Genomic DNA, 114,959 nt, shown 5'->3' with positions numbered 1-114,959 from the left:
GAGGTCGCGCAGCTGCTGATGGCCGCCTCCGAAAGCGGCACGCCGGTGACGGCCCGCGGCTCCGGCACCGGACTGTCCGGCGCGGCGATCCCACGCCCGGACGGGCTGCTCATCTCCTTCGAGCGGATGAACGCCGTCCTCGAGGTCGACACCACCAACCAGGTCGCCGTCGTCCAGCCCGGCATCACGCTCACCGAATTAGACGCGGCCACAGCCGATTCCGGGCTGGGCTACATGGTCCACCCGGGCGAACTGTCGTCCAGCGTCGGCGGCAACGTCGGCACCAACGCCGGCGGCATGCGCGCGGTCAAGTACGGCATCGCCCGCCACAACGTAGTCGGCCTGCAGGCGGTGCTGCCGACCGGCGAGATCATCCGCACCGGCGGCAAAATCGCCAAGGTGTCCACCGGCTACGACCTGACCCAGCTCATCGTCGGCTCCGAGGGCACCCTGGCCCTGGCCACCGAGGTGATCGTCAAGCTGCACCCGCGGCTCGACCACGCCGCCACGGTGCTCGCCCCGTTCGCCGACCTCGACCAGGTGATGGCGGCGGTGCCCATGGTCGTGGCCAGCGGGCTGGGACCCTACATCCTGGAATACATCGACAACATGACGATGGCCGCGCTCGTGCACACCCAGAACCTCGAACTCGGCATCCCCGACAGCGTCCGCGACAGCTGCCAGGCGTATCTGGTGGTGGGCCTCGAGAGCCGCACCGCCGAGCGGCTCGACCAAGACGTTGAACGCGCCGGTGAGCTGCTCGCCGAGGCGGGCGCGGCCGACGTCTACGTCCTCGAGGGGGCCTCGGCCCGCAAGCTGATCGAGGCGCGCGAGAAGGCGTTCTGGACGGCCAAGGCTATCGGCGCCGACGACATCATCGACACGGTCGTGCCGCGCGGCTCGATGCCGAAATTCCTTGCCGCCACGCGAGAAATGGCGCTCGCGGCCGGCGGTGCCGCGGCCGGCTGCGGACACGCCGGCGACGGCAACGTGCACCTGGCCATCCTCTGCCCCGACCACGACAAGCGCAAGAAGCTGATGAGCGACATCTTCGCCCTGGCAATCGAATTGGGCGGTGCGATCTCCGGCGAGCACGGCCTCGGCCGCGCCAAGACCCCGTACTTCCTCAAGCTCGAAGACCCCGCCAAGGTCGCCCTCATGCACCGCATCAAGCGCAGTTTCGACCCCGCGGGGATCCTCAACCCCGACGTGCTGTTCGCGGAACCCTAAGTCGCGGAAGAATATTGGAGCGCCGGCTCCGGGGAGTCGACGTGGCCGTTGCTGAAGCGCTCGGGCGCCGTGTAGTCGCGTGCACCGGGATGACGTGCGGTTCCTGCAACCGCGCCGCCGGGTGGGACCCGCGGCGGAAACGCTCGCGGAAAAATCGGGGCGACCCGACTTCCCGAGAGTTCCCCCTTGCCGCCTGCGGGTAACGCGCCGCCAAGTACTGTTCCGTCATGCATGTCGACGCGATGACGGTCCCGCAACCGCTGTCCAAGGTCGCTGACCTGGCCCGAAGCACCCAGGCGGCGGGGTTTTCGGGCCTGCTCTTCACCGAGACCGGCCGCACCGCCTACCTCAACGCCGCCGTGGCCTCGCAGGCCGCGCCCGGGCTCGAGCTGTCCACCGGCGTCGCGGTGGCCTTCCCGCGCAGCCCGTTCGTCACCGCGGCCGCGGCGTGGGAGCTGCAGGAGGCCACCGGGGGCAAGTTCCGGCTCGGCCTGGGCACCCAGGTGCGCACCCACGTGGTCCGCCGCTACGGCATGCCCTTCGAGCGCCCGGGCCCACGGCTGCGCGACTACGTCCGGGCGGTCAAGGCGTGCTTCTCGGCCTTTCGGACAGGCAAGCTCGACCACCACGGCGAGTTCTACGATCTGGACTTCATCACCCCGCAGTGGAGCGCGGGGCCTATCGACGCGCCCGACCCCAAAGTCGATGTGGCGGCGGTGAATCCGTGGATGCTGCGGATGGCCGGCGAGGTCGCCGACGGGGTGCACGTCCACCCGATCGGCGAGGTCGGATACCTCAAACGCCATGTGCTGCCGAATATTTCCGCGGGGGCTGCGAAGGCGGGGCGGTCCGTGGCGGACCTGGCCGTCATCGTACCCGTGCTGACGATCGTCGGGGACAGCGACGAAGAGCGTTCGGCCGAACGGGAGTCCGTGCGCGCCAGCATGGCCTTCTACGGCAGCACCCCCAATTACGCGTTCATCTGGGACGAGGCGGGCTTCGAGGGCACGACCGCGCGCATCCGCGAGAAGCAGAAGGCCGGCGACTTCACGGGCATGGCGGCCCAGGTCACCGACGAGCACATCGCCCGGTTCGCGACCGAGTCGACCTGGGACGGCCTGGCCGACGCGCTGTCCGCCAAGTACGAGAACCTCGCCACGCGCCTGGTGTTGTACAACGCGCTGGGCAGTGCGGAGCGATTCGAGCGGTACGGCGAGGTGGCCCGGCGGTTGCGGGGCTGAGTAACTCAGCCAAACAACCCAAGATTACCAACCTTCTGGCAAAGACACGAATCAATCACCCTGAACCGCAACGGCTTTCGGAATGGGTGATGCGGCGCACACAACCTAACGTTGTGGGCTCACAACACGGGAGCGTCTACTAACCGGCTGCGGGCACGGGCACTATGGGCGTCAAGACCCGTTGGCGCAACGGAGCGCTGACGGGCCTCCCCCCTGACTCAAGCACGCCAGCCCGCGTGCCTGCGCCGCGGTACACACCGCAAGATCGCACGGCCAGGTGGCGCATTCGGGCCGGCGAGAAGGAGAACACCTCATGACCACAGCCCGTCCGGCCAAGACTCGCAACGAGGGCCAGTGGGCGCTGGGAGGCCGCGAACCGCTCAACGACACCGAACAGATCAAGCACGACGACGGCCCGCTGAACGTTCGCGACCGGATCCTCAACAAGTACGCCAAAGAAGGCTTCGAGAGCATCGAGAAGACCGACCTGCGGATGCGCTTCAAGTGGATGGGCCTCTACACCCAGCGCGAGCAGGGCTACGACGGCAGCTGGACCGGCGACGAGAACATCGACAAGCTCGAGGCCAAGTACTTCATGATGCGGGTGCGCTCCGACGGCAAGCCGATGTCGGCCCAGACGCTGCGGGTCCTGGGTCAGGTCTCCTCCGAGTTCGCCCGCGACACCGCCGATATCGGCGACCGGGAGAACGTGCAATTCCACTGGCTCAAGATCGAGGACGTTCCCGAGATCTGGCGCCGGCTCGAGTCGGTCGGACTTTCCAGCATCGAGGCCTGCGGCGACTGCCCCCGCGGGATTCACGGCAGCCCCCTGGCCGGTGACTCCCTCGACGAGGTCCTGGACCCCTCGCCGGCCATCGACGAGATCATCCGGCGGTTCATGAACAACCCCGACTACGCCAACCTCCCGCGCAAGTACAAGACCGCGATCTCGGGCCTGCAGGACGTCTCGCACGAGACCCACGACGTCGCGTTCATCGGCGTCAACCACCCCGAGCACGGTCCCGGCATGGACCTGTGGGTGGGTGGTGGCCTGTCGACCAACCCGATGATGGCCCAGCGGGTCGGCGTGTGGGTGCCGCTGGACGAGGTGCCCGACGTGTGGGAAGCGGTCACCCAGGTGTTCCGCGACTATGGGTACCGCCGGCTGCGCGCCAAGGCGCGGATCAAGTTCCTGGTCAAGGACTGGGGCGTCGAGAAATTCCGCGAGGTCATGGAGACCGAGTACCTGGGCCGCAAGATGATCGACGGCCCGGCCCCCGAGCCGGCCAAGCACCCGATCGACCATGTGGGCGTGCAGAAGATCAAGAACGGCCGCAACGCGGTCGGCGTCGCCGCGATCGCCGGCCGGGTCTCGGGCACCATCCTTCAGGCGGTGGCCGACCTGATGGAAAAGGTCGGCTCCGACCGGGCCCGGTTCAGCCCCTTCCAGAAACTGATCATCCTCGACGTTCCCGACGACAAGGTCGATTTCCTGGTCACCGAGCTGGACAAGCTGGGCCTGCCGTCCAAGCCGTCGAATTGGCGCAAGAGTACGATGGGTTGCACCGGCATCGAGTTTTGCAAGCTGTCCTTCGCCGAAACGCGGGTTCGCGCACAGACTTTGGTGCCGGAGCTGGAAGAGCGGCTGGCCGACGTCAACGACGACCTCGATGTGCCGATCAGCGTGCACCTCAACGGGTGCCCGAATTCATGCGCCCGAATTCAAGTGGCCGACATCGGGTTCAAGGGCCAGTGGATCGACAACGGCGACGGCACCTCGGTCGAGGGCTTCCAGGTCCACCTCGGCGGCGGCCTGGGCGAGGAAAGCGGCTTCGGCCGAAAGCTGCGTCAGCACAAGGTCACCAGCGACGAGCTTGGCGACTACATCGACCGGGTGACGCGCAAGTTCCTGGAGCAACGCGAGAACGGCGAGCGGTTCGCGAACTGGGCGCTGCGGGCGGAGGAGGCGGACTTGCGCTAGGCGCCGCCCGACACCACCAAGACGAGCGCCGACGCGACTGAGTGGGGGACGATGACATGAGCGACGGGGTGAACGGTTTCACCGAGGAAAAGCTGCGCGAGCTGGCCGCCCGCGGCGCGGCCGAGATGGAGGGCGCCAGCGCTGACGACATATTGCGTTGGACCGACCGGCATTTCGGCGGCGCGGACGGACCCCGCAACTGGGCCACCTGCCAATGGGTGGTGGCGTGCAACATGCAGGACGCGGTGATGGTTTCCATGGCGGCGGACATACGGCCCGGTGTGCCGGTCGTTTTCCTGGACACCGGCTACCACTTCGCCGAAACGCTTGGCACCCGCGACGCGGTCGAGTCCGTCTACGACATCCACCTGCTCAACGTCACCCCGGAGCACACGGTGGCGCAGCAGGACGAACTGATGGGCAAGGACCTGTTCGCCCGCGATCCCAACGAATGCTGCCGGCTGCGCAAGGTCGTGCCGCTGCGCAAGGCGCTGAGCGGCTATGCCGCGTGGGTCACCGGGCTACGCCGGGTGGAGTCACCTACCCGCGCCGACGCCCCGCTGATCAGCTTCGACGAGAACTTCGGACTGGTGAAGGTCAATCCGATCGCGGCCTGGACCGACGAGGACGAGCAGGACTACATCGACCGCAACGGCGTGCTGGTGAACCCGCTCCTCGACGAGGGCTACCCGTCGATAGGCTGCGCGCCGTGCACCAGCAAGCCGCTCAACGGCGACGACCCGCGCAGCGGGCGATGGCGGGGCCGCAAGAAGACCGAATGCGGGCTGCACGCCTCATGAGCACCCTCGTCCTCACCGCGCACGGCAGCCGCGATCCGCGGTCCGGGGCCAACGCCCGGGCCGTCGCAGACCGACTGGGAATCCTGCGGCCGGACCTGGACGTGCGCTTGGCTTTCCTGGAGCTCAACGAGCCCAGCTTCGCCGACGTGCTCGCCGGATTGCCGGACCCCCGCCGCGCGGTGGTCGCCCCGTTGCTGCTGGCCGGCGCGTACCACGCGCGAATCGATATCCCCGAGCAGATCGCCCGCGCCGGCGCCCACGGCATCAGGCAGGCCGACGTCCTCGGTGAAGACGACGGGCTGGTGTCGGTGCTGCGCGAGCGCCTGGCCGAAATCGGGGTTTCACCGCTCGACGAGGACCTCGGCGTCATTGTCGTGGCAATCGGATCATCGAGCGCCGCTGCCAACGCCCGTACGGCACGGGTGGCCGCCAAGCTGGCCTCCGGCGCCGAGTGGGCCGGCGCGACGACCGCCTTCGCCACCCGGCGCGAGCAGTCCGTGGCCCGCGCCGCCGGCTGCCTGCGCCGCCAAGGGGCCCGCCGGCTCGTCATCGCGCCATGGTTTCTGGCGCCGGGGCTGCTGACCGACGGCGTGTCGAAGTTCTCGAGCGACAACGGAATTCCGATGGCCGCGCCGCTGGGCGCGCACCGGCTGGTCGCGGAGGCCGTGCTGGACCGCTACGAGCGGGCACTGGCCGAGCAACAAGCGGCCTAGGCGGGCCCGGAATGACTTGTGATGTGGGCCAGCAGGTCCCGTATCGCGCCCGGGGGCGGCGTGCGGCCGCCCACCCAAATGGCGCGAAACTTGCGTCCTAAGTCCAACTCCGGGATGGTGACCGCGCGAAGCCGACCCACCGCCAGGTCGTCGGCCACCGCCAGCCGGCTCATCCCCGCCGGACCCGCACCCGCGAGCACGGCGGCGCGCATGGCCGCCGCGGACGTCAACTCGAGTACGGGCGGCGCCTGTTCCATGTCGTCGCCGAGCGCCCGGCGCAACGCGACCGTCAGCGAATCCCTGATGCCGGAGTGGGGTTCGCGCGCAACAAGGGGCGTTTCCGCGAGTTCGCGGGCTGTCACCACCCGCCCGCGTCGGGCCCACTTGTGGCCTGGCGGCACCACAACCACCAGTTCGTCCCGCCCCACCACGATGCTGCCCAATCCCGTGGGCTTGCCCGGATTCTCGACGAATCCGAGGTCGACGGTCCCGTCGCGCACCGAGGCGATGGCGTGCTCGCTGTTGGTGGCGGTCAGCACCACCTCGGGGAAGGTGCTGCCGCGCCGCCTCGCCTCGGCCTGCAGCGACAGCAGCCAGTGCGGCATCAGCTGTTCGGCTATGGTCTGGCTGGCCGCGACCTTGATCCGTTCGCGGCCTTCCTTTCTCAGCGAACCCAGGCCCGCGTCGATTTCTCCGGCGACCTCGAGCAACCGCGATCCCCACTCGGCGACGATGAGGCCGGCCGGCGTCAGCTGAGAGCCGCGCGTCGTGCGCACCACCAAGATCACCCCGATCTGTGCCTCCATGTAGGCGAGCCGCCTGGACACGGCCTGTTGCGTCATTCCCAGTTCCCGCGCGGCGCGGCCGAGGCTTCCCGTCTTTGCGATCGTCAAAAAGACCTCGAACGAGGCGAGTTCGGGCATTCGAGCGCTGAGCGGCACGCTGGTCAACTCTCAATCAAGTAGGGATGCCACAACCATAGCTTGTGACGCCACAACACCGAAACCTCTACTCGCTGGGACGCAAACCCGGCGATCATGGACTCATGGAAACCATGACCCGTCAGCACGTTGCGATCGTGGGTTCCGGTCCGTCCGGTTTCTTCGCGGCCGCGTCGCTGCTCAAGAACGACGGCATCGATGTCGCCATCGACATGCTGGAAATGCTGCCCACCCCCTGGGGTTTGGTGCGGTCCGGCGTGGCGCCGGATCACCCCAAGATCAAATCGGTCAGCCAGCAATTCGAAAAGACGGCGGCGGACCCGCGATTTCGCTTTTTCGGAAACATCCGTGTCGGCGAGCACGTCACCGCCGCCGAACTCGCCGAGCGCTACGACGCGGTGATCTACGCCGTGGGTGCGCAGTCCGACCGGACCCTGGGCATACCCGGCGAGGACCTGCCCGGCTGCGAGGCCGCGGTCGACTTCGTCGGGTGGTACAACGCTCACCCCCACTTCGCTCAGATGGCGCCGAACCTCTCGGGTGCGCGCGCCGTCGTCGTGGGCAACGGCAATGTCGCCGTCGACGTCGCCCGCATGCTCGTGACCGACCCTGAGGTGTTGGCGCTCACCGACATCGCCGACCACGCCTTGGAGTCGTTGCGTCCCTGCGGTGTCGGAGAGGTGTTGCTCATCGGGCGGCGCGGCCCGCTGCAAAGCGCCTTCACGACGCTGGAATTGCGCGAGCTCGGAGAGCTCGAGGGCGTCGACGTGCTGGTCGACCCGGCCGACCTCGAGGGCATCAGCGACGAGGACGCCGCCGCCGCGGGCAAGATCGCCAGGAACAACATCAAGGTGCTGCGGGAGTACGCCGGGCGGGCGCCGCGGCCGGGAAACCGGCGAATCGTCCTGCGGTTCTTCACCTCTCCCATCGAAATCAGGGGCGACGGCAAGGTGGAGAGCATTGTGCTCGGCCGCAACGAGCTGGTCACCGACGCCGCCGGGCGGATGGTGGCCAAAGACACCGGAGCGCGCGAGGAGCTGCCGGCACACCTGGTGGTGCGCTCGGTCGGCTACCGCGGCGTGCCCATCGACGGGCTGGCGTTCGACGAGAGGACGGGCACCATCCCCAACACCAATGGCCGGATCGAGGGCAGCCGAAACGAATACGTGGCCGGGTGGATCAAACGCGGACCCTCCGGCGTCATCGGCACCAACAAGAAGTGTTCCCAGGACACCGTGGACACCGTGCTCGCCGACCTGGCCGGCGCCGAGCCGGCCGACCGCGGCAGCGGCTACCGTGACCAACTTGCCGCGTGGCTGGAATCCCGGCAGCCCAAGCTGGTCACCGCCGCCCACTGGCGGGCCATCGACCGTTTCGAACGCCAAGCGGGTGAAGCGCTGCAGCGCCCGCGGGTCAAGCTGGCCAACGTGACCGAGCTGTTGCGCGTCGGGCACGGCTGAACAGCGAAAGCGAGATTAGGAAGGAAGACATCCATGACATACGTGATCGCGGAACCGTGCGTCGACATCAAAGACAAGGCATGCATCGAGGAATGCCCCGTCGACTGCATCTACGAAGGCGCCCGCATGCTCTACATCCACCCCGACGAGTGCGTCGATTGCGGTGCCTGCGAGCCGGTGTGCCCCGTCGAGTCGATCTACTACGAAGACGACGTGCCCGGCGAGTACAGCCAATACACCCAGATCAACGCGGACTTCTTCAACGAACTCGGTTCGCCCGGCGGCGCCGCGAAGGTCGGGCTGACCGAGAACGACCCTCCCGCAGTCAAGAGCCTGGAAAGCCGCGCCGAGGCGACGTAGGACTCACATCCCGAAGCGCGTGCGTCGCACCGCGGCAACGGCCTCCGGTGGCCCGCTCACGTCGACGTGCGCCGCCGCCCGGCGACCGAACAGATACAACAGGATTTCACCCGGGGCGCCGCTGAGCCGGGCTGGCGACGCCCCCGGCCGCGCAGCAAACAGTTCACCGGCGCCGGCCCATTCGACGTCGAGCCCGCAATCCGGCAGCCGCCGGCTGAGATACCGGCCACCACGCACGACGTTGCGCCACAACGCAACTTCCAACGCGGGCGCCAAGCTGCGCGGCCCGAGTCCCTGAGCCCGGCGCACGTCCTCGTGGTGAACGAAGAACTCGTTGAGATTCGCCAGGCGACGGACCCATCCGACGCGGAAGAAACCGGGAGGCGGGCCCGACCGGATCCGCGCGACCAGCCGACCGAAGTCGTTGCGCCGCGCCAGTTGCGCCCGGCGCCGTTCGGCGAAGCGCTGAAATGGACCGGGCAGCACGAGGCAGGGGCCGGCGAGGACATCGCGCTCCCGCAACACCAGGTGGGCGGCGAGATCGTGCGCCGTCCAGCCTTCGATCAGGGTGGGCACGTCAGGGCCCAGATCATCGAAGAGATCACAGAGCTCGAGCCGCTCCCGCATGTCCGGAGACGGCATCCTAGACCGCCATCGGCGAAGCCAGGCCGACGCCGGGCACCGGAAGGCGCAGTGGTCCAGCCACTTCCACCATCACATCACCCAGTCCGGCGGGTCGGTCCAGCCATCCGACCGATCGGCCGGGCCGGGCCGCCACACAACCCGAGAGGTGCACACCAGTAAGCATGCCTGGACCGCCGGCGGCAGGCGGCCGAATCGGCATGCCGGGACGGCCTCGTAAGGTGACCACATGCAGAAAGCGCGAACCCTCCACATCGCCCGGCAGGCCGGCTCCCTGATCGTCACGGCCGTCACCGCCGCGTCCACCCTGAACGCCTACCGGCCGCTGGCGCGCAGCGGATACCTGTCGATCTTCTCGTTCATCTTCGGGATGGTGGTCACCGAACTGCCGCTGCAGACGCTGGCCAGCCAGCTTGGCGGCCTGGCGCTGACGGCCCGCCGCCTGACCCGGCCGGTGCGCACCCTCGCGTGGCTGGTGGCCGCCGTATCGGCAGCGGGCCTGCTCAACTTCAGCCGCGCCGGACACAAGGCCAACGTTCCGCTCGCCCGCGCCCTGGACGAAAGCCTGGGCCCCGATCGGCGCACCGAGTCCGGGGACCTGTGGCGACGGCCCGAAGGCGCCGGCACGGCGAAGATGCCGGGCCCGCTGCGGATGATGCGGATCTACAGCGACTACGCCCACGACGCCGACATCAGCTACGGCGAGTTCGGCAAGGCCAACCGCCTCGACATCTGGCGGCGTCCCGACCTCGACCCGGGCGGCAAGGCGCCCGTGCTGTTTCAGATCCCCGGCGGCGCCTGGACCACGGGAAACAAACGGGGACAGGCGCATCCGCTGATGAGTCACCTCGCCGAGCTCGGGTGGATCTGCGTCGCGGTCAACTACCGGCACAGCCCGCGCAACACCTGGCCCGCCCACATCGTCGACGTCAAACGCGCGCTGGCCTGGGTCAAAGAACACATCGGCGAGTACGGCGGCGACCCCGAATTCATCGCGATCACCGGCGGTTCGGCCGGCGGCCACCTGTCGTCGCTGGCCGCGCTGACCCCCAACTACCCGGAGTTCCAGCCGGGATTCGAAGAGGCCGACACCCGAGTGCAGGCGGCCGTGCCGTTCTACGGCGTGTACGACTTCACCCGCTTCAACGACGCGATGCACCCGATGATGCCCGGGCTGCTGGTGAAGTCGGTGATCAAGCAACGGCCTTCGTCCAACCTGCAGGTCTACCGCGAGGCCTCGCCGGTCAACCACGTCTCCGCCGACGCTCCGCCGTTCTTCGTGCTGCATGGCCGCAACGACTCTCTGGTTCCCGTCGAGCAGGCGCGGGCGTTCGTCCACGCGCTGCGCGACGTCAGCAAGCAGGCCGTCGCCTACGCCGAATTGCCGTACACGCAACACGCTTTCGACATCTTCGGGTCGGCCCGCGCGGGGCACGCCGCGGTCGCCGTCGAGCAATTCCTGGCGCAGGTCTACGCCGACACCCGGCTATGACTTGGGACGGACCCCGGCGGCCCGGTACACGAACTGCGGGGTCACCCGGAACCGCAGCGAATCGGCGGGCAACTGCTGCAGCACGTCGCCGGGGATCGTCTTCTTGTAGTTCAGCTTCATCGAGCCGCTGAAGGAGGGGTCCACCCCGTGCAGGTCGATCTCGACCCGCAGGCCCTTCTCGCTGATGATCGCCCGCGCCGGCCCCGTGTTGGCGTCCCAGGGGCAGTCGATGCACCGCAATTTGGCGTCACCGCGGGCGGGGAACAGCGCGACGATCCGCGCCATGCTGAAGCCGACCCCGCCGGTGCTGCGGGAAAGGTCCATGGCCGACCGGACCCCGGGGACGTGGCCACTGAAGCGCCGGCTCACCCCGACCTTGCCGGCGGCGAAGATGAGCCCCTCGGCGTCCAGCTCGTCGCGCAGATCGGCGGGCAGGTTGCCGATCTCGGACCAGTTTCGGAAAAAGCCGAACACGTCCCGAACCGTAACCGAGCGGCCGAATGTGCGCAGCATGTGCCCCGGCGATTCACTGGACCGTCACGGTGGCCGTGTAAGTGCAGGTGGGGGTGGGGTTCGCGCCGACGATGCTGGCGTAGGCCGTGCTGATCGTCGTCGTCCCCGGCTTCAACGCGGTGAACGTCCACACCTCGGTGCCCGGCGCCCCCAGCGCGTCGGAGGTCGGCTGCACGAATTCGTGGCTGTCCTGCTTGAGCACCGACGGGTCACCGATCTTGGTCTCGGGCTTCCACCGGTACGGCGTCGTGTAATTGGAGCCCAACCGCAACACGAGGGTGTTGCCGACGGCCACGGTGATGTCTTGCGTGATGGCGCTCTGCCGGAGCACCTCGGCCATCGAGACCTGCAGGGTTTTGGTCGACGGCGGGTTCCGCGACCCAAAGTGACAACCCGCCACCAGTGGCGAGGCCAGCACGACGACTGCCAACAGCAGTCTGATCTTCACGCAACTCCCCCTTCGCTGTGGACCCGCTTCAACCGCTGCAAACCGCTCCGAACCTAATATTCCAGGTCGCCATCCGCACACGGCGACTGTCGATGGCGCCCGCGCTACCGCTTTCGAGAGTCACCTAACCACCTCCCGGCCCGTCCTCACGTGGCGTTTGAGGTCATCGCGGCAGCGGGCATCGGCAAAACCCCAAGGCGCGCAGGTCGGACCGGTCCGGCAGGATTGGGCTGGTGTTTGGCCTCGTTCTGATCGTCGCGCTCGTCTCCACCGTCATCGTCGGGACCGTCATCGGCAGGCGCTACCGCGTCGGTCCCCCGGTGCTGCTGATCCTGCTCGGCGCCCTGCTGGGGTTGATCCCGCATTTCGGCCACGTGCACGTCGACGGCGAAATCGTGCTGCTGCTGTTCCTGCCCGCAATCCTGTACTGGGAAGGCCTGAACATCAGCTTCCGCGAGATCCGGGCGAACATGCGGATCATCGTGTTCCTCAGCGTGGGCCTGGTGATTGCGACCGCGGTGGCGGTGTCGTGGACGGCGCGGGCGTTGGGGATGGAATCCCACGCGGCGGCCGTCCTGGGGGCCGTGCTCTCGCCCACCGACGCCGCGGCGGTGGCGGGCCTGGCAAAGAAGCTCCCCCGCCGGTCGGTGACCGTGCTCAAAGCCGAGAGTCTCATCAACGACGGTACGGCGCTGGTCTTGTTCGCCGTCAGCGTCCACGTGGCGGTCGGCGGTGCCGCCATCACCCCGCTCGACTTGACCGGCCGCTTCCTCGGGTCCTACCTCGGGGGCATCGTGGCGGGGCTGGCCGTCGGCGGGCTGGCGACGCTGGTCCGCAAGCGAATCGACGCGCCGCAGGAGGAAGGGGCGTTGAGCCTGCTCACCCCGTTCGCGGCGTTCCTTTTGGCCCAGACGTTCGACTGCAGCGGCGTGGTCGCGGTCATGGTGTCGGCCCTGATGCTCGCCTACGCCGGGCCGGTGGTGATCCGGGCCCGGTCCCGCCTGACCGCCTACGCGTTCTGGGACATCGCGACCTTTCTGATCAACGGCTCGCTGTGGGTGTTCGTCGGGGTGCAGATCCCCGGGGCGCTGCGCGGCATCTCCGGCGTCGACGGCGGTCTTGGCAACGCCCTCTACATCGCGCTCGCCGTCACCGGCGTCGTGATCGTGTCCCGGATCTTCTGGGGTGAGATGACGACCGCGTTGCTTCGCCTCATCGACCGCCGCGAGGTTCAGCGTGCGCGCCGCGTCAGCTGGCGCGCACGCTTCGTCACCGTCTGGGCGGGTTTCCGCGGAGCGGTGTCGCTGGCCGCGGCGCTGGCCGTCCCGACCACCACGCTCAGCGGGGGGCCGTTCCCCGACCGCAACCTGCTCATCTTCATCGTGGTCGTCGTCATCCTGGTGACCGTCCTGGTGCAGGGCAGCACGCTGCCGGCCGTGGTCCGCTGGGCCCAGATACCCGACGACGACGCCTACGTCCGGGAATTGGAGCTGGCCCGCACCCGCGGCGTCCAGGCGGCCCTCAAGGCCTTGCCGACGGTGGCCGACGAGGTGGGCATCGGCGACGACCTGCGGCGGCGGCTGCAAAAGGAATACGAGGAGAAGGCAGCGCTCGCCGCGGCCACCGAGGACGGTGCGGACAACCGCCTGGCCAGGGGTAAGGAAAAGGTCCGGCGGGTGCGGCTGGGGGTGCTCGAGCACAAGCGCCGGGAGATCACCTCGCTGCGCAACCAGAACCTCATCGACGACATCGTGCTGCGCGAGTTGCAGAACGAGATGGACCTCGAGGAAGTCCAGCTTCTCGACGCGGCCGACGACGAGTAGGCGCTCGACCGGGCGGGCTGCCCGGCTGAATTCATGCAGTGTTCAAGCCCGTGTTGGTCCGGCATTGTTCACTGCACACGCGCGCCGCGTGTCCTCACCCTATGCGTGTCGTGCAGGTCGCCAATTTCTACGGCCCCCGTTCCGGCGGCCTGCGCACGGCGGTCGACCGGCTCGGCGCGGAATACTGCGCGCACGGGCACGAGGTGTTTCTGCTGGTGCCGGGCCAACGTGCCGAGCGGACTAGGCTGCGCACCGGTGTGGTGCGAATCACATTGCCGGCCAGATTGATTCCCTTCACCGGCGGCTACCGCGCGGTGCTGCCCGGACCCGTCAAGGAGCTGCTGCAAACGCTCGAGCCGGACGCGCTGGAGGTGTCCGACCGGCTGACACTGCGGTCGCTCGGGAAGTGGGGCCGCGAGTACGGCGCCACGACGGTGATGATCTCCCACGAGCGCCTGGATCGCCTTGTGGGGCAGATACTTCCACGCCGTCCCGCGCAGCGGTTCGCCGACATCGCCAACGCGCGCACCGCCGCCGACTACGACACGGTGGTGTGCACCACCGCCTTTGCGCGCGAGGAGTTCGACCGCATCGGCGCGACCAACACCGTCACCGTCCCCCTGGGCGTCGACCTGCAGACCTTCCACCCGCGCCGTCACTCGTACCTGGTGCGGCGGCGCTGGGCCGCACCCACGCAGCTGCTGCTGGTCCATTGCGGGCGGCTGTCGGTCGAAAAGCGGGTCGACCGCAGCATCGACGCCCTCGGCGCGCTCTACCACGCCGGCGTCGATGCCCGGCTCGTCGTGGTCGGCGAGGGCCCGCTGCGCGCCCGGCTGGAACGCCAAGCCGCCCGGCTGCCGATCGACTTCACCGGTTTCGTCAACGACCGGCACACCGTCGCCGGGCTGCTCGCCTCGGCCGACGTCACGCTCGCACCCGGCCCGCACGAGACGTTCGGTCTGGCGGCGCTGGAGTCGCTGGCGTGCGGTACGCCGGCCGTCGTGTCGCGCACCTCGGCACTGTCGGAGATCATCACCGCGGACAGCGGCGCCCTGGCCGACAATCACCCGGCCGCCATCGCCGGCGCCGTCGGCGCCATCGTCCGCCGACCGGAATATCACCGGCGCCTGTCGGCCAGGCGCCGCGCAGAGGACTTCACCTGGCACCGGGCGGCCGAAGGCATGCTGGCATCGCTGGGCGCGCCCGAAATGCGTTACGGCACAGACGACTCCGAGCACACCGCATAACTCTCTCGTGCCATCGAGTCACTCGGGCGGGCGAACCTGCTGCACGCCGGGTTCCGGCTTCCAGCCGACGTAGGTCAGGTACAGCCCGGCCGCGGCGAGGCAGCCGAAAAGCACCCATATCGCAGCGGCTGCACCCGAGCTGTAGACGGCGTTGCCGGCCGCGGAATAGGCCTGGGGAACGGTCAACAGCAGCAGCCCACGGATCGCGAGGAACCAGCCCACGGCCGAGACGATGACCGCCGCGGGCTTACGCCAATACTGGTGAAACGCGATGATGATCAGGCCGGACATCAGGAGGATGGCGCCATACAGCCAGGGCCACATGGGATTGGCCTTGAACTCCGTGAACAGCGTCTGCATGTACGAGCCGCGCACCGCAACCGTCGTCGGCACGATCGTGAAGAACGGGCCCAGCACCCGGGCGAACATGCGGGTGCGGAGCTGGGATTGTTCGGGTGTGGTCATGGTCTACCTCCGTGGTCGCCACGAAGCGTAAACCGACCAGGTGGCCGGGCCGGCCTTCGCCAGGCAGCGCCCGCTTTAGCCGGGGTTCGGCTTTGACGGCGGGTGCTTGGCCGGGCAGTAGTCCGCGGTGGCGGCGCCGATGAAGGTTTCCGCCTGCGCCTGCGTCAGCTTGTCCGATCCCGTCAGCTGGTCGATCTCGTCCTTCTGGCTGTAACCCGCCTCGAGGTCCTGGCACATCGCGTGAGCCATGTTGAGGGTCTGGGCCGGCGTTCCGAGGTGAATGCCATGCGCCTCCAGGTACTGGACGAAGTCGGCGTCGTCCTGGTCTGCACGCGCAACGGCCGAGGGCACCAGCATGGCGGCCAGGAGCAGGCCGAATGTCCACGCTGAAATTTTCTTGGTCATTTCGCTCATCACTTTCGCAGCTTCGCGCTCTACATGGAGATCTTTGGCGGTACGCCAGATGCCTGCAATGATCCCGTGGAGGCGGGCCGGGGGTCAAGCGGCCGCCCACCCCGGGCGGCCGAAATCCCAAACCCCCCCCCGCCGTTAACTTTTAATTCGCGTGGAGTTTTTAACCGGCGCCCGCGGGTACTTGGGCGGGCGCGACGGGGGACAATTCGCCCGTGCACGCTCGCGATCGGGTCCTGATCACCGCCGACGGGCTGGCCGACCTGCTCGATTCCAGCGGTCCGCCGGCCATCCTCGACGTGCGCTGGCGCCTCGACGAGCCCGACGGCCACGCGGCCTACCTGCGGGGCCACCTCCCGGGCGCGGTGTATGTCTCACTCGAGGACGAGCTCAGCGATCACACCGTCGAGGGCCGCGGACGTCACCCGCTGCCGTCGGGACGCACCCTCCAGCAGGCCGCGCGCCGCTGGGGCATTCGCCGGGGCGCGCCGGTGGTGGTGTACGACGACTGGAACAGGGCCGGTTCCGCGCGCGCGTGGTGGGTGCTGACCGCCGCGGGGCTCGACTCGGTGCGCATACTCGACGGCGGCTTGTCCGCATGGCTGGCGGCCGGACACCGCCTGCAGGCAGGGCCGGTGCATCCGCATCCCGGCGATGTGACCCTGACACAGGACGATTTGTACGCCGGGCGCCGAGCGACGTTGACCGCCAAAGAATCCGGCGACCTGACGCTGATCGACGCCCGCGCCCCCGAGCGTTTCCGCGGCGACGTCGAACCCATCGACCCGGTCGCCGGCCACATTCCCGGCGCCAAGAACGTTCCCAGCGGTGCGGTGCTGGCCCCCGACGGCACATTCATCGGCGAGGGCGCGCTCGCCCGACTGCTGTCCGACAGCGGGGTTGACGCTGCCGCGGGCCTGGGCGTCTATTGCGGCTCGGGCGTCACCGCGGCCGTCGCGATCGCGGCGCTCGCCGCGGCGGGTCGAGACGCCGCGCTGTATCCGGGGTCATGGTCGGAGTGGTGTTCGGATCCGAACCGCGCCGTGGAGCGCGGACCATGACCGTGAAACGGTGGGGAGCCGGGCCCGAACTCGAGGTGATCGACAAAGGACCTCGCTCCGAATCCGGCAGGCCCCCGCTGCTTTTCGTGCACGGGGCCTGGCACGGCGCCTGGTGCTGGGACGAGCACTTCCTCGACTTCTTCGCGGCCCGGGGCTATCGGGCGCTGGCCGTGAGCCTGCGTGGGCATGGTCAGAGCCCCGCGCCGAAACCCCTCCGGTTCTGTTCGATCGCCGACCTCGTCGACGACGTCGCGGCGGTGGCCGACGGACTGCCCCGACGGCCCGTCGTCATCGGGCACTCCATGGGCGGCTTCGTGGTGCAGAAGTACCTGGAGACCCAGGACGCTCCGGGCGCCGCGCTCCTCGCGTCCGTACCGCCGAGCGGGATCGCCCGGTTCTTGCTGCGCAGGTTCACCCGGCACCCGTGGCGCACCACCCGCGCGCTGGCGCAGGGCAAGTCGCTGGACTTCATCGGCGGCACCGCGGAATTGACGCGCGAATCGTTTTTTTCCGAGCGCGCGCCCGGCGAAGACGTCGAGCGTTGTTTGGCCCGACTCGGCGAAGAATATGTCGGAAAGCATGTGCTGGACATGTTGTTTCTCGATCTGCCGCGGCCCCGCACCGTGCGCGCGCCGCTGTGTGTGCTGGGCGCCGAACACGACACGTGTTTCACCCAGGACGAAGTCCGTGCGACGGCGACCGCGTACCACGTTGAAGCCGAGATCTTCCCCTCGATGGGCCACGACATGATGCTCGAGCCGGCCTGGGCGGCGGTGGCCGAGCGGATCCAAGGCTGGCTGGAATCCTGTTGTGCCGCAGTCTAAGCAGTGGCCACGATGCCCACGCTCACCAGCGCTTCCGGAAGCGCCGCACCTGCCCGGCAACATTGCGACGATGACGCACCGATGAGCACCGTCCCGAAGCTGTCGGTGGCCACCCCCGTGGTGACCTTGTTCCCCGAGACCGCCGCTCACGGCGCTACCATCGTCAGCGCCGTGTTCACCCATACCTCACTGCAGCACTACCTGGAGAACCTGCACGCGCTCGCCGAACTGGGTGTCTCGTAATGCGGGTGAAGGCGGGCTTTTTCAGCTTCACGGCCCCGGCCCCGCCCGATGATGACGGCGGCTACCTGCGTTGGCACCTGCTGGACCACATGCCCGAGCAATATCAGCTCCCGGGCATCGTCTACGGGTTGCGCTGGATCGCCGACGGCGACTACCTCGACCGCCGCCTGGCGGCCGAGGGACCGCTGGGCCAAATCGGCAACGCTGTCCACTACCTGGTGGCCGATCCCGTCGAGGAGACCTTCGACGACTTCGTCGCTCTCGGGCGGGCGCTGCGAGAAAACGGCCGCTTCCCCGTCACCCGGCCGTCGCTGCAGGTGGCCGGCCTGCGGCTGTTGCAGTGGCACGCGTCCCCGCGGGCGCTGGTGTCCGCGGAGGTGGTGCCGTTCCGGCCGCACCGCGGGGTGCTGCTGATCGTGGAGGAGGCCCGCGGGGAAGGAGTCGGCCGACCGAACGACTGGCTGCAATGGCTGCACGCCGAGCACTATCCCGCCCTGCTCGCCACGCCCGGCACCGCCGGCGCCTGGACCTTCGGGACGAGCACCGGGTGGACCCACCTACCCCACGGCTGGCACACCGAACCGCAGTACATCACCGTCGTCTACCTCGACCAGGACCCGCTCGCCACCACCGACGCGGTGGCCGCCCTGGTCGAACAGCGGTGGCGCTCCGGGGCGGTGCGGCCCGTCTTCGCCGGGCCGTTGCGGAGCATGGTCGGCTGGGAAGCGTGGCCCTGAGCTTCGGCGCCCCAGTTTGACTCGCCGCCAGAGAAATGAGACCTTCCCGACACGAACGAGACCTATAGTCCTCGACGTTTGGGGCAGAGGAGGTGGGATGACGAATTCGGGCTGTCACCGACGGCGGACCGTTGCGGCGACCGTCGCAGTCGCCGTGGTCGCGCTGGGCGCCTGTTCCGGCAAGAGCGGCCAGCCGGCGGCTGCCCCGAGCTCCACGCCGGCTCCGACCAGCACCACCGTGATGATCGACGGAAACAAACACACGATGGTCGCCCTGGTCGAGTGCAGCAGCTCGGCGGCGCAGCCCAGCGCGACGCCCGCCGAGTCGGGTGACCTCACCACCCGCATCAACGTCCACGACGATTCGGCGTCGGTGTCGATGGCGCTGTCCGACGAAAAGCCGCCCAGCGTCGACGGCTTCGCAATTTCCCTGGCGGTGGACAACGGGCAGTACCAGCTTCCCTACCAGGCGCCGCAGACGGCCACTCAGGTGCAGGCCACCAAGGACGGCAAGAGCTACACGGTGACCGGGACGGGGCAGGCCACGACGCCCGGTCAAAGCGGTACGCGCCAGGTGACGTTCGGGATCCACGTGACCTGCCCGTGAGGGGTCGAAGTCCCCACCCGTCACGCTGGTCACGGCCGGAGAAGGACTTGGCTTTGTGCCCGCCTCATAGCGACAGGCGCTCCGCTGTCGCTATGAGGCGGGCACAAAGAGACATCCCAAAGATCTTGTGACTGCTGGGACTACCGGTACGCCGGGCCACGACACGCGAGCCTCATTGTCTAACCGCGGCGCCTCTGAAATGCTGGCGGCTTGGACATCTTCGCGCAGTGGCAAGACGGCGGCACCCAATTGCGCTGGCGGTCGACGACCGCCGCCAACGACGGCCGGGAGGTGGCGGTGTTCGGCCGCCGCTGCGGCACACCCGGGGCACCCGCCCTGGTGCTGGTGCACGGCTTCCCGACCTCGAGCATCGACTACTTCGCCCTGGCCAACGAGCTGGGCGCCGAATTCGACATCCACGTCCTGGACTTTCCGGGCTACGGGCTGTCCGACAAGCCGCCCGAGCCCTACGTGTACTCGCTGTACGACGACGCCCGCCTGCTCGTGCACGCCATCACCGAGGTCTGGCGGCTGACCGAGTTCCGGATGCTCGCCCACGACCGCGGCAGCAGCGTCGCCATCATTGCGCTGGGCATGTTAGGGGCCCTTCAACCGCCCGTCGCACCGATCGACCTCGTCCTGACCAACGCCAACATCTTCCTTCCGCTGTCGAACCTGACCGCGTTCCAGACGGCGCTGCTGGACCCGGCGACGGCGCGTGCCACGGCGGCCGCCGTCACGCCCGAAGTGTTGGCGGCCGGCCTGGGCGCCAGCACGTTCATGCCGCGCCGAACCCTGCAGGACCCCGAGATCGCTGCGTTGGCAAAGTGCTTCGCGCACAACGACGGAATCCGCGTGCTGCCCGACACGATCCAGTACCTGCATGAGCGCGCGGCCGACGAAACCAGTTGGCTGCAATCGCTTTCCCGCAGTGACGTCGACACGACGGTGGTCTGGGGCCTGCACGACAACGTCGCTCCGCTGCGGGTGCCCAACCACGTGTGGCAGACGTACCTGAGGAACAAGCCGGGTACCAACCGCTACTGGGTGGTGCCCGGCGCGGACCACTACCTGCAGTGCGACGCCCCGCAGCAGCTGGCCGAGATCGTGCGCCTGACGGCGCGGGGTGACGACCTCGAACTGCAGACGCTGGGCAACCAACCCGGCGGCGCGGTGCTGGTGGACCGAACCCCGTAGCCGACGTGACCCGGAATCCGCTCGAGGAACTCGCGCTCGACGAGTTGCGCATGCGCACCAGCATGAAGTGGCGCGCGCACCCGCAGGACGTGCTGCCGCTCTGGGTCGCCGAGATGGACGTCGCGCTGCCGCCGACCGTGGCCAAGGCGCTGCGAAAGGCGATCGACCTCGGCGACACCGGATACCCCTGCGGCACCGCGCTCGCCGAAGCGGTCGCCGAATTCGCCTCCCGGCATTGGCAATGGCACGACCTCGAGGTCGGCCGGACCGCGATCGTCCCGGACGTGATGCTCGGCGTCGTCGAAACGCTGCGGCTGGTCACCGACCGCGGCGACGCCGTCGTCGTCAACCCGCCGGTCTACGCGCCGTTCTACGCGTTCGTGTCGCACGACGGCCGCCGCGTGATCGACGCCCCGCTCGGCGCCGACGGCCGGCTCGACCTGGCCGCGTTGGAGGCGGCGTTCGCCCGGGCCCGTGCCTCGGCCGGCAAGGTCGCCTACCTGCTGTGCAATCCGCACAATCCGACGGGTTGCGTGCACACCGCCGACGAACTGACCGCCGTGGCGGAGCTGGCCGGCCGGTTCGGCGTCCGGGTGGTGTCGGACGAGATCCACGCCCCGGTCATCCTGCCGGGGGCGCGATTCGTTCCCTACCTGACCGTGCCCGGGTCGGCGGATGCGTTCGCGTTGACCTCCGCCTCCAAGGCGTGGAACCTCTCCGGGATCAAAGCGGCCCTGGCCATCGCCGGTCCCGCGGCGGCCGCCGACCTTCACCGGATGCCCGAGGAGGTCGGCCACGGCGCCAGCCACCTGGGCGTCATCGCACACGCCGAGGCGTTCCGGACCGGCGGCGAGTGGCTGGACGCGCTGCTGCGAGGCCTGGACGACAACCGGACGCTGTTGGGCCAGCTGGTCGCCGAGCACCTGCCCGCGGTGAAACTGCTGCGGCCGCAGGGCACTTACCTTGCATGGCTGGACTGCCGAGAGCTGGGGATCGGCGAAGAAGCGTCCGAGGGGATCGCGGTGGTCGCCGATCTCTCGGGGCCGGCGCGCTGGTTTCTCGACCACGCCCGCGTCGCGCTCAGCTCCGGCCACGTCTTCGGCCCCGGCGGGCCCGGCCATGTGCGGTTGAACTTTGCGACCTCGAAAGCCATTCTCGCCGAAGCGCTGTCCCGCATGGGGCACGCGCTCAACGACGCGCTATCGCGAAATCCGCGATTTCCGCGCCCTCCCGTTCGTTGAGCTCTGAAATCTCCCACTAGACGAAATCGCGCCGCCGAGAGAGGCTTACCCAGACGCACCCCCACCGGAGGAGCTGATATGCGTGTGCTGCGAACGCCGAACTCCCGATTTGAAAACCTCGAGGGCTATCCGTTCGTAGCGAACTACGTTGACGTGGCCGCCAGTGATACCCAGGCGCTGCGGATGCACTACCTCGACGAGGGCCCGGCCGAAGGGCCGCCGATCGTGCTGCTGCACGGCGAGCCCACGTGGAGCTACCTCTACCGCACGATGATCCCGCCGCTGGCGGACGGCGGCCACCGCGTGCTCGCCCCCGATCTGATCGGCTTCGGGCGCTCGGACAAGCCCGCCCGGACCGAGGACTACACCTACTTGCGCCACGTCGAGTGGGTGACCTCGTGGTTCGAGGCCCTGAATCTGCGCGACCTCACGTTGTTCGTGCAGGACTGGGGCGCCCTGATCGGGCTGCGCATCGCCGCCGAGCAGGGGGACCGCATCGCGCGCTTGGTGGTCGCCAACGGATTCCTCCCCACCGCCGACCGGCCCGCCACTCCCGCGTTCTACGCGTGGCGGGCCCTGGCCCGCTACTCTCCCGTGCTGCCGGCCGGCCGGCTCGTCGGCCTGGCCACCGTCCGCCGGGTCTCCCCCAAAGTGCGCGCCGGCTACGACGCCCCGTTCCCGGACAAGTCGTATCAGGCCGGGGCCCGCGCGTTCCCTCAGTTGGTGCCGACCTCGCCCGACGACCCGGCCGTCCCGGCCAACAGGAAAGCCTGGGATGCGCTCGGCCGCTGGGAGAAACCGTGCCTGGCGATCTTCGGCTCACGCGACCCGATCCTGGGGCGAGCGGATCGCCCACTGATCAAACACGTGCCGGGCGCGGCGGGTCAGCCGCACGCCCGCATCCGTGCCGGTCACTTCATCCAGGAGGACGCCGGACCCGAACTCGCCGACCGCGTACTGGCCTGGCAGCAGGCGTGGCGCTGAGCGCGCTGCCGACCGAACGGCGATAGTCGAACCGTCATGGGCAGGAAGGGTTGGGGCGGCGCTCCCCCGGCCGACGACGAGGAGGCGCGCAAGCGCATCGTCGACGCGGCCATCGACAGCATGCAGCGACGGGGGCTCCGGGGGACGAGCCTGTCGGTCATCGCGGGCGACCTCGGCGTCACCCGCCCCACCGTTTACCGGTACTTCGCCACGATCGACGAGCTCATCGCCGCCGCCGGCGACGTGTCCCTCGGCGGCTGGACCGCCCGCATCACCGACCTCATCGCGGGTATCGACGACCCCGTCGACCTGTTGGTGGAGGCCGTGGCTTACCTTGTCGAGCGGCTGCCGGAGGAACCCTTGTTGACGACGATGTTGGAAACCGATCGAACGCGTTTGATGAGTCAGCAGATGGTACTGGGAGAATCGATCGCGCGGTCGCGAATGATGTTGGAGCACAGCGGCATCGACTGGGCCGCCCTGGGCTACCGCGGTAAGGATTTCGACGACCTGGTCGAATACCTGCTGCGCATCATCCAGTCCATGGTCCTGGTTCCGCCGGATCCGCCGCGGTCCGGCGGCGAACTACGGGCCCTGCTGCGGCACTGGATCGGGCCCGTCGTGAGCACTCCGCCGCGTCCGGCTCGTCGCCGGGCCGGCGGCCGAAAACCCGGCTGACGCGGGGCGCGAGTTCGGTGCAGTCGCAACGCCTCTGGGAAGCGGCGTGTGGGGCGCGTCACATCCGGTTTTGGACCGGAAAAGATGATACAGCGTTAAACCCGATGTAATATCCGTATGTTGCCGCCTCTTGAGGATGAGTCAAGGCCTCATGAGGCGGCTAACGACATTTTGGCCCGGGTGGTTCGTCAGCCCGTGACGGCCAGGACGGCCTGGGCCAGCTCCGGACGGCACACCACCAGATCCGGCAACTTGGGGTCGGGCTGGTTGTAGGCCAGGCGCGAGCCGTCGATGCGCGAGGTGTGCAACCCGGCGGCGCGGGCCACCGCGACCGGCGCGGCCGAATCCCACTCGAACTGCCCCCCGGCGTGCACGTAGACGTCGGACAACCCCTGGACGATCGAGGCCACCTTCGCCCCCGCGGAACCCATCTCCACCAGCGTTCCGTCCAATGCATCGCGCACGGCCAGCGCGATGGCAGGCGGCCGCGTTCGCGACACCACGATGCGTGGCTTGTCGGGGGCGGCCGGAGGCGCCTGGACGACGGGCGTCGCCAACGTGACGCCCTGGGCCGGCAGGGCGACCGCGCCGGCGACGAGCTCGCCGGCCTGGAACAGCGCGACGTGCACCGCCCAGTCGTCCCGGCCCAGCTCGGAGAATTCGCGCGTCCCGTCGAGCGGATCGACGATCCATACCCGCTCCGAGCGCAACCGCACCGGGTCGTCGGCGCCCTCCTCGGACAGCACCGCGTCGGCCGGCCGCTCGGAAGCGAGCGCGTCCATCAGAAAGTCGTGAGATCGCTTGTCCCCGGCAGCTTTCCGCTCGGCCGGTTCGGCGTCGGCGAACTCCTCTCGGACGCCGAGCAGCAACCTGCCGGCGTCGGTGGCCAGCCGCGCGGCCAGTTCGTGGTCATCCATCGGCAACTCCACATCTCATCGCACATCCCCAGCAATGTTGGTAGCGTTGACCAATTTACCTTGCCATGTTTCCGCGCGACAGGCAGCACCGTTTTCACGTGAAATCTGGGCCGCAACCTGTAAACCTGAATAGGTGAGCGGGGGAAATATCGTTTCGGCCAGTTTGTTGCGGCAGCAGCCACGCGGCCGCAGGCTTTTCGTCGGTGCCGCGCTGGCCGCGGTGCTGATCGGCGGGCTCGGTTTTGCGGTCGTGCGGATGACGGGGCACCCGCAGGCACCGGCGACCGTCGCCTCGCCCCCACCCCCGCCGAGCTTCGCGATCCCGGGTTGCTACAACCCCGCGGTTCCGCCGGTCGAGCGTCCGAAGAAGATCAACATCCTCGGGTGCGCGAGCGTAGCCATTGCGCTGCAAGACATGTCGTGGAGCTCGTGGGGGCCGCAAGGCGCCGACGGCAACGGCACCGCGGTGTTCAAGATCTGCGACCCGAACTGCGCGACCGGGTATCAACTGGCGGACCCCGTGGTGGTGCACGCCTGGAACCCGCAGCCGCCGCGACCGGAAGCCATCTGTCAGGCCGGCCTGAAGATCTTCGCCGACATGGTGCTGGCGTTCCCCAAGGACGTCCCGCCGGCCAGCGCCCAGCGGATGAACACCCAGTACAACGGGATGCCGGCGGTGCACTTGACCAACTACTCGGGCGGCAACACCCAGTTCATCGGCCACACGTTCTGCAACTAATGGGCGCTGGACCTGATGGCGACGACCCGCTTCGCCCGGCTTCGCCGCGCTCGCGATCGCCGCTAGACCTCGACGACGACGGCGCCACCCTGGCCACCGCCCGCGCACATCGCCGCCACCCCGATGCCGCCGCCGCGGCGGGCGAGCTCGTAGATCAGCGTGGTGACCATGCGGGCGCCCGAGGCGGCGATCGGGTGACCCAGGCTGCAGCCACTGCCGGAGAAGTTCACCTTCTCCTCGTCGATGCCGTGCTCGCGGCACGCCGCGATCGGCACCGAGGCGAACGCCTCGTTGATCTCCCACAGCGCCACGTCGCCGACGGATAAGCCGGCCCGCTGCAGCACCTTTCCGATGACCTTGACCGCGCCCAGGCCGGTGTCCCGGGCCGGCACACCCGCGGCGGCCCAGGCCCGCACCGTGGCCATCACGTTGAGGTTCTCGGCCTCGGCGTACGCCCGGTCCACGAGGGCGACGGCCGCGGCGGCGTCGTTGGTGCCGCTACTGTTGCCCGCCGTGATCGAGAACCCCTCGATCTCCGGGTGCAGCACCTTGAGCCCCGCCAGCTTCTCGACGGTGGTGTCGCGGCGGGGATGCTCGTCCACGGCGAACTCCGTCACCGAGCCGTCGGCCTGGGTGATCTTGATCGGGATGATCTCGTCGAGGAACTTGCCCGCATCCATCGCGGCGATGGCGCGCTGGTGCGATCGGGCCGCCCAGGCGTCCATTTCCTCACGCGTGATGCCGACCGCCTGCGCCGTGTTCCAGCCCACCGTGATGGACATGTCCCGGGTGGGGGCGTCGGGGGTCTCGACGTGCGTGGGCGGCATCCACTGCTCCTGGAACTTCAGCTCCGGGCCGGGAATCCGCCAGTTGGTCAGCGGTGTCATCGACAACGACTGCACCCCGCCGGCGATGAGCACGCGCTCCATCCCCGAGCCGATCTGTGCCGCAGCGTTGCCGATCGCAGTGAGGCTGCCCGCGCAGTGCCGGTTCACCGACTGGCCGGGAATGTCCTCCATGCCCGTTGCCGTCGCGGCATACCGCGCCAAATCGCCACCGCCGTAATGCGATTCGGCGAAGATGATGTCGTCGATGACGGAGGGGTCAACTCCGGACCGGCGCACCACCTCCGGAAGCACGGTGGTGATCAACGTTTCGGGCGGCGTGTTGACCAGCGTGCCCTTGAAGGAGCGGCCGATCGCCGTCCGGACGGCTCCGACGATCACGGGTGTAGCCATTGTTTCTCATCCTCGGACTGGGGGACGGGCGGTCGGACGCGGCAAATCGTATCAAATACCGTATGGGCAATAGTAATGGCCTGAGTTGGGCGGCGGCGGGATGGAGGGCATCCGGTGAGAACCAAAGGCGCCCGGGTACCGCGGCGTGCTCGAGGGGCGCAACGTTCGCGGCATCATCCGGTACACCGACGCCGACCGCACCCGAACCCGGCATCCGGGGCACAATCAGCGCCATGACAACCCTCGCTGAACGCGACGCCGACCAGGCAGCCGCATACCGGGTCGGCGCGATGCTGATGAGCATCGGGACCGTCCACTTCCTCGCGCCCACGCCGTTCGACACGATCGTCCCCGCCGAGCTGCCCGGCAGCGCGCGGTTCTACACCTACGCGTCGGGCGTCGCCGAGATCGCCGTCGGAGCGCTGCTCCTGCCACGACGCACGCGGCGGTCGGCCGCGCTGGCGGCCGTCCTGCTGTTCCTCGGCGTCTTCCCGGCCAATATCAACATGGTCCGGCTGTGGTGGGACAAGCCCTGGCCGATGCGCATCGCCGCGATCGCCCGGCTGCCGCTGCAGATCCCGATGATCACCACGGCGCTGAAGATCAGGCGCGCGAGCTGACTTGTCGTGTCACATCGGCCCCAGCAGTCTCTGCCGGCTGGGACGTTCGTTGTGCCCGCCTCATAGCGACAATTGCCCTGGGGCGCAGGGGGTTCGATGGCCGTCGCGGGATTGTCGCTATGAGGCGGGCAAACCGAGTGCCGACCGAGACGGAGACTGCTGTGACAGACGTGGCTATTGCGACGCAGTCTCCCCGGCGAGGGCGGGACGCCCGTGCCTGAGACGCCGAAGATTCCCATCGCCCTGACGGGACCGCAAGAGACGGCGCTTGCGACCCTGTATGCCCGGGCATTGGAAGCCGAGGCCGCCGAGCCGTTGCTGGGCGACCCCTTCGCCGGGAACCTCGTCAACCGCATCGAGTATGACTGGCCGAAAACGGGCATCACCCCGCGCAATGTTTCCGCGGGCACCGTCCGCAGCGTCGTGCTCGACGGCTGGGCGCGTCAATTCCTCGCGGTGCACGACCAGGCGGTAGTGCTGCACCTGGGCTGCGGCCTCGACGGCCGCGTATTCCGGCTGGACCCCGGCGCCGGCGTCGAATGGTACGACGTCGACTTCCCCGGCGTCATCGCGCTCGTGGACAAGCTGTACCCGCCCCGCGAGCACTACCACACTGTCGGCGCATCCGTCACCGACCCCGCATGGCTGGCTGCCATCCCTGCCGACCGGCCGGTGCTGCTGATCGCCGAAGGGCTCACGTACTACCTGACCGAGGACGACGGCGTCGCATTGCTACGACAGGTGGTCGAGCATTTCCCCTCGGGGGAAATGCAATTCGATGTGTGCAACTGGCTCAGTATCAAACTGCAGAAGTTCAACCCGGTCATCAGCCGCTCGGGGTCAACCCTGCACTGGGCGGTCAATGAACCCGACGACATACTTCAGGCCGTTCCGGGTGTTCGGCTGCTGGCCGCGATCTCCATATTCGACACCGACGAGTTCAAACGCCTGCCCGGTGCGGCCTATCGCGCGCTCGGAAAAGTGATCCGGACGCTGCCGGGTCTGCAAAACCTGGCGCAACTCCACCGTTACGCCTTCTGAGAGGACGACCGCTCATCGGACGCGGCGCAGGCGAATACCATGGCTCGGCGTCCCGGCTCGGCGAAAGTCACGCGCACCAGCTCTACGAGTGCGTCGGCCCGGCGTTCTAGGGTGGAATGCACTGCCAAACCGAGATCACACCAGGTAGTAGTAGCGCTGCGAATCCCCCTGGCCGACAACCGCGGTCGCGGCCACCGGCGCACGGGATTCGGTGACGCCCGCCAGGCCGTGCGCATACCGAACGGCCTTCAGCGTTGCCGAGAACTCCTCATCCTCCTCGGGGAAGAGATGCTCCGGCGGGAACCACCGGTCGAAGCCGACGTTCCTGAGCACCGCCCGCAAGTCGGGCTGCACCCCGGCGAGGAGCACGGTCACACCGCGCGCGGCTTCCTCGCGCAGAAAACGCTCGAGCCGCTCGACGACGACGACATCGGGGTGCCGCACCCGCTTCAACCGCAGCACCACGAAGGTGATGCCTTCCCGGCCGACCCGGTCGGCCACCGCATCGAGATACCGCTCGAGTTCGGGTGCGGCGCCGAAGAAGAACTCACCCTCGAGGTCGTAGATGACCGTCGACGGGTCCAACTGGTCACCGGGCACGCGCTCCCGGACGACGCGCTCGGACGTCACAACCAGCTCCTTGACTTTCAGCTTCGCCGCGCGGGGCACAAAGAGCAGGATCGACAGGGCAACCCCGAGCAGGACGGCGGTGTCGAGATCGATCAGGACGCCCGTGAGCGCGGTGACGATCACCAGCCCGGCGTCGTAGCGGGAGGCCTTCAGCGTGTAGAAGAGGCGCTTGTAGTCGATGAGCCGCCCGGCGGTGATCAGCAGAAGGCCGGCCAGCGCGGCACGCGGCATGTAATGCAGCAGCGGTGCGAATAGCAGCACCGCCACCGCGACGGCGGACGAGGCGACGATCCCGGAGAAGCGCGACACCGCACCAGCCTGGAAGTTGATCGGCGACCGCGACACCGACCCCGATCCCGGCACGCATTGGAAGAATCCGCCGGTGAGGTTCGCCAGGCCCTCAGCGAGAATCTGGCGGTTGTAGTCGAGCTTCTGCCCGCTCTGATGGGCGATGGCCTTGGCGATCGACAGCGCCTCCAGCAGCCCGATGAAGGCGATGGCCAGCGCACCCTCGGAGAGCTGGCCCAGCAGTCCGAGCTGCACTTCCGGGATGTGCGGGCTGGGCAGGCTCTGCGGAATCTTGGCGGTGAGGGCCACCGGGGTGTTACCCGTGTGGTCGGGGGTCGACCAGCCGGCCACATAGGCGATGGCTGCCGCGATGACCAACACGGCCAGCAGGTCCAATTGCGGCAACCCGAACCGCTTGACCAGCTTGCGCAGCACCACCGCCAACACCACGGTCGCCACGCTCAGCACTACGGCGCGATAGTTGACCGCGTCGCCGTGCAGCAAGGTCAGGTACGTGCGTTGCAGCACCGGCATCCGGCCGTTGCCCTTGTCCTTGACGCCCAGGGCATTGCCCAACTGTCCGACCGCGATGAGCACGGCGGCGGCCAACAGGAACCCGAGGATGACCGATTCGGAGATGTATCGGGTCAGGTCACCAAGTTTGAACACGGCGATGAGGATCTGGAACGCGCCGACGAGGACGCCGAGCAGAAAGAGCGCCTCGAACAAGACGGTGCGGTTCTCCGGGTCCAAGAACGCCAGGGTACTGAACACCAGAAGCGAGATGGCGCTCGTCGGACCGTTGATCAGGTGGGACGACGAGCCGAAGACCGAGGCGATGAAGCACACCACGATCGCCGAATAAACGCCGAACTTCGGGTCGACGCCGGCCACCAGCGCATAGGTGATGCCCTGCGGCAGGGAAACGGCTGCGACCGTGATTCCGGCGACGAGGTCGCGGCGCGCCTTACCCACGTCGTAATTCTTCAAGACAGCCGAAATGCTCATGGCCTCTTGGCCTTCCGCCGGTGATGCGCGGACGTGACGGTAGCCCGAACGGGCGATGAGATCGTGTCGTAGATGCCGTTGTCGCCGAAGAACTTCTCCCGCGCATCGTTCCAGTCCGCAGCGATCGCGGTGATCGGGAACAGGTTGAGCTCGGGCAACCGATCCGAGTGCTTGGCCAGGATCTCGGGTTTGACTGGGCGGTAACCAGATTGGGCGATGACCTCCTGCGCCGAATCGGTGTACAGGTACTGAAGATAGGCCTTCGCAAAAGAGGCGCGCGACTGATCCTTGACATTCGCGTCGACCCAGGCGACCGCCGGCTCGGCGCGGATGCTGACCGGGGGATACACGATCTCCAACTCGTTGTTGTTTTCGGAGACCTCGCGCAGCGCTTCGTTCTCCCAACTCAGATGCACGTCGCCGATCCTCTCGACCGAAAAGCTGATGGCGGCCCCGCGCGAGCCAGTGTCGGCGACCACGACGTGGCCGAGCAATGACTTGACGAAGTCGGACGCCTGCGCGTCGCTGCCGCCGCGCGTCGTGACCGAACCCCAGGCGGCGAGAACGCTCAATTTGCCGTTGCCGGAGGTGCGCGGGTTGGGCGAGACGATGGCGACGCCGCTCTTGACGAGATCCGGCCAGTCGCGGATCCCCTTCGGATTGCCCTTGTGGACGACGAAGACGATGGTCGACGTGTAGGGCACCGAGTTGTTCGGCAGCCGGCTTTGCCAGTCGGGGGCGATCAGACCGCGTTTTCTCAGCGCGTCGATATCGCTGACGAGCGCCAGGGAGACGACGTCGGCCTTTTGCCTGCCATCGATGACGTCGCTCGCCTGCCGCCCGGAACCGCCGTGCGATTGCTTGATTTCCAGCGTGACGCCCGTCTGCTGGCGGTACTGCTCGACGAAAGACTTGTCGAGCCTGGCGTAAAGCTCCCGCGTCGGGTCGTAGGAGACGTTGAGGATCTGGTTGGGTGACGTATCAGCGTGCAGATTCTTGACCGCAAGCAGAGTCGCCGCGACGACGACCGCGACGACGCCGACGACGTTGAGCCAGGGAACTCGTAGCAACAGCTTGCCACGACCCGCCGACGGCCGCGTGGGCTTCGTCATTGCCCTCCATATCGATTGGACCTCGCTCTCAACCCGAACTCGCAGCAGGGGTTGGCGTTTGGATGTTAGCGATCGCGCGGCCGCAACACAGCGGTGCGAATCAGCATGATCGCAACGACCGGAGTCGCGCCGCGTTCGGCTCCCCCCGGCGATGGCGCGCCAAAACGGGCGGAGAATAAGACAATTCGGTGACAATCTAAAGTTGCGCTCGAAGCCGACAATTTCGTCCGACGCTTCATCGCACAGGAGGTCCGCATGCGCACGACCGAGATCGCCGTGGTGCTCGCGGAGGCGGCCGCCCTGATGATCGCCGTCGGCGACGTCCTGCAGCAGCGATCCGCCCAACAGGTCACCGACAAGCCGGTCGGCACCGCCGCCCTGTTCCACCGGCTGCTGCGCGATCGCCAATGGTGGCAGGGCAGCCTGGTGGCCGCGGCCGGATTCGGCCTGCAGGCAGCGGCCCTCGGGCTGGGCTCGGTCGTCCTGGTCCAGGCGCTGCTGGTGACGTCGCTGTTGTTCGCGCTGGTGATCAACGCGGCGGTCAACCACCGCAGGATCACTCGCCCGCAAGCGATCTGGGCCATCCTGCTCGCGGCCGCCGTCGCGGTCGTCGTGACGGTCGGTGACCCGCAGGAGGGCAGCCCCCGCGGGTCTTTCAAAGTGTGGGCCGTCGTCGCGTGCGTCATAGGCCCGGCGCTGATCCTCTGCGTCATCGGCGCGCGCATGTTCTCGGGTTCGGTCAGCGCCTTGCTGCTGGGAGTGGTGTCCGGCTCACTGTGGGGTTTGTTCTCGGTGCTGACCAAGGGGGTGGTGGACCAGCTCGACCGCGGCGTCTTCGCCGTGCTGCGCTTGCCCGAGCTCTACGTGTGGGTGGTACTGGGGATCGCCGCGACGGCCTGGGAGCAGTCGGCGTTCCGCGCGGGCCCGTTGACCGCCTCACTGCCCGCGGTGACCGTGTCCGAGCCGATCGTCGGATCGGTGCTCGGCATCGCGGTCCTCGGCGAGACGCTGCACACCAACGATGTCGGGCTGATCGGGCTGGGCGTATCGGTGGCGATCATGATCGCGGCGACGATCGCGCTGGCCCACAGCCAGGCCGCGGCGCCCCCGGGCGCCGAAAGCCGCGGGAAGGAAGCCACGGCGGCTCAGCCGTAGCGGATGCCTGACCCAAGGCACCGGCGGCATTCAATGCGCGCGGCGGCTCGGAGGGTGCGTATGCTCCGTCCACACCCTCCGAAGAAAGGCCCTCCCCTGGCAGAACCCCGGGAACGTCGCCGTCAGCGTCGCCAACCAGATCGCGGGCAACGTCGACAAGCAGTAACGGCGGCCGTATTCCGGATGGCCGCCCGCCGTTCACCTGCCGGTTCTGGCCAGCCTCGGCGGCTACGGCGTAGGCTCTGGCCGCCGAGCAGGTAAAGCCGCGATACTTGCGCCATCACCGCAAACGCGGGTACCGGCGGCGCCCACACGGCTTCGCGAGACGTGCTGCCGTGCAGCCCGAACGCAGGCCGGGGTCCACAGCACTGAAGAGGGACACGTGAGCACATCAGAGAAAACGGCCGAGCCGCGCAAAGGCCTTCCGGTCATTCATCTTTCGGAGTTGCTGCGTTCGCCGGTGCTGGCGCGCTCGGGCGAGCCGGTGGGCCGCGTCGAGGACGTCATCGTGCGGCTCCGGGGCGAGGACGACCATCCGCCGGTCACCGGCATCGTGGCCGGCGTCGGCGGGCGGCGGGTCTTCGTCGGAAGCAAGTCGATCGACGAGTTGGCGCCGGGACGAGTCGTGCTGACCAAGAACAAAGTCGACCTTCGCGGGTTCGAGCGCCGCGACGGCGAGGTGCTGCTGCGCAGGGACGTGCTGGGCCACCGGTTGATCGACGTGGCGGCCGTCGAGTTGATCCGCGCCTATGACGTCGAGCTCGAAGACACCGGCGCCGGATGGGTTGTCGCACGCCTGGACACCCGGCGGCCGCCGAAGTTGTTCGGACTGATTCGGCAGTCGGGCGGTCACGCGGCCCGCGACTGGACGTCGTTCGAACCGCTGATCGGCCACGCCCGCTCGGACGCGGTGCGGCGCATGTCGGACCGGTTCGGCGAGTTCAAGGCCGCCGAGATCGCCGACCTCCTCGAGGAGGCAGACAAGGCCGAGGGCGGCGAGATCCTCGACCGGGTGCACAGTGACCCGGAATTGGAAGCCGATGTCTTCGAGGAGCTGGACCCCGAGAAGGCCAGCCGACTCCTCGACGGCAAGCCCGACGACGAGGTTGCCGCCCTGCTGAGCCGGATGCGCGCCGACGATGCCGCCGACGCGATCGCCGACCTGCGCCAGTCCCGGCGCCGGCGCGTGCTGGAGTTGATGCCCGCGGCCCAGCGCACCAAGGTGATCACCCTGATGGGGTTCAACCCCGAAAGCGCCGGCGGGTTGATGAACGTCGACTTCGTCTCCTGCGCCACCACGGCGACCGCGGGCTCGGCGCTGGCGTTGATCGCGTCCGCCCGGGCGGTTCAGCCCGAGGCGCTGGTGAAGGTGCACGTCCTCGACGAGGACGGGCGCCTCGCCGGTGTGGTGTCGGTAATCACCCTTCTTCAGGCCGATCCCGGCGAAACCGTTGAGTCGCTGATGGATTCGGATCCGGTGTGCGTCAGCGCCGACGCCGACCTCACCGACATCGCCTTGCTGATGGCCGACTTCAACCTCTACTCCATCCCCGTCGTCGACGAGAACGACCGGGTGCTCGGCGTCGTCACCGTCGACGACGTTCTCGAAGCGACGATCCCCGAGGACTGGCGCCGGCGCGAACCCGCCCCCCGCCCGTTCCGGGAGATCACCCACCAGGAGGGCGACGGCCCCGCGCCCGGGGGCGAGACCCGGTGACCTCCGGCGCCGACGACAGGACACCGCGCACGGCGGTGCTCGACAGTGCGCACCTGGGCGACATCGAGGGCGCATTCGGGCGCATCAGTGTGGGCGAAGCGGACCACCCGCGCACGTTCAAGACCCGGCTGCTGACCCTGCTGGCCATCATGGGGCCCGGCATCATCGTCATGGTCGGCGACAACGACGCGGGCGGGGTGGCCACCTACGCCCAGGCCGGCCAGAACTACGGCTACTCCCTGCTGTGGGTGCTGCTGCTGCTGGTGCCGGTGCTGATCGTGAACCAGGAGATGGTGGTGCGGTTGGGCGCGGTCACCGGCGTCGGGCACGCGAGGCTGATCAACGAACGCTTCGGCCGCGGCTGGGGCTGGTTCTCCGTCGGCGACCTGTTCCTGCTCAATTTCTTGACGATCGTCACCGAGTTCATCGGCATCACCCTGGCTGCCGAATACATGGGTCTGTCCAAATACGTGGTGGTGCCGGTCTCGGCGGTCGCGCTGATCGTGATCATGGCGAGCGGAAGCTTCCGGCGCTGGGAGCGGGCGATGTTCGTGTTCATCGCCGTGAGCCTGCTGCAAATCCCCATGGTGCTGATGTCGCATCCGCAGTGGGCACACGCAGCGAAATCCTTTGTCGTGCCCGGCATCTCCGGCGGCATCAGCTCGGATGCGGTGCTGCTGATCATCGCCATCGTCGGGACCACCGTGGCGCCCTGGCAGCTGTTCTTTCAGCAGTCCAACGTCGTCGACAAGCGCATCACCCCACGCTTCATGGCCTACGAACGCGCCGACACGGTGCTGGGTGCCGTTGTGGTGGTGGTCGGGGCCGCCGCACTGGTGATGACCGGCGAGTGGGCGGCACGCTCGACCCATGCCGTCGGCGGCTTCACCGACGCCGGCGCGGTCGCACACCTGCTCGGCCAACACCGCCAGGTGCTCGGTTCGGTATTCGCGATCGTGTTGATGGACGCGTCGATCCTGGGCGCCGCCGCGGTCACCCTGGCCACCAGCTACGCCTTCGGCGACGTCTTCGGCCTCAAACACTCGCTGCACCGCGGGTTCGCCGACGCCAAGCAGTTCTACCTGTCCTATACCGCCATGGTGGCCCTGGCCGCCGTCATCGTGCTGATCCCCGGCGCCCCGCTGGGCTTGATCACCACCGCCGTGCAGGCCCTGGCCGGTCTGCTCCTGCCCAGCGCCAGCGTGTTCTTACTGCTGTTGTGCAACGACCGGCAGGTGTTGGGGCCCTGGGTGAATCGGCTCTGGCTCAACTGGGTCGCCGGGCTGATCGTGGGCATCCTGCTGCTGCTGTCGGCAATACTCATGGCCACCACGCTGTTTCCCCACCTCGACGTCGTCGCGGTCGCCGGCTACCTGGCCCTGGCCCTGGTCATACTGGCCGCCGCCGCGCCACCGATGCTGCGCTGGCTGGGCCGACGCCAACCGCGGCTCCCGCCACCACCCCCGCCCGCACGCCCCGTGGACCGCAGCACCTGGCGCATGCCGCCGCTGACCCTGCTCGAGCCGGTCACCTGGTCACCCGGCACCCGACTGGCCATGATCGCCCTACGCGGCTACCTCGTCGTCGGCGCCCTGCTGCTGGTGGTCAAGGCCATCCAGCTCAGCCACGGTTGAGTGTCCTGCCCCCCGCGATTCGCCCGGGGCAGCGCATTCGCGGATCGGGTGGTTGTTCCGCCGCCGTGCCCATGTAGCTCATGTGGCAGGTGGGGCCGGACGCGCCAATCGGGGTCGCCTTGGAGGGTGACTCACCGGGGCGGTGAAGCCCTGGGTGTCGTCGAAGAACGCCCACCGCCCGTCGTCCTCGACCTCCATCCGCCAACCCAGTTCGGAATTGCCGCCTATGGCGTCGACGAACCAGGCGTAGGCCGCCTCAGCGCTCGCGAAGTCCTTCGACGCGACGACGTGGCCGTGCGGGTCGATGGCTCGAAACTGAGGCATGGGGAGTAATTATCCCAGCCAAACGGCTTTCAATCTCGTTAACTGGACGTTTGCTGCCAACCCCGCCGGGCGGTCCGCGACGCTACACCGTGCGCGCCAGGCGACCGGCCAGCAGTTCGGCGAACCGGGCCGGATCCTCCAACGCCCCACCCTCGGCGAGAAGCGCCGTGCCATAAAGCAATTCCGCGGTTTCGGCGACGGACGGATCGTCGGCGCGGTCCTGGTGGGCCTGGCGCAGGCCGGTGATCAGCGGGTGGTTCGGGTTGAGTTCGAGGATCCGCTTGCCCACCGGAACATCTTGGCCCGAGGCGCGGTAGAGCCGCGCGAGCGCGGGTGTGATGCCGAAGGCGTCGGTGATCAGGCAGGCCGGCGACTCGGTCAGCCGCGTGGACAGCCGGACCTCCTTGACGTGATCGCCCAGCGTCTCCTTCAGCCAGGTCAGCAGGTCGGCGAACTCCTTCGCCTGCTCCTCCCGCTCGGCGTCGCTCGTCTCCTCCTCGGCCCCCAGATCCACTTCGCCCTTGGCCACCGACTGGAGCGGCTTGCCGTCGAATTCGCTGACCACGCCCACCCAGACCTCGTCGACCGGGTCGGTGAGCAGCAGGACCTCGTAGCCCTTGGCCTTGAAAGCCTCGAGGTGTGGGGACTTCAGGATCTGCTGGCGAGTCTCACCGGTCGCGTAGAAGATCTGCGTCTGCCCCTCCTTCATCCGCCCGACGTACTCGGCCAGGGTGGTGGGCTCTTCGTCGCTGTGCGTCGAGGCGAACGACGAGATCTGCAGCAGGGTTTCCTGGTTGTCGGTGTCGGATAGCAAACCCTCTTTGACGACCCGGCCGAACTGCGTCCAGAAGGTGCGGTAGTCATCCGGCCGCTCGGACTGCATGTCCTTGATGGTGGACAGCACCTTCTTGGCCAGCCGACGCCGGATCGCCTTGATCTGCCGGTCCTGCTGCAAGATCTCGCGGGAAACGTTGAGCGACATGTCCTGTGCGTCGACCACACCCTTGACGAAGCGCAGGTATTCCGGCATCAGCTCGTCGCAGTCGCCCATGATGAACACGCGCTTGACGTACAGCTGGATGCCGGTGTGGGCGTCGCGATTGAACAGGTCGAACGGCGCGTGCGACGGGATGAACAGCAAAGCCTGGTACTCGAAGGTGCCCTCGGCCTTCATCGCGATGATTTCCAGCGGGTCGTCCCACGCGTGCGCGATGTGCTTGTAGAACTCCTTGTACTCCTCCTCGGAGACCTCGTCCTTGGGCCGCGCCCACAGCGCCTTCATCGAGTTGAGCGTCTCGGTCTCGCGCGTGACCGTCTCCTCGCCGCCGTCCTCGGCAGGGACGCGCCGCTCGACCTCCATGCGGATCGGCCAGGCGATGAAGTCGGAATACTTCTTGATCAGGCTCCGGATCTTCCAGTCCGAGGTGTAGTCGTGCAGCTCGTTCTCGGGGTCCTCGGGCTTGAGGTGCAGGGTGACCGCCGTCCCCTGCGGCGCGTCCTCGACGGTTTCGATGGTGTAGGTGCCCTCGCCGCTCGACGCCCACCGGGTGGCCTCGCTCTCCCCCGCCTTGCGGGTGAGCAGTTCCACCTTGTCGGCGACCATGAAGCTCGAATAGAAACCGATGCCGAACTGGCCGATCAATTCGTCGGAGGCAGCCTCGTTCTTGGCGTTCTTGGCGTTCTTGGCCTCGCGCAGTTGCTGGCGTAGCTCGGCGGTGCCGGACTTCGCCAACGTGCCGATCAGGTCGACGACCTCGTCGCGGGTCATGCCGATTCCGTTGTCGCGAACGGTCAGCGTCCGTGCGTCCCGGTCCACCTCGATCTGGATGTGCAGGTCGGAGGTGTCGACGTCGAGGTCCTTGTTGCGCAGCGCTTCCAGCCGCAGCTTGTCCAGCGCATCGGAGGCATTCGAGATCAACTCCCGCAAGAACGAATCCTTGTTGGAGTAGACCGAATGGATCATCAAATCCAGCAGTTGTCGTGCCTCAGCCTGAAACTCCAACTGCTCGACACGCGCGTTCATCGGACTCCTTACGCTCCCTTCGGAGGACATGACGCCACAAATTTACCGAGACGCCAATGAGCGCGGCTCCGGGACCCGCCTACCCTGAACAGATGTCTATTGCTCAACGCGAACGCGCTGCCCTGGTCGACTCCATGCGAGCCGTCGGGCCGGATGCGCCCACCCTCTGCGAGGGCTGGAGGACGCGGGACCTGGCCGCGCACCTCGTGATCCGGGAGTACCGCCCCGACACCGCCCCGGGCATCATGATCCCCCGCTTCGCCTCCCACACGGCGAAGGTGCAGGACAAGGTGGCCAGCGGGTCCGAGTGGGACGCGCTGTTGGACAAGGTCGCCTCGGGTCCGCCGCTGTACTCGCCGTTCAAGCTGCTCGACCCGGTGGCCAATGTCGCCGAAATGTTCATCCACCACGAGGATGTGCGCCGCGCGCAGCCGGGCTGGGAGCCACGCACGCTCGAACCCGCGCTCGCCGCCAGGTTGCGCCGCACCCTGCCGCTGATGGGCCGGATGACGCTGGCTAAGGTCCCCGCCCGGGTGGCGTTGCGCACCCCGGAAGGCAAGACGGTGCTGACGGCGGGGCGAGGCCCGGCCGTCACGGTCACCGGGCCGCCGGAGGAACTGTTGCTGTTCGCCGTCGGGCGGGAGGCTCGGGTGGACTTCGACGGGGACGCCGCGGTGGTGGAGGCCGTCCGGACAGCGCCGAAGGGCCTCTAACCCAGATCGTCGCGCAGGTCCTTTTTCAGGACCTTGCCGAATTGGTTGCGCGGCAGAGTATCGACGATCACCAGCCGTTCGGGATGCTTGTAACGGCTCAGGCCCTGCGATCGGCAGTGTTCGACCAGGGATTCCAACGACACGAACTCGCCCGGCTCGGGAACGACGACCGCGCAGACCCGTTCGCCGGTCCGCGGGTCGGGCACTCCGATGACGGCGACGTCGGCGACCACCGGATGGGTGGCGATCGCGTTCTCGACTTCGAGGGCGGAGACGTTTTCGGCGTTGCGGATGATCGCGTCCTTGAGCCGGCCGGTGACCCGGACGTTGCCGTCGGCATCAACGAGCCCCAGATCGCCGGTGCGCAGCCAGCCGTCGGCGTCGAACGCGTCGGCATCGAGGGTGGCGTCGACGTAGCCGAGGAAGCACTGGGGGCCCTTGAGGCGCAGCTCGCCCTCGCGGCCGGGCGGCAGTTCGGTTTCCCGGTCACCGACCACCCGTACGCTCACCCCGGCCACCGGCGGGCCGACGGTGTAGTCGAGCACCTCCGGCGCCGCGGTGAGCGACGGCGACGTCGCACACGGAAACTCGGTCATGCCCCAGGCGTTCGCGATGCCGGCGACGCCCAGGGTTTCGCGCACCTGACGCCCCAGGTCGGCGGTCACGGGTGCGCCCCCCGCGAGGCAGCCCCGCAGCGACGCGAAGAGCGGGCGATCGCCGTGAGCCCGTTGGGCCTCCAGGTACGCGACGAAGAACGGGGTCGCCACGCCCAGGAACGTGGGGCGGTGCGCCGCGATCGCGAACGGCGTTGTGGCCGGGTCGAATACGGCGAACAACGCCAGCCGCATGCCGGTGAGCAGCGCGGCCGCCAGCATTGCGGCCCCGCCGATGTGCGCGACCGGGAACGCGATGGGATCCACGTCGCCGTCCCCGGCGCCGACCATGCCCACCACTCCCGTCGACCCGGCGATCACCGAGGCGTCGGTGTGCCGAATGCCCTTGGGGGCCGCGGTGGTTCCCGACGAGTAGTAGATCCAGCGGGCCGCGTCGCTCGGACCGGGCGGGGCGCTCAGGGCCTCGGCGTTCGACGCGGGCAGCCGAAGCGCATCAGCGACCGGCGCCGTTTCCAGGTCGACGGTGATCGCCTGCAACCCCCTGTCGGCGGCCAACGTCCGCGCGAGCTCTCCGTGGTCGAATCCACGCCAATGTTCCGTGGTCACAAAGTATTCGGTGTCCAGCTGAGCGGTGATGAATCCGACCTCGTGTTCCCGCAGCAGCGGGATGATCGGGTTTTGCACGGCGCCGAGCCTGGCCAGCGCCGCCATGACGACCACCGTCTCCAGCGTCGTCGGCAGCTGCCAGGACACGACGGTTCCCGCGCCGACCCCCCGCTCGGCGAGTGCGGCCGCCGTCGCCGACGCGGCATCGCGGAACTCCCGCGTGGTGAGGCTGCGGCCGTGTTCATCGGCGAGCAGCCGCCGATCGGGCTCGCGCCGCGCGGCATCCGCGATCAACGACCAGTACGTCGTGCCCACGATTGTGTCCCGACCGTCAACTCGGCACGGAGTCCACGGACGGCGGCCGGAAACCGGACTGCGCGATCGCGACCGACACGCCGGTGCCGATGGGGCCGTTGGCGTCGACGAGGACCGCCGAACCGGTAGCCACCCCGTCGTGGCTGGAATGGGTCAACGAGGCGAGCCCGACGTGTGGCCCGTCGGGGAGCCGGCTGAGCGCGAGGGTGTAGTCGACATTGATGAATTGCAAGGCGCTAGTGCCCCAGTTGGCGATCGAGGCGGTGATGTCGGCGGCCATCGCGGCCCGGGTGAAGGCGCTCAGCGGTTCGTCGTCGATCAGTGAGCGCGTTTCGTGCAGCCAGGTGTACTTCTGGCCCAGGGTGTGCGGCCATGCGGGATCGGGGTTTTGGATGGGCGAGCCCCAACCGTAGGTGCGCATGAACAGGGTCTGATGGGAGCCGTCGCCCGGGCGCGGAAGCGGCGGCATCTGCACCGGCTGCGACCACACCTGCCCGTCCGGCTGCGGGCCCCGCCGCAAGAACAACGCGCTTGCCCGAGCCACGGGCGCGCCCGCCTGCACGAGGACGGCCTCGACCAGGCGCAGGCGCCGCCGGTCGTGGTGCACGGTGGTGTGCACTTCCAGGGGCGCCAGGGCAGTCGGCCGTGGCAGGTCGACGGTCAAGCGTGCCGGGTGCAGCTGCGGGTCGTCGACCGCACGCTCGACCGCCCATCCCAGCAGGCCGCCGACGACGTGGCCGCTGATCGACGGGCCCCAGCCTCCGCGGGCGATTTCGTTTGGGACGAAGCGGTTTTCGTCCCGGAGGAAGTACGGCGTGGTATCCGCCGGGGCGACGGTGTCGGCCACGGTGTTCGGCTCGGTCAATTGCGCGGTGTCCTTTTCTCCGGAACGGCAACAGTAGATGTTACAGTTCGCCGGTCGGGCACATCGCGCGCGCCCGCCTTACACCGGAATCGCCAGGGGTGCAGACGAATTGGTCTGGCCTCAGGTAATCGCTGCGCCTACCAGGTGACCGATCACGTAGGTGATCGCGAGCGCGAGACCGCCCCCGATGACGTTGCGGGCCACGGCCCGGCCCTTCGGCGCACCGCCGAGGCCGGCCGACACCGCCCCGGTGATCACCAGCGCCGCAAGGACGGCCACCACCGTGACGGGGATTCGCCACGCCGTCGGCGGCGCCAGGATCGCAATCAACGGCAACATGGCTCCGACGGCGAACGAAAGCGCCGACGACGATGCCGCGTGCAACGGGTTGGTCAGCTCGTCGGGGTTGATGCCCAGCTCCACCTCGGCGTGGGCCAGCAGCGGATTGTGGTCGGTGAGTTCCTCGGCCACGGTGCGCGCGGTCGCCGACGACAGACCCTTCGCCTCGTACAGCGCGGCAAGCTCGTCCAGTTCGGCGACCGGGTCGTCGCGCAATTCCTGCCGTTCCTTGATCAGCAACGCCTTCTCGGTGTCGCGCTGGGTGCTGACCGACACGTATTCCCCCAGGGCCATCGACACCGCGCCGGCGACCAGTCCGGCGCTGCCGGCGGTCAATATCGGGGCACGCAGCACCGTCGCCGCCGCGACACCCACCACGATGCCCGCCGTCGAGACGATGCCGTCGTTGGCGCCGAGGACTCCCGCGCGCAGCCAATTCAACTTCGAGGACACCGAACCGACGTGGGGTTCGGCCGGGTGGGAGGTATTGGTCACGCCGGCAACGATATCCAGCGTGAGCTCGGCGAACCACCAAACGTAGCCTTGCCTGGCCTGGTGGGACCGCCCGGGCTGGATGGCGCCGAGTGTGAACTGGCGGCGCGGCCGCTCGGGGGGTGTCGCGTGCCAGAGCTCACACCCGAGGCGACCTAAAAGTTCCGCATGGGTAATTCAAAGCCCAGCCATAGGGACTCTGCCTAGCGTCGAAGCCGTAGGGGGTCAGGCCAGATTCCTAGTAGATAGGTGAGGACCAATGAATTTCAATAAATTCTTCGGGGGGATCGCGATTGCCGGTGCCCTCGGCGCCGCGGCGTTGGGTGTCGGTGCAGGTGCGGCCAGCGCCGCTCCGGGGCCACCGCCCGCTCCGGCGGCCGGGCATGGCGCGCCGCCCGCCGGGGACTAACGGTTCGCGGGGCACCGCTGCATGACGGCCGCTTCGCCAAGCGGCGAAGCGGCCGTGGGTGTACGGCCCGATCAACTACTACGGCTACCAGGAAACCCCGATGTGGAATCCCGGATTCAACCAGTGGGGCTTCAACTTCTTCGGAGTCTGGATTCCGCTGTAAAGACCCGGCCCGCATGACGGCCGCTTCGCCGCTTGGCGAAGCGGCCGTCATGCAGCGGTGCCCCGCGAACCGTTAGTCCCCAGCAGTCACAAGATCTTTGGGATTCCTCTTTGTGCCCGCCTCATAGCGACAGCGGAGCGCCTGTCGCTATGAGGCGGGCACAAAGCCAAGTCCTTCTCCAGCCGTGACCAGCGTGACAGGTGGGACGTCGACCCCTCACGGGTAGTGCCCGTCGTCCACCGCCAGGGAAATCGCGAAGCCGTCGGCGCTGGGCGGCTCGGGGTGTCGGCGCCGTCGGACCGCCGCGTCGGCAGGCGGCCTAGGTTGCCCGGCTCTTGACACCCACCGTTATCAGGTCGGACACGATCGACGTCCACACCGGACGCCGAACGCGGTGCTGATCGCTGATTTCAAACCCGGCACCCTTAAACAGCGCCCGCATCTCCTCAGGCGACGGGTTGTGTTGAGGTTTCCATTGACTGGGCGCTTGCAGCCACGGCTGGCGTGTGCTCAGGGCGGCGACCGCCACCAGTCCGCCGGGCGCGAGCACGCGATGGAACTCCCGCAGGGCCGCGGGTTGGTCGAAGAAGTGAAATGCCGAGGTGGTCACCACGGCATCGAGCGCGCCGTCAGCGAAAGGCAATTGCTCGGCGGGCGCGCGCAACCACTGCACCCGGGTTGATCGAGCACGAGCCTGGGCGAGCATGCCGTCGGACATGTCGACCCCGTAAATCTCTTCGGGACGCAGCTCGCGCTCAATCCGATCGCTGAGTATGCCTGTGCCGCAGGCGATGTCCGCGATGCGGCGGGCCCGATGCCCGCGCAGCGCGGCGATCACCTCGTCGTGCGGCGGGCGGTATATCCATCGCTGCAGCAGCGGCAGGTCGTACGCGGGCGCGAGGAAGCCCCACATCCGCGTGACCGCGTCGTTGAGCCCGCGACGAGGCGCGTCCGTCATTGGCCCAGCACTGAGCTGTAGTAGATGGTGTCGGCCATCGACACCGAGCCCTCCTGCCTTGGGATCGGCGCAAGGCCGTTGTCGGCCAACAGCGCACTCATCGGGGTGCCGACCGACCGCCATCCCCGGTCCCGCAGGTAGGCGGCGACGTCGTTGCGCTCCCCCTCGTAGCCGAGGTCGGCGAACTCGAGGTCGAAGCCGTGTTCACGCCACTTGTCGGTGGCTCTGCGCATCGTCTCCCGCGCCCGCTCGCGATCCACGTCGGGCATGTCCGGGATGGCCTCGCAGGCCAGCCGGCTGCCGTCGGCGCTGAGGGCGGTGATGTTGTCCAGTAGCCGGTCCTGAGCTTCCGGCGGGAGATACCCGAAGAGCCCCTCGGCGATCCACGCCGTGGGCCGCGTCTGGTCAAACCCGTTTTCCACCAAGGCTTTCGGCCAGTCATGCCGAAGGTCGACGGCCACGGTGCGAAGGTCGGCGGTCGGCTCGGCGCCCAGCCCGGCCAGCGTGGTCGTCTTGAACGCGATCACCGGAGGCTGGTCGACCTCGAACACGGTCGTATCAGCCGGCCACGGCAGCCGGTAGGCGCGGGCATCGAGGCCTGACGCGAGGATCACCGCCTGGCGGATTCCCGCCTGCATCGCGGCCTCGAAGAACGTGTCGAAGAACCGCGTGCGGGCGGCCATCGCGTCGGGCATGTGCTGGAGCTTCCAGGAGGAGTCCTCTACGTCGACGTCGGCGGCGTCCAAGTCGCCCGAAGCCCAGCGCGTCAAGAAGTCCACCCCCACGGCCCGGACCAACGGCTCGGCGAATCGGTCCTGGATCGGCGGGTTTTCCGCCCTAGTCGCGACCGCCCGCGCGGCCGCCACCATCGTGGCCGTCGCGCCGACGCTGGTGGCCAAATCCCAGGTGTCGTTGTCTGTACGTGGCATGCGCCTGCCCTCCAAGTTGGCATCGGGATACTTAGCAAGTATAACGAACCGCGGCCGCGACGGGTTCCGGCGAGAGCCTCCTGCAACTTGATTGCATCTGACACCGGTCACTAGTCTGGGAAAGAAGTGGTTGACGGCCAACACCGAGGAGCCCCGACATGGCGGACGATGCCTTCGGCTCGTCTCCTCCGCCATGGCGGCGGGTGATTTCGTCCCTGCGGCCCGATGAATGGTGGCGGCTGGGCGCAATGCTGGCGGTGATCATCGCCTTGCACGTGGTGGGATGGCTCACGCTGACGCTGCTGGTGGAGCCGGCCCGGCTCACTATGGGGGGCAAGGCCTTTGGCGCCGGTGTCGGTTTGACGGCCTACACCCTGGGCATGCGGCACGCGTTCGACGCCGACCACATCGCCGCGATCGACAACACCACCCGCAAACTGATGCAGGAGGGGCGACGGCCCCTGGCCGTCGGATTCTTCTTCTCCCTGGGTCACTCCACGGTGGTGTTCGCCCTGGCGATCCTGCTGGCCGCCGGCGTCAAGACCATCGCCGGGCCCCTGCAAGACGACTCCTCGGGGCTGCACCACTACACGGGCCTGATCGGCACCGGCATCTCGGGCGCCTTTCTGTATGCCATCGCCATCATCAACGTCATCATCCTGGTCGGCATCGTGCGGGTGTTCATCCGGCTGCGCCGCGGCCACTACGACCCGCAGACGGACGAAGCCGAACTCGAGCGGCACCTGGCCAATCGTGGCCTGCTCAACCGGTTCCTGGGCCGCCTGACCAACTCGATCACCAAGTCGTGGCACTGCTATCCGGTCGGGCTGCTGTTCGGGCTGGGATTCGACACCGCTACCGAGATCGCCCTGCTGGTGCTGGCCGGCACGAGCGCGGCCGCCGGACTGCCGTGGTATGCCATCGTGTGCCTGCCCATCCTGTTCACCGCCGGCATGTGCCTGCTGGACACCCTGGATGGCTCGTTCATGAACTTCGCCTATGGCTGGGCGTTTTCGCACCCGGTGCGCAAGATCTACTACAACATCACCGTCACGGCCCTGTCGGTCGTCGTCGCGCTGCTCATCGGGACGGTCGAACTGCTCGGCCTGCTCGCCGATCAACTCGGTTGGCGGGGCACCTTCTGGACGTGGGTCGGCGGGCTGAACCTCAACGCACTCGGCTACGGCATCGTCGGTTTGTTCGTCCTGACCTGGGCCGTGGCCCTGCTGATCTGGCGCTACGGACGCATCGAAGAGCGCATCGCCCTGCCGGAGCGCGCCGGATGAAACCGTCGTCGCCCGGCGGCCGAGTTACCTAGCGCGGCCCGGGCCCGCCGGGACCGCCCGGACCACCGGGCCCTCCCGGTCCGCCGGGTCCCCCGGGCCCGCCCGGGCCGCCCGGGCCGCCCGGTCCGTTGGCGGCCGGAAGCCAGAACACGCACTGGTTGGTGTTGGGGTTCCACACCCAGCCGGGCGCACAGTCGTCCGCCCGGCTCGGCGCCGCGACGACCAATCCGGTCAGCGGCAGGAGGGCCAGCACGAAAGCGCATGTGCCACGCCGCAAGTAGCGCACGGCCGAACCGTTGCTCCGGTCCCGCGCCCATGGACGTCGATGGCTCGTCACGGTGATCGCGTCGTTCATGTCGTTCCTATCCTTCAGCCGGTGATCAATTCGAAGACCGGAATGACACGGTCGGTTTTCTGCTGATACTCGCCGAATCCCGGGGCCCGCTCGACGATGACCGGGTAGATCGAATCCCTTTCATCGGTAGGCAATTCGCGCGCCGTCGCCGGTTTCGCCGGGTCCGAGCCGATCTCCACCGACACCTGGGGGTCGGCGCGCAGATTGTGCACCCAGGCGGGATTGTTGTCCCGGCCCGCCGCGGAGCCGACGATGTAGATCTTGCCGTCGACGTCGAAGTACGCCACCGGGTTCACCCGCTGGGCCCCGCTTCGGGCACCCGTCGAGGTCAGCAACAGCAACGGGAACCCCTCGAACTGGCCGCCCACCTTGCCGCCGTTGCGCCGGAACTCGTCGATGTTGCGTTGGTTGAAGTCACGCTCCGAACTCATGGCGTCGTCACTCATTGCGACATCGTGGCACGAGATGGGCGCTTCGACCACGCGGTTGGCGATCGAAAAATCCGGGTATGACGTGGCCAGCCCATCAATTGGGCGTCCGCTTTCCGTGGAGAGTTGATCGACGATGGTCGGCTGGCTGGACAGGCTGCAGCGGCGCAACCGCGCCGTCGGCGTCGTCGTGGCCGTCATCTACAAGTACCTCGACGATCAGGGGGGCTACTTGTCCGCCCTGATCACGTACTACGGATTCGTCTCCCTGTTCCCCTTGCTGCTGCTGCTGACCACCGGCCTTGGGGTCATCCTCGCCGGGCGGCCCGACCTGCAGCACGAGGTGCTGCAGAGCACATTGAGCCAGTTCCCCGTGATCGGTGACCAGCTGCATCAGCCCCAGGGACTCAGCGGCGGCACGGTCGCCGTGGTCGTGGGTGTCCTGGGCGCGCTCTACGGCGGCCTGGGCGTCGGCCAGGCCGTGCAGAACGCGATGGACTCGGTGTGGGCCGTCCCGCGCAACAAGCGGCCCAACGTCCTTCGATCCCGCGTGCGCAGCCTGCTTCTGCTCGTTGTGCTGGGCTCGGCGGCGGCCGGGGCCACCGTCATCTCCGCGGCGGGACACGCGATCGGGTCGCTGGGCATTCCCGCGAAACTCGGGCTCGTGCTTGTCGCCGTGGTCATCAACGGGTTGATCTGCCTGGTGGCGTTCCGCGTCACCACCGCCCGCGACCTGACGTACCGCCAGGTCATGCCGGGAGCGGTCGCCGCGGCCATCATCTGGCAGGTGCTGCAGTGGTTCGGCGCGGGCTACGTCGCGCACACGGTGAAGAGCGCCAGCGCGACCAACAGCGTCTTCGCGCTGGTGCTCGGCTTGCTCGCCTTCCTGTTCCTGGTGTCGTCGACGCTCGTGCTGTGCGCCGAGATCAACGTCGTCCTCGTGGAACGGCTGCATCCGCGCGCGTTGCTTGCCCCGTTCACCGACGACGTAGACCTCACCGCGGCGGATCGCAAGACCTACACCAAGAAGGCGAAAGCCGAACAGGTCAAAGGCTTTCAGCGCGTCAGTGTCAGGTTCCGTGACCTCTCACGGAAGGCGGCCGAAGAGCCGGCGCCGTCGACGCCGGCTCCGCGCGCCGGTTGATCACCCGCGTCCCGTCTGCTGCTGCAACTCGTCGATGAGCGCCGACGCTTCGGCCTTCGTCATCTCGCCGGGGATGTCGCGCCCGGCCTCCTGCCCCAACGTATGTAGGTAGCTGCGCTGCGGACCGGTCATCGGCTCGTCACCGGTTACCCACTGGGACCTGTCCTTTTCCGGGGTCTCCATCGGGGCCTGCTGCGTGTCGTCCTGCATGTCTCTCACCTCCGCACGCAGGGATAGCCATCGCACATCCGTTCGAAACATGCCGCGGTGATGGTGACGGTTGTACGTCTTCGAGGTGACTTTCGGCCCGAGTCGGAGCGCGGGCGGGGGTCCAGAGTTGACGTGATGTCGCGACGCGCCCGAGCCGCGACCCAAGGAGGCGATTGATGTTTCTGGATCTGCTCCCCCGCCGGGTGGTACTCGGCGTGGTCGGCGCCGCCGCCGCAACCGGCACGCTGTTATCGGCCAGCGCGGCGATTGCGACGGCAGACCCGCAACCCCGGCCGGCCAACTGCACCGCAGCGGACGTTGCCGGTGTCGCAACCGGTGTCGGGGCGGCGCTGTCGAGCTACCTCTTCACGCACCCGGACCTCAACGTGTTCTACACCGGCCTGCAGGACGCGCCTAAAGACCAGCTCCGCGACGACGTGCAGAACTACTTCAACGCCAACCCGGAGGAACAAGCCGATCTCGAGCGCATCCGTCAGCCCTTGACCGATATCAAGCAGCGCTGCAATTGGACGCCGTTGCTTGGGGAGGGCGGCTCGCCTTCCTAGTCGATTGGGACGCCCATACAGCTTGGCCTGCCTAGGCTTACGTGCATGCAGGGGATGGAAAGGATGTCCCGATGAAATCGTGGATGCGGTCTTGGACCGTCGGCGGGATCGCGGTGATGGCCCTGACGGCCATTGCCGAGATGTGCGCGGTCGCCCAGCCCGGTGCCGCCAACGCGGACGTGTGCGCGAGTGTGGGCTACCGCGTCTCGGTGAGCGGATGTACCAACGTGGCCGATACGGTCAACACGTACGTGCCGCCGCCGGGCGCCTACGCGCCGCTGCCGGGAGACTTTCCGCCCCCACCACCCCCGCCGCCGGTGAACGTCTGCGTGGGTGCCGGCCGGCGTATCCATGTGAGCGGATGCTTCTGACAGGCGCTCGGCGCTGTCGGCCCTGGATGACGCTGAGCAAAGCGACGAAATTGACTCTGTAGCGTTCGCTACATTAGCGTAGTGGGTCACTCCATCGCCGACAGCTGACCGAGCAGGTACCCGTGCATCGCATCGACACCCACGCCCATCTCATCCCGCCCGACTACCGCAAGGCGTTGAGCAAGGCGAACTTTGACGACGCGGGGGGCCGGGCTCTGCCCGACTGGAGCCCGGAAGCCGCCCTGCAGGCAATGTCCGACTTGAGCGTCGCCACCGCGATCCTGTCGGTGTCGACTCCGGGAACAACGTTCTTGCCGAAACCCGCGGAGGCGGCCGCCCTGGCCCGGGACATCAACGATTACAACGCCGCGCTGGTCGCCTCGCGGCCGGATCGATTCGGGTTCTTCGCCACGCTGCCGACGCCTCATTTTGAACAGTCGGTCGCCGAGGCGGTTCGGGCGCTCGACGAGCTGCGCGCCGACGGCGTGGTGCTCTTGGCCAACAGCGCCGGCACCTACATCGGTCAGGACGGCCAAGACGATCTCTTTGCGGCCCTCGACGCGCGCGCGGCCGTAGTTTTCATCCACCCGGCCGACCTGCCCGGGCCCGCGGTTGCCGGCGTCCTGCCCTTCGCCACCGACTTCCTGCTCGACACCACTCGCGCAGCTTATCTACTGGTACGCAATGGGATTCGGCGCAAGTATCCCCGCATCAAGTTCATTCTCAGCCATGCGGGCGGATTCGTGCCGTACGCGTCCTACCGGATGGCGGTGTCGATCATGAGCGATACCGGGCGCAGCCTCGCCGATAGCCTCGATGACTTTTCCAGCTTCTATTTCGACACGGCGCTGTCGTCCAGCGCCGCCGCCCTGCCGACATTGCTCGCCTTTGCGAAACCGGGCCACGTCACGTTCGGCTCCGACTTCCCTTTTGCGCCCGTGGCGGCCGGAAAACTGTTCGCCGCCGGCTTGGAAGACTATCTCGCTCAGGACGCCTCAACCCGGGAGGCCATCGAACGCACCAACGCGCTGGCGCTGTTTCCCCGGCTGGGCTCGGCGCATCCGCCGCCAGGCCGGTCGATGATCGACGAGATCCGTTACCGGGCAAGCAGAGCTGCGATGCGCGGCATGGTCCGGCTGATCGGCACCAACTGAACTCATAGGTCCGATGGATGCGTCCAGCGCAGTCGGCGAAAGCGCGCGAAGCCACGGTCCGCGCTCAACCACGTGGCGTTGTTCTCCAGCGAGTACGCGGCCAGGTAGGCGACGGCGATATCGTTGCCACGAGCGTCGATGTCCGACGCAAGCTGCCGAAATAACGTCCAATGCCGTTGTCCTGGGCGAAGTCTCATTGCCGATGGCGCCTCGAGGAGTGCATCGACGGCTTGCCACGCCTCGTCGGAGTTCGTCGGCTCGGTAAAGACTCTCCGATTGGTGATGACGCGCACGAAGCCACCGAGAACCAGATCGGGCAGACCCAGCGGCTCGTCGTCGTTGGCCAGCCGTTCCAGCAATCGTCGATAGCTTGAATGCTCGGGGAGGTCGGCCCGGTGCGCATAGACCAGGACGTTGACGTCAACGCAGAGCATCGATCGAGGTTTCCTCGTCCAGCGCCTCAGCGACGGCCGCGTTCGAGGAGAGGTCCAAACCTGGCCGGAGCCCTCCCCGTCCGGTCGGCCGGACGGCATAGCGGCCCGTCGGTCGCGGTTCCACCGGGGTCAGACCACGCCGAACGGCGTCTTCGAGAACCGCAGCCACGGTCCGCCCGGAACGAGCGGCCATCTCCTTCACCCGGCGGTACAGGTCGTCGTCGATGCGGATCGTGGTTCGCATGTGGCATCTTAGCATCAGCAATTGACATCAATATGTTTGAACGTCACCTGTGCGGCCGGGCCTGCGACAACGACTGGCCCGTGGTGATCCTGACCCCCGCCCATTCCCGAACGTGATGGCCTCTTAGACCACGGGACGTCGGGACCGGTCCGGTTACCGAGTCGATGCGGTGCCCGGACGCCGGCGCGCACGATGGGCGGCCAGCACGTCGGCGTTGGCCAGCGATTGCGCCTCGGCGGCCAACGTCGAAGCCCTGTTGGCATGGGCGATGGCTTCGGCGTCGTTCGTTGTCTCCTTGCCGCGCGCCGCCGCCAGGTGCCGTTTCGCCTCTTCGACGCGGGATTTGGCCTCCGCGTGGACAGCTTCGCGATGCCTGGCGACGTAGTCGGAGATCTGCCGCAGTCTGGCGTCGGCGGTGCTCAACGCCTGCGGCAACGACTGATCGCCCGCCTCGATGGCATGGGCGCCGCTCGGGGCCACCCGGCGGCGCCGGCGCGCGCGATAGAGCAGGATCGCCAGCACGACGGCGACAACGACGGCGACACCGATCGCGATCATCGGCCAGATGGGCCTGGGCTTGGGCGAACTGGGCGCTTGGTCCAGCCCGTCGGCCGCGGCGATCGCGGCACCGCTCCAGTCCCTGGCGTTGACCGCCGGCTCGATTCGATTGCTGGGCAGACTGTTCAGGTCGGCCGCCGTGAGCGCCCGCACGTTCGGCGGGGCGTCGAACGCGTACAGCTTGGTGTTGACGGCCACGGCCAGCAGGACGTCGCGGTCGCCCATCCCGCTGGCGGTGCGGGTCCCGTTGGCCCAGTTGTCGGGCTTGAACCTGGAGAAGTTGTCGACGTAGACCACCCACAGCTGGATGTGCCGGTCGCGGTAGAGCCGGTCGATCGCCGAGGTGACCGCCGCCCTATTGGAGTCGGTCAAGACCCCGGCGCTATCGGTGACGTGATCGGTGAGCCTGGACGGCGGTTGCGCGCCGGCGGGGCTCGCCAGCACCACCCCCGCCGTGAGGATCGTCAGGACGACACCGAACAGGCGAACTAGACGCATACGGGCAATCTAGCCGTCGATGCGTTGAGCGCCAGGTCCTAGTGGCCCGCGTTGCGGGCGAGGTCGATGGCGTACTGGTTCACAAACGTGCCCGCCGGCGGATCGCCTTTGTCGCATGTCCCGTCGGATTCACCGGGACGTTTGATCCACAGGTAGGCGTCGGCGTGTGCACCCGCGGTGGCGGAGGTGGGCGGAGTGCCCAGGGCCCGGCCGCTCGGGTTGCACCAGTTGAGCGCGGAGTCGGGCGCCGGTCCGGCGCCGTTGCGCGACGTGTCGACGACGTAGTGCGAACCGTTGGTGAGCCCCGAAATCGACTCGCCGTAGCCGATTTCGTCCGCGGTGGTGAAGAAGTTCGCGGTGTTGACGCTGAAGCCCCGCGCGTGCCCGACACCGGCGTTGTTGAGCCGGGCGGCCATGTCCTCCGCGCTGTGCCAGCGCAGGTGACCGGCGTCGACGTAGACCGCGGCGGCCGGATTCCGGGTCAGCGTGTCGACGGCGTAGCGGATCAGGTCGTAGCGCTCCTGGCGCTGGTCGGCCGACAGGCAGTCGGCCATGGCGAGCGCGTCGGGTTCGACGACGATCGCCGCGGGCGAGGCGCCGACGTCGGAGGCGATGCCGTCGATCCAGGCGCGGTAGTCGCTGCCCGTCGCGAAGCCGCCCGCCGCGAAGCTCCCGCAGTCGCGGTGCGGGATTCCATAGAGCGCCAGCACCGGGATGGCACCGGCCGCCTGCGCGTCGCCGGTGTACTTCGCGACGGTGGCCGCCGACGAGCCCGGGACCACCCAGTAGGCCTGCGGCGTGTTGGCGATGGCGGTCAACTCGGGGCTGGGCGGGTTGGCCTGCTGTGCGGCACGCATGGCCGCCGAGGCGGGATTGACGTAGAAGGGCATGCCCGCCAATGGGTTCGCGTCACTGGTCAGGCGGACCGCCGGCGCGGGACGGACATCAGCGGGGTTGGCCGCAAAACCCATGCCGGCGATGGCCGTGACAGCCAGGACTGGAGCGATCCACCGCGCGACACCGCGGGTAGCTGAAAACATCACCTGAGGGAAACTAGTGCTCCCGCGCAGCGAGCGCCAATTGCCGGGGCGCTAGCTCGGGGGGCGCTAGGTGACGATCCCGACCGGGCGCCGCCCCGGCTTCTCGGCCCGCCATTGACGCACCGCCGCGATCGCCGTGTTGAGCCCGCGGCGCCGTCCCGTCACGCGGTCCGTCGCGGCGTAACCGGGCTCGAGTTTGGCGAACATCCGCTCGCTGCGGGTTTCGGGCGCGTCGTCGGAGGTGTCGCGCAGGTAGGAGTTCGGCAGCGACAGTTTGGCGATCGTGCGCCACGTCTTGCCGTACTGGACCAAGAACGAGCCGGTGGTGTACGGCAGGTCGTACTTGTCGCACAACGCGCGCACCCGCAGCGAGACCTCGTGCAGCCGGTTGCTCGGGAGATCGGGGAACAAGTGGTGCTCGATCTGATAGCACAGGTTGCCGCTCACGAACCGCAACACCGGCCCGGCTTCGAAGTTGGCGCTGCCCAGCATCTGCCGCAAATACCAGTGGCCCTTGCTTTCACCGATCATGTCCGTATTGGTGAATTTCTCTGCGCCGTCGGGGAAATGGCCACAGAAGATGACCGCGTTGGCCCAGACGTTGCGGATGACGTTGGCCACCGCGTTCGCCTTCAGGGTGGACTTGAACGTCGCCGCGGGCGACAGCGACGTCAGCGCGGGGAACGCGACATAATCCTTGAACAGCTGTCGGCCGGCCTTGGTCGAAAATTCACGCGTCTGCACGGCGGTGGTGTCGCGCTCCGGGCCGGGCTTGAACAACTTTTCCAGGTCGACGGTCTGCAGGCCGATGCCCCACTCGAACCCGAGCGCGAGGACGGCGTTGTACAGCAGGTTGCCGAGGTTGTAGGGCTCCCACGGCTGGTCGCGGGTGACGCGCAGGATGAAGTACCCGACGTCGTCGTCCATGCCCAGGATGTTGGTGTACTTGTGGTGCTGAAAGTTGTGGGCCGAAATCCAGTGCTTCGACGCCGCGCTCATGTCCCACTCCCAATTCGAGGAGTGGATCTCGGGATCGTTCATCCAGTTCCACTGGCCGTGCATGACGTTGTGGCCGATCTCCATGTTCTCGATGATCTTGGCCAGCCCCAGCGTCACGGTCCCCGCCCACCAGGCAGCGCGTTTCGAGCTACCGGCCAGCATCAGCCGGCCGGCCAGATCGAGCACGCGTTGCGCCGCGACGGTCCGCCGGATGTAGCGGGCATCGCGCTCGCCCAGTGAGTCCTCGACTTCCTCCCGGATCGCGTCCAGCTCAACGGCCAGACTCTCGATGTCGGCCTCAGCCAGATGGGCGAAGGCTGGAACGTCAGTGATCGCCAAGGTTCCTCCCCTTTACGTTCTTCGGTGTCTGCACCACTCCCCCAACGGGCCGCGCGGCCTGCGGGTTCCCGCCTGGCGGCGAACTTACGCAATCCACAGGTCCGACCCGCCGAAGCGAGATGAATTGCGCCGCAATATGGTTCGCCGAACCAGTATGTTGGCACGACGAGGCGGGCGGCGGCTCACTACACGATAAGCGCCAGTCCCGTTGTTGGGGCTTCAGGCTCGACGGTGTGTCTGGCCGCGATGCCTGACGGCAATCGGCGAGCGGTTGTGCGATCGCCGATCATGATCCCGTCCATCATCGCACAGATTCGGTGCCGCAGCGCCGTGAACGCGCGTGGACGGTGGTGGGCGACGGCGATCAGGGCGGCGCGTGGGATGTGACGCGCAACACCTCGTGGGTCGCGCGCCTCGCATATGCGTTGAACGCGTCCAGCTTGAGCATGCGGGCCAGCGAAACCTCCGGCGAATAGCTGCGGGCGAATGCCGGCTCGTGCGCGGCAACGTCGGCCGGCCCTGAATTTTGCTTCGGTCAGATCACCATGCGCGGCGCCACGGTGTTTCGGGCCGATAACGCCCTATTCGGAAAGTCAGCCCAGTCCGATGACGCAAATGCCGGCACGCTTCAGATTGCATGATAATGGCAGTCCATTCCGACGAATTTTGAAGCTGTTTCACAGCCAGGCGGACTATTATAATTGACAGTGACGACCTGCCATCGCGGCGTCTCACCTCGCACTGCAGTTTGTGGAGGTCTTCCAAGATCGAGTCTTTCAATTGAGTCCGATATAACGAGAGGAGATAGAGCTATGGTCACGCACAGGCGCTATAGCCTATTCATGGGCTCAGCGGCAATAAGCTGCCCACTTCTGGTGGCCGGGATCTTCTGGGCCGGCTCAGCGCGCGCTGATGCCGGCTCTTATCTCGCGGACCTGCACAGGGCAGGGATCCACGAGGTCGGCGGCGATTCGGCACTGTTGGACACGGGCCAGAAATTATGCGTCCAAGTAAGTTACGGCGTTTCTTCCGAACAGCTAAAGACATTAGCTCTGCAACGCTCCGAGGCCGTGCAGGGCGGTCGTGGACTCACCCAACAGCAAGCCGACGAACTCGTCAACTACGCCATAGCCGACCTCTGTCCGGACTATTAGTCCGGCGTGACGGAATTAAGGACGAAAACTGTCTCTTATCGCACCGCGACGCGGCGATCGAGCACGCAAATTATGAGCGTTCGCGGGCGGGAAGTTACCGCAGTGAGTGCCGCCCCCGCTGCACGGTCCTGAAACAAAGCGTTCCATTTTAGGTGTCGGCATGTACCGGTGCGGCGACGCAATTTCGTGGTGCACACGATAACTCACATGAGTGCGAATTCTATCGGCCCACGACCTTCCATCGTCGGCGGTATTTTTTGGTTGTCGCCGTGCACGAGTACGGCGTCAGCGCCCTTGCATCGACGCAGCGGCATCGCGAATCCGCGGCACGCTCCAGCTCAGTGGTAGCGCTTTGAGCGCAAAGCTTTTTGACGGAAAGGTGATCTCCGGGGTGTAGCCCGGGGGGAGCCGGAAGTCGGGGATCTGCGTGAGCCATTCGCCGATGATGATGGTCAGTTGAAGCCGTGCCAGGTGGGAGCCTAAGCAGCGGTGCGGGCCGCCGCCGAATCCCCAGTGCCGGTGCACCTTTCCGTCCATGACCAGCTCGTCTGTCGATGTCGCGTCGGTGCCGTCGCGGTTGATCGCGGCTGTGCACAAACGCACCGGTGTGCCGGGGGGAAGCGTCATGCCGCCCACCGTCACGAAGTCGGTGGTGACCCGGGCCGCCAACGGCGCCGCCGGCTCAAGCCGGACGATCTCTTCGATGAAAACCTTGATCTGCTCGGGTTGGTCGCGAAGCTCTGCGCGTAGCCGCGGTCGGCGCGCTAATTCAAAGAGTGAGAACCCGATCGCCGCGGCGACCGTGTCCAGGCCGGACAGGACGAGCAGGTGGCTCATGCCGAGCAACTCGAGGTCGGTAAGCTCGCCGGGACCGGTCATCACCTGGGACAACATGTCGGAGCCAGGGCTGCGCCGACGTTCCCGGATGGCCTCCATGAAATAGGCCAACATGTCGTTGCCCTCGGGCTTGCCGTGCACCGCCGCGTCCTTCCAGCCGATCACGCGATCCCGGTCCTCACGCGGGAGCCCGTAGAGATCCATGAAGACCTGATACGGGTAGAGGCGTGCGAATTCCGCCATCACCTCGCACTCGCCGCGGCGGGCGAGGGCGGTGATCATTTCAGCGGCGTGGCGCTCCATCACGGGCAGGGATCTGCTCAACGCCTGCGGGCTGAAATGCGGTTGCAGGACTTTTCGGTAGCGGGTGTGCTCGGGGGGGTCGAAGGCCGAAGGCAGCACCGGAACGGGGCTGCCGGGCGGCTGCAACGCCAGGTGCGCCGAGAACAAGTTGGGTTGGCACAGTGCAGCCAGCACGTCCTCGCGGCGCGTCAGGTAATAGGCGCCGTTCATGAACACGACTGGCCCGGCGTCGCGCAACGTCTTCCATCCGACGCCACGGTCTTGTGCTATCGGTAGCGTCGAATGTTCCATCCTGGGGAGGTGGAACGCGGCAGGCTGTCCCTTGCCGCAACTGTCACCTGAGTCTTGTTGCCCGGTATCGGCTTCTTGCGTAACAAATTTCATTGCCTTCTCACCTGCGATGCGAGGGGTCGAGCAGGTTGAGTCGTGCTGGTAACCATGACTGTTCTCCGCAGAATTGGCGTAACAAATCGACCGGAGCTCCGGGTGGTCTGCACGTTCGGGCGGATGACTCGGTCCGTCACCGCTGCACGGTGATTCAGCGCGAACACACTCAGATCGCGTGCATGCCCTTGGCCCATCGGAGCCGCAATGTCAAGGAAAGTCGTTGTGCGCGTTGGCCTCACAGGGCCGAGGCAGACGGCACAACAGCGCGCTGAAGGCTCAGCAGCGCAGCAGGCCGAGCCTGGTCAAGATATCGCGATCAACGCGAGCGGGCTCGGATGCCGCTTGGGCTCCGTCTGGTTGAAATTTTGACGCGGCAAACGACGCCGGTAACGCCAACCAGCCCGAGTGCGGCGCCACGTCGGTCCAACCGGTCGGTCGGCCACGCGTCATCCACATGCTGTGGAATGGCTTCTTATTCGTCGAGCCCGGTGACAAGCCGTGGTCCACACGGCTGATGGGTTGGGCATGTTGCACCTGGCCGGCATGTAGTTGGACAGCGCCGCTCGCATGGGTCCACACCGCCGGCTCCGGCAGTGCAGCCGCTGCCAGCTGGGGACGCAACGAGGATCCGGCGATCAGGGCAACGAAGAGGCTGACCGCAGCGACAATCGCGACGGCCCGCTGCCGTCGCCGAGTCCTACCAGCGGCGCTCCCCAGGTTCACGATGGACAAAATTTACGACCGATTGCTTGAACATCGGTCCACGCAACCTGTGAAAACGATCAAAGTTTGTTGTGTTGTTGCGGCGTAAAGTTCAGGCCTAAATCGCTGCCGCGCTCCGGCGGGACGCGCGGTGGTTCGGCGATGGTTACCAGCGCACCGCCGGAACGCACCAAGGACGCGGAGCGCCTGAGGATTTCGCCGCCGAGCACGTCGAATAAGCCCCTGCCGCGCGGTCAGTCCGGAAATCGGCAACGCCGCGGCCACCGTGTGGTCGATGTCGGCGGATAACGGCGCAAGGATGCGCGGTCACTTGCGACGATCGCTTGCACGCTGAATTGCACCTCCGATAGCCGTTTGCTCAACCGCTTCGTCGTCAACAGTTCGCGCCGCTCGTTCGAGATGCTTGTCCGGTAATCAGAAGCATGGTGACCTGGCCCCGAGCGAGGCCGGCGCAGCCCGAACCGGCGCCATCCGGGGAGCGCTGTAACGGCGTGCATGTCGGCCTTCCGATTCCTCGATCCGGTGAATACAGTTAGCGGTTCCGGTCGCCCGTCGATGGGAGCTGTCGATGTCAACTTCCCTGTTCGCAGCACCTGAGGCTTTGGCCGCAGCCTCGGCGGATCTGAGTGGAATCGGGGAGGCGATCAGCCAGGCGACGGCGTCTTGGGCGCCGGCGACCACCGACATCGCCGCGGCGGCCGCCGACGAGGTGTCGGCGGCGATCGCGCGGCTGTTCGGCACCTATGCGCAGACGTATCAGGAGCTCGGCGCCCAGGCGTCGGCCTTTCAGCAGCAATTCGTGCGGACGCTCGGCGCCGGGGCGGGCACGTACGCGGCCGCGGAGGCCGCGAACGGATCGTTGCTGCAGACGCTGCTGGAAACCCCGCAGCTGCAGAACCTGGAGCAGAGCCTGCTGGCCGAGGTCAACGGGCCCTCGCTGGCGCTGACCGGACGACCGCTGATCGGCAACGGAACCAACGGCGCGCCCGGGACCGGGGCCGACGGGGGCGCCGGGGGGTGGCTGGTCGGCGACGGCGCGGCGGCAACGGCGGCAACGGCGGCAACGCCGCCAGCCTCGCGCTGCTGGGTGGCCCGGGAACCGTGGGGACCGGCGGGCTGCTGCTCGGCAGCAACGGGATCCCCGGATTGCCGATGAGCCAGAACCTGCTGGTGAACCCGGGGTTCGAAATCGCCGACCCGTCCGGGTCCGGCTACAGCTCGGTGACCATTCCGGGCTGGACGGTGACCGGCACCCCGACCGTGATCGCCTATGGCACCGCGCGCGGCTATCCGGGGCCCTTTTCGATCCCGGACCTGCCCGGCTTCCTCAGCTTCCCCGGCACCGCGCCCCCGGGCGGCGGCAACAATTTCGCGGGCGGCGGGCCCGTGGCCACCTCCAGCATCAGCCAAACCGTCAACCTCCTTGCCGCATCCGGCCAGATCAACACGGGCACAACGCCTTACACGCTGAGCGGCATGCTTGGCGGCTATCTCTTGGACCCGTCCTCCACTTCGGTGCAGGTCACCTTCCTGAGCTCCGGAGGATCCGTTCTGGGCACCGGCTCGCTGGGGCCGGTCACCTCGCTGGATCGCTTGGGCGTCACCGGGTTTCAGGCACGCGACATCTCCGGAACGATCCCGGTGGGCACCACCTCGGCGGTGGTCACGGCGACGTTCGCCGACCACGACCCTGTTCTGGGCAACTACAACAACGCCTACGTCGACAACCTGTCGTTCACCGTCGGCGATCCAAGCCTCACCGCGGCGCCGCTCACCCCACCGGTGTCCAACGTGGGCCAGCTCGATCACGTGTTCCTCATCTACATGGAGAACCACGGCGTCGGTGACATTCTCGGCAGCCCCAACGCGCCGTATATCAACTCCCTGATCAACAGCTACGGATACGCGAGTAATTACTACGCGCTGGGCCACCCCAGCGACCCCAACTATTTCCGGATCATGGGAGGGTCGGACTTCGGCATCGACTACAACCCGTCCCCGAACTCCATCAACGCGCCGAGCCTCATGCAAGAAATGGATCAGAATGGCGTGAGTTGGGCCGGCTACGCGCAGAGCATGCCCTACCCGGGCGACATCGTGTCGTCGGGCGACTACGCCGTCGACCAATTGCCTTTCGCGAATTTCAGCTACGTCTACAACAACAGCCCCGCCTACCTGCAGACGCATCTTCTCCCCCTCAGTCAACTGAGCACCGATCTCCAAAACCCGAGCACCGCACCGCAATTCGCGTGGCTGGCCGCCAACGAAGCGAACAACATGGAGGGCCCGATCAATTCGCCCACCGCCATCGCCAATTTCGTTGGCAGCCAACTCACCACGCATCAATACAACGTTTCCGCCGGAGACCAGTTCGTCCAGCAACAGGTGTCGACCATTGAGAGTTCGCCTACCTGGACTGACCCGACGGAGAAAGACGTGATCATCATCACGTGGGACGAGGACTACAACAACCTGTCACTGGGCATCGGCAACCAGGGCAACAACGTTCCGATGATCGTCATCCCGAACCAGGGAGCCGTGACCGGGGGGATGCAATCCGGCCACTTCGTCACCAACAGCTACTACGACGAGTACAGCCTGATGGCCACTATTGAAGACGCCTTGAGTCCGACGCCGGGAGCCTTGGCCCCGCTCACGGATAACGACATGTACGCCCAACCCATGAACGATTTCTGGACGTAATGGCCGGCCGCGGTTAGCGCGGAAGCACACGGAGGTTGTGCAAAAGTTTCGCGGAGTGGCCATGCCGCAACGGATACACCGCGTTACATGTGGTCGCGCCCGGGTATGCCAGGTTGAGACCCGCTTTGGGGGCCGCAGACCTTGACCACAGCGCAGCGCTCGGGAGGCGTGATGAGGAAGTCCGATCGACCCGGCCGCGCCCGCGGCATCACTCGGCCAATCGGTGGCCCGGGGTTCGGGAGTGTGGGGGCGACGCTCCGCGCAGTCGCGGTCCTCGCCTTGGTGTGCTTTGTCGCGGGATGCGGCGGGGGCCATCAGGCGGCGGCGCCAAAGCAGACAGGGGCGACGAGCCAGCCGTCGCTCCTGGTGTCCCCGTTCGCCATCACGATTGAAAACAACACCTTCTCCCACCTAAACGTACCGCCGGCAACGCAAGTCAGGGTGCTCAACAGAGACGACGTCGAACACACCGTCACGTCGGATGCCCCGGGCCTGTTCGACGTGCACGTGGCGCCCCGCAGCGAAACGGTGTTCATCGGTCCCGACAAGCCCGGCACCTACCCGTATCACTCCGCAGATCAGCCGTCGATGCACGGCGAACTGGTTGTCGACCAGACCGGGCGGTAAGCCTCAACCTTCAACTGTCCGAGCCCAGTACAGCGGCGAGTTTCGTCATGAGTCGGCGATGAGGATCGACGCCACAGTTTGCTAACAGGTTGATACCGATTGATGCAGAGCAGGTTTGGGCCCCCACATTGAGGCACGATGTGCCCAGTACAAGTGTCGGCAGCACGATGCGGGGAACAGCCCCGCGCGTGGATGCGCACAACAGGGAGAGCCATGAAATCCATGAAATCGGTTGCCGTCAGCGCGGCGGCACTGGCCGTCGTTGGCGGTGGCGCCGCCGGGCTGATATCCAGCGCATCGGGCATTGCACCTGCGGGCCCCCCTCAGGTTCAACTGGCCTCCGTGGGCGCTCCCCTACCGCAGGACCCGCAACCCGCGTCGACAATGCTCCTGCCGACCCCTGGCCAATTGACCGATATCCTCAATAACCTGTCCAATCCCGGCGTGTCGTATTGGACCAAAGATGGTCTGGTCGAGGGCGGCATCGGGTCAGGCGAGGGCCACCAGATGGATCACGAGCTGCGAGTGGCCTACCGGAACGGGCAGCTGCCGTTGTCGTTTGTCGTCTCCAACATCCAGCAGAACGGTCCGACCACGGTCATGTCCGATGTGGCCGTCTCGGGTCCGAAGCTGAGTGCCCCGGTTACGAAGCCCCTCATGTTCGTTAATCAGAACGGTAACTGGGTGTTGTCAAGCCCTTCCGCGACCATGCTGGTGCAGGCCGTCGCCGGGAACTGAATCCGGCTTTTCGGTGACGGCCTGTTCAATGGGGTGATCGGTGGGCGGGCGAGATACGAGCGGGTCCCACGTGCTCCTTTGTGCAACTGACGGCAGTTGATGGTTACTCCCGCGCAGCAGGGTAATCCGTTCGGGCGCAGCGTGTTCGACTGTTGATCGGCTGGCTGCTATCGGGTGCGCTGCGGACTGTGCGCGGGCAGGATTTGCTGCTCGGTGCGCGTCGGACCGTCTCAGCGTTGGTCGCTACGGTCTCGATAGAGTCGATAGAGATTCACTGCCGCCAAGAACATGACGAACAGTGGAATGAACGGGGGCTTTATCCCTAGGGGTAGCACCTTTGCCGGCACTTCCGGCTGCAGGTGCACGTAGGTCGCAATCCCCATGTTGACGACGAGCCCGGCTGAGGCAACGAACACAACCGGGCCATGAAAATTCGAGAACTTCTGCCTGAAGCAGGCCGGCAAAAGCAGACCCAGGCCGATGGCCATCTCTCCGATTTTACCCATCGGAATGCTCAGTCGCGGCAGGCCGCTCTGGGTTATCTGGGTATCGAACATCGTGCGAAATGGTTCAAAATACTTCAAGAACCCGAACAAGAACATGAACACGCCCAGGAAGATCGAGTTTAATCTCAAGACCTTGTCATCTTCTACCTGCATCATAAGTTCCTCTCATCGTGTCAGCCCTGACTCGGACTGCCGCCTGGCAGATATACGCGCCACTTTCCCCGGCCGAAGCCGGTTATCGCGACGAAGTCGGAATGCACCGCGGACCGTGATAGTTCAACGGGCTGTTCGTGCAACCGCCGACGCCGGGAGGTTCCAGCGGGAGAACGGCCGGCCACTGTTGAGGCGCGGCATCGAGATCATCCTTCCAGAGTGATTGACGACTCGGCCATCATGCGGCGAAAAAAGTGGACCGACAATTCCAATTAGGCTGATCTGCGGTCGCGGCGTCGAACGAGCGCGGGTGACGGCGCGCGGAGCGGTGACTGGAGTCCCCAAGCGCGTCAGCATCGACAGCTGGTCCCGGACGTCGCTGGTTGCTTAAAGTTCGCTGTGAACATCGCTTACAGTCTGCTGTGAATGCGGCGACCACGCCCCCTCCACTCACCCGGGTCCGGGACAATGCCACCCGGGGGATGCTGATGGCTTCCAGCCCCGGGCTGGCCAGGCGCCGACAGGTGGGAGTTACGCATGCCAGCTGGTGTGGTCGGCGGGATCGCGATTCGCGGTCGTAACTGCCGCGCTCGCGGGGCATTCGGGGGCGCCGCCAAGGTCCGGGCGAGAGATTGCGCAGACCGCCGGGCGGGCAACGGCCATCGTGACGGGCGCGATGTTCATCTGGCTGGTGCCACCGCGGTCCAGCGCGGGATTAGTCACTCTGGCGACCCCGTAATTCTACGTCCGCATTTGCAGCGCGGCTTTCACGGCGATCGCGGGGAATCGGAACACGCCACCGTAACGACTGTCACGCGATAGTCCGTTCCCACCCACTCATTTCCATCATTCCGTCATGGAGTCGGCTGAATGCTGCACGAATTCTCGCGGCACTTCTCCCCACCGTGTCAAGCCGCTGTTGAAAGAGCTCACCCATGCAAGAGAATCTGACCGTTCCGACCGAGAAGCCTCGCAATGGCCTGGCCGGGCTCAAACATTGGCGCTATGACCTTCGCTCGGGTCTCGCGGTGGCCATGATCTCGATACCGTTCTCGATGGGAATCGCGATCACCTCGGGCGCGCCGGCGATCTGCGGGATCACGTCGGCGATCATCGCCGGTTTCATCCTGCCGCTCCTGGGCGGCTCGTACGTCACCATCAGCGGCCCGGCCGCGGGACTGGCGCCGGCCCTATTCGCTGGCATGGTCACACTGGGAGCCATCCGCCTGGGCGGAGGCACCTCGAAATCCGAGTTGCTCACGGTGGGATACCCCCTGGTTCTGGTGGCCATCGCCATCGCGGGCATCTTGCAAGTGATCCTTGCCAAGCTGAAGGTGGCGCGCCTGAGCGCAATCTTCCCCGCCGCGGCCATCCAGGGCATGCTGGCCGCGATCGGCCTGATGATCATCGCCAAGCAGATCCCACTATTCATGGGAGTGAAATTCGAGGCCCACGAATTCTGGGCCATCCTCGGCGAAGTGCCGCGCCACGTCGAGTCGATGAACCAACAGGTCTTCGACCTCGGAATCGGTTGCCTGGCGGTGCTGTTCGTGCTGTCGGCCCTGCCCGGGCGGATGCTGAAGATCCTCCCGCCTCCGGTTTGGGTGTTCGTCGCCGGCACGTTCGTCGGCACATTAATCCTGAAGCTGGACAAGCAGTACTTGATCAACGTGCCCGGTTCGCTGCTGCACGGGGTCGTCTTCCCCCGCTTCGGCGAGGTGTTCGCCCACGCCACCCTGTGGATCCCCCTCGCCTACCTGGTGGTCACCCTGGTCTTGATCGACGGGACCGAGTCCCTGGCAACCATCGCGGCAGCGGACAAAATCGACCCCTATCGCCGCCGGTCCGACCCGGACCGGACCTTGCTGGCCATGGGTGTTTCCAACGTCGCATCGAGCATGCTCGGTGGCCTGACCATCATCCCCGGCATGGTCAAGACCACGGCGAACGTTCTGGGAGGCGGCCGAACCCAGTGGGCCAACTTCTACAACGCCTGCTTCCTGCTGACGTTCCTGCTGCTCGGCCGCGACCTCATCGACATGGTCCCGTTGACGGTGCTAGCCGCCATCCTGGTCTTCATCGGCTACAACCTGTGCAAGCCCGCGCTTTGGCGCCGGGTCGCGCAGGTCGGGATCGAGCAGTTCGTCGTCTTCACCACCACACTGCTCGTGACGTTGACGACGGACCTGCTCATGGGTATCGCCGCGGGCATCGTCTTGGAACTGCTACTGAACCTGTGGTTGGTGGGCCTTTGGCACAGCCTGCGCAACGGCTCGCAATCCGCCAAACCGAATCTTGCCTCCCGTTTCCTGAGTCTGTTCCGCAACCCGGTGTCTGAACGGGAATTCGATGGCGGCACCTACCACTTGTACTTGGATGGGCCGCTGGTGTGCTTCAACCTATTCCACGTGATTCGGGAGCTCGGGCAGCTTCCGGACGATACACGGGCGGTACATCTCCACTTGAGTTCGCGCGTGCCTCTCGTCGACCACACCACAGGTGAATCGCTCCGTTATTTCCTGGAGGAGTTCCGCGGCCAAGACCAGGGTCCGACGCTGGTGATCGAGGGATGGGACCACATGCGGCCCCTGTCCAAACACGAGACAAGCACACGAATTGCCCTGGCCAGCCTCGAGGAGATGGGAGCCCCTCAGGCAACGGATTGACACTGGCGCGGCTTCGACGCCGCACCATTCGTTCACCCGTGGCCAGTAGCCAGCGCCGAGTGCCGCTGTGCGCCAATGTCATTCGTGGCGCATGGACTGTTTGGGATGAGCCCCGGATACGGCGCCGTGAAGAACTGATCACCACCGAAGCCGGCATCCGCAACGCAGTGCGGTGGCCACAATTGGTGAGCCGGTTCCAACTTAGTTTGCTCTCAAAGCAACTCAGATACCTGGACAGACCTGGTGGATGGCGCAGCTGGGCGCGCGTCCGACAAGAAGCGCGAGTGGTTGGTCAAGAACGACAACTTGTTCACGGAGTAACAGACGGCGCCAACCGCTTCGCCAGGTACGGCGCCGTGCGACTGTGTCTTGCACCTGCCACCTTCTTCGGCGGCCCCGCCGCAACCACCTGACCGCCGTTGCTGCCAGCGCCCGGTCCCAGATCGATCACCCAGTCGGCGCCTGCGACCATGCGCATGTCGTGGTCGGCCACCACTACGGTATTGCCCGCGTCGACCAGGCTGTGCAATTGGCGATCCAGCAGATCCACGTCGGCGGGATGAAGCCCGGTGGTCGGCTCGTCGAGGACGTAGAGGGTGTGTCCTCGCCGAGGCCGCTGCAATTCTGAGGCGAGCTTGATCCGCTGCGCCTCGCCGCCGGACAGCTCGGTCGCGGGCTGTCCGAGACGGAGATAGCCCAGTCCCACCTCTCGCAGCGTGGTCAGACTCCGCGAAGCGCTGGTGACGTCGGCAAGAAACTCCGAGGCCTCATCGACGGTCATCGCGAGCACGTCGGCGATCGTCCTACCGCGATAGCGCACCTCGAGTGTCTCGTCGGAGTAGCGCGCACCTTGACACGCCGGGCATGTGGCGTATGTGCCTGGCAGGAATAACAATTCGACCGACACGAACCCCTCCCCCTGACAGGTGGGGCACCGACCCTCGGCCACGTTGAACGAAAACCTCCCCGCGGTCCAACCGCGACGACGCGCCTTCGGGGTCGCGGCGAACTCGCGGCGCACGGCGTCAAACAAGCCGGTGTACGTCGCCAGCGTCGAGCGCGGCGTGCGTCCGATCGGGCGCTGGTCAACAGACACCAGCCGATTGATCTCCTCGACCCCCTCGGCCGTCACACCCACGCTCGCGTCATGATCGAGATCGACAATCTCGGATTCAGTTTCGTCGTCATCAGAGACGGCCAGCTCGGCCGCGCGTGCCGTGCCGAGATGGCTGTTCACGACATCGCCGAGGACCTTGACGACGAGCGTCGACTTGCCTGAACCGGACACTCCGGTGACAGCGGTGTACACACCGAGCGGCAGGTCCACGTCGAGGTCCCGCAAATTGTGAAAGCAAATCCCGCGCAACCGCAGCTGCCCGGACCGCGCGCGCGGATGACGAGTCGGCGGCCGGGCTCCCCCGAAAAGGTAGCTGCGAGTGACCGACTCCTCGATATCGGCGAGACCCGGCACCGGGCCGCTGTAGAGCACGTTCCCGCCAAGCTCCCCCGCCCCGGGGCCGACGTCGACGACCCAATCGGCGCGACGGACCACGTCCATGTCGTGCTCGACCACAAACAACGAATTGCCCGCCCGCCGCAGGCGATCGAGGACGTCGAGTAGCGGTTCGGCGTCGGCGGGGTGCAGCCCGGCCGACGGCTCGTCGAGCACGTAAAGGACGCCGAACAAGCCGGCGCGAAGCTGGGTGGCCAGCCGCAGCCGCTGCAATTCGCCGGGTGACACTGTCGGAGTGCGGCGACTCAGCGTCAGATAGCCGAGGCCGAGATCGATGAGTACCTGCAGGCGTGCGACGAGGTCGGCGGCGATCATCGTCGCCACTTCCGTCAACTCGCCGGATTCCGTGGACTCGTACGCGGCGGCGGCATCGGTCCGAGAAGCCGTTGGGCGCAACGTGTCAGCAAGGTCGGCCAACGGCATCCCCACATAGTCGGCGATGGTGCGCCCGGCGAATGTCACCTGCAGGGCCTCCGGCCGCAGCCCGGAACCGTCGCATACCGGACATGGGACGGTATCGACGAATTGCAGTACACGGCGACGCATCATCGCGCTGTGGGAGTTGGCCAACGTGTGGCGGACGTGGCGTTCGGCACTGGAGAACGTCCCGTTGTAGTAATAATCCGCCTGCACCGGATGCCGACTCGGATCGATTTCGACTGTTGGCTGATCATCGGTGAACAGGATCCAGTTGCGTTGCCGCTTAGGAAGTTTCCGCCATGGCTTGTCGATGTCGTAGCCGAGCGTGATCAGGATGTCGCGTAGGTTCTGCCCCTGCCAGGCTCCCGGCCATGCTGCGACTGCGCCTTCGCGAATGGTCAGCGACGGGTCTGGCACCAGCGTCTCTTCGGTCACCCGGTGGATCCGCCCGAGCCCGTGGCATTCGGGGCACGCCCCGACCGCGGTGTTCGGGGAGAACGCATCGGAGTCGAGCCTTTCGGTAGCCCCCGGCGGGTAGCTTCCGGCGCGGGAGAAGAGCATCCTCAGCAGGTTCGACAGGGTGGTGACGGTGCCGACCGTCGACCGCGACGTCGCCGAACCGCGGCGTTGCTGCAATGCGACGGCTGGCGGTAGCCCGGTGATGTCATCTACCTTCGGCGCGCCGGCCGGCAGCAGCAAGCGACGGGCGTAGGGGGCGACCGATTCGAAGTAGCGGCGCTGGGCCTCGGCATAGATGGTCCCGAAGGCCAACGACGATTTGCCGGATCCGGAGATCCCGGTGAACGCCACTAGCGCGTCGCGGGGCGCTGCGACGTCGACACCTCGCAGGTTGTGGACCCGCGTCCCGTAAACACGCACACAAGGGTCGATGTCGTCCGTGCTCCGGTGGGACTTTTCTGTCATCGCGCTCGGACGAGTACCCATGCTGACGGACGAGGAAAACTCCTGAGAAGGAGTCCGCGCCGGTGGCGCGCGCTACATGGCGTGACGGGAGGGGCAGTGTTGCCCTCTTACTGACGGGCCGGCGCGCGTCGGGGCCTGAGGTCCTCGATGCGATCGAGCACCTCATCGAGTGCCGTTTCCAGAGGCGCGGGGTCGCGGCGCACCTGCGCAAGCATGATGCCGCCTTCGACCGCAGCCAACAGCGCGGTCGCCAGGCGGTCGGGGCGGGCCTTGCGGCGCAGATCGCCCCGGTCGTACATGGCCTGTAGGCCTACGCGGATCGCCGTTTCCCATTGGTCGAATCCATCGGCGAGGTCGGCTCGACACTCCGGGAAGGGCTCGGCCAGCTCCCCGACCAGCGACCCGACCGGGCAGCCGCCCGCACAGTTCCGCTGGCCAAGCGTGCCGACGAGCAAGTCTCTCCAGGCCCGCAACCCCTCCATGCTGTCCAGCCCGCCGAGCGTTGTCAGCAGAGCGTGGATGCGGTACGCGATAACGGCCCTGATCAGGGATTCCTTGTCCTCGAAGTAGTGATACACCTGCGAAGCGCCAACGCCCGCCGCCTTCTGGACGTCGCCCAGACTCGTGCCGGCGACACCGTGGTCATACATCAGTTGCGCTGCTGTTGCCACGATCCGATCCCGCGTGGCCCGCCCCTTGGGGGTCAGCCGTTGCGGCTCGGTGACCGATTCGTTCGCTGCCATCACTTTTGGCCAGGTCCGGCGAGATCCGCCGCCGCGGACCCCGCTACCTGATCCCCCTTTCCGATTCGTCTGGCGCTACCCCGCGCTCCCGTGCGTGGTGCCCGTGCTGATCGAGATAGGACGCCGGACTAGCTCACGTGTTCTGTGCCAACCCGTCCGAGGCAACCTGCAGGCCAGTGTACCGTCCACACCGCACGATTTATGTATTTGTCACTACACAATATCCGATATTTTATGGAGCGGATACATCAGCGCTGCTCGCCAGTGCGCTGTGACGTGGTGTTGTCGAGTGACTCCGAGACCTGCTCTAGTCCCATAACTTCGAAGAACATGAAGCGTGCAGTGCAGCTCTCGGGCACAGGCTATCCAGGGGTTGACATGCCGCATCATCACCATAAGACTGTAGCGAACGATACATTTTTGTCGAGAGGAAGCAACAACATGGCTGCGAAGGCGTCCAAGGCGGTTCTGATCACCGGTGCCAATGTGGGGCTCGGCAAGGAGGTGGCCCGCCAGCTCGCTCTTGCCGGCGATTTCGACAGGATCTATCTGGCGTGTCGCAACACGGACAGCGGACGGTCCGCGGCCGCCGAGCTGGAGCGGCTCACCGGCAGGTCCATCTTCACGGTCGTTCGAATGGACCTCACCGACTTGGACTCGGTGAGATCAGCGCTGAGCACGTTAGATGGCGAACTGCATTCGGTCGTCATGAATGCCGGCGGCACCGGCGGCCCCACACCGCTGGCGCTCACCGCTGATGGCGTCACGCATGTCTTCGGTTCCAACGTACTGGGCCACGTCGTACTGCTTGAGAATCTCCTCGCCGCTGGGGCACTGACGAACACCGCGGTCCTCGTGGGCAGCGAAGCCGCGCGCGGTGTTCGCATGATGCGGATGCCGCGGCCCACGTTCGCGAACCACTCGGTGGAGGAGTTCGCCAGCGTCATCGACGGTTCGTTCTTCAAGCAGCACAAATTCAACACGTTCCTCGCTTACGGGCAGGTGAAATACCTTGGTGCGTTGTGGATGTCAGCGCTGGCGCGAAAGCATCCCGACCTGCGGCTGCTCACCGTGAGCCCCGGCAACACCGCGGGGACCGAAGCATTGCGCGACATGGGCCCCGTCACTCGGGCCGTGATGAATCATCTTCTATTGCCCTACGTCCTTCCTGCGCTGGGGGTCGGACATCAGTTGGAGAAGGGCGCGCAGCGGCTGGTCGACGGAGTCACCGACGAACAGTTGCGCAGCGGCGTGTTCTATGCCAGCCGACCGGGCGCGGTCACCGGGCCCCTAGTGGATCAGTCGGAGATCGTCGCCGACTTCTGTGACCCCGCAATACAACAGCATGCCGACGAAGCCATTCATCGCTTCACCAAGAAGCCACGCTCACACCAAGAACCGTCACCCCGCGCCGTCGGTACGGATGGCGCGTTGTCTGACCCCACTGAAAGTGGGTTGTCATGACAGGCCCCACTACCATCACCGTTCAAGAAGCTGCATCCCTGTCCAGCCTCGAGCAAGGCCTGGTGGTGGTGTCGACATTGCGAACCAACGGCACCATCCAGTCATCGCTGGTCAACGCCGGCGTCCTGGCCCATCCCGCGACCGGCGAGACCATCTTGGCCTTCGTCGCGTCAGGCCCTGTCAAGCTGGCGAACCTGCGGGCTCGACCCCAAGTCACGGCCACCTTCCGCAACGGTTGGCAATGGGCGGCGGTCGAAGGGCGCACCGAGCTCGCCGGACCCGACGACCCCCAACCCTGGCTGGACGCCGAAGGGCTGCGGCTTTTGCTCCGAGCGATTTTCACCGCAGCCGGCGGCGAACACGACGACTGGGACGAATACGACCGCGTGATGGCCGAGCAGCGCCGGGCAGCGGTGCTTATCCGCCCCGACCGCGTCTACAGCAACTGATGACGTTGCACCACAAGGCGTTTCGGGGGCACGTCGCGTCACCACCAGAGCAGGGCTGTGCACGGTGCCCGACGTCGTGGCGGCCGTCGGATTCGCCGTCGCGGACGCAGTGGAGTTGAGGAGGCGCAAGTGCTCCAGAGCAACGGAGTTCTTCACACCTCATAGCGGGCCAACCACGCGTGCACCGTGTGGCGCCACACACACACCTTCTCGACGATCTGCGATATCGACAACCCGTCGCTAATCACCGCTAACCCGGCCTGATACCTCTGCTCAGCCACGCTCAACTCCCTCATCCAGGGAGTGTCAAGGATCAGCCGAAGTAACTGTCAAGCATCAGCCGAAACAACGTCAGGCATCACCCGAAGTAGAAATGTCAACCATCACCCGACGTCATACAGCCCCTCTGAAGTGGGGCGGGCGGGGCTCGAACCCGCGACCAACGGATTATGAGTCCGCGGCTCTAACCAACTGAGCTACCGCCCCCGATCCAATTCCGTAGGAAACGGTAGCCGAAGGCCCGGGGTGGCGTGGGCGCGGATACCGGCAGCTCGCACGGCACGACTTGTCGGCGGACGCCGCGGGATCACCGACATTTTGGTACGCGACCCGCGAGCTAGGCTGCATATGGGGCGGAGATTTTCGTAGACCAGCTGGGGAGGGGCGGTGGAAACCGTACTTGGTGTGTCGATGACGCCCACGATGGTCCGCATGGTCCTGGTCGAGGGCGAACACGGCGCGGGCGTCACGGTCGACACCGACACGTTCGAGGTGCCCGCGGCCCAAAGTTCGGCGACGTCGACCGCGCCCGGGCAGGTCGTCTCGGCGATCCTGGGTACCCGGGAGGGCGCGGTCGACAGCGGTTGCCGGCTCTCCTCGATCGGGGTGACCTGGACCGAACCCGCGGAGGCCGCGGCCTTGCGCGACTTACTGGCCGGCCAAAAGGTCGAGAAAGTCATGCTGGTGTCGGCCTTCCTGGCCGCGGCCGCGCTGGCCCAGTCGGTGGGCGACACGACCCACTACGCCCACACCGCTCTGCTGCTGGTCGAGCCATACTCCGCCACGATGGCTGTCGTCGACACGGCGGACGGTTCGGTTGCCGATGTGCGCCGCCAAGCGCTTCCCGATGACGAATACGACGCGGTGGCCGCGTTGACCGCGATGGCCGCCGATGCCGCGGCACTGGAACCGCGGCCGGACGGTTTGTTCGTCGTCGGCTCGGACGGGGTCGACATCGCGGCCATCAGGGGTCAGCTGCAGGCGGCCACCCCGCTGGTGGTCAGCACACCGGAGGAGCCCGAACTCGCGTTGGCCCGGGGGGCGGCGCTGGCGTCGGCGCATCCGCCGTTGTTCTCGTCGTCGACCGCCGCGATCGCGTATGCGCAGGACCCGGGCACCGGCGCGGTGAACCCGCACGCCGCGGCCCTCGCGCTCATGGAGGTTTCCGGCATCGAGGGCGGGGCGGCCCTCGCCTACAGCGCCGACCCGGACGAGGATGCCGCCGCCGCCACGACCGTCCAGGCGGCCGATACCGGCGCTTTCGTCGCCGGCGCCGGTGACCTGGCTACCGCGCCCGAGGAACCGCGGACCACCAGGCCGTTTCTCGCGGCGATGAGCGTAATGGCGCTGTTCGTCGGCGGCGTGGTGGCCCTCGTCCTGTCGCTGGCGGTCGCCATCCGGCCGCACGTCGACACGCGACCGCAGATCGGCGCCAGCGTCGTCGCGCCCGCCACACCGGCGCCGCCTCCGCCGGCGCCAGCGCGAGCCATACCGGCGAGGGCGCCGGCCGCACCGTTGAAGGCGCCGGCGCCCGCACCCGCGGGACCGCCGATCCCCGCGCTGCGGCCACCGATTCCGGCCGGGCCGCCGATCCCCGCGCCGCGTCCCCCGATTCCCGTCGGACCGCCGGCCATTCCCCTCCCGCACATCCCGCTGCCGGGCCTGCCGGGGATTCCCGGTCTGTAGCCGGGGCCCAACTACCGGCGGTTCAGCTTTCCCCTGCCGCGGGGCGCAGCCGGAAGATCCTGATCTGCCGCGGCGCACACCGCTTCCGGTAGTTCTCGTAGCCGGTGAAGACGTCGACGGCCGTGGCCCACGCGGCCTCGCGCTCGTCACCGGTGAGCAACTCCGCGCGATACGGCCTTGGTGGCCCGCCCAATTCGACCGTGCATTCGGGATGGGCCAGCAGGTTCGCGCTCCAGGAGGGGTGCTTCTCGCGGCCGTAGTTGGATCCGATGGCGAGCAACCCGTCGCCGCCGTCGAGCAACGTCAACGGCTGGGTGCGCGGCTGACCCGACTTCGCGCCGGTCGTCGTGACCAGCCCGACCTTGTTGACCCCCATCGAGCTCAGCCGGCCGTTTGTCCGGGGTATCAGCAGTTTGTCGACGCGCGGCGCTAGCTGAGATCCGAGAATATAGCCGAGGCGGCTGGTGGCCGCGCGCTCCAACAGGGCCTCGTCCCAGCGCAAACGCCGGCCACGCGAGGCACTGAATCGTCTGAAAGCCACCGCCCGATCCTATCGGCGGCTCAGCTGTACACCACCTGGCCGTCGGCGCCGATCAGGTAACGCTCGGTGCCGTCCTCGACGCGCGGGGCGTCGGCGCCGAGCGCCACGGCGATCTTGTTGCTGGCGTTGCGCATGACGTCGAGGGTGAGTTCAACGGCTTGGGCCTCGGAGAACCCCGAGCGCACCTCGGCGACATCATCGGCGACGAGGTGCGCAGGCGTCCAAATTAACCCATCCACATACCGCAGCGCTGCTTTGGCGCGCTCGTCGAGCAACGTCGACGTCTCGAAACGCTCGATGTCGCGGTACAGGGTCTCCGACCCGCCGGCGTCCAGTGCGTTGCCCTCGCGCAACGACTTGCACAGCCGGCAGTTGTGCTGGGCCGCCCCGCGCAGCCGCACCAACTCCGAGGTGACGGGGTCGAGATCCCGCATCCGCGCCACCGCGGGCAGGAACTCGTTGAACACCAGATCCGACGGCTCGGTGGCGTGGTCCCAGGCGATGGGGCCGCTCACCCAATCGAGATACTCCGACCCAACGCCGAGCGCCTCCAGGCCCGCGCGAACGCGGGGCACGAAGTCGGCGATGTACATCAGCACCACGGCGCCAACGGTGTTGTCGCCCAAGGAATGCCACAGCCGGGACCGCTGCTCGGCGGTAACGGCCGAGACGTCGGCGCTGAACTGTTCGGCGAACTCGGCGATGACGGCCTCGGCATCCGATGCGGGCTCACCGACCTCGACGGGAGCGGGCAGGGGCGGCAACGACATCGTCTGCGCGCACACCCGTCGAACCAGCGCAGAAACGCGCCCGTCACCGGGCGACAGCGCCACCAACCGCGTCAGCATCCCTCACACGCTAGAACCCGGCCGGCCCCAAGGCAATCGGCTATTGCGCCTGGCTCACCGACGACATGTGGAAGTCCGGTATCCGCAGCGACGGCATGGCCGCCCGGGTGGCCCAATCCCCCCACTCCCGCGGCAGGGTCTTCTCGCTGACGCCGGCCTCGCTGGCCCGCCGCAGCAGGTCCAACGGGCTTTCGTTGAAGCGGAAGTTATTGACCGCGGCGGTCACTTCGCCGTCCTCGACCAGGTAGACGCCGTCGCGGGTCAGGCCGGTCAGCAACAGCGTGGTGGGGTCGACGACGCGGATGTACCACAGGGTGGTCAGCAACAGCCCGCGCTCGGTGCTCGCGATCAGGTCGGCCTGCGTCGCGGATCCGCCGGTCATCACCAGGTTGTCGGCGGCCACCGCCACCGGGGCGTCGAACTTCGCCGCCGTGGCGCGCGGATAGGCCAGCGCGTTGATCACGCCGTCGCGGATCCACTCCACCTGGCCGATCTGCAGGCCGTTGTCGAACACCGACACCATCTCCGACGAGCTGCTCGCCGCGACGAAGGGCGTGCACGCCAGCCCGGGCGCCATCGGATCGGAGAACAGCGTCAGCGGCAAGTCGGTGAGCCGCTCCCCCACCCGGGTGCCGCCGCCGGGCGCGGAGAACGCGGTGCGCCCCTCCTCCGCGCCGCGGCCGGCCATCGACCAGGCCATGTAGATCATCATGTCGGCCACCGTGGACGGCGGCATGATCGTCTCGTAGCGCCCCGCCGGAAGATCCACCCGCCGCTGGGCCCAATCGAGCCGCGTCGAGAGCTCCTCGAGGAGCGAATCGGTGGGCACGTCGACGAAGTCGGCGGTGCCGATGCCCGCCCACGCGCTGGCCTCGCCGCGCTTGGCGTTGATCTCCACCGCCCCGGTGGGCTGCGTGAAACGCCGGCGCAGCCCGGTCGACGACGCCAGGAACGTCGTCGAAACACTCTGGTGGGCAAAGCCGTACAGTCGGTCGGCGCCGCGGAAGCCGCGGCCCAACGAGTCGGCGACATCGGCGAACACCAACGGCCCGGTGCCCGGCACCGGCGCGTCCCAATCGGCGGGCACCCCCGTATCCGCCAGCAGGGGCACCGCGTCGCCCGCCTCGGGCGCCGACCGCGCCGCCTCCTGCGACGCGGCCACCAACCCGGGAATCACCCGCGGATCGACTTCGGCGGACACCATCGTGCCGATGTGCGCGCTCTCGCCGCGGCGCACGACGGAGATCACCGCGATGCTGCGGCTGACCGAAACCCCGTTCGTGGTCATGGAATTGCCCGCCCACCGCAAGGTGGCCTGGACGGAGTCGGTGACCAGCACCATGGTCTCCTCGGCGCCGCCGAGCTTGGTCGCCTCGTCCAGCACCAGGTTGACGACGTGTTGCGGGGTGATCATCGGCCGCCCTCGGTCCGGGTGTTGAGCACGTTGACACCGCGGAACAACGCCGACGGGCAGCCGTGACTGACCGGGGCGATCTGGCCCGGCTGGGCCTTGCCGCAGTTGAACGCGCCGCCCAACCGCCAAGTCGACGGGCCGCCCACGGCCTCCATGGAATTCCAGAAGTCGGTGGTGGTGGCCTGATACGCGACGTCGCGCAACTGACCGTCGAGGCGGCCGTTGCGGATCCGGAAGAACCGCTGCCCGGTGAACTGAAAGTTGTACCGCTGCATGTCGATCGACCAGGACTTGTCGCCGACGATGTAGATGCCGTCCTGGACGCGGGCGATGAGGGCGTCGGTGCTGATGTCCTCGGCGGCGGGCTGCAGCGACACGTTGGCCATCCGCTGGATCGGCACGTGATGCGCGGAATCGGCATACGAGCAGCCGTTGGACCGCGGCTGCCCCAGGCGCAGCGCGAATACCCGGTCGAGCTGATAGCCGACGAACATCCCGTCGCGCACCAGGTCCCAGCTCTGCGCGGCCACGCCCTCGTCGTCGTATCCGACGCTGGCCAATCCGTGTTCGACGGTGCGGTCGGCGGTCACGTTCATCACCGGCGAGCCGTAGCGCATGGTGCCCAGCTTGTCGGGGGTGGCGAACGACGTCCCGGCGTAGGCCGCCTCGTACCCGATCGCGCGGTCGTATTCCGTTGCGTGGCCGATGGATTCGTGGATGGTCAGCCACAGGTTGCTCGGATCGATCACCAGGTCGGTCGGCCCGGGGGTCACGCTGGGCGCCTTGACCTTTTCGGCCAGCAACGCGGGCAGCTGTGCGAGCTCCTCGCTCCAATTCCACACCTCGTCGCCCGCCAGCGCCTCCCAGCCCCGCCCCATCGGCGGCGCCAGGGTGCGCATCGAGTCGAACGAGCCGGCCGCCGCGTCGACGGTCACCGCCTCCAGCGACGGCAACACCCGCACCCGCTGCTGGGTGATCGACGACCCGAAGGTGTCGGCGTAGAACGTCTGCTCCTTGACCGCGTGCAGGCCGGCCGACACGTGGTCGACGCCGTCGGCAGCGAGCAGCCGCCCGGAGTACTCCTCCAGCACCCCGATCTTGTCGGCCGCCGACACGCCGAACGGGTCGATGCGGTAGGCCGACACCCAGGTCGCGTCGGCGTAGACCGGCTCGGGCGCCAGCTCGACACGCTCGTTGTTGAGGGACGCCAGCGTGGTCGCCACCTGCACCGCATGGCGAGCGGTCTCCGCGGCGACCGCCGGCGCCAACTCCGCGTGGGAGGCGAATCCCCACGTTCCGTCGACGATCACCCGCACAGCCATACCGACCTCCCGGCTGACGACCGAGGTCTCCAGTTCGCCGTCACGCAGCTGGATGGTCTCGGAGCTCAGGCGGTGAATCCGCAGGTCGGCGTAGCTGGCCCCGGCCGCGGTGGCCGCGGACAAGGCGGCGTCGGCCAGTTCATGGCGCGGCAGGCCCAGAAAGTCGGGGTCGATTCCCCGGTTCGATGTCACCGCTCCACCGTATCGACAGGCCGTCGCCGACCGCTTTAATACCTCCATGGCCCGCGCCGCCTCCAGCAGACAACCCCGGTCTCCGGCGCTGGCCTACGCCCTGCTGGCACCGAGCCTGTTCGGCGTCCTCGCCTTTTTGCTGCTGCCTATCCTGGTCGTGATCTGGCTCAGCTTGTATCGGTGGGACCTGCTGGGCCCGCTGCACTACGTGGGCCTGGCCAACTGGCGTTCGGTGCTCGCCGATGCGGGCTTCGGCAACTCGCTGGTCGTGACCGCGGCGTTCGTGGCGATCGTGGTCCCGGCCCAGACGGTGCTGGGATTGCTGGCCGCGTCGATGCTGGCGCGCCGGCTGCCGGGCACGGGGCTGTTTCGCACCCTGTACGTGCTGCCATGGATCTGCGCCCCGCTGGCGATCGCCGTGCTGTGGCGGTGGATCCTGGCGCCCACCGACGGCGCGGTCAGCACCGTGCTCGGCCACCGCATCGACTGGCTGTCGGACCCCAGCTTCGCGCTGCCGCTGGTGTCGGCCGTCGTCGTGTGGACCAACGTCGGCTACGTGTCGCTGTCGTTCCTGGCGGGCCTGCTGGCCATTCCCGACGACATCCACGCCGCCGCCCGCACCGACGGCGCCACCGCCTGGCAGCGGTTCCGGCGCATCACGCTGCCCATGCTGCGGCCGACCACGTTCTTCGTCCTGGTGACCGGAATCGTCAGCACCGCACAGGTTTTCGACATGGTCTACGCGCTCACCGGCGGCGGACCGGGCGGCAGCACCGACCTGGTGGCGCACCGCATCTACGCCGAGGCGTTCGGCTCGGCGGCCATCGGCCGGGCAGCGGTGATGGCGGTGGTGCTGTTCGTCATCCTGATCGGCGTCACGTTCGTCCAGCACCTGTATTTCCGGCGGCGGATCAGCTATGACCTCACCTAACCGCGTCTCCAACGCCGTGCTCTACGCCGGGCTGGCGCTGGGTGCGCTGATCACGTTGGCGCCCTTCTGCCTTGGCTTGTTGACCTCGTTCACCTCGGCGCACCAGTTCGTCACCGGCACGCCGCTGCAGATGCCACGTCCGCCCACGCTTTCCAACTACGTCGACCTCGCCGACGCCGGTTTCGGCCGGGCGGCGGCGGTGACCGCGCTGATGACCGCGGTGATCCTGGTCGGCCAGCTGACGTTTTCCGTGCTGGCCGCGTACGCGTTCGCGCGCCTGGAGTTTCCCGGGCGCGACGCGCTGTTCTGGGTCTACATCGCCACCCTGATGGTGCCGGCAACCGTGACCGTCGTGCCGATGTACCTCATGATGGCCCAACTCGGGCTGCGCAACACGTTCTGGGCGTTGGTGCTGCCCTTCGTGTTCGGCTCCCCCTACGCGATCTTCCTGTTGCGCGAGCACTTTCGCCTCATCCCGAACGACCTGATCAACGCCGCCCGGCTCGACGGCGCCAACACCCTGGACGTGATCGTGCACGTCATCGTCCCCTCCAGCCGTCCGGTGCTGGCCGCCCTGGCGCTGATCACCGTTGTCTCGCAATGGAATAACTTCATGTGGCCTCTTGTGATCACCAGCGGCCACAAGTGGCGGGTGCTCACGGTCGCGACGGCCGATCTGCAATCGCGGTTCAACTCACAGTGGACGCTGGTGATGGCGGCGACGACGATCGCGATCGTCCCGCTGGTCGCGCTGTTCGTCGGCTTCCAGCGCCACATCGTCGCCTCGATCCTGGTCTCGGGGCTCAAGTGAGCGGCGACGGCGCGGTGGGGGCCGTCAATCCGGCCGATTTGCGACCGCTGCGGCACTCTCGGCGCCGTCCATGAGCAGGCCGCGGTTTTCCACGCTGGTCGCCGCGGGGGTCGCGCTCGTCGCGGTGCTGCTGGCGGTCGCGGCGATGCTGATGAACTACACGCCGCGCGGCGGCAAGACCGTCGTCACGGTTCGCATCTGGGCCGACCAGATCGCCGACGCCTACCGGCAGTCGTTCGCAGCCTTCAGCCGCGCCCACCCGGACATCGAGGTGCACATCAACCTGGTGGCGTACTCGACATACTTCAACACCCTGCGCACCGACGTCGCCGGCGACAGCGCCGACGACATTTTCTGGCTGTCCAACTCCTACCTCGCCGGGTACGCCGACAGCGGCCGGCTCCTGAAGGTCGATACCGGCGCCGCCTCCGACTGGGACGCCGCGGTGGTCAACCAGTTCAGCCGCGGCGGCGGGCTGTGGGGGGTACCGCAGTTGACCGACGCGGGAATCGCGCTGTATTACAACGCCGACCTGCTGGCCGCGGCGGGCGTGGGTCCCGACGAGCTGGACGGGCTGCGGTGGAGCCCCGGCGCCGACGACACCCTGCGCCCACTGCTGGCCCGGCTCACCGTCGACCAGAACGGAACCCGCGCGGACACCAGAGGTTTCGACGGCAGCCGCGTCCGCCAGTGGGGCTACAACGCCGCCAACGATCCGCAGGGCATCTACCTCAACTACATCGGGTCGGCCGGGGGCGTGTTCCAGCAGGGCGACAGGTTCGCCTTCGACAATCCCGCTGCGGTGCAGGCCTTCCGGTACCTGGTCAACCTGATCAACGCCGACCACGTCGCTCCGCCCGCGTCGGACACCAACGACAACGGCGACTTCTCCCGCAACCAGTTCCTGGCCGGCCGAATGGCGCTGTTCCAGTCCGGTACTTACAGCCTGGCGCCCGTGGCCCGCGACGCCGGATTCCGCTGGGGCGTGACGATGATGCCCGCCGGACCGGTGGGCCGGGTGAGCGTCACCAACGGCATCGCCGCGGCCGGCAACGCCAAGACGCGGCACCCAGGCGCGGTGCGCCAGGTGCTGGCCTGGATGGGCAGCCGCGAGGGTAACGAATACCTGGGGCGCAACGGCGCGGCCATCCCGGCGGTGCTGTCGGCTCAACCGGTCTACTTCCGCTACTGGGCATCCCGCGGCGTCGACGTCACGCCGTTTTTCGCCGTGCTGAACGGCCCCCGCATCCCGGCCCCGGGCGGTGCCGGGTTCGCCGCGGGCGAGACGGCGCTGCAACCGTATTTCGACGAAATGTTCCTGGGCAGAGGCGATGTCGAAGCGACGCTGAGGCAGGCCCAGGCCGCGGCCAACGCCGCGGCCCTGCGCTAACCCGGCAGGGTTCCCGGCCCGAGCGTGAAGCTGGCTTCACGCTCGGCGCCCAACGTGAAACCAGTTTCACGCTCGGCGGCTGGCACAGGGCGAAACAGACGCTAGCCCGGCAACACCAGCGCCGGGACGGGACTCCCGCGGATGATCTTGCCGCTGCGCGACCCCAGGAACACCCTGCTGATGTCGCCGCGCGGCCGAGTGCCCAGGGCCATGATCTCGCCCTCCTGCCAGTCCGCCCGGTCCAACGCCTCCCTCCAGCTGCGGCCCGTGACCACCTGCAGCTCAACCTCATCGCCAACGATGTCGTCGGTCTTGAGGCCGGCGAGGATGTCGCGGGCCTGCGACGCCCACGCCTGCAGGATCGCGTCCTCGGCGTGCAGACCCACCTCGGGCGGATACATCGTCCTACCCCGGACCGCGAAGGTGATCACCCGCAACGGCACGCCCAATCGTTCCCCGAACTCGACGCAGCGCCGCACGACGTCGACCGTGTCCGAGGTGGCCGAATAGGCGCACGTCAGTCGCGTCAATCGTCCAGCGCCCGAACGGTATTCGGCGGGGCTGATCGCCACCGGCACGGGCGATGCGTGCAGCAGCCAGTCAGCGGTCGACCCGATCACCACCTGCCCGGGGCCGCCGCTGGGCAACGCCCCCAGCACCAGCATCTCGCCCTCGAGCTCGTCGATGAGCTCGAGCAGCCCGCCCGACACCGACCGGTGCGCCCGGTCGACGTAGATGACGTCGACGCCCTCGGTGACATCGCGGAGATGCTGTGCCGCCTCGTTCGCGGATGCCGCCGCCAGGCCCTGCACCCACTGCTCGTATTCGGGGTCGACGTTCGGGAGCCACGGCTTGGGCACGATCGTCGCCACCGTGAGCGAGGTGTGCAATGTCCGCGCGATGCGCGTAGCCAGGTGCAGGCCCGACAGGCCGACGTTGCCGGCCCGGTATCCGACGACGACGGTCACGGGGCCTCCCGGGCCGGAGAGTCGTTGAGCGCGCTGTGATGTCGGCCCCAGACGACGTAGTAGATCAAGGCGACCGAGACCCATCCGCTGAAGGCGATCCAGGTGTACCAGTGCAGGCTGGCGAGAATGTAGCCGCATGCCAGCACTGAAAGGACCGGCGTGACGGGGTAGCCGGGCACCTTGAATCCCCGGGGCAGATCGGGCTGGCGCACCCGCAACACGATCACCCCGAGGGAGACGACGGTGAAGGCGGTGAGCGTGCCGATCGACACCATGTCCGCCAGCTTGTCGAGCGGTATCACGGCGGCCAGGATCGCGGTGACGACGGCGACGATCGCCGTGTTGTTCACCGGGGTCATCGTCCTCGCGCTGACGGCCGCGAACCGGGTGGGCAACAGCCCGTCGCGACCCATCGCGAACAGGATGCGGGTCTGCCCATACATGGTGACCAGCGTGACGCTGAAGATCGAAATCACCGCCCCCGCGGCGAGAATCGTGCTGGCCCAACGCCCATGCGTGACGTTCTCCAGGATGGTGGCCAGCCCGGCCTCCTGCTGACCGGCGAAGTTTTGCCACGGCTGGGAGCCCAGCGCGGCCACCGCGACGAGCAGGTACACGGTCGCGACGGTCAGCAGCGCCGCGATGATCGCCCGCGGCATGGTCTTTTGCGGATCCTTCACCTCGTCGCCCGCCGTCGAGACCGCGTCCAGTCCGATGTAGGAGAAGAAGATGGTTCCGGCCGCCGAGCCGACGCCCGAAACCCCGAAGGGCGCAAACCCTTTGAGGTGATCGGCATCGAAGGCGGTCAGGGCGATGACCACGAACATCAGCAGGACGCTGAGTTTGATCACCACCATGATCGCGTTGACCTTGGCCGACTCGCTGGCGCCGCGGATGAGCAGCAGCGCGCACATCCCGATCAGGACGATGGCCGGAAGATTCACGTAGCCCGGTTGCGCCTCCCAGGGGGCGGCCGACAACGCGTGCGGCAACGGCGCGCCAAAGACATTGCGCAGCAATTTGTTGAGATAGCCGCTCCAGCTGACGGCGACCGCCGCGGTGGAGACGCCGTACTCCAGCAACAGGCAGGCGGCGACGCCGACCGCGACGAATTCGCCCATGGTGGTGTAGGCGTACGAATATGACGAACCCGAAACGGGGACGGCCGAGGCCAATTCGGCGTAGCAGATGGCCGCCAGCCCGGCCGCGAGCCCGGCGATCAGGAAGGAGACGATCACGGCCGGCCCCGCTTCCGGCACGGCCTGCGACATGACGAAGAAGATGCCGGTGCCGACGGTCGACCCGACGCCGAACATGGTCAGCTGGAACACGCCGATACTGCGCTTGAGATCGTCCGCGGCACCGCTTGCCGCGCGCGCGCCGCCCACCGGGCGCCGCCGCAGCATCTGTTCCGTCAGGCCGATCGACGTAGCTGCCAAGTGCGCCTCCTGTCGCTGAATCAGCTGGCTATGGGCCGGCCTCCCGCAACACCAACGCTAACTGACGGACCGCCCAGTCGATCTCCCCGGCGGTGACCACCAGCGGCGGAGCAAACCGCAGCGTCGAGGCGTGCGTGTCCTTGACCAACACGCCGCGGTCGGCCAACCGCAGGCTCATTTCCTTGCCGGTGGCCAGCGACGGATCGACATCGACCCCGGCCCACAAGCCGAAACCGCGCACGGCCAGCACGCCGTCACCGATGAGTTCCCTCAGCCGCCCGTGCAGGTGCGCACCCAATGCAGCCGAACGGGCCTGGAATTCCCCGCGGGCCAGGATCGAAACCACCGTGCTGCCGATCGCGGCGGCCATCGGGTTGCCGCCGAACGTCGAACCGTGCTCACCGGGGCGCAGTACGCCCAGGATGTCGCGGTCCGCGACCACCGCCGACAGCGGGACCACGCCGCCGCCGAGTGCCTTGCCCAGCAGGTAGACGTCCGGCACGACGCCCCACCGGTCGCAGGCGAACGTGTAGCCGGTGCGCGCCAGCCCGGACTGGATCTCGTCGGCGATCATCAGCACGTTGTGCTCGCTGCACAGCGCGCGCACGGTCGGGAGGTAGTCGTTGGGCGGGACGATGATGCCCGCCTCACCCTGGATCGGCTCCAACAGCACCGCCACCGTGTCGTCGTCGACCGCCCGCGCCAGGGCCGCGGCGTCACCGAACGGCACCGAGCGGAACCCCGGGGTGAACGGTCCGAAGCCGTCGCGGGCCAACGGATCCGTGGAGAAGCTGACGATGCTGATCGTGCGGCCATGGAAGTTGTTGTGCGCCACGATGACGTTGGCCCGCCCGGGCGGGACGCCCTTGACCTCGGCGCCCCACTTGCGCGCGACCTTGAGACCGCTCTCGACGGCCTCGGCGCCCGAGTTCATCGGCAGCACCATCTCTTTTCCGCACAACCCGGCGAGGGCGGCGCAGAACGGCCCGAGGTTGTCGGAATGGAAGGCACGGCTCACCAGCGTGAGCGTGTCCAGCTGCGCGTGCGCGGTCGCGGTGATCTCGGGGTTGCGATGGCCGAAGTTCACCGCCGAGTACGCGGCCAGGCAGTCCAGGTACCGCCGCCCGTCGACGTCGGTGATCCAGGCGCCCTCGGCGCTCGATGCCACCACCGGCAGCGGCGAGTAGTTGTGCGCCGCATGCCGTTCGACCAACGCGATCGCGTCGGTGACGGCCGTCTCACGCGGGGTGTCGACAATCGTCATGGGAATACCTCCAGGGTGCAGCACTTGACCGAACCGCCGCCCTTGAGCAGCTCCGACAGTTCGACACCGACCGGTTCGAAGCCGGCCGCGCGCAGCTGTGCCGCGAATCCCGTTGCGGCAGAAGGAAGCACCACGTGCAGGCCGTCGGAGACGACGTTGAGCCCGAGCACGTAGGCATCGGCGCTCGCGACGACGATCGCGTCGGGAAACAGCGCGCGCAAACGGTCCTGCGCCGCGGAGCTGAATGCCGGCGGGTAGAACGCGATCGTGCGGTCGTCGAGAACGGCAAGCGCGGTGTCGAGGTGATAGAAACGCGGGTCCACCAGCTCCAGCGAGACCACCGGCACCCGCAGCGCCGCCGAGATCTCGGCGTGCGCACGCCGGTCGGTGCGAAACCCGTGGCCCGCCAACACCGTTTCACCGATCATCAGCAGGTCGCCCTGTCCCTCGTTGACGTGCCGTGTGGTCACGGGCCGATGGCCCAGCGATGACATCCATTCGGCGTACGCCTGTGATTCACCGGCCCGCTCGGCGAATCGAAACCGCGCGACGATGGCCACATCGCCGGCAATCAGACCGCCGTTGGCGGCGTAGACCATGTCGGGCAGCCCCGCCACGGGCTCGATCACGTCCACGTGATGGCCCAGCCGCCGGTAGGTCTGGCGCAGAGCCTCCCATTGCGCGTGCGCGAGTTCGACGTCGACGGGTGTGGTGACGTCCATCCACGGGTTGATCGCGTACTCGACCGCGAAGAAGGTGGGCGGGGTCATGGCGTAGCGGCGTGGGCGCGACGCGCGACCGGCGCCGTGTCGTTCCGGGGCCGCAACGGCGGCACGGTGGTCCCTCATACAACAACGGTATTTGGGCCCCTCGACACAATCAAACGACGGCTGTTGCGTGTCTACCCGCCATCTATTGCGCTAAAATGGTGTTAGTAGCAATTTATTGCGCGCCAAGCGCGGGAGGACGCATGGACCGGCTGGACGAGACCGACGAGCGCATCCTCGCCGAGCTCGCCGAGCATGCGCGCGCCACCTTCGCCGAGATCGGGCAGAAGGTGAATCTGTCCGCGCCGGCGGTGAAGCGCCGCGTCGACCGGATGATCGACAGCGGTGTGATCAAGGGCTTCACCACCGTCGTCGACCGCAACGCCCTGGGCTGGAACACCGAGGCCTACGTGCAGGTGTTCTGCCACGGCAGGATCGCACCTGACGAGCTGCGCGCCGCGTGGGTGGACATCCCCGAGGTGGTCAGCGCCGCGACGGTAACGGGCACGTCGGACGCGATGCTGCACGTCTTGGCCCGCGACATGGCACACCTGGAGGTGGCGCTGGAGCGGATCCGCTCGAGCGCCGACGTCGAGCGCAGCGAAAGCATCGTCGTGCTGTCCAACCTGATCGACCGGACGCGCCCCTAGCGGAGAACCGCGGCCCAATGCCCTTGCCGCGGCGGCGTCATAGGCCGAGCGCTTTGTTCAGCAATGTCGTGAGCCGCTTCCTCTCGGCGGTGTTGAGCCGACCCGTCAACGGCGCAACCCGCTCGGCGATCGCCGCGGTGACATCACGTTCCAGACGGCGGGCCCGCACGGTGAGCCGCACCCGCACCGAGCGGCCGTCGACGGGGTGGGAGAACTTGACCACGAGGCCGCGCCGGGCCGCGCGATCGATGAGCCCGCTGACTGTCGAGCGCTCCAGCCCGGTATAGGTCGCCAGGTCGGTCATGGTGGGTTCGCGATCGCGCATGATCCCCAGCATTCGGAGTTGCGTCAGCGAGAGGTCATGTTCGGCGGCCACTTCGGTAAGCGCCGCCATCAACGCAAAAGACATTTGCACCAGTGCGTCTCGCAAGTCGCCGGAAAGCTGAGGGCCGGGCGTCCGGTCGGCGGTCATGACTCATCACCCTACCTCCATATATATCGTATTGCGAAATATAATAGTTCGCAATACGATGTATTTACCAAGCAGCTTCTCGCCGGGACGATCCGCGGGGAGCCCGATTACGCAAGCGCCCCGGGTGGGACCAGAAAGAGATGACCCATGAAAGCCGCCGTTGTCAGCTCGTTCGACAGGCCACCCGGCTACGACGACTTTCCCGACCCGGTGCCGCAGCACTCCGGCGAACTGGTCGTCGACGTCGTCGCGACGGCACTGCATCCGCGAGTCCGTTCCCAGGCGGACGGGTCGCACTACTCCAGCACCGGCGAGCTTCCGCTCGTGCCCGGTATCGATGCCGTGGTCCGCGATTCCCGGGGAAGGCACTATTACGCGCTGCTCGACGACACCACGCTGGGCACCATGGCGCAGCGCACGGTCATCGACAAAGACCGCAGCGTGGCACTGCCCAGGCACGCCGACCCGATTGCCGTCGCGGCCGCGGTGAATCCGGCGATGTCCTCATGGGTGGCGCTGCGGCACCGGATCGACTTCAAGCGGGGATCGCGCGTGCTGATCCTGGGGGCGACGGGCAACGCCGGACGCATGGCGATACAGGTCGCAAAGCGCTTCGGCGCCGGGGAGGTCATCGCCGCCGGTCGAAATCCCCAGCGGCTCAACGGATTGAAAGCCCTAGGCGCCGACCGCGTTCTCACCCTTGACCAGCTCGACATGGCCGGCGACGTCGATGTCGTCATCGACTACGTGTGGGGCCAACCGACCGCAAAGGGCATGGTCGACCTTCTCACGCACCGTCGCGACCGGGGCAAAGACCTCATCTGGATAGAAGTCGGTTCGATGGCGGGACCCGGCGCCGAGATCATCTCCGCCGCGCTCCGGTCGACTCGCCTACAGGTCGTCGGAAGCGGCATCGGATCAGTGTCCGGCCACCACTTCCGCACAGAGATTGCCAAGATCGCCGAAGCCGTCACCGAGGGAGCATTCGACGTGCGCACCCGCACGGCTCCGCTGAGCGACGTCACCGCGGCATGGACACAAACCCTCGGGGGAGACGAACGCCTGGTGTTTCTTCCCTGACCCAGGGAACCATCACCTGCTCGGGCGACCGCCCAGCCAGCGCGCCAGCCGTGACGGCCGCGGGCTTGGTGGCCGCCGAGATGCGTAGGACCACGGCCGGTTTCGTTCGGGCACCGAATCGGTCCGCACCTGCTTGAGTTGCGTCCGCAGGTGCCGGCGCAGGTCATCCAATTCCGGATCCGTCCAGCGGTTCACCGCCTCGATCGGGTCGGCGGTCAGGTCGTAGAGCTCCCACTGGTCATCGAGCGGGGACGTCCGGTAAACCTCTCCCCCGAGGCCCGTGGCCGCGAGCTGTCGGACCCCGGGTTCGGTCCACGTGCCGGGATCGTCGAAGGTGCGCACCAGCTTCCAGAGGTGTCCCGCGCCCCCGGGCACGCCGTCGACGCGGACGACGAGGCCCTCGAAATTCGACGCGGTGTAAGCGGGCACCCTGATCCGCAGGGGCGCGGGCGGATTGACGGTGCGTTTCAGCCGGCGCGCCAATCCCGAAGCGCCGGTGTCGCCTTCGAGGACGTTGTCGCGCGTCATCAGGTAGACGCACCGCGCCTCGTCGGCCTGTTCCCCGTCGACGATGGGCATGAGGTTGCGGCCCGGCAGTTCGTGCACCTCCGAGAAGGACTCGGCCAATCTCGCCGCGACCGCGCCGATGGCGGCGTCATCCAGGCCGGCGGCGCCCAGCAGCGTCGGGACCAGGTCGACGTGCGAGGTCGGCGCCGTGACGACGCGCGGCGTACTCGCCCGTTCGCCGATGCGGGCGATGACGAACGGGACGCGGGTGGCCTCGTCGTAGAGGTTGAACCACTTCTGGTGCAGTCCGCCGTGGGCGCCCAGCAGATCACCGTGATCGGCCGTGCGCACCAGAACCGCGTGCGCGGAGCCGCCCTCGGTGACGGCCCTGCGGACGCGGTCGATGGCGCCGTCCGCCTCGGCGTGCAGTCGGTAGTACAGATCGCGGTAGCGCTGCGCGTTGCGTTCGTAGATCCGCTCGATCGCCGGGGCCGGGCCGTAGCCGGAGTAGTAGGACTCGCGAAACGCGATCTGCGCGGCCGGCTTGGTCGACAGGTCCTCGTCCGCGGTCGGCGCGGGGGGCACCGGCGGCGGGTCCAGAGGTGACGGCTGCAGCGGGCCCCGTCGCGACCAGGTGGGGAACAGCACGATGTCGTGGGGATTGACGAAGCTGGCGACCAGGAGGAAGGGGCGCAGCGCGGCCGCGTCGCCGGCGCGGCGGCGAGCGTAGCGGTCGGCCAGCCACGCCACCACCCGGTCGGCGATCAGCGGATCGCGACGCACGCCGGCGTTGGCCAGCTCCGCCCCGTGCGGCTCGGGGCCGACCCATCCCGAAAAGCCGAACGGCGCCAGGGGATCGGCGTCGAGGTAGCGCCGCACCGCGGCGTGGTCGACGACGCCGTCGTCGTCGTTGGTGGCCAGGGGACGGCCGGTCGCCGGGTCGGTGAGGTCGGCGTGCGAGATGTGCCACTTGCCGTCGTAGTGGGTGTCGTACCCGGCGCCGCGAAACCAGTTGCCCAGCGTCGGCACCTCGCCCTGGCGCAGCCAGCGCATGCGGGAGTCGTCGGCCGACTTGCCGAGGCCGTCGGTCTGGGTGACGCCGTGCAGGTCCGGGTATTGCCCGGTGAAGATCGTCGGGCGGCTGGGCACACAGGCCAGCGAGCCGGTGTAGTGCCGCGCGAAGCTGACGCCGTGATCGTCGAACCACTTGCGCCCGGCCAGGATTCGATCGCGCCACGCGAGCACGTCGGGAGCCTCGTACGGCGGTACCGCGCGCTCCTCGTCGGTCATGACGATGATGACGTCGGGACGATCAGACACGGGCGTCCTCCAATCGGTTCGCGAGCCCGGTGAGCATCGCGTCGGACTGCCTGGCGAGGAAGCGACACAGCGCATTCTCGGCCAGCTTTTGGCTTCTGCGGGAACCGATTTCGACCGTGCTGGCCAGGGTCACCAGGGCCGAGTCCCCCGCGGCCGGCTCCACCGTCCAACGGTTGACCACCCGGCGCAGGCGCCGGGGCAACCCCTCGATCTCATACGCCAGGGCGCGCGGCGGCTGGAACTCGATGATGCGCTCGACGAACGCGTCGCGCTTGACCTGGACCCGGCGGGCGGTGCCGAGGGGCGCGCCGTCGGCCCCGCAATGCAGGATGCAGGAGTGGTCGACGTTGCCGGCCCACGAGCTGATCGCACCGAAGTCGGCGAGGAGGTCCCAGATTTCCCGGGGGCTGGCGGCGATGACGCGCGTGCGCTGAATCTCGGCCACCCGCTCAAGCTACGCGAGAGGCGGCCCGCCGCAGGCTGGTTTTACTGACTCGCGTGCACCAACGTTTCGAGGATCACGGCCGAGCCGCCGACGGCGGCCACGATCGCCAACGTCGCCCAGTCGGCCAGTTTCGGACGCGGCTGGTTGGCCGTGAGTTGGCCGGTGCCGCCCCGCGCGGTGATCGCATCGCCCATTTCGTCGGCCCGTCGCAGCGTGACCGTGATGGCCGCGGACAGCAGGTCGATCAGCTCCACCGCGTGCCGCCGGCGGCGGGCCTTGCGGCTGCGCGGGATCCGTTTGGGGCGCAGCCGCCGCGCGGCGTAGAGCACCTGGAATTCGTCGATCAGCATCGGGAAGGCACGCAGGCCGAGGGCCAGCGCGACCGCCCACTCGTCGACGGGCACGCGCAGCGGGCGCAGCGGTCGTCCCAGCGTCGCCAGGGCGGGCGCGATTTCGGCGACGTTGGTGGTCCAGGACACCATCGCCCCCAACGCGAGCAGCACGATCGACAGCGCGGTGATCCGCAGGAAGTTCAACGCGCCCCCGAGCTCGATATGCACCCCGTCGATCGGGATCTTCGGGCTGCCGCCGGCCAGCGCGGCCGTGATCCCGCCCAGGGCCAACGCGACCCACAACCACCGCGGGACCGACGGCACGGCGCCGCGGGGAATGCGGGCCAGCCTGGCGGCCACAAACACCAGCGCCGCCACCAACCCGATCGTCACCCACCCCGGGTAGAAGGTCAGCAACACCGAGATCCCGAAAACCACGAGCAGCTTGGTGCCGGCCCACAGTTCGTGGATGGGAGAGGTTCCGGGCACGGGAACGAGCAGCACCACCGGGCGCTGGGGGCGTCGCGCCCGATGCGCGGTTTGGGCGGCGTTGGTGGTCATGGCCGGCCCCCCGCCGCCGCCGGGACTTGTTCCAGCAGGCCGTTGTTGAGGTGCAACGTGCGCGGACACAAGTCCTCCAGCCCGGCGAAGTCGTGCGAGATGACGACGACCGTCAGTTCCCGTTCGCGGCGCAGGTCTTCCAGCAGCCGCAGCAGCCTGCGCTGACTGACGGCGTCGAGCCCGGCCAGCGGCTCGTCCAGAATCAGCGCGCGCGGCGAGCGGGCGAGCAGTCCGGCCAGCACCACCCTGCGCATCTGTCCGCCGCTGAGCTGGTCGATGCGCCGCTTGGCCAACGCCGGATCCAGCCCGACGAGGGCGAGCGCCGCGGTCACCCGTTCCCGGTCGCGGTGCGAAAAGCCCGCCGCCGACGCCACTTCCAGGTCCACTCGGCTGCGCATCAACTGCAGCCTGGCCGCCTGGAACGACAACGCGACCGCGCCGACCTGCTCGTGGGTCGGCCTGCCGTCGAGCAGGCAGGCGCCCGAGGTGGGAACCGTGAGCCCGGCCATGATCCACGCCAGGGTCGACTTCCCGGATCCGTTGCCGCCGTGGATCAGCAGGCCGTCGCCCTGCTCGACCACGAAGCTGACATCGCGCAGCGCCGTCTTGGCCCACGGCGAACCGTTGCCGTATTCGTGCCCCACACCGATGAGTTCGAGCACCGGCGCGCCGTGGCCGTGATCGACAGCGACGGTCGCCGCCGGCGCGCTCGCGGTCTCCACCATCTCGGTGTTGTCCGGCGAGTCGCTCAGGTCGATCGTGCGGTCGGCGCTGCTCGCCTCGTTGTTGTAGTGGGTGATGTGCACCAGGGCGGTCCGGTGCCGTTTGGTGAGTCCGGACAGCACGCCGAGCAGCGTGTCGCGGCCCTGCTGGTCCACCATGCTGGTGACCTCGTCGGCGATCAGCAGCGCCGGCTCCCGGGCCAGCGCCGCGGCCAGCGCGAGGCGCTGCAGCTCACCGCCGGACAGGCTTCCGGTGTCGCGCTCGGCCAGATCGTCCAGGCCGACCTCCTGAAGCAGTTGCGGCACATCGACATCCGCGCCCGGCGGCAGGCCCCACACCACGTCGTCGGCGACCCGCGTTCCCAGGACCTGGCTTTCGGGGTGCTGCAGGACGATCGCCGTACCGCCGAGCTTGCCCAGCCCCACCGCCCCGGGGCGCTGCACGGTGCCCGACGTCGGCTCGCGGCCGGCCAGGATCAGCATCAGCGTCGTCTTGCCCGAACCGTTGGCGCCGGTGACCGCCAGGTGTTCACCGGGCCCGAGATCCAGGCTGACCTCGCTGAGCGCATCCTGCGCGGCGCCCGGGTAGCGGAAGCGCACGTTGTCGAGCCGCACCGGAACCGGCCCCACCGGGCGGCCCCCGGCCACGTCCCCGGCCGGGGCGTCGAGCTTGTGGACGTCGGGGATGCCATACATCCGCTCCAGCACGCGCGACAGCGCCCACCAGCCGATCAGGGACATGATCAACACCGAGGTGACGAAGAAGACGAGCAGCACCCAAGGCCAGTAGTGCAGGCCAAGGTCGAGATAGCGCTTCACGAGCCCGGCGGCCGCGTGCAGGTGCACGGAGTTGAGCGCCGCGGCGATGCCCTCGAAGTTCGCGGAGATCGCGGCGAAGGCCAGGTGCCGGAGCCGGCTGAGCAGCGCCACGATCCCGATCTCGAAACCGGCGAACAAGAACCCGGCGATCAGGCCGGTCACGATCACCGTCGGCGCACCGCGACGCTTGCGTTTGACGATGCCGGTCAGGCCGCCGATGTAGGCGCTGGTGACGATGGCCGAGAGACCGCCGGCACCGGCGATCAGGAACGCGATGACCGAGCCGGCGAAGGTCGCGGCCACCAGCACACGCAGCCGGTACCGATAGGCCAGCAACCCCATCGGCACGGTGCCGAGCAGCGCCAGGCCCGCGGCGAACGGGACCACCACCGAGACGATCGCCGTGACGGCGCACAGCGCCGCCATCACCGACGCCTGCGCCATTTCGGCGGGTCGCAGTGATCCGCCCCGGCGGCGCGACGGCGAAGGGGCGGACTCGATCACTTGACCGATTCTGCCAGGCCGCGGCGCCATGTCGCCGCAGCACACCGGGCGATCGGAGTTTCGCAAGCCAGCGTCGCCGCTCGTCTCGCATAGCAAAGCTATGCAACCATGGAGGCATGGACACGTCCGCCACCGACCACACGGCCGTCGTCGATGCGCCCGGCAACGCCAAACCCGCATCCGAGACGGGCCTGGGGGCGGACCTGCTCGCCGTGGTCGCACGGCTCAACCGGCTGGCCACCCAGCGCATCCAGATGCCGTTGCCCGCCGCGCAGGCCCGGCTCCTGGCCACCATCGAGGCCCACGGGGAAGCCCGCATCGGCGACCTGGCCGCCGTCGACCACTGCTCGCAACCCACGATGACCACGCAGGTGCGGCGGCTCGAGGAGGCGGCCCTGGTCACCCGAACGGTCGACCCCGGAGACGCCCGCGCCGTCCGCATCCGCATCACCGCGGAGGGAATTCGTACGCTCGACGCCGTCCGCGCCGACCGGGCCGCCGTGATCGAGCCGCAGCTGGATCTGCTCGAGCCCGCGGACCGCCAGGTGCTCAAGGAGGCGGTCGGGGTGTTGCGCCGCCTGCTCGACAACTCCTCGACCGTGGGCCGCAGGCACGTGCCGTGACGTCGGGTGGCTGCCGACGGTCGGTGCGGGTAAACACTTAATCGACTGCGCAAGGCACGCAGAGGCAGGGCAGGGGACGGGAGGGGTGGCAATGCGGACCGAGGGTTCCGCCTTCGCGGCCCCCCCGCTGACCGTGTGGGTCGGACCGACGCGGTACGTCTTCGGCCCGGGCCGCGACGTGGTCGTCGGCCACGGCCCCGGGTCCGACATCCTGCTGGGACCCCCGGGCAACCCCGCCGCGCAGACGCCGGCGCGCGCGGCTGCGGTCCTGCGCTTCACCGGGACGCGGTGGGTGGCCATCGACGCCGGCGCCGAAGGCATCTTCGTCAACGGCGTGCGGGTGCCCTCCGTCGACATCAGGGACGGCGAGGCGATCTTTGTCGGCGATCCGCATCGCGGCGCCCGGTTGGTCTTCCAGGTCGGCGCCCCGACCGGGACTCCGCGGCGACCGCCCGGCCCGCCGCCGCGGCCCGGTCACCCGCCGCCGCCAGCCCCGCCCGCGCCCCCGCCGCCGCGGCTCCCCCCGCCGGCTGCCCCCCCGACCGTGGCCCCCGCCCGCCGCCTTGCCGGCGAGGCGGCAGGTGGCGATGCTGGCCTTCCGCCAGCTTCGCCTCGTCTTCGCCGACGACGTCTACTTCCTGTTCTGGTTGGTCCTGCCGCTGGTGCTGGCGGCGCTCGCGGTGCTGATCCCCGGCGACTCCGGCCTGGGGCGGCCGGCCCAGGGCGCCGACAACCCGCACGAGGCCATCGAGATCCTGGCCGCCCTCAACATCGCCGCGGTGGTCCTGGGCACGGCGCTGACCATCCGCGCGGTGGTCTCCGAACGGCGGGTGTTCCGCCGCGAGCAGGAGGTTGGGCTGTCGGCCTCCGCGTACGTCACCGCGAAGGTCCTGGTGTTCAGCGTGGCCGCCGCGCTGCTGTCGGCGGTCGTGTTCGCCGTCGTCGTGGCCGTCAAGGGCGGGCCGGTGCACGGCGCCGTCCTGCTGCATAACTCCACCGTCGAGCTGTACGCGAGCGTGGCCATCACGGCCATCGTGTCGGCGATCGTCGGGTTGGCGCTGTCCACGTTCGGCAACTCGCTGCGCGAGGTCCTGCCGCTGATGCTGCCGGTCATCCTGGCATCGCTGTTGTTCGACGGCAGCCTGGTTCCGCTGGTGAGCAAGTGGGGGTTCCAGCAGGTCTCGTGGTTCGTCCCGGCCCAGTGGGGCTTCGCGGCCTCGGCCTCCACGGTCGATCTGCGCCGGGTCGACGCCTTGGCCGTCAACGCCCAGATGTGGGCCCACTACAGCGGCTGGTGGGTCTTCGACATCGTCATGCTCGTGCTCTTCGGCGCGATCTCCGCCGGTGTCGTCCGGTACCGGCTGCGGCCGCCCCGGCGCGCGCCGCGCGAGAAGTCGCTACATGGCGAACAACACGAATTGCGTGACCTGACCGGCTGAGAAATTGTCGTCGCTGACCAGCACCACCGACTGGCGGCCGTCGGGAAGCTTCGGACCCAGGGTGATGCCCTCGAGGTTGTCCACCGGGTTGTCCGGGGTCCCCAGTCCGGGCGTTGCGGACAGGTCGGCGGCCACGGATTTGGTCATCGGGGTCAGCGTCGCGTGCCGCATCGAGGGCAGGGCCGACACGTCGGTCGCCGCGCCGATGTCGGCGCGGTAGATGCGGATCGTCGGGGGCACCGAATCCGCTCGTTCCAGCACCAGGAACGTCGTGTCGGAAAGCGCGACGAGGTCCGAGACTCCGTTGAGGCGCGCCGGCGGCGCGGGAGCTTCCATCGGGTAGGCGTACTGGGCAACGGGCTTGCCCGTCGCGACGTCGAACTTGGTGACGCGGGTCAGCACCCGGTTTCCGCCGTCGGTGTCGGGTCCGTCGTTGTAGCCCGGGTCCTCCATCGCGGCGAACACCGACCGGCCGTCGGGCGTCAAAGTCAGCCCCTCCAGCGCCAGGTTCCGCCGCGGCCCGGTGTTTTGCGCCGACATGGCGAGGTTGGGCGGCAGGGTGAACTCGCCCAGGTAGGCACCGTCCAGCCCGGCGATCCTGACCCAGGGGTCCAGCAACACCGGCCCCTCGGTCAGCCGCTCGCCCTCCGACGACCAGTACAGGCGCTGGCGGGCCGGGTCGAAGGCGATGCCCTCGGGGTCGGGGGGAACCAGCGGCGGCGCGGCCAGCCGCAGCGGCGGGAAGGGCTGACCCGACCGGTCCAGCAGTGGGTGGGTTCCGTCGAACGTCACCTGGTCGATTCCCTTGTCCGACAGCGACAATCGCACGGTGTAGAACCGCGCCGGATTCTTCGCGGAACGGTCGTCGCTGATCACGTAGTACAGCTGGCGGCCGGGGTCATAGCTGATCGCCGAGAGACCGCCGATGACGGTGCCGCCGAAGGTGGCGCCGAACGGGACACGGGCCTGGCCCAGGTAAGTCAGCGCCGGCCGCGCCGGGGCGGCGGCGGGCGGGCGCGTCGGCGCGCATCCGGCCAAGGCCACGACGAGCACGAGGCCGCACACGCCCAAGCGGGCGCGCCGCCCTCGACGAGTCATATCGAGAACGTAAGGGATGCGTCGCATTACCGAGCCGGCACCCGGCGCAAAAGCTAAACGGATACCCGGCATTGTGCGGCCGCAAACTATTTCGCGATCGTAGTTCCCGCACGGCCGGCGGGAGGTTAACGTCGGATCATGGGGTCAGACAACAAGAGCATTGCCCACCACTTGCGCGACGCGCTGGACGGTCGTTGGCGGGACACCAGGAACCAGCTGCGGGCAACGATGAGCGAGGACCTGTTCCGGCCGCACTACACCCCCAACACGGTGATCGCCCGCACCAAGGTCGCCGAGCAGATGCGGATCATGGCCGCGTTCGGCGCCGCCGCCGACAACTTCCGCAAGGAACACGGTGGCACGGGTGACATCGGCGCGGCGATCACGATGATCGAGATGCTCGCGATGTCGGACCTGTCGCTGATGGTGAAGGCGGGCGTGCAGTGGGGGCTGTTCGGCGGGGCGGTCGAGAACCTGGGCACCGAGCGCCACCACGAGGCCTACGTCAAGAAGATCATCAGTCTGGAGTTGCGCGGATGCTTCGCGATGACCGAGACCGGGCACGGCAGCGACGTCCAGTCGCTGGAGACCACCGCGACCTACGATCCCGCGACCGAGGAGTTCGTCATCGACTCCCCCACCCCGACCGCCCGCAAGGACTACATTGGCGGCGCCGCCGAAACCGCCACCATGGCAGCGGTTTTCGCGCAACTGATCACCGAGGAGAACGGTGAGCCGGTCAGCCACGGCGTGCACTGCCTGCTGGTCCCGATCCGCGACGCCGAGGGCAACGACCTGCCCGGGGTGACGACGTCGGACTGCGAATACAAGGGCGGCCTGCCCGGCGTCGACAACGGCCGCATCGTGTTCGACCACGTCCGGGTGCCACGGGTGAACCTGCTCAACAAATACGGTGACGTCGCACCCGACGGCACCTACAGCTCACCGATCGACAACCCCAACCGCCGGTTCTTCACCATGCTCGGCACCCTGGTCCGCGGCCGGATCACCGTGGGCGGCAGCGCGGGCGCCGCCGCCCGCGTCGCGCTGGACATTGCCACCCGATACGCGTTGCAGCGCAGGCAGTTCAACGCCCCCGATGACGGCGGCGAGGTGCTCATCATGGACTACCTGGTCCATCAGCGCCGCCTGTTCCCGCTCATCGCCAAGTCCTACGCGCTGCAGTTCGCCCAAAACGAGTTGGTCAGCAAGTGCCATGACGTCCAGACCGCGGACGCGCCCGACGCCGAGGAGCAACGCGAACTGGAGGCGCGCGCCGCCGGGCTGAAGGCCGCCAACACCTGGCACGCCAGCCGGGCGATCCAGGAGGCCCGCGAAGCCTGCGGCGGCGCGGGCTACATGGCCGAGAACCGGCTGATCGGGCTGCGCGGCGACACCGACGTGTTCACCACGTTCGAGGGCGACAACCACGTGCTCACCCAGCTGGTCGCCAAGGAACTGCTGACGGCCTACCGCGATGACATCCGCAGCATGAGCCCGGTCGAATGGGTGCGCTTCGCCGCCAGCACCGTCAGCGAGCGAGTGGTGAAACGCACTGCGGCCGAGGCGATCATCCAGACGATCGTGGATGCCCGGCAGGACAGCGAGGAGGAGGGCAGCCTGTTCAACCGCGGGACCCAGATCAAGATGCTGGAGGACCGCGAGGAATACCTGGTCGCATCCGTGGCCCGCCGGCTACAGGCCAAATCCAAAGAGATGTCGGCCTTCGACGCGTTCAACACGGTGCAGGACCACGTGCTGCACGCCGCCTCCGCGCACATCGACCGGGTGGTGCTCGAGGCTTTCGTGGCGGGGATCGACGCGTGCCCCGACGAGGAGACCCGCGAGCTGCTGGGCATCGTGTGCGACCTGTACGCGTTGTCGGTGATCGAGGATGACAAGGCGTGGTACATCGAGCACCGCTTCCTGTCCACCGAACGGGCCAAGGCCGTCACCCGGGGGATCAACGACCGGTGCCGCGCGCTACGCCCGCACGCGCAGAACCTCGTCGACGGTTTCGGGATTCCGGAGCCGCTGCGCTATGCCGAGATGCTGCACCCCGAGAACCTGACGGACGCGCTCACGGGCTGACGGCCTGCTCGGCGATGATCTCCAAGCCCGGCTGCGCCGACGCCTGCACAACGCCCTGCCGCGGCCGCACGTAGCGCGCCCAGATCAGGATGGCGGCCAGCACGTAACACCCCAGGAAGATCAAGAAGGCCGGCGTCTCGGTGCCGGTGCTCCGATAGGACTGGCGCAAGGCCAGGTTGATCCCCACCCCGCCCAGCGCCCCGCAGGCGCCCGCCAAGCCGATCAACGATCCCGACATCACCCGCGCCCACTCGCGGCGTTCGGTGTCGCCGGCGAAAAGGGTGCGGCTGCGCTCGTCGAACACCGACGGGATCAGCTTGTACACCGCCGCCTTGCCCGCACCGGAAAAGACGAACAGCCACATGAAACTGGCGACGTAGGCAAGCATCGTGGCAACCGTCATGCGCCCGCTGGGCCCGTGGGTGAAGTCATCGTGGGTGCTGACGCCGACGACGAACACTCCGCCGACGATCATGCCCGCCAACAAGGCCAAGGCGACGCGGCCGCCACCGAAGCGGTCGCTCAGCCTGCCGCCGACAACACGCGCCACCGACCCCAGCAGCGGCCCGATGAAGGCGATCTCGGAGGCGTGCAAGGACGCCTGCCCATAGCTTTGCCCGCTGGCCACGAAGTTGTGCTGGAGCAGTTGCCCGAACGCGAAGGCAAAACCGAGGAAGGACCCGGAACAGCACAGATACAGAAACGAGATGCCCCACGAGTCGGGGATCGTGAACACGGCTTTGAGGTGAGTCGTATCGATGCGGTAGTGCAGGTTGTTCATGAACAGCGCCGCGCCCAGCCCGGCCACGGACAGCAGAACCAGGTAGATCGCGCACACCCAGTAGGGCGCCTCGTGGCCCGCGGTGGCCAGCACGACCAGCCCGACCGCCTGAATGGCCGCCGACCCGAGGTTGGCCATCCCGCCGGTCAAACCGAGCGCGAAGCCCTTGAACCGCTGCGGGTAGAAGGCTTCGGCGTTGGCCAGCGAGCCCGAGTAATTGGCCCCGCCCAGCCCGGTCAGCGCGGCGCACAACAGATACGGCCACAACGGCAGGCCCGGATTGGCCAGCAGGAAAATCGCTCCCGCAGTGGGGATCAGGAGTATCAGCGACGAGAAAACCGCCAAGTTACGGCCGCCGAACTTGGCATTGGCCATCGCATAGGGGACGCGCGTGAGGGCCCCCACCAACGATGCCGTCGCGCCGATCAGGAGCTTGTCGCCGGTGGAAAAACCGTAGACGGAGTGCGGCATGAACAGCACCATCACCGACCACAGGTACCAGATCGAAAAGGCGACGTGCGAGGTAACGATCGACCAGATCAGATTGCGGCGGGCGATGACGCTGTTGTTGGTCTCCCACGCCGATTGATCCTCCGGATCCCAGTGCACGATGCGCCGTGACTTCGTCATCAACCTGCCTTTCACGTCGGATTCGTAGGCGTTGCACGTAGCTTTCGAATCGCCTCAGCGACAGTGCATAAGGCGTTCGGTCATGGCTGGACCGCAGCACGCCGTCCCATCCCTATCGGCAGCCCGCTTGTAGGCTGCGGCTTTCCGGCAACGTTTTTCAGGATGACAGGAACGGCCTGTTAATCGCGTATCTCGCGGTAGGAATTCGCTGGATAACGCCTGTGAAGATCCGCTACCGATCACTGGGCCCCGGGCCACCAATTGACGTGCGACGCGCGCGGCATATTCCCGCACGCGAGTAGCCATTCGTAATTTTTACAAGGCGGAGCGGATCTTTTCGTCGCAGGAAACACGCATAAAATCCCGATCTTGCCGGGAGGAAGTGCGGCGCTCACCTCACAGCGGTGTGATCCCGTTGTAACACAACGTTACTGGTTCGGGACCTTGCCGACAGCTTGCAATTTGCTGTCTGGTCCGATGCGAAACTTGACCGTGCCGACTCCGGTGGGGCAGCACTCGTCGTCCTTTTCCTTCCGCCATCGGTATTGCACCGTGACGGTGTCGTCGGCGGGCGGCAGCACGGTGATATACGGCTTCGGGTTCGGGGTGGGCGTGCCCAGGGGCGTGTTGTGGTCGAAAAACAACAACTGCTGGGGAGTGGATTCGCTGGCGATGGTCGGGATGATCTGCACCCAGTACAAGCGGCAGTTGTTCGTGTGCCCCCGGCCGATTTCGACCCAATTGGTGCCCGGGGTCGCGATCGGGACGGAGGCGATGGACCGGCGCACCGTGTCGTCCGTCGGCCCCTCGGATTCCTTGCAAGGGCCGGGCCGGTTCGTCGTCGGTCCGTTCTGGGTCGTCGCCGCCTTCCCGCCGCAGCCGGCGGCCAGCAAGACGAGCAGGATCACCATCAGCCGACGCACGCGGTGAGCTTAGCGAAGGCTGTGAAACTGCCGTTGGTTTGGTCAGAGACGCCGCTGGGGCGGGCGGCCCGGCGGCGCCGCCAGTAGCCTGGAGAACGGCGGCGGGTCGACGATGACCTGCGACGACGCGATCCGCGGCACCTCGACCTCCCGGTGTATTCACAACGGCCCCCGGCCCGTTGAGAGGAAGCCGTAAAACGGCCGAAATTTCGCGCCTCGGCACGGAAACATGGTTGCCGCACACTGGCTTTTAACTGGCGTTGAACTGGCTTTTGGCTTCGCCGGCCGTGGTTCGACAGCGCTCCGGCATTGCCTCACAACGCCTTTGCGGGACTGGGATTTCGCGGGACTTTGCGGCGCGCGGAGCCGACCCTACGCGCCACTAGAGGGAGGGACGTCAAGCGTGTCAAGGGAGTCCAGGGCGTCGACTGACGCCGTGAACACCATGTGCGCTTACTGCGGCGTGGGGTGCGGCATGGTGTTACAGGTCACAAGCGACCCACAAAGCGAGCGCCGTCACGTCACGAAGTCGATTGGCAATAAACAACACCCGGCCAACTTCGGTCGGCTGTGCACGAAGGGCGCGACGACGGCGGACATGCTCGCCGCGCCGGGCCGGATCGAGTCGGCGCACGTGCGGTCCGACCGCGGCGAGCCGCTCGAGCCGGTCGACATGGACACCGCGATCGCCCAGTGCGCGCAACGATTACGGGACATCATCGACGAGCACGGCCCCGACTCCTTCGCGATGTACGTCTCGGGGCAGATGTCGATCGAGGCGCAGTACCTGGCGAACAAGCTGACCAAGGGGTTCATCGGCACCAACCAGATCGAGGCGAATTCGCGGCTGTGCATGGCCAGCGCGGGGTCGGGCTACAAGCTGTCGCTGGGCGCGGACGGACCACCGGGGTCATACCAGGACTTCGAGCACGCCGACGTCTTTTTCGTCATCGGCGCCAACATGGCCGACTGCCACCCAATCCTGTTCCTGCGCATGATGGATCGCGTCAAGGCCGGGGCCAAGCTGATCGTCGTCGACCCGCGCCGCACCGCGACCGCGGACAAGGCCGACCTGTTCCTGCAGATCACGCCCGGCACCGACCTCGCGCTGCTCAACGGCCTGCTGCACCTGATCGTCGAAAACGGCCACACCGACGACGACTTCATCGCCGAGTTCACCGAGGGCTGGGAGGCGATGCCCGGCTTCCTCGAGCAGTTCACCCCCGAGCACGTCAGCGCGATCACCGGCATCCCCGCCGACGACATCCGCACCGCGGCGCGCTGGATCGGCGAGGCCGCGAACTGGATGAGCTGCTGGACGATGGGGCTCAACCAGAGCACCCACGGCACCTGGAACACCAACGCGATCTGCAACCTGCACCTGGCCACCGGCGCGATCTGCAAACCGGGCAGCGGCCCGTTCTCGCTCACCGGCCAACCCAATGCGATGGGCGGCCGCGAAATGGGTTACATGGGACCCGGGCTGCCCGGGCAGCGCTCGGTGCTCCGCGCCGACGACCGCGCCTTCGTCGAGGACCAGTGGGGCCTCCCCCGCGGTTCGCTGCGCAGCGACCTCATCAACGGCACGGTCGACATGTTCACCCGCCTGGCCGACGGCCGCATCAAGGCGTGCTGGATCGTGTGCACCAATCCCGTTGCCACCGTGGCCAATCGCCGGACCGTGCTTGAGGGTCTGGAGGGCGCCGAGCTCGTCATCGCCCAGGACGCGTTCGCCGAAACCGAGACCAACGCGTACGCCGACGTGTTGCTCCCGGCAGCCCTGTGGACCGAGTCCGAGGGCGTCATGGTCAACTCCGAGCGCAACCTCACGCTGTTCCAACCGGCCGTCGCCGCGCCGGGCGAGGCGCTGCCGGACTGGCAGATCATCGCCCGGATCGCCTGCGCGATGGGATATTCCGACGCCTTCGGCTACCAGTCCGCGGAGGAGGTGTTCGAGGAGATCAAGCGGTTTTCGAACCTCGCCACGGGCTACGACCTGCGCGGCACCAGTTACGACCGGCTGCGCCGGACGCCGCTGCAGTGGCCCTGCCCCCCGGATGGCGGCGACCGCAACCCGATTCGGTACCTGAACGACGGCGTCAGCCAGAGCCGTTTAGTTCGCGAGGACGGCTCGACACCCCGGCTGGCCTTTCCCACGCCCAGCGGCCGCGCCGTGTTCTTCCCCCGGCCGCACCTGCTGCCGCAGGAGATGCCGGACGACGACTTCGGATTCCTGCTCAACACCGGGCGCCTCGCGCACCAATGGCACACGATGACCAAGACCGGCAAGGTCGCCAAGCTCAACAAGCTGAATTCCGGGCCGTTCGTGGAGATCCACCCCGACGACGCCGCCCGGCTGGGCGTGACCGAGGGCGACCCGCTCGAAATTGCCTCCCGCCGTGGGCGGGCCGTGCTCCCGTCCGTCGTGACCGACCGGGTGCGGCCGGGCAACTGCTTTGCGCCGTTCCACTGGAACGACGCGTTCGGCGAATACCTGTCGATCAACGCCGTCACCAACGACGCCGCCGACCCCATCTCCCATCAACTGGAATTCAAGGCTTGCGCGGTCACCCTGACCAAGGTCGCCGTCGCCGAACAGGATCCGGCCGCGGAGCCGTCCGACGCGGTCAGCCCCGCCAAGGTCGACGCCCTCGCCGAGCTCCTCGGCATCGGTAACGAACCGGCGCCGCAGTTCGGCCCGCTCGGCCGCGCGTATCTCGCCGGGTTGGTCAGCGGCCTGCGTTCGGAGGCGGGCCGCCGCAGGGCCGGGGTGCCCACGCTGCCGCCGAGCGCCCCGTTCGATTCGGCGACCCGGCTGTGGGTGGACGGGCTGCTCGCCGGCCTGTTCGCGCGCGCACCCGTGGTGGTGCTGTGGGCGTCGCAGACCGGCAACGCCGAAGAGCTCGCCGGCGAGGTGGCCGCCCGGCTGGGCGAGGCCGGCCTGCCGGTCGCCCTGCACGGCATGGACGACTTCGACGCCGGCAAGCTGCCCACGGTCAGGGAGCTGCTGCTGATCACCAGCACCACCGGTGACGGCGAGCCACCGGACAACGGTGCGGCCCTGTGGCGGGCGTTAAGCGCCGACGGCGCACCCGGATTCACTGACACCCGCTATGCGGTGCTCGCCCTGGGCGATTCCAACTACGACGACTTCTGCGGCCACGGACGCAAGCTCGACCAGCGCCTCGCAGAGCTGGGAGCCACCCGCCTCGTCGAGCGCGTCGACTGCGAACCGGACTACGACGAGTCCGCGGGCACCTGGTTGACCCGGGTGATCGCTGAGCTGACACGCGCGCGCGACGGTGCGGCGCCGGCTGCAACGCCGTCGGCGCCCACGGCCGCGCGCCCGCGCCCGGCGAGCCAGTCCCACGCGCCGGGCTACAGCAAGAAGAATCCCCTGATCACCGGGATCATCCACAACGTCACGCTGAGCCATCCGAAGTCGGCGAAGGACGTGCGGCAGTTGGTGTTCGGCCTGCCCGAGGACACCGTCCGCTACGAGGCCGGCGACGCGCTGGGGGTGTGGCCGCGCAACAGCGACCGCCTGGTCGACGAATGGCTGTCGGTGACCGGACTGGACGGGCAGACCCCGGTCGAGGTCGGAGAGCACGGCCTGATGTCCTTGCGCACCGCGCTGACCGAGCGACTCGAGATCGCCCACCTCAGCCGGGACCTGTTGCGGTTCGTGCAGGAGCGCACGGGCGACGCCACGCTCGCCGAGCTGCTGAAGCCGGAAAACAAAGCGGCCCTGAGTGATTGGACGTGGGGGCGGCAGTTGATCGACCTGCTCGCGCAGCTGCCGGTCTCCGCGTCGGCCCACGAGTGGGTGCGGGTCCTCAAACGGCTTGCGCCGCGGCTGTATTCGATCTCGTCGAGCCCCAAACAGTACCCGGGTGAAGTCCACCTGACCGTCTCGCCGGTGCGCTACAACTTCCAGGGCGTCCCGCGCCGGGGGGTGTGCTCGACGTATCTCGCCGACCGCTCGCCGGGCGACCGGATCGCCGTCTTCCTGCAGCCGTCGAGCAACTTCCGGCCGCCGAGTGACCCGCAGACGCCGATGATCATGATCGGGCCGGGCACCGGGATCGCGCCGTTCCGCGGCTTCCTGCAGGAACGCCGGGCGCTCGGCCACACCGGCCCGAACTGGCTGTTCTTCGGCGAACGGCACGCCGCCACCGACTTCTACTACCGCGACGAGATCGAGCAGATGCGCGCCGACGGATTCCTCACCGAACTCGACCTGGCGTTCTCCCGCGACCAGCGCGACAAGGTCTACGTGCAGCACCTGATGCGGACCAAGGGCGCCCAGCTGTGGCGCTGGCTGCAGGACGGCGCGCAGCTGTACGTCTGCGGCAACGCCGACCCGATGGCCAAGGACGTCGACCGTACGCTCTGCGAGATCGCGGCCGAACACGGCCGGCTCGGACCCGACGCGGCCAGGGATTACGTGCGGTCGCTGAGCGCCGCCAAGCGCTATCACCGCGACGTCTACTAGGGCGACCGCGCAGTACCCAGCAACCCGTAATGCGGCCGAAACGTCGCGCATCCGCGGCCGAAACATGCCCGGCGCACCATCGCCTGAAGACCTGTTTCGGATCCGAGGAGGGACGTGGGCGTGGCTAGGGAGCACAGCGGCCGCGATATCTGCCCGCTGCACGGTCGGCCGAGGCGCGACGCCGGGTTCGACGGCCCGGCCGGCGACCAGGGGTCGCCCGAGGAAGTCGACTGGGCCGGGTTGCCCGTCAACCTGGACATGGTGTTCTCCCAGCAACAGCGCGACAGGGTCTACGCGCAGCACCTCATGCGCAAGCGCGGGACTCAGATGTGGCTGCACCGGGGCGCACCGCAGTGCTCGTGCGACCTCGCCGCCGGAAACGGCCTGCGCTCGAAGGACGCCGCCGAATTCATGTCCAGCCGGTAGCGGACCGCCTTACGCCACCACGATCGACACGGTCTGGATCGCGTTGCCGCCATAGCCGAGCCGATTCCACTCGGGCTCGTCGGGCTGTGTGTTGCCGGCCTGGTCGGTCGCCCGCGCCCGCACGGTCACGGCTCCCGGGGCATCGCAGCGTGCGAACAGCTCCCACCACTGCCAGCTGTGTCGTCGGGGTTCGCCCAGGAGCCTGGCGGGTTGCCACGGTCCGCCGCCGACGGAGACGTCGACGCGGTCGATCGGCGCCGCACCCGACCACGCGACTCCCCGCACGACGATGTCTCCGGGGCTGACGTAGGCACCGTCGGTGGGTTGGGCGATCAACGCCCGCACGCGCTGCAGGCGGACGGGCTCGCGAACCACCTCGCCGTCGCGCTCAAATTCGTAGTGGTACCGCTTCGTCTGGAAGAAGGCCTCGAACGGGTGGCCGATCACCTCGATCTCGGTCAGCCACTTGACCGACGCGACCGAATACCAACCCGGCACGATCAGTCGGACCGGACGGCCGTGCTGCAGGGGCAGCGGTTCGCCGTTCATCGCGTAGGCGACCAGCGCGCCGGATTGCCGTGCGTCCTCGACGGACAGGGCGCGCTCGAACCGCACCGGTGCAGTCGCACCGTCGACGATTCCCGAGTCGGCCCCACGGAAGACGACGTCGTGGGCGCAGGCCGACAGACCGGCCCGGTCCAGCAGCTCCGCGAGAGGTACACCGGTCCACTCGGCCGTGCTGGCGGCACCGAAGTGCCACTGCTCGCCGTCGACGGGCGGGTCGAAACGCGTCCGGCCGTTCCCGGCGCATTCGAGCGTGGCGACCAGCGACTGCGCCGGCAAATTGTGCAGATCGCGCAGGCGGAGGCGCAACGGACGCTCGACGATTCCCTCGACGGTCAATTCATATCGCTCCGGATCCAGCTCTGGAGTTGAGAAGTGGTTGCGGACGTAGAAGTTCGTGGAGGGCGTGACGATGCTTCCGATGAGCGCGCCCGGCGAGGTTTCGCAGTTCAGCGGCGCCTCGCGGTGGACTACCAGACCGGGGGCGCCGCCGTCATTGACCACGGGTAAACCGGCAGCGGCCCACGCGCACATCCCGCCGGTCAGGTTAACGGCATCGAAGCCCGAATGGCGAAGCAACGCGGTGACCGCCGCCGACCGGCCCCCCGATCGGCACACCACCACGATGCGGCGGTCCCGAGGCAGTTCGTGTTCCTGATTCTGCACGCGGTCGACCGGCATCAGCATCGCGGCCGGCGCGTGCTCTCTACACCACTCGTCAGGTTCGCGCACGTCAAGCAGGAGTGCGCCGGCATCGACCAAAGCTTTGGCAGCCCGGGGGCCGATCTGTGGCGTGTCGTCGGCGATCTCGTCGCCATCCGCAACGGGAAAGCCTACGTTGCGCCAGGCCGCGAACCCGCCCACCACATCGGAAACGTCGTCGAATCCCGCGCTGCGCAACACGCTCGCCGCTACCATCGATCGGTAGCCGGTGGCGCAGTACACGATCACCGGGGACGCCGGATCCAACCCGGTCAACGACTCGGTCAGGGTCGCCAACGGGACCTTTCGCGCGCCTGGGATGACGCCGTCCGCCGTCTCCGACGTGTTGCGCACGTCCACGAGTTGGAGATGCGGTTCCAGGCCGCGCAGTTCGGCGAGTTGGCCCACGGTCAACCGTGGAGTCAGCGCGACGAGGTCGGGCCGTTGCATGAAAACCTTCGCAGGGTCTCGCAATTGACCGACCACAACGTCGAATCCCACCCGCGACAAGCGGAGTCGAGATTCACGCGCCAGAGCGGGGTCACCGACGAGCACGATGTCGCGCTCGGGCGGCACGACAGTTCCGGCCCACTCGGCGAAGCGGCCCTGGAAGGGGATATTGATCGCTCCCCTCAGGTGTCTTGCGGCGTAGTCGACCGGTTCCCGGCTGTCGAGGAGGACGGCGCCCGCTTCTTTGCGTTGTCGCACGTCGTCGATGTCCAGCAGGGGTGGGGAATTCTCGTCGAGCAGCGGGCGCAGCTCCCGATTGCGGTGTGCGGCGAACGCGAAGTAGCGAGGCCGGGCCGGCTGGCCGTCAGCGATAGCAGCGACGAATTCCTCCACGCTCGCGGCCCGCAGCGCGTAGTTGGTCCGGCGTTGCTCGCCGATCGTCGAACTCGTCTCACTCGACAACTGCTTGCCGCACGCCGACCCTGCGCCGTGCCCGGGAAACACCCGTGTGGCATCGGGCAGTTGCAGGAGTTTGGCGCGCAGCGAACCGTGCAGCATCTGAGCGAGCTCGTCCGCCGACACTCCGGAGTTCACAAAGAGATCGGGGCGACCGACGTCACCGACGAATAGCGTGTCGCCGGTGAGCACGCCGTAGGGCACCGCATCGCCGGCGCGCTCGTAGACGACCACACAGATCGACTCCGGAGTGTGACCGGGTGTCTCGAGAACCTCCAGCGTCACTTCTCCCAGCGAGATCCGTTGGCCGTCGCGCAACGGATGAATGGGAAACTCCACATCGGCCACCGCCCCGAAAGAGATCACCGCCCCGGTCGCCGCGGCGAGCTCCAAGTGGCCGCTCAGGAAGTCGGCGTGGATATGCGTCTCGATCACCCGCTCGATGCGGAGCCCGCGCCCGGCCGCCTCATCGAGGTACACATCGATATCCCGCCGCGGATCAACCACGACGGCACGTCCCGTCGTCTCGTCGCCGATGAGGTAGGAGGCCTGCGACAAACAAGCCAAATAGTGCTGCGTGAAGATCATCGGCCTACCCCTTCGGGATCGTGTCTCACCGGCTACGTGGGTTGGGCTGGCCATACACGGCCACCACCACCGTGCGGTCCATGCTGTTGTCCGACCACACCCCGATGTTGGTGTTGGCGCAGTCACGGATGATCGCCATGTCGTCGGGGTTGTCGTACCACTGGTTGACCAGTTCCAGACTGCTGATCGCGATGGCCGGGTTGATCGCCACCGTCTCGGCGGCCTTGCCCTGAAAGCCGGCGGCGTTGGCGCGGTCCTGTGGCGTCGATGCATCGGATCCGATGTCGTCGTTGATGTTTCGGTTGTTGATCATGTCTTCTGCGTGCCACTGCGCGGCCAGCGTCAGCGCGTTGTTCCGGATGACGTCGTTGGTGCAGCCCGCCTGATGCTGAAAGGTGTAGACGGCGGAGACGACGGCGCTGTTGAGCCGCTTGTTGTCGGCGTGCGCGGTCGGGGGCGCCAACGTCGCCGCTCCCGACACGAGGGCGGCAACCGCCGGGCCACCGATCAGACCGGGTCGAAATGCGAGATGAGCCATCGGTCTTTGACCTTCTCCAGGGTCACCCGGATGACGGGCTGGGTGTCGGTGGGCGCGCCGTCGCCGATGGTCACCGTCTGGTTGACGAACAGCAGTACGACCGCTTGGTTGGCCGTTGCCGAAACTGGCGCCGCGGCAGTGACTTTTGCGGTGGCCGAGATGTGCTTCTGCTTTGCCCCCGGGATTACGACCTCCCGGGTCAACGTGGTGTAAGCATCCTTGAAGTCACCGGTCAGCCGCTCCCGCGCCGTCCCGAGATCTCTGTCCACCGAGTCCGCCGTGTACGACAGCAGCGCGACGGTGTCTTCGCCGGCGATCCGCACCGACTCCGTGCGGGACAGCTCACGGTCTTTGGCCGACCCGTAAAGCCAGGCGAAATACCCCGATGCCAGACCCAACATCAAGGCCAGTCCGGGCAACACGCCGAAGGCGAGCACCCGCGACCAATTGATGTGACGCCTTACCTTCTGGCTGCCGGTTTCCTCAGCGGCCGCCCCGGCGCCATCTTCGGATGCCGGCTCGTGTGGCGCGGTCTCGTGCTCGACAGCCGGTTGGATATCCTCCGCGTCAGCTTCGACCACGGCTGCGGCCTCCTCCCTCAGCGTCGTCATGGCACGAACACCACGTTCGAGACTTTGGCGTCGTTCCCGACCGACTTGACGTCGATGCGCATGCGCCACTCGCGCGGTGACTGCTCGCCGCCGGCGGTCCGCGACTTCACCGCGACCGCGACCAACACCTGAGCGGCGTCCCCGTGCTGAGACTCCAGACCCGCATCGGTCACCGTCCCTTCGGATTTCGACTGAGCCGCCCTGACGACTTCGATGAACGGCTTGGACCGCTGCTCGAAATCGTCGCGGAACGCTCCGGTGGCCAAATCGAGAACCCGTTGTACGTCGGCGTCGACGTGGGTGTAGTCGATCGTGGTCAGGTTCACCGCTCCCTGACGGGCGACGGAAACGAAGAGGTCGCGCTGCGCCTGTTCCTCGTGTTTCTCATAGGCGCGATACCCGAGCCAGCCGGCCGATCCGGACAGCGCCACCACCATCAGGGAGCCGACCACCAATGCCGACCCGACGTGCGACAGGCGCGGAAGGTGGGCGCGGCGCCGTCGGCGAGCGAACCGCCCGGCGGTTGCGCCTTCGTCCACCGGGGCCTCATCTTCGTCGGCGTCGTCGACGAGAACGTCGCCGTCGCGGTCCGCCGGCCCCTCGCTCGCCTGTGCCTCGGCGTCAGGGTTATCGGCGCTGTCCGGGTCGTCGGTCATGTTGCTCCTCACTGATGAAAACTGCTGCAATGCTTACGGTGTCGGGACGAGTAATGCCTGCCAGTTCTTGGCGCGCGGATGCGCCAAGTCCGACTCGGTGTAGCGGTGACCGTCCGGCCCTGTGTAGTCACCGGTGGCCGGATCGTAGGTCGCGACGGCGACCGGCGCGGGCGGCGGCGCGGGCACCGAAGCCGTGCCTCGCGGCGGCGGCAGTCGCGGATCCTGCCCCGGCGCGTACTGCGGCACACCCTGACCGCTGTAGGTGGCGTTGGGGTCGCCCTTCCAGTTGTAGCCGTCGTTGAGTGGCACGTATTCTTCGTCGCTGTCGCACATTTCGACGGTGGGCGCACGCTTCCACGGCTTGGCCTCACATGGGATATTCCGCGCCCCACGGACATTCAGCTCGGAATCTTGCGGGACCCGGCAGTACAGATCCGCGGCCGGCCGGTCGGGAGCGTCGACGTCGGCCGGTGAGCGCCGCTGCGTGGGCGGCAGGAAGCCGGTCGTGCACGGCGGAGGCAGGTTCAGGTTGAGGTTGAAGTCCAGGTAGAAACCCTTGTATTCCTGCTTGCTGTTCAGATTCGGTATGAGTGCCGCCGACATCACCGCGATACCTTGGGGCAGCAGCACCAGGAGTTGCTCGATGTCGTGCCGGTAGACGACGGCGATGTCGCCGAGGCTGACCAGATTCGCCGTCAGCACCGGCAGTGCGGGGGTTACCCGATCGAGCAGCGCGCGGCCTTCCTCCAACCCGGCCCTGCCCTCGGTCAGCAGGTCTCGCAGCGCGGCATCCTGGGCCTTGAATTGCGCGGTGATCGCGGCGGCTCTGTTGGCCCACGTGGCGATCGCTCCCGGCGTCTGTACCTGGGAATTGAGAACGGGAGGCGCTTGGTCGATCAGAGCGGCAAGCGGGTCGACGGTCTTGCCCCCCGCGTTGGCCAATGCGGTCGACCCGTCGACGATCCGTGACAGTTCGGGGCCGAGGCCGCCCACGGCCCGATCGGCCTCGTCGATAACAGTTCGCAGGTTGTCGCGCGGAATGGCCTGCAGCGCACGGTTGGTCACGTCGAGCAGGTGTCCGATGTCGACGGGCACGTCGACCTGGCCGACGGGAATGACGTCGCCGTCGCCCAACGGCCGGGGATGTTCCCCTTCTTTGCTTGGTAGCGGGGTCAATTCGATGTACTGCTCGCCGATGGCCGAGCGGCTGTGCACCGAAGCCTCCACGTCCGAGGGCACTTTGACCCCGGAGCGCATGGCGAGCACCGCGCGCACACCGGTGGCGGTGACGTCGACCGACTTGACCTGACCCACGTCGGTGCCGCGATACGTGACGACCGACGTCCGGTAGAGGCCACCGGACTGCGGCAGGTCGACCGTGACCTTGTACTCCCCGATTCCGAACAACGTGGCGGGCAGCTTCATGAAGTCGAATGCCATTGCCCCACAGGAGACAACGGTGACCAGAGCCAGGACCGCCAACTGGATCCATGTCCGGCGGGTCAGACGCAGCATCAGTATCCCCCGTTGTGATAGGGAACGGCCAGCGGGTTGCCTGCCGTGACGGGGCTCGGTTGCATGCCGATCGTGCGTCCCCACTGCATCTCGAGCTCGGTGAGATTGCCCTCCCAGCGGGAGCCGGTGAAAAGTGAGGTGTCGATCCGACTCAACGTCAGATCGACGATCATCGTGAGGTTGGCGTAGTCGCCGCGGAACCAGTTCTTCACCGTGGAGGTCGGCCACGGGTAGGTGGCGAGTCCGTCCAAGCCCTTGGTGAGCGACGGCCCGGCGTCGGCCAGCGACCGCAGCACCGGCGCGATACTGCGCAAATTGTTGACCAGGGATTCCCTGCTCTGGTGAATGGTGTCGGCCGCGATCGCGCTGAACTTGCCGAGCTGATCGATCGCATCGGCGATCTTGGTGCGCTCCCGGGCCAGCACCGCCAGCGCCCTGGGAACCGTCTCCAGCGCCTTGTCGACGGCCTGGTCTTTGGCGGCGACCTGACCGGCCAGCGAATTGAGACTCTCGGCGGCCGCGATGATGTCGTCGGTCTGCGCGTTCGTACCGCGGATGAATTCGTCCAGTTGGCCCAGCAGACTGCGCATGTCGTTTTCCCGGCCGGCGAATGCCTTGGCGACGGCCTGGTTTATCTCCTGCAACTGCCCGAGTCCCCCGCCGTTGAGCAGCAGCGACACCGAAGCCAGGGTCTGCTCGGTGGTGGGGTACATGCTCGCATGCGCCAGCGGGATGACCGACCCGTCCCGTAGCTGACCCACCGGCGGCTCGTCCTTGGGCGGCGCGAGTTCGATGTGCATCGAACCGAGCAAACTGGTCTGCCCCAGCTTCGCGGTCGAGTTGGCCGGCAGGTGGACATCGCCGTCGATGCGCATGGTCACCAGGGCATGCCAGTCCTGCACCTCGATCTTGGTGACATCGCCGATGTTCACGTCGTTGACCCGGACGCGGGTGTTCTCCTGGATGGTCACCACGTCGGGCATCTGGGCCTGGATGGTGTAAGCGCCCGGCCCGCCGCCGGCGGTGCCTGGCAACTTGAACGAGTTCAAGCCCCGCCAGCCGCAGGCCGAAAGCGCTGCGACGCAGAGCACGCCGAGGCCGAGGGCTATCGCTCGTCTCACGGCGCCCCCGTGGGCAGCATCAGGTTCTGAAGCACCTGCGTCGAATTGTTCGCCGCGTTCGGCGGCGGAGGTGCTTCGGCCGGTGGCGGTTGCTCCGGTGCGGGGGCTTGCGCGGGAGGCGCCGGCTGAGCAACGTCGGCGGGCGGCGGGATCGCTTGAGGAGCCGTATAACCCGGCCGCAGCGAATCCTCGCTGTAGGTGATCTCGCCGGGCCGGGCCTGCGTCCCGACGAACGGGTTGATCCCCGCCGGAATGTAGTTGTAGATGCGGTTTTTGATGATCGGATTGACGTACTGCAGGCACAGCTTCGATACCCTGTCCAACCGCGCTCTGGCGGCCGCCTCGATCGAACTGCAGATCCACTGTGGGATGTCGGCGAAGTTGTTCAACGCCAGGATGCCGGTCATCGCGCTCTGCGCCGGCTGATAGATGTTCATGAAGTTCTGGAACACCGTCGGGGCGACATGCAGGATCTGCTTGATGTCAGCCCGGCTGTCGTTGAGCGCGGTCGTGATGGAACCGAGCCGGTCGAACGTAACGCCGACGGCTTCGCGATTTTCGGCGAGGAAGCCGCGCAAGTCGTCCAGCGCCCCGTCGAGGCCCTTGACTGCATTGGCGACTTCGTTGGGGGTGTTGGAGAACACGGTCGTGACGCTGGCCAGGTTGTGGTTGAGGGACGCCAACAGATCGCTGCTCGAGTACAGCGCCGAGACGAGCAGCTGAAGATTGCGGACCGTGCTGAAGATGTCGTCGGCGTGGTCACCGAGTGCCGAAATCGCTTGGGAGAGCTTGATGACGGTGTCGCGGGCAGTGTCTCCCTCGCCGCGCAGGTTGTCCGCCGCCGAGTTGATGAATTCACCGACTGAGTTCACGCCGCCGGGCGCGCTCGGCTGCAGCGCGTCGGTCAGCTTCTCCAGCTGCTTGCGGAAGTCGTCCCATTCGACGGGAACCGCGGTGCGGTTCAGCGGGATCGATGCGCCGGGGCTAAGTTTGGGGCCACCGGAATAGGCCGGCACGAGCTGGATCGCACGGGCGGTTACCAGCGACGGCGACAGGATCGCAGCGCGGGCATCGGCCGGGACCGAATACTGCTTGTCGACGGAGAAGGTGACCTTGGAGCCGCCGGGTTGCGGCTCGATGCTGTCCACCACGCCGACGGGGACGCCGAGGATCCTGATCTCGTCGCCGGCGAACAGGCCGTTGGCCTCGGTGAAATACGCCGAATACGTGTTCTTTTCGACGTCGTTCCATAGGTTCCCGGCGATCAGCAGCGATGCGACGGCCAGGGTGGCGACCAAGGTGATGGCGGTCGCTTTCCGCAGAGTCCGGCGGGTCATGGTCACTGACCCCCGGTTACGGCGGGTGCGGGCGTGGTGGGTTCGGGGGGCGGGCCCGGCGCGGGCGCCGGCGAGGGCGGCTGAGACCAGATCGGATGCGGAGCATCCTCGGGCGGAATGGGCGGGGTTCCGGTTGGCGGATCCACCGCCTCCGACGGCAACTTCTGGTTCGGGTCCAGCGGCCTGTCGTACATTCGTGCGTCCAGCGTGGGACCGCCCAGCTGACCGGGGATCAGGTTGGCAACGTATGCCTTGAAAAACGGCCCGGATCCGAGGACTTCGCCGAACGACATCGCATACCGTTTGAATTTCGGCAGGGTCCGCTGGATTTCTTCCTTGCGGTTGTCCAGAATCTCGAGCACCCCGTTGAGCTTGTCGAGCGCCGGCTTGAGCTGGGTCCGGTTGTCGTCGACCAGCCCCGAGATCTGGTGTGAGACCGCGGTGAGGTTGTTCATCAGCGCGTCGAGTGAATCGCGTTCGTCCAGCAGAGCCGCCAGTAGCGCGTTCGAGTTCGCCACCAGGCCGGCGATCTGCCGGCTGCGCCGGCCCAGCACACCCGAGACCTTGTCGGCGTTCGCCAGGACGTGGCGCAGCTGCTCGTCGCGATTGTTGAGGGTTTGCGAGAACCGGGCCACGCCGTCCAGCGCGGGCTTGAGATCCGCCGGTGTTTCCTTGAACGTGTTGGCCAGTGTGGTCAGCGCCGAGGACAACTGGTTGGTGTCCAGCCCGCTGATCGTGGTCGTCAGGTCGCCCAGCGCCACGGGCAGGTCGTACGGCGAGGTGGTGCGCTCCAGTGGAATGCTGCCCGTCAGCCTGCCCTCTCCGCGGGGGGTCAGTTCCACCATCTTGCTGCCCAGGATGGTCTCCGTCTTGATGGCCGCCTCGGTGCGGTCACCCAGCTCGATCCCGTTGCGAACGGTGAATCCGACCCGAACTCTGTTGCCTTCCAGGCGGACGCTCGACACCCGCCCGACGCCCATGCCGGAAACGCGGACGGTGCTGCCGGGTTTGATCCCGCCCGCTTCGGAGAAGTACGCCGAGTAGTCGGTCGTCCTTTTGATCAACGGCAGTTTGTCGTACTGAAATGCCGCGACGGTCATCAGGACGACGATCGCGGTTCCGATGACGCCGATCATGACCGGGCTGCGCTGGCCCACTGGTTTGAGGCTGGGTAGCTTCATTGCGGCGTGCACCGCCCGCTGGGCTGTCCGAGCAGTTTGACATAGATCGGATTGCCGCCCTTGCCGTTCAGCTTGAGCAGCACCTCGCAGAAATAGAAGCCGAAGTAGTCGCCGTTGAGGCCTTGCCGTGCCAGTACCTGATAGGTGTCGGGAAGCTGCTTGAGCAAGTTGTCGACGTACTCGCGGTCGGCGAGGATCTGCGCAGACATGCGGTCCGTCTCGTGCACCACGTCCTTGATCGGCTGGCGCGCCTGGACCAGCAGGTCGGTGACGGATCCGGCAGCCGCGTTGATGTAGGCCAGCCCGGTGGAGATGTCATCCTTGCGCTGCGCCAGGCCTTCCACAAGCTGCGACAGCTTGTCCAGGCCGTCGGAGAACTCTTTGTCGCGAACCGCGAAAGTGTGCAACACGGTGTTCAGGTTGGTGATCAGCTCGCCGATCAGCTCGCTGCGCCCTGCCAGCGTCGAGGTCAGCACAGAGGTTTGCGACAGCACCGAGGCGATGGTGCCGCCCTGTCCCTGGAAGATTCGCAACAGTTGGCCGGACAGGGCGTTGACCTGATCGGGGTCCAGCGCGCGGAACAACGGCCGGAATCCGCCGATGAGGGCGTCCACGTCCAGCGCCGGCGACGTTCGCGAGAGCGGGATCGTCGCACCGGGTGGTAGCCGGTGTGGCGGCCCCGGCCCGTCCTCGAGCGCGAGATAGCGGTCGCCGATCAGGTTTTCGTAGCGGACGACAGCCCTGGTCCCCTCGGTGAGCCGGACGCCTTTGTCGACTCCGAAGCCGACCGTGACCGTGCCGTCGCGATGCAGGGTGAGGTCCCCGACCTTGCCGACCTCCACCCCGGCGATGCGGACGAAGTTGCCGGACTTCAGACCGGAGATGTTGCTGAAGACCGCTTGATAGCCGGTGCGGTCCTCGAAGCGCATCTGCCCGAACACGGCGAGGAGCGCGAACGTGAAGACGAGGCACACGGCGGTGAACAGTGAAACCCGTGCAATGGTGCCGGACAGTTTCCTTCTCATGGCGGCGGCTGCCCCCCGCGGAAGAAGTAGCGTGGCGCTTCGGGCGGATTTTTCGTGGTCGGGAAGTAGTTGGACCACCAGGGGTTCCCGGCGGCCACATTGGTGCGGATCTCGTTGGGAGCCGCGCCCCAGCCGGTGTCGGTGACCAGCGCACGCACCGGGAAGTTCGCGCTCGGATCGGGTAGCGATCCACAGCTGGGCCTGCCGCCGGGACCGCCCGTGGCGTTCACTTTCGGCAGGTGTTTCGGGTATCGGTACGGGTCGTCGCCGAAGAGCAGACCGGCATCCATGATGAACGAATAGCCGTTGCCGCCCAGCATG

At 67.6% G+C, this 114,959-nt stretch carries 103 protein-coding genes, 1 tRNA gene and 4 pseudogenes (2 of these 108 running past the window's edge); 50 read left to right on the top strand and 58 right to left on the bottom strand.

The window, feature by feature from the left end; translation table 11 throughout:
• From BN971_RS01105 to BN971_RS01085, 5 genes are all read left to right on the top strand, one after another.
• Positions 1-1,230, top strand: partial view of an FAD-binding oxidoreductase gene (locus BN971_RS01105; protein WP_085179117.1) — the 3' portion only. The gene continues 150 nt to the left of window position 1, outside the view; the window shows 1,230 of its 1,380 coding nt (coding positions 151-1,380); its start codon lies off the left edge, out of view; it ends in the stop codon at positions 1,228-1,230.
• A gap of 227 nt (positions 1,231-1,457) precedes the next feature.
• Complete coding sequence (locus BN971_RS01100) at positions 1,458-2,471, top strand: TIGR03617 family F420-dependent LLM class oxidoreductase (RefSeq protein WP_085179116.1); 1,014 nt, start codon at positions 1,458-1,460, stop codon at positions 2,469-2,471.
• Positions 2,472-2,784: 313 nt separating this feature from the next.
• Positions 2,785-4,452 carry a nitrite/sulfite reductase gene (locus tag BN971_RS01095; RefSeq protein ID WP_085179115.1) on the top strand — a complete coding sequence of 556 codons (1,668 nt, stop codon included), beginning with the start codon at positions 2,785-2,787 and terminating at the stop codon, positions 4,450-4,452.
• 56 nt (positions 4,453-4,508) lie between these two features.
• Positions 4,509-5,252, top strand: coding sequence for a phosphoadenylyl-sulfate reductase (locus tag BN971_RS01090; RefSeq protein WP_085179114.1), 744 nt, complete (start codon positions 4,509-4,511; stop codon positions 5,250-5,252).
• A complete protein-coding gene (locus BN971_RS01085) occupies positions 5,249-5,965 on the top strand; it encodes a sirohydrochlorin chelatase (RefSeq protein ID WP_085179113.1) in 717 nt (238 codons plus the stop codon). The genes BN971_RS01090 and BN971_RS01085 overlap by 4 nt, the downstream gene beginning before the upstream one ends.
• On the opposite strand, the gene BN971_RS01080 is transcribed toward BN971_RS01085, so the two are convergent.
• Positions 5,962-6,906 (bottom strand): LysR family transcriptional regulator, encoded by a 945-nt coding sequence (locus tag BN971_RS01080; RefSeq protein WP_085179136.1) that lies wholly within the window; start codon positions 6,904-6,906, stop codon positions 5,962-5,964. The two genes, BN971_RS01085 and BN971_RS01080, sit on opposite strands and share 4 nt — an antisense overlap.
• 113 nt (positions 6,907-7,019) lie before the next feature.
• Here BN971_RS01080 and BN971_RS01075 point away from each other — a divergent pair, with 113 nt between their 5' ends.
• Positions 7,020-8,366 carry an FAD-dependent oxidoreductase gene (locus BN971_RS01075; RefSeq protein WP_085179135.1) on the top strand — a complete coding sequence of 449 codons (1,347 nt, stop codon included), beginning with the start codon at positions 7,020-7,022 and terminating at the stop codon, positions 8,364-8,366.
• A gap of 33 nt (positions 8,367-8,399) precedes the next feature.
• A complete protein-coding gene (fdxA, locus tag BN971_RS01070; protein ID WP_085179112.1) occupies positions 8,400-8,726 on the top strand; it encodes a ferredoxin in 327 nt (108 codons plus the stop codon).
• Positions 8,727-8,729: 3 nt separating this feature from the next.
• Here the strand turns inward: fdxA and BN971_RS01065 are convergent, their stop codons facing one another.
• Positions 8,730-9,368, bottom strand: coding sequence for a TIGR03085 family metal-binding protein (locus BN971_RS01065; RefSeq protein WP_085179111.1), 639 nt, complete (start codon positions 9,366-9,368; stop codon positions 8,730-8,732).
• Positions 9,369-9,597: 229 nt separating this feature from the next.
• Between BN971_RS01065 and BN971_RS01060 the strand changes: the two genes are divergently transcribed.
• The gene (locus BN971_RS01060; protein WP_085179110.1) at positions 9,598-10,860 is read left to right on the top strand and encodes an alpha/beta hydrolase; all 1,263 of its coding nucleotides are present in this window, start codon (positions 9,598-9,600) and stop codon (positions 10,858-10,860) included.
• On the opposite strand, the gene BN971_RS01055 is transcribed toward BN971_RS01060, so the two are convergent.
• Both BN971_RS01055 and BN971_RS01050 read right to left on the bottom strand, forming a co-directional pair.
• Positions 10,855-11,334 carry a hypothetical protein gene (locus BN971_RS01055; protein ID WP_139027022.1) on the bottom strand — a complete coding sequence of 160 codons (480 nt, stop codon included), beginning with the start codon at positions 11,332-11,334 and terminating at the stop codon, positions 10,855-10,857. The genes BN971_RS01060 and BN971_RS01055 overlap by 6 nt on opposite strands.
• A 52-nt stretch (positions 11,335-11,386) precedes the next feature.
• Entirely contained in the window at positions 11,387-11,821 is a 435-nt protein-coding gene (locus BN971_RS01050; protein WP_085179108.1) for a protease inhibitor I42 family protein, read from the bottom strand.
• 233 nt (positions 11,822-12,054) lie between these two features.
• On the opposite strand from BN971_RS01050, the gene BN971_RS01045 reads away from it, so the two are divergent.
• Both BN971_RS01045 and BN971_RS01040 read left to right on the top strand, forming a co-directional pair.
• Positions 12,055-13,644 carry a Na+/H+ antiporter gene (locus BN971_RS01045; protein WP_085179107.1) on the top strand — a complete coding sequence of 530 codons (1,590 nt, stop codon included), beginning with the start codon at positions 12,055-12,057 and terminating at the stop codon, positions 13,642-13,644.
• A gap of 101 nt (positions 13,645-13,745) precedes the next feature.
• A complete protein-coding gene (locus tag BN971_RS01040) occupies positions 13,746-14,891 on the top strand; it encodes a glycosyltransferase (RefSeq protein ID WP_085179106.1) in 1,146 nt (381 codons plus the stop codon).
• Between the two features lie 18 nt (positions 14,892-14,909).
• Here BN971_RS01040 and BN971_RS01035 read toward each other — a convergent pair whose 3' ends face one another.
• Both BN971_RS01035 and BN971_RS01030 read right to left on the bottom strand, forming a co-directional pair.
• A complete protein-coding gene (locus BN971_RS01035; protein ID WP_085179105.1) occupies positions 14,910-15,356 on the bottom strand; it encodes a hypothetical protein in 447 nt (148 codons plus the stop codon).
• 75 nt (positions 15,357-15,431) lie between these two features.
• Positions 15,432-15,761: a DUF732 domain-containing protein gene (locus BN971_RS01030; RefSeq protein WP_169718541.1), complete on the bottom strand. Its 330-nt coding sequence runs from the start codon at positions 15,759-15,761 to the stop codon at positions 15,432-15,434.
• 221 nt (positions 15,762-15,982) lie between these two features.
• On the opposite strand from BN971_RS01030, the gene BN971_RS01025 reads away from it, so the two are divergent.
• The 9 genes and pseudogenes from BN971_RS01025 to BN971_RS00990 all read left to right on the top strand — a co-directional run bounded on the left by BN971_RS01025 (position 15,983) and on the right by BN971_RS00990 (position 23,339).
• Positions 15,983-16,828 (top strand): sulfurtransferase, encoded by an 846-nt coding sequence (locus tag BN971_RS01025; protein ID WP_085179103.1) that lies wholly within the window; start codon positions 15,983-15,985, stop codon positions 16,826-16,828.
• Positions 16,825-17,652, top strand: coding sequence for an alpha/beta hydrolase (locus BN971_RS01020; protein WP_085179102.1), 828 nt, complete (start codon positions 16,825-16,827; stop codon positions 17,650-17,652). Before BN971_RS01025 ends, BN971_RS01020 begins: the two co-directional genes overlap by 4 nt.
• Positions 17,653-17,778: 126 nt before the next feature.
• A pseudogene (locus BN971_RS24375) lies at positions 17,779-17,895 on the top strand (LLM class F420-dependent oxidoreductase); the annotation flags it as partial.
• Entirely contained in the window at positions 17,895-18,632 is a 738-nt protein-coding gene (locus BN971_RS01015; protein WP_085179101.1) for a hypothetical protein, read from the top strand. The pseudogene BN971_RS24375 and the gene BN971_RS01015, both read left to right, overlap by 1 nt.
• A gap of 97 nt (positions 18,633-18,729) precedes the next feature.
• Entirely contained in the window at positions 18,730-19,239 is a 510-nt protein-coding gene (locus tag BN971_RS01010; RefSeq protein ID WP_085179100.1) for a lipoprotein LpqH, read from the top strand.
• A gap of 210 nt (positions 19,240-19,449) precedes the next feature.
• Positions 19,450-20,436, top strand: coding sequence for an alpha/beta fold hydrolase (locus tag BN971_RS01005; RefSeq protein ID WP_085179099.1), 987 nt, complete (start codon positions 19,450-19,452; stop codon positions 20,434-20,436).
• Positions 20,437-20,486: 50 nt separating this feature from the next.
• Positions 20,487-21,677 carry a MalY/PatB family protein gene (locus tag BN971_RS01000; protein WP_276010855.1) on the top strand — a complete coding sequence of 397 codons (1,191 nt, stop codon included), beginning with the start codon at positions 20,487-20,489 and terminating at the stop codon, positions 21,675-21,677.
• Positions 21,678-21,755: 78 nt separating this feature from the next.
• Entirely contained in the window at positions 21,756-22,661 is a 906-nt protein-coding gene (locus BN971_RS00995; protein ID WP_085179097.1) for a haloalkane dehalogenase, read from the top strand.
• A gap of 36 nt (positions 22,662-22,697) precedes the next feature.
• Positions 22,698-23,339 (top strand): TetR/AcrR family transcriptional regulator, encoded by a 642-nt coding sequence (locus BN971_RS00990; protein WP_085179096.1) that lies wholly within the window; start codon positions 22,698-22,700, stop codon positions 23,337-23,339.
• A 188-nt stretch (positions 23,340-23,527) separates the two neighbouring features.
• Here BN971_RS00990 and BN971_RS00985 read toward each other — a convergent pair whose 3' ends face one another.
• Complete coding sequence (locus tag BN971_RS00985) at positions 23,528-24,256, bottom strand: 3'(2'),5'-bisphosphate nucleotidase CysQ (protein WP_085179134.1); 729 nt, start codon at positions 24,254-24,256, stop codon at positions 23,528-23,530.
• 256 nt (positions 24,257-24,512) lie between these two features.
• Here BN971_RS00985 and BN971_RS00980 point away from each other — a divergent pair, with 256 nt between their 5' ends.
• Entirely contained in the window at positions 24,513-24,995 is a 483-nt protein-coding gene (locus BN971_RS00980) for a hypothetical protein (protein ID WP_245836494.1), read from the top strand.
• Positions 24,996-25,057: 62 nt separating this feature from the next.
• Here the strand turns inward: BN971_RS00980 and BN971_RS00975 are convergent, their stop codons facing one another.
• Positions 25,058-26,233 (bottom strand): thiolase family protein, encoded by a 1,176-nt coding sequence (locus tag BN971_RS00975; RefSeq protein ID WP_085179094.1) that lies wholly within the window; start codon positions 26,231-26,233, stop codon positions 25,058-25,060.
• Between the two features lie 233 nt (positions 26,234-26,466).
• On the opposite strand from BN971_RS00975, the gene BN971_RS00970 reads away from it, so the two are divergent.
• Positions 26,467-26,853: a DoxX family protein gene (locus tag BN971_RS00970; RefSeq protein ID WP_085179093.1), complete on the top strand. Its 387-nt coding sequence runs from the start codon at positions 26,467-26,469 to the stop codon at positions 26,851-26,853.
• Between the two features lie 213 nt (positions 26,854-27,066).
• The gene (locus tag BN971_RS00965) at positions 27,067-27,894 is read left to right on the top strand and encodes a class I SAM-dependent methyltransferase (protein ID WP_372511882.1); all 828 of its coding nucleotides are present in this window, start codon (positions 27,067-27,069) and stop codon (positions 27,892-27,894) included.
• A gap of 135 nt (positions 27,895-28,029) precedes the next feature.
• Here the strand turns inward: BN971_RS00965 and BN971_RS00960 are convergent, their stop codons facing one another.
• Together BN971_RS00960 and BN971_RS00955 are read right to left on the bottom strand one after the other, a co-directional pair.
• The gene (locus BN971_RS00960) at positions 28,030-29,820 is read right to left on the bottom strand and encodes a SulP family inorganic anion transporter (protein ID WP_085179092.1); all 1,791 of its coding nucleotides are present in this window, start codon (positions 29,818-29,820) and stop codon (positions 28,030-28,032) included.
• A complete protein-coding gene (locus BN971_RS00955; protein ID WP_085179091.1) occupies positions 29,817-30,932 on the bottom strand; it encodes a sulfate ABC transporter substrate-binding protein in 1,116 nt (371 codons plus the stop codon). Before BN971_RS00955 ends, BN971_RS00960 begins: the two co-directional genes overlap by 4 nt.
• A 255-nt stretch (positions 30,933-31,187) precedes the next feature.
• Here BN971_RS00955 and BN971_RS00950 point away from each other — a divergent pair, with 255 nt between their 5' ends.
• The 3 genes from BN971_RS00950 (at position 31,188) to BN971_RS00940 (ending at position 35,438) form a co-directional block, all read left to right on the top strand.
• Complete coding sequence (locus BN971_RS00950) at positions 31,188-32,087, top strand: DMT family transporter (RefSeq protein WP_085179090.1); 900 nt, start codon at positions 31,188-31,190, stop codon at positions 32,085-32,087.
• 382 nt (positions 32,088-32,469) lie between these two features.
• Positions 32,470-33,804 (top strand): magnesium transporter MgtE N-terminal domain-containing protein, encoded by a 1,335-nt coding sequence (locus BN971_RS00945; RefSeq protein ID WP_085179089.1) that lies wholly within the window; start codon positions 32,470-32,472, stop codon positions 33,802-33,804.
• A complete protein-coding gene (locus tag BN971_RS00940) occupies positions 33,801-35,438 on the top strand; it encodes an Nramp family divalent metal transporter (RefSeq protein WP_085179088.1) in 1,638 nt (545 codons plus the stop codon). The genes BN971_RS00945 and BN971_RS00940 overlap by 4 nt, the downstream gene beginning before the upstream one ends.
• 78 nt (positions 35,439-35,516) lie before the next feature.
• On the opposite strand, the gene BN971_RS00935 is transcribed toward BN971_RS00940, so the two are convergent.
• Together BN971_RS00935 and htpG are read right to left on the bottom strand one after the other, a co-directional pair.
• Positions 35,517-35,762: a hypothetical protein gene (locus tag BN971_RS00935; RefSeq protein WP_085179087.1), complete on the bottom strand. Its 246-nt coding sequence runs from the start codon at positions 35,760-35,762 to the stop codon at positions 35,517-35,519.
• 82 nt (positions 35,763-35,844) lie between these two features.
• A complete protein-coding gene (gene htpG, locus BN971_RS00930; protein ID WP_085179086.1) occupies positions 35,845-37,785 on the bottom strand; it encodes a molecular chaperone HtpG in 1,941 nt (646 codons plus the stop codon).
• Between the two features lie 92 nt (positions 37,786-37,877).
• Between htpG and BN971_RS00925 the strand changes: the two genes are divergently transcribed.
• Positions 37,878-38,498, top strand: coding sequence for a TIGR03085 family metal-binding protein (locus BN971_RS00925; protein WP_085179132.1), 621 nt, complete (start codon positions 37,878-37,880; stop codon positions 38,496-38,498).
• Here BN971_RS00925 and BN971_RS00920 read toward each other — a convergent pair.
• The 5 genes from BN971_RS00920 to BN971_RS00900 form a co-directional block, all read right to left on the bottom strand.
• Positions 38,495-40,033, bottom strand: a complete 1,539-nt coding sequence (locus BN971_RS00920; RefSeq protein WP_090349724.1) for a class I adenylate-forming enzyme family protein — start codon at positions 40,031-40,033, stop codon at positions 38,495-38,497. The genes BN971_RS00925 and BN971_RS00920 overlap by 4 nt on opposite strands.
• A gap of 16 nt (positions 40,034-40,049) precedes the next feature.
• Positions 40,050-40,898, bottom strand: a complete 849-nt coding sequence (locus BN971_RS00915) for a thioesterase family protein (RefSeq protein WP_085179084.1) — start codon at positions 40,896-40,898, stop codon at positions 40,050-40,052.
• A 120-nt stretch (positions 40,899-41,018) separates the two neighbouring features.
• A complete protein-coding gene (locus tag BN971_RS00910) occupies positions 41,019-41,732 on the bottom strand; it encodes a VIT1/CCC1 transporter family protein (protein WP_085179083.1) in 714 nt (237 codons plus the stop codon).
• Positions 41,733-42,620: 888 nt separating this feature from the next.
• A complete protein-coding gene (locus BN971_RS00905; protein ID WP_085179081.1) occupies positions 42,621-43,259 on the bottom strand; it encodes a class I SAM-dependent methyltransferase in 639 nt (212 codons plus the stop codon).
• Positions 43,256-44,188: an SAM-dependent methyltransferase gene (locus tag BN971_RS00900; protein WP_085179080.1), complete on the bottom strand. Its 933-nt coding sequence runs from the start codon at positions 44,186-44,188 to the stop codon at positions 43,256-43,258. The genes BN971_RS00905 and BN971_RS00900 overlap by 4 nt, the downstream gene beginning before the upstream one ends.
• A gap of 158 nt (positions 44,189-44,346) precedes the next feature.
• Between BN971_RS00900 and nicT the strand changes: the two genes are divergently transcribed.
• On the top strand, positions 44,347-45,474 hold the full coding sequence (nicT, locus tag BN971_RS00895) for a Nickel transporter NicT (RefSeq protein WP_085179079.1): 1,128 nt from the start codon (positions 44,347-44,349) through the stop codon (positions 45,472-45,474).
• Positions 45,475-45,502: 28 nt separating this feature from the next.
• Here nicT and BN971_RS24370 read toward each other — a convergent pair whose 3' ends face one another.
• Positions 45,503-45,829 carry a hypothetical protein gene (locus BN971_RS24370; protein WP_085179078.1) on the bottom strand — a complete coding sequence of 109 codons (327 nt, stop codon included), beginning with the start codon at positions 45,827-45,829 and terminating at the stop codon, positions 45,503-45,505.
• A 14-nt stretch (positions 45,830-45,843) separates the two neighbouring features.
• Positions 45,844-46,275: a nitroreductase family deazaflavin-dependent oxidoreductase gene (locus BN971_RS00890; RefSeq protein WP_085179131.1), complete on the bottom strand. Its 432-nt coding sequence runs from the start codon at positions 46,273-46,275 to the stop codon at positions 45,844-45,846.
• A gap of 118 nt (positions 46,276-46,393) precedes the next feature.
• On the opposite strand from BN971_RS00890, the gene BN971_RS00885 reads away from it, so the two are divergent.
• Entirely contained in the window at positions 46,394-47,401 is a 1,008-nt protein-coding gene (locus tag BN971_RS00885) for a YihY/virulence factor BrkB family protein (protein ID WP_085179077.1), read from the top strand.
• Here the strand turns inward: BN971_RS00885 and BN971_RS00880 are convergent, their stop codons facing one another.
• Complete coding sequence (locus BN971_RS00880) at positions 47,402-47,611, bottom strand: DUF3072 domain-containing protein (RefSeq protein ID WP_085179130.1); 210 nt, start codon at positions 47,609-47,611, stop codon at positions 47,402-47,404.
• 176 nt (positions 47,612-47,787) lie between these two features.
• On the opposite strand from BN971_RS00880, the gene BN971_RS00875 reads away from it, so the two are divergent.
• The 3 genes from BN971_RS00875 (at position 47,788) to BN971_RS00865 (ending at position 49,702) form a co-directional block, all read left to right on the top strand.
• Positions 47,788-48,177, top strand: a complete 390-nt coding sequence (locus tag BN971_RS00875; protein WP_085179076.1) for a heme-binding protein — start codon at positions 47,788-47,790, stop codon at positions 48,175-48,177.
• Between the two features lie 71 nt (positions 48,178-48,248).
• Entirely contained in the window at positions 48,249-48,548 is a 300-nt protein-coding gene (locus BN971_RS00870; protein ID WP_085179075.1) for a hypothetical protein, read from the top strand.
• Positions 48,549-48,670: 122 nt separating this feature from the next.
• Complete coding sequence (locus BN971_RS00865; RefSeq protein WP_085179074.1) at positions 48,671-49,702, top strand: amidohydrolase family protein; 1,032 nt, start codon at positions 48,671-48,673, stop codon at positions 49,700-49,702.
• Positions 49,703-49,704: 2 nt separating this feature from the next.
• On the opposite strand, the gene BN971_RS00860 is transcribed toward BN971_RS00865, so the two are convergent.
• From BN971_RS00860 to BN971_RS00840, 5 genes are all read right to left on the bottom strand, one after another.
• Entirely contained in the window at positions 49,705-50,136 is a 432-nt protein-coding gene (locus BN971_RS00860; protein WP_085179073.1) for a type II toxin-antitoxin system VapC family toxin, read from the bottom strand.
• Positions 50,123-50,380 (bottom strand): ribbon-helix-helix domain-containing protein, encoded by a 258-nt coding sequence (locus tag BN971_RS00855; protein ID WP_085179072.1) that lies wholly within the window; start codon positions 50,378-50,380, stop codon positions 50,123-50,125. The genes BN971_RS00860 and BN971_RS00855 overlap by 14 nt, the downstream gene beginning before the upstream one ends.
• A gap of 153 nt (positions 50,381-50,533) precedes the next feature.
• Positions 50,534-51,436, bottom strand: a complete 903-nt coding sequence (locus BN971_RS00850; RefSeq protein ID WP_090349721.1) for a TPM domain-containing protein — start codon at positions 51,434-51,436, stop codon at positions 50,534-50,536.
• 38 nt (positions 51,437-51,474) lie between these two features.
• The gene (locus tag BN971_RS00845) at positions 51,475-52,479 is read right to left on the bottom strand and encodes a glycoside hydrolase family 6 protein (RefSeq protein ID WP_085179070.1); all 1,005 of its coding nucleotides are present in this window, start codon (positions 52,477-52,479) and stop codon (positions 51,475-51,477) included.
• Positions 52,480-52,542: 63 nt separating this feature from the next.
• Positions 52,543-53,814 (bottom strand): fatty acid desaturase family protein, encoded by a 1,272-nt coding sequence (locus BN971_RS00840; RefSeq protein ID WP_085179069.1) that lies wholly within the window; start codon positions 53,812-53,814, stop codon positions 52,543-52,545.
• 875 nt (positions 53,815-54,689) lie between these two features.
• On the opposite strand from BN971_RS00840, the gene BN971_RS00835 reads away from it, so the two are divergent.
• Positions 54,690-54,968: a DUF732 domain-containing protein gene (locus BN971_RS00835; protein WP_372511885.1), complete on the top strand. Its 279-nt coding sequence runs from the start codon at positions 54,690-54,692 to the stop codon at positions 54,966-54,968.
• Positions 54,969-55,253: 285 nt separating this feature from the next.
• On the opposite strand, the gene BN971_RS00830 is transcribed toward BN971_RS00835, so the two are convergent.
• Complete coding sequence (locus BN971_RS00830; protein WP_245836490.1) at positions 55,254-56,399, bottom strand: cytochrome P450; 1,146 nt, start codon at positions 56,397-56,399, stop codon at positions 55,254-55,256.
• Positions 56,400-57,331: 932 nt separating this feature from the next.
• Positions 57,332-57,521, bottom strand: a pseudogene (locus BN971_RS00820) (hypothetical protein); the annotation flags it as partial.
• A 265-nt stretch (positions 57,522-57,786) separates the two neighbouring features.
• Here BN971_RS00820 and BN971_RS26205 point away from each other — a divergent pair.
• From BN971_RS26205 to BN971_RS00800, 4 genes are all read left to right on the top strand, one after another.
• On the top strand, positions 57,787-58,374 hold the full coding sequence (locus tag BN971_RS26205) for a PE family protein (protein WP_139027021.1): 588 nt from the start codon (positions 57,787-57,789) through the stop codon (positions 58,372-58,374).
• The gene (locus BN971_RS26400; RefSeq protein WP_428978052.1) at positions 58,320-59,921 is read left to right on the top strand and encodes an alkaline phosphatase family protein; all 1,602 of its coding nucleotides are present in this window, start codon (positions 58,320-58,322) and stop codon (positions 59,919-59,921) included. The genes BN971_RS26205 and BN971_RS26400 overlap by 55 nt, the downstream gene beginning before the upstream one ends.
• A 171-nt stretch (positions 59,922-60,092) precedes the next feature.
• On the top strand, positions 60,093-60,548 hold the full coding sequence (locus tag BN971_RS00805) for a cupredoxin domain-containing protein (RefSeq protein ID WP_090349719.1): 456 nt from the start codon (positions 60,093-60,095) through the stop codon (positions 60,546-60,548).
• A 213-nt stretch (positions 60,549-60,761) separates the two neighbouring features.
• The gene (locus BN971_RS00800) at positions 60,762-61,286 is read left to right on the top strand and encodes an MTB12 family secreted protein (RefSeq protein ID WP_085182887.1); all 525 of its coding nucleotides are present in this window, start codon (positions 60,762-60,764) and stop codon (positions 61,284-61,286) included.
• A gap of 230 nt (positions 61,287-61,516) precedes the next feature.
• Here the strand turns inward: BN971_RS00800 and BN971_RS00795 are convergent, their stop codons facing one another.
• On the bottom strand, positions 61,517-61,945 hold the full coding sequence (locus tag BN971_RS00795; protein ID WP_139027020.1) for a hypothetical protein: 429 nt from the start codon (positions 61,943-61,945) through the stop codon (positions 61,517-61,519).
• 935 nt (positions 61,946-62,880) lie between these two features.
• On the opposite strand from BN971_RS00795, the gene BN971_RS00790 reads away from it, so the two are divergent.
• Entirely contained in the window at positions 62,881-64,611 is a 1,731-nt protein-coding gene (locus tag BN971_RS00790; protein WP_085182889.1) for a SulP family inorganic anion transporter, read from the top strand.
• Positions 64,612-64,921: 310 nt separating this feature from the next.
• Here the strand turns inward: BN971_RS00790 and BN971_RS00785 are convergent, their stop codons facing one another.
• Positions 64,922-67,468 (bottom strand): excinuclease ABC subunit UvrA, encoded by a 2,547-nt coding sequence (locus BN971_RS00785; protein ID WP_085182890.1) that lies wholly within the window; start codon positions 67,466-67,468, stop codon positions 64,922-64,924.
• A 107-nt stretch (positions 67,469-67,575) separates the two neighbouring features.
• A complete protein-coding gene (locus BN971_RS00780; protein ID WP_085182913.1) occupies positions 67,576-68,211 on the bottom strand; it encodes a TetR/AcrR family transcriptional regulator in 636 nt (211 codons plus the stop codon).
• Positions 68,212-68,652: 441 nt separating this feature from the next.
• On the opposite strand from BN971_RS00780, the gene BN971_RS00775 reads away from it, so the two are divergent.
• Together BN971_RS00775 and BN971_RS00770 are read left to right on the top strand one after the other, a co-directional pair.
• A complete protein-coding gene (locus BN971_RS00775; RefSeq protein ID WP_169718657.1) occupies positions 68,653-69,675 on the top strand; it encodes an SDR family NAD(P)-dependent oxidoreductase in 1,023 nt (340 codons plus the stop codon).
• Complete coding sequence (locus BN971_RS00770) at positions 69,672-70,124, top strand: TIGR03618 family F420-dependent PPOX class oxidoreductase (RefSeq protein WP_085182892.1); 453 nt, start codon at positions 69,672-69,674, stop codon at positions 70,122-70,124. Before BN971_RS00775 ends, BN971_RS00770 begins: the two co-directional genes overlap by 4 nt.
• A gap of 158 nt (positions 70,125-70,282) precedes the next feature.
• Here the strand turns inward: BN971_RS00770 and BN971_RS24365 are convergent.
• Positions 70,283-70,420: pseudogene (locus tag BN971_RS24365) on the bottom strand (IS481 family transposase); the annotation flags it as partial.
• Between the two features lie 116 nt (positions 70,421-70,536).
• Positions 70,537-70,610: transfer RNA gene (locus tag BN971_RS00765), tRNA-Ile, on the bottom strand.
• 180 nt (positions 70,611-70,790) lie between these two features.
• Here BN971_RS00765 and BN971_RS00760 point away from each other — a divergent pair.
• The gene (locus BN971_RS00760; RefSeq protein WP_139027019.1) at positions 70,791-72,089 is read left to right on the top strand and encodes a DUF7159 family protein; all 1,299 of its coding nucleotides are present in this window, start codon (positions 70,791-70,793) and stop codon (positions 72,087-72,089) included.
• Between the two features lie 22 nt (positions 72,090-72,111).
• Here the strand turns inward: BN971_RS00760 and BN971_RS00755 are convergent, their stop codons facing one another.
• Genes BN971_RS00755 through BN971_RS00740 form a run of 4 tightly spaced genes read right to left on the bottom strand, consistent with a single transcriptional unit; the run spans position 72,112 to position 76,406 of the window.
• Complete coding sequence (locus tag BN971_RS00755; RefSeq protein ID WP_245837035.1) at positions 72,112-72,630, bottom strand: nitroreductase family deazaflavin-dependent oxidoreductase; 519 nt, start codon at positions 72,628-72,630, stop codon at positions 72,112-72,114.
• Positions 72,631-72,650: 20 nt separating this feature from the next.
• A complete protein-coding gene (locus tag BN971_RS00750) occupies positions 72,651-73,478 on the bottom strand; it encodes a carboxymuconolactone decarboxylase family protein (protein ID WP_085182895.1) in 828 nt (275 codons plus the stop codon).
• Positions 73,479-73,518: 40 nt separating this feature from the next.
• A complete protein-coding gene (locus BN971_RS00745) occupies positions 73,519-74,892 on the bottom strand; it encodes a metallopeptidase TldD-related protein (protein ID WP_085182896.1) in 1,374 nt (457 codons plus the stop codon).
• Positions 74,889-76,406, bottom strand: a complete 1,518-nt coding sequence (locus BN971_RS00740; protein ID WP_085182897.1) for a TldD/PmbA family protein — start codon at positions 76,404-76,406, stop codon at positions 74,889-74,891. The genes BN971_RS00745 and BN971_RS00740 overlap by 4 nt, the downstream gene beginning before the upstream one ends.
• A 46-nt stretch (positions 76,407-76,452) precedes the next feature.
• Here BN971_RS00740 and BN971_RS00735 point away from each other — a divergent pair, with 46 nt between their 5' ends.
• From BN971_RS00735 to BN971_RS00725, 3 genes are all read left to right on the top strand, one after another.
• A complete protein-coding gene (locus BN971_RS00735) occupies positions 76,453-77,337 on the top strand; it encodes a carbohydrate ABC transporter permease (RefSeq protein ID WP_085182898.1) in 885 nt (294 codons plus the stop codon).
• Complete coding sequence (locus BN971_RS00730) at positions 77,324-78,148, top strand: carbohydrate ABC transporter permease (protein WP_085182899.1); 825 nt, start codon at positions 77,324-77,326, stop codon at positions 78,146-78,148. Before BN971_RS00735 ends, BN971_RS00730 begins: the two co-directional genes overlap by 14 nt.
• A 70-nt stretch (positions 78,149-78,218) precedes the next feature.
• Entirely contained in the window at positions 78,219-79,538 is a 1,320-nt protein-coding gene (locus tag BN971_RS00725; RefSeq protein ID WP_085182900.1) for an ABC transporter substrate-binding protein, read from the top strand.
• A 101-nt stretch (positions 79,539-79,639) separates the two neighbouring features.
• Here BN971_RS00725 and BN971_RS00720 read toward each other — a convergent pair whose 3' ends face one another.
• The 4 genes from BN971_RS00720 to ddaH form a co-directional block, all read right to left on the bottom strand.
• The gene (locus BN971_RS00720; RefSeq protein WP_085182901.1) at positions 79,640-80,506 is read right to left on the bottom strand and encodes a universal stress protein; all 867 of its coding nucleotides are present in this window, start codon (positions 80,504-80,506) and stop codon (positions 79,640-79,642) included.
• Complete coding sequence (locus BN971_RS00715) at positions 80,503-81,912, bottom strand: amino acid permease (RefSeq protein WP_372512068.1); 1,410 nt, start codon at positions 81,910-81,912, stop codon at positions 80,503-80,505. The genes BN971_RS00720 and BN971_RS00715 overlap by 4 nt, the downstream gene beginning before the upstream one ends.
• Positions 81,913-81,973: 61 nt before the next feature.
• Complete coding sequence (gene rocD, locus BN971_RS00710; protein WP_085182903.1) at positions 81,974-83,209, bottom strand: ornithine--oxo-acid transaminase; 1,236 nt, start codon at positions 83,207-83,209, stop codon at positions 81,974-81,976.
• Complete coding sequence (ddaH, locus tag BN971_RS00705; RefSeq protein WP_085182904.1) at positions 83,206-84,057, bottom strand: dimethylargininase; 852 nt, start codon at positions 84,055-84,057, stop codon at positions 83,206-83,208. Before ddaH ends, rocD begins: the two co-directional genes overlap by 4 nt.
• Positions 84,058-84,179: 122 nt before the next feature.
• On the opposite strand from ddaH, the gene BN971_RS00700 reads away from it, so the two are divergent.
• Positions 84,180-84,626 (top strand): Rv2324 family transcriptional regulator, encoded by a 447-nt coding sequence (locus tag BN971_RS00700; RefSeq protein WP_085182905.1) that lies wholly within the window; start codon positions 84,180-84,182, stop codon positions 84,624-84,626.
• Positions 84,627-84,663: 37 nt separating this feature from the next.
• On the opposite strand, the gene BN971_RS00695 is transcribed toward BN971_RS00700, so the two are convergent.
• Positions 84,664-85,098, bottom strand: a complete 435-nt coding sequence (locus BN971_RS00695) for a MarR family winged helix-turn-helix transcriptional regulator (RefSeq protein ID WP_085182906.1) — start codon at positions 85,096-85,098, stop codon at positions 84,664-84,666.
• Positions 85,099-85,245: 147 nt separating this feature from the next.
• Here BN971_RS00695 and BN971_RS00690 point away from each other — a divergent pair, with 147 nt between their 5' ends.
• Positions 85,246-86,178, top strand: a complete 933-nt coding sequence (locus BN971_RS00690) for a quinone oxidoreductase family protein (RefSeq protein ID WP_085182907.1) — start codon at positions 85,246-85,248, stop codon at positions 86,176-86,178.
• A gap of 12 nt (positions 86,179-86,190) precedes the next feature.
• Here the strand turns inward: BN971_RS00690 and BN971_RS00685 are convergent, their stop codons facing one another.
• The 4 genes from BN971_RS00685 to BN971_RS00670 are packed head-to-tail and all read right to left on the bottom strand — an operon-like array spanning position 86,191 to position 90,761.
• The gene (locus tag BN971_RS00685) at positions 86,191-88,005 is read right to left on the bottom strand and encodes a sulfatase-like hydrolase/transferase (protein ID WP_090349716.1); all 1,815 of its coding nucleotides are present in this window, start codon (positions 88,003-88,005) and stop codon (positions 86,191-86,193) included.
• Complete coding sequence (locus tag BN971_RS00680; protein WP_085182909.1) at positions 87,998-88,450, bottom strand: SRPBCC family protein; 453 nt, start codon at positions 88,448-88,450, stop codon at positions 87,998-88,000. The genes BN971_RS00685 and BN971_RS00680 overlap by 8 nt, the downstream gene beginning before the upstream one ends.
• 41 nt (positions 88,451-88,491) lie before the next feature.
• Positions 88,492-89,343, bottom strand: a complete 852-nt coding sequence (locus tag BN971_RS00675; protein ID WP_085182910.1) for an energy-coupling factor transporter transmembrane component T family protein — start codon at positions 89,341-89,343, stop codon at positions 88,492-88,494.
• The gene (locus BN971_RS00670) at positions 89,340-90,761 is read right to left on the bottom strand and encodes an ATP-binding cassette domain-containing protein (protein WP_428978051.1); all 1,422 of its coding nucleotides are present in this window, start codon (positions 90,759-90,761) and stop codon (positions 89,340-89,342) included. Before BN971_RS00670 ends, BN971_RS00675 begins: the two co-directional genes overlap by 4 nt.
• A 743-nt stretch (positions 90,762-91,504) precedes the next feature.
• On the opposite strand from BN971_RS00670, the gene BN971_RS00665 reads away from it, so the two are divergent.
• Positions 91,505-92,011, top strand: a complete 507-nt coding sequence (locus BN971_RS00665; RefSeq protein WP_085182912.1) for a MarR family winged helix-turn-helix transcriptional regulator — start codon at positions 91,505-91,507, stop codon at positions 92,009-92,011.
• Positions 92,012-92,517: 506 nt separating this feature from the next.
• Positions 92,518-93,450, top strand: a pseudogene (locus tag BN971_RS26395) (ABC transporter permease); the annotation flags it as partial.
• Here the strand turns inward: BN971_RS26395 and BN971_RS00650 are convergent.
• Positions 93,409-94,548 (bottom strand): esterase-like activity of phytase family protein, encoded by a 1,140-nt coding sequence (locus BN971_RS00650; protein WP_085183452.1) that lies wholly within the window; start codon positions 94,546-94,548, stop codon positions 93,409-93,411. The pseudogene BN971_RS26395 and the gene BN971_RS00650 overlap by 42 nt on opposite strands.
• A 138-nt stretch (positions 94,549-94,686) precedes the next feature.
• Between BN971_RS00650 and BN971_RS00645 the strand changes: the two genes are divergently transcribed.
• Positions 94,687-96,639 carry an acyl-CoA dehydrogenase family protein gene (locus tag BN971_RS00645; protein ID WP_085183453.1) on the top strand — a complete coding sequence of 651 codons (1,953 nt, stop codon included), beginning with the start codon at positions 94,687-94,689 and terminating at the stop codon, positions 96,637-96,639.
• On the opposite strand, the gene BN971_RS00640 is transcribed toward BN971_RS00645, so the two are convergent.
• Positions 96,629-98,050 carry an MFS transporter gene (locus tag BN971_RS00640; protein ID WP_090349715.1) on the bottom strand — a complete coding sequence of 474 codons (1,422 nt, stop codon included), beginning with the start codon at positions 98,048-98,050 and terminating at the stop codon, positions 96,629-96,631. The genes BN971_RS00645 and BN971_RS00640 overlap by 11 nt on opposite strands.
• 428 nt (positions 98,051-98,478) lie before the next feature.
• A complete protein-coding gene (locus BN971_RS00635; RefSeq protein ID WP_085183486.1) occupies positions 98,479-98,958 on the bottom strand; it encodes an LppP/LprE family lipoprotein in 480 nt (159 codons plus the stop codon).
• Between the two features lie 460 nt (positions 98,959-99,418).
• Between BN971_RS00635 and BN971_RS00630 the strand changes: the two genes are divergently transcribed.
• Positions 99,419-103,468 (top strand): bifunctional nitrate reductase/sulfite reductase flavoprotein subunit alpha, encoded by a 4,050-nt coding sequence (locus BN971_RS00630; protein ID WP_090349963.1) that lies wholly within the window; start codon positions 99,419-99,421, stop codon positions 103,466-103,468.
• A 120-nt stretch (positions 103,469-103,588) separates the two neighbouring features.
• On the top strand, positions 103,589-103,894 hold the full coding sequence (locus BN971_RS00625; RefSeq protein ID WP_249262694.1) for a hypothetical protein: 306 nt from the start codon (positions 103,589-103,591) through the stop codon (positions 103,892-103,894).
• A 9-nt stretch (positions 103,895-103,903) separates the two neighbouring features.
• Here BN971_RS00625 and BN971_RS26390 read toward each other — a convergent pair whose 3' ends face one another.
• The 10 genes in view from BN971_RS26390 to BN971_RS00575 are tightly spaced (at most 33 nt apart) and all read right to left on the bottom strand, a layout consistent with a single transcriptional unit that may run on beyond the window.
• Positions 103,904-106,654, bottom strand: a complete 2,751-nt coding sequence (locus tag BN971_RS26390; protein WP_085183455.1) for a molybdopterin-dependent oxidoreductase — start codon at positions 106,652-106,654, stop codon at positions 103,904-103,906.
• Between the two features lie 25 nt (positions 106,655-106,679).
• Positions 106,680-107,192: a CAP domain-containing protein gene (locus BN971_RS00615; RefSeq protein ID WP_085183456.1), complete on the bottom strand. Its 513-nt coding sequence runs from the start codon at positions 107,190-107,192 to the stop codon at positions 106,680-106,682.
• Positions 107,162-107,803 carry a hypothetical protein gene (locus tag BN971_RS00610; protein ID WP_085183457.1) on the bottom strand — a complete coding sequence of 214 codons (642 nt, stop codon included), beginning with the start codon at positions 107,801-107,803 and terminating at the stop codon, positions 107,162-107,164. The genes BN971_RS00615 and BN971_RS00610 overlap by 31 nt, the downstream gene beginning before the upstream one ends.
• Positions 107,800-108,459, bottom strand: a complete 660-nt coding sequence (locus tag BN971_RS00605; RefSeq protein ID WP_085183458.1) for an Mce protein — start codon at positions 108,457-108,459, stop codon at positions 107,800-107,802. The genes BN971_RS00610 and BN971_RS00605 overlap by 4 nt, the downstream gene beginning before the upstream one ends.
• Positions 108,460-108,492: 33 nt before the next feature.
• A complete protein-coding gene (locus tag BN971_RS00600) occupies positions 108,493-109,974 on the bottom strand; it encodes an MCE family protein (RefSeq protein ID WP_085183459.1) in 1,482 nt (493 codons plus the stop codon).
• A complete protein-coding gene (locus BN971_RS00595; protein WP_085183460.1) occupies positions 109,974-111,095 on the bottom strand; it encodes an MCE family protein in 1,122 nt (373 codons plus the stop codon). Before BN971_RS00595 ends, BN971_RS00600 begins: the two co-directional genes overlap by 1 nt.
• Positions 111,092-112,438, bottom strand: a complete 1,347-nt coding sequence (locus BN971_RS00590) for an MCE family protein (protein ID WP_085183461.1) — start codon at positions 112,436-112,438, stop codon at positions 111,092-111,094. Before BN971_RS00590 ends, BN971_RS00595 begins: the two co-directional genes overlap by 4 nt.
• Positions 112,435-113,613, bottom strand: a complete 1,179-nt coding sequence (locus BN971_RS00585) for an MCE family protein (RefSeq protein ID WP_139027017.1) — start codon at positions 113,611-113,613, stop codon at positions 112,435-112,437. Before BN971_RS00585 ends, BN971_RS00590 begins: the two co-directional genes overlap by 4 nt.
• A complete protein-coding gene (locus tag BN971_RS00580) occupies positions 113,610-114,638 on the bottom strand; it encodes an MCE family protein (protein ID WP_085183462.1) in 1,029 nt (342 codons plus the stop codon). Before BN971_RS00580 ends, BN971_RS00585 begins: the two co-directional genes overlap by 4 nt.
• Positions 114,635-114,959 carry the final stretch of an MCE family protein gene (locus tag BN971_RS00575; protein ID WP_085183463.1) on the bottom strand. The gene runs 953 nt beyond the window's last position, so the window shows 325 of its 1,278 coding nt (coding positions 954-1,278); the start codon falls outside the window, past its right edge; its stop codon occupies positions 114,635-114,637. The genes BN971_RS00580 and BN971_RS00575 overlap by 4 nt, the downstream gene beginning before the upstream one ends.

This window comes from Mycobacterium bohemicum DSM 44277, assembly GCF_001053185.1.
In the GTDB taxonomy this organism is placed as follows: domain Bacteria; phylum Actinomycetota; class Actinomycetes; order Mycobacteriales; family Mycobacteriaceae; genus Mycobacterium; species Mycobacterium bohemicum.
The sequence above is the reverse complement of the archived record's forward strand: the minus strand, read 5'-3'. Positions and strand labels throughout refer to the sequence as shown.

Bases quoted from the DNA above. Each gene is read 5' to 3' on its own strand.
- BN971_RS01100 (WP_085179116.1), top strand. From the start codon at position 1,458: ATGCATGTCGACGCGATGACGGTCCCGCAACCGCTGTCCAAGGTCGCT.
- BN971_RS01095 (WP_085179115.1), top strand. From the start codon at position 2,785: ATGACCACAGCCCGTCCGGCCAAGACTCGCAACGAGGGCCAGTGGGCG.
- BN971_RS01090 (WP_085179114.1), top strand. From the start codon at position 4,509: ATGAGCGACGGGGTGAACGGTTTCACCGAGGAAAAGCTGCGCGAGCTG.
- BN971_RS01085 (WP_085179113.1), top strand. From the start codon at position 5,249: ATGAGCACCCTCGTCCTCACCGCGCACGGCAGCCGCGATCCGCGGTCC.
- BN971_RS01075 (WP_085179135.1), top strand. From the start codon at position 7,020: ATGACCCGTCAGCACGTTGCGATCGTGGGTTCCGGTCCGTCCGGTTTC.
- fdxA (WP_085179112.1), top strand. From the start codon at position 8,400: ATGACATACGTGATCGCGGAACCGTGCGTCGACATCAAAGACAAGGCA.
- BN971_RS01065 (WP_085179111.1), bottom strand. From the start codon at position 9,368: ATGCCGTCTCCGGACATGCGGGAGCGGCTCGAGCTCTGTGATCTCTTC.
- BN971_RS01060 (WP_085179110.1), top strand. From the start codon at position 9,598: ATGCAGAAAGCGCGAACCCTCCACATCGCCCGGCAGGCCGGCTCCCTG.
- BN971_RS01040 (WP_085179106.1), top strand. From the start codon at position 13,746: ATGCGTGTCGTGCAGGTCGCCAATTTCTACGGCCCCCGTTCCGGCGGC.
- BN971_RS01035 (WP_085179105.1), bottom strand. From the start codon at position 15,356: ATGACCACACCCGAACAATCCCAGCTCCGCACCCGCATGTTCGCCCGG.
- BN971_RS01030 (WP_169718541.1), bottom strand. From the start codon at position 15,761: ATGACCAAGAAAATTTCAGCGTGGACATTCGGCCTGCTCCTGGCCGCC.
- BN971_RS01020 (WP_085179102.1), top strand. From the start codon at position 16,825: ATGACCGTGAAACGGTGGGGAGCCGGGCCCGAACTCGAGGTGATCGAC.
- BN971_RS01015 (WP_085179101.1), top strand. From the start codon at position 17,895: ATGCGGGTGAAGGCGGGCTTTTTCAGCTTCACGGCCCCGGCCCCGCCC.
- BN971_RS01010 (WP_085179100.1), top strand. From the start codon at position 18,730: ATGACGAATTCGGGCTGTCACCGACGGCGGACCGTTGCGGCGACCGTC.
- BN971_RS01000 (WP_276010855.1), top strand. From the start codon at position 20,487: ATGCGCACCAGCATGAAGTGGCGCGCGCACCCGCAGGACGTGCTGCCG.
- BN971_RS00995 (WP_085179097.1), top strand. From the start codon at position 21,756: ATGCGTGTGCTGCGAACGCCGAACTCCCGATTTGAAAACCTCGAGGGC.
- BN971_RS00990 (WP_085179096.1), top strand. From the start codon at position 22,698: ATGGGCAGGAAGGGTTGGGGCGGCGCTCCCCCGGCCGACGACGAGGAG.
- BN971_RS00985 (WP_085179134.1), bottom strand. From the start codon at position 24,256: ATGGATGACCACGAACTGGCCGCGCGGCTGGCCACCGACGCCGGCAGG.
- BN971_RS00980 (WP_245836494.1), top strand. From the start codon at position 24,513: ATGACGGGGCACCCGCAGGCACCGGCGACCGTCGCCTCGCCCCCACCC.
- BN971_RS00975 (WP_085179094.1), bottom strand. From the start codon at position 26,233: ATGGCTACACCCGTGATCGTCGGAGCCGTCCGGACGGCGATCGGCCGC.
- BN971_RS00970 (WP_085179093.1), top strand. From the start codon at position 26,467: ATGACAACCCTCGCTGAACGCGACGCCGACCAGGCAGCCGCATACCGG.
- BN971_RS00960 (WP_085179092.1), bottom strand. From the start codon at position 29,820: ATGAGCATTTCGGCTGTCTTGAAGAATTACGACGTGGGTAAGGCGCGC.
- BN971_RS00955 (WP_085179091.1), bottom strand. From the start codon at position 30,932: ATGACGAAGCCCACGCGGCCGTCGGCGGGTCGTGGCAAGCTGTTGCTA.
- BN971_RS00950 (WP_085179090.1), top strand. From the start codon at position 31,188: ATGCGCACGACCGAGATCGCCGTGGTGCTCGCGGAGGCGGCCGCCCTG.
- BN971_RS00935 (WP_085179087.1), bottom strand. From the start codon at position 35,762: ATGCCTCAGTTTCGAGCCATCGACCCGCACGGCCACGTCGTCGCGTCG.
- htpG (WP_085179086.1), bottom strand. From the start codon at position 37,785: ATGAACGCGCGTGTCGAGCAGTTGGAGTTTCAGGCTGAGGCACGACAA.
- BN971_RS00925 (WP_085179132.1), top strand. From the start codon at position 37,878: ATGTCTATTGCTCAACGCGAACGCGCTGCCCTGGTCGACTCCATGCGA.
- BN971_RS00905 (WP_085179081.1), bottom strand. From the start codon at position 43,259: ATGACGGACGCGCCTCGTCGCGGGCTCAACGACGCGGTCACGCGGATG.
- BN971_RS00900 (WP_085179080.1), bottom strand. From the start codon at position 44,188: ATGCCACGTACAGACAACGACACCTGGGATTTGGCCACCAGCGTCGGC.
- nicT (WP_085179079.1), top strand. From the start codon at position 44,347: ATGGCGGACGATGCCTTCGGCTCGTCTCCTCCGCCATGGCGGCGGGTG.
- BN971_RS24370 (WP_085179078.1), bottom strand. From the start codon at position 45,829: ATGAACGACGCGATCACCGTGACGAGCCATCGACGTCCATGGGCGCGG.
- BN971_RS00890 (WP_085179131.1), bottom strand. From the start codon at position 46,275: ATGAGTGACGACGCCATGAGTTCGGAGCGTGACTTCAACCAACGCAAC.
- BN971_RS00885 (WP_085179077.1), top strand. From the start codon at position 46,394: ATGGTCGGCTGGCTGGACAGGCTGCAGCGGCGCAACCGCGCCGTCGGC.
- BN971_RS00880 (WP_085179130.1), bottom strand. From the start codon at position 47,611: ATGCAGGACGACACGCAGCAGGCCCCGATGGAGACCCCGGAAAAGGAC.
- BN971_RS00875 (WP_085179076.1), top strand. From the start codon at position 47,788: ATGTTTCTGGATCTGCTCCCCCGCCGGGTGGTACTCGGCGTGGTCGGC.
- BN971_RS00870 (WP_085179075.1), top strand. From the start codon at position 48,249: ATGAAATCGTGGATGCGGTCTTGGACCGTCGGCGGGATCGCGGTGATG.
- BN971_RS00860 (WP_085179073.1), bottom strand. From the start codon at position 50,136: ATGCTCTGCGTTGACGTCAACGTCCTGGTCTATGCGCACCGGGCCGAC.
- BN971_RS00855 (WP_085179072.1), bottom strand. From the start codon at position 50,380: ATGCGAACCACGATCCGCATCGACGACGACCTGTACCGCCGGGTGAAG.
- BN971_RS00850 (WP_090349721.1), bottom strand. From the start codon at position 51,436: ATGCGTCTAGTTCGCCTGTTCGGTGTCGTCCTGACGATCCTCACGGCG.
- BN971_RS00830 (WP_245836490.1), bottom strand. From the start codon at position 56,399: ATGGAACATTCGACGCTACCGATAGCACAAGACCGTGGCGTCGGATGG.
- BN971_RS26205 (WP_139027021.1), top strand. From the start codon at position 57,787: ATGTCAACTTCCCTGTTCGCAGCACCTGAGGCTTTGGCCGCAGCCTCG.
- BN971_RS00805 (WP_090349719.1), top strand. From the start codon at position 60,093: ATGAGGAAGTCCGATCGACCCGGCCGCGCCCGCGGCATCACTCGGCCA.
- BN971_RS00800 (WP_085182887.1), top strand. From the start codon at position 60,762: ATGAAATCCATGAAATCGGTTGCCGTCAGCGCGGCGGCACTGGCCGTC.
- BN971_RS00795 (WP_139027020.1), bottom strand. From the start codon at position 61,945: ATGCAGGTAGAAGATGACAAGGTCTTGAGATTAAACTCGATCTTCCTG.
- BN971_RS00790 (WP_085182889.1), top strand. From the start codon at position 62,881: ATGCAAGAGAATCTGACCGTTCCGACCGAGAAGCCTCGCAATGGCCTG.
- BN971_RS00785 (WP_085182890.1), bottom strand. From the start codon at position 67,468: ATGACAGAAAAGTCCCACCGGAGCACGGACGACATCGACCCTTGTGTG.
- BN971_RS00780 (WP_085182913.1), bottom strand. From the start codon at position 68,211: ATGGCAGCGAACGAATCGGTCACCGAGCCGCAACGGCTGACCCCCAAG.
- BN971_RS00775 (WP_169718657.1), top strand. From the start codon at position 68,653: ATGGCTGCGAAGGCGTCCAAGGCGGTTCTGATCACCGGTGCCAATGTG.
- BN971_RS00770 (WP_085182892.1), top strand. From the start codon at position 69,672: ATGACAGGCCCCACTACCATCACCGTTCAAGAAGCTGCATCCCTGTCC.
- BN971_RS00750 (WP_085182895.1), bottom strand. From the start codon at position 73,478: ATGCTGACGCGGTTGGTGGCGCTGTCGCCCGGTGACGGGCGCGTTTCT.
- BN971_RS00745 (WP_085182896.1), bottom strand. From the start codon at position 74,892: ATGATCACCCCGCAACACGTCGTCAACCTGGTGCTGGACGAGGCGACC.
- BN971_RS00735 (WP_085182898.1), top strand. From the start codon at position 76,453: ATGGCCCGCGCCGCCTCCAGCAGACAACCCCGGTCTCCGGCGCTGGCC.
- BN971_RS00730 (WP_085182899.1), top strand. From the start codon at position 77,324: ATGACCTCACCTAACCGCGTCTCCAACGCCGTGCTCTACGCCGGGCTG.
- BN971_RS00725 (WP_085182900.1), top strand. From the start codon at position 78,219: ATGAGCAGGCCGCGGTTTTCCACGCTGGTCGCCGCGGGGGTCGCGCTC.
- BN971_RS00715 (WP_372512068.1), bottom strand. From the start codon at position 81,912: ATGCTGCGGCGGCGCCCGGTGGGCGGCGCGCGCGCGGCAAGCGGTGCC.
- rocD (WP_085182903.1), bottom strand. From the start codon at position 83,209: ATGACGATTGTCGACACCCCGCGTGAGACGGCCGTCACCGACGCGATC.
- ddaH (WP_085182904.1), bottom strand. From the start codon at position 84,057: ATGAGGGACCACCGTGCCGCCGTTGCGGCCCCGGAACGACACGGCGCC.
- BN971_RS00700 (WP_085182905.1), top strand. From the start codon at position 84,180: ATGGACCGGCTGGACGAGACCGACGAGCGCATCCTCGCCGAGCTCGCC.
- BN971_RS00695 (WP_085182906.1), bottom strand. From the start codon at position 85,098: ATGACCGCCGACCGGACGCCCGGCCCTCAGCTTTCCGGCGACTTGCGA.
- BN971_RS00690 (WP_085182907.1), top strand. From the start codon at position 85,246: ATGAAAGCCGCCGTTGTCAGCTCGTTCGACAGGCCACCCGGCTACGAC.
- BN971_RS00675 (WP_085182910.1), bottom strand. From the start codon at position 89,343: ATGACCACCAACGCCGCCCAAACCGCGCATCGGGCGCGACGCCCCCAG.
- BN971_RS00670 (WP_428978051.1), bottom strand. From the start codon at position 90,761: ATGTATGGCATCCCCGACGTCCACAAGCTCGACGCCCCGGCCGGGGAC.
- BN971_RS00665 (WP_085182912.1), top strand. From the start codon at position 91,505: ATGGACACGTCCGCCACCGACCACACGGCCGTCGTCGATGCGCCCGGC.
- BN971_RS00650 (WP_085183452.1), bottom strand. From the start codon at position 94,548: ATGACTCGTCGAGGGCGGCGCGCCCGCTTGGGCGTGTGCGGCCTCGTG.
- BN971_RS00645 (WP_085183453.1), top strand. From the start codon at position 94,687: ATGGGGTCAGACAACAAGAGCATTGCCCACCACTTGCGCGACGCGCTG.
- BN971_RS00640 (WP_090349715.1), bottom strand. From the start codon at position 98,050: ATGACGAAGTCACGGCGCATCGTGCACTGGGATCCGGAGGATCAATCG.
- BN971_RS00630 (WP_090349963.1), top strand. From the start codon at position 99,419: ATGTGCGCTTACTGCGGCGTGGGGTGCGGCATGGTGTTACAGGTCACA.
- BN971_RS26390 (WP_085183455.1), bottom strand. From the start codon at position 106,654: ATGATCTTCACGCAGCACTATTTGGCTTGTTTGTCGCAGGCCTCCTAC.
- BN971_RS00615 (WP_085183456.1), bottom strand. From the start codon at position 107,192: ATGGCTCATCTCGCATTTCGACCCGGTCTGATCGGTGGCCCGGCGGTT.
- BN971_RS00610 (WP_085183457.1), bottom strand. From the start codon at position 107,803: ATGACGACGCTGAGGGAGGAGGCCGCAGCCGTGGTCGAAGCTGACGCG.
- BN971_RS00605 (WP_085183458.1), bottom strand. From the start codon at position 108,459: ATGACCGACGACCCGGACAGCGCCGATAACCCTGACGCCGAGGCACAG.
- BN971_RS00600 (WP_085183459.1), bottom strand. From the start codon at position 109,974: ATGCTGCGTCTGACCCGCCGGACATGGATCCAGTTGGCGGTCCTGGCT.
- BN971_RS00585 (WP_139027017.1), bottom strand. From the start codon at position 113,613: ATGAAGCTACCCAGCCTCAAACCAGTGGGCCAGCGCAGCCCGGTCATG.
- BN971_RS00580 (WP_085183462.1), bottom strand. From the start codon at position 114,638: ATGAGAAGGAAACTGTCCGGCACCATTGCACGGGTTTCACTGTTCACC.